The following is a 94,670-nucleotide window of genomic DNA, read 5'->3' on the forward strand; positions in this document are numbered from 1 at the left end:
TAATTACGGACCACCAGCAAGCCTCTTGAAGACACTTAAAACTTGGATCAAACAACAAATCTCCTAGGACAGCCCCTATATTTGACCCGGTACCACCAGAAGGCGGCAGCTCCCATGAGGCCGATCGCAGCAATCAGGATATGCATTCCAAATCCCCCGAAAACGGCGGCAGGATAAGGAAACAATACCCTCCTTTCAACACGTAAAAGTTGCACGTCCGACGATTTGCGCGAAGCTAGTCTCCGCGAAAATTATAGACTGGCCGCACCTCGATCGCGCCCAGCTTCGCCAGCGGTATCTTGCCGGCGATCTCCACCGCCTCTTCGAAGTCCCTGGCCTCGATCATCAGGAAGCCGAGAAGCTGTTCTTTGGTTTCCGCAAAGGGACCGTCCGTCACCAGCGCCTTGCCCTTCCGGTTCCTGACGGTTTTCGTGACCTTCACCGGCTGCAGCGCCTGCGCGACGATCAGATGGCCGCTGGCGGTGAGCGCATCATCATAGGCGCCGGAGTTGTGGTCGAGCACCTTCATTTCGGCGGGTGACATGGCGTGGAGCTTGGCTTCTTCTCCATGGACGAGGCAAACATATTTCATGATCTATCTCCTCTCAAAGGCGACATCTGTCTGCGCCAGAAGGCCCGACTGCTTGCCCGGAGTATAGGACGACGCAACGTCGAGAACATGCACGGCTGAGACGATGACGGTCAGCATGACCAGCAGGCGCGCAACGCCAGACGGCGGGATGCAAAAGCCGCCGGCAGTTACCGCGCCGGGTTTGGGAACGATCTTTCCAATATTCGAGTGAAGCAGCGAATACATTCGAACCTCCTGCATGCCACGGAAACATTCCGCGGCCGCTCCTAGGACGACAGGCGCTCCAGCTTCCCGACATTTTTGACATCGACTTTTTTCGTATGCCCCGAAAGCGGTCACACATGGCAGATGCGGAAAGGCGCGCTATATTCAACCCGTCGCCGCATCATCGGCCTGCAAAATCAAACGGGAGAACCTCATGAACCGTCACGCCACCGCCGTCTGGAAAGGAACGCTCACCGAGGGTACCGGCACGCTCGACACCCAGAGCGGCGCCCTCAAGGCCGCGCCCTATTCCTTCAAGATGCGTTTCGAGGACGAGAGCGGCAAATCCGGCACCAATCCGGAAGAACTGATCGCCGCTGCCCATGCCGGCTGCTTTGCCATGCAGCTCTCGCATTTCCTGGCCGAGAACGGCACACCGGCCGACGAATTGAACGCCAAGGCGGTGGTCACCCTCATTCCCGGCACCGGCATCACCGAAAGCGCCATCACGCTCACCGGCAAGGTGCCCGGCATCGACGCAGCCAAATTCAAGGAACTGACCGAGAAGGCCAAGGCCGAATGCCCGGTTTCCAAGGCGCTAGGCGCGATCAAGGTTACGCTGAACGCCAGCCTCGCCTGATATTCGGGTCCATCAATGAAAACGGGCGCCGTATGGCGCCCGTTTTTCGTTCCGGCAAGTCGCGCTCAGTGCGCAGCAATGCCCTGATGCGCGGCCTTGCCCCATACCGCGTCGATGCGGTCGTCGCGCCCGCAGGAATAGCGGTAGTATTTGTAGCGGACCGGATTCTTCTTGTAGTAATCCTGATGGTAATCCTCGGCCGGCCAGAAGGTCGGTGCGGCCACGATTTCCGTGGCTATCGGCTGCTTCAGCACCGTTGCGATCGCTTCCTTCGATTTCTCCGCCTCGGCCAGTTGCTCCGCGCCGACCGCATAGATCGCGGTCGTATAGCTGTGGCCACGGTCGCAGAACTGACCGCCGCCATCCGTCGGATCGACCGAATGCCAGAAGGCGTCGAGCAGCTTGTCGTAGCTGGTCTTGGTATCGTCGAATTCTATCTTCACCGCCTCGCGGTGGCCAGCGGCGGTGTGATCCTCATAGGTGGGATTGTCGTTCGTGCCGCCGATATAGCCGGAGGTGGTTGAAGTCACGCCGGGCACGTGGTCGAAATCCGATTCCACGCACCAGAAGCAGCCGCCGGCAAAGATCGCCGTCTGCGTCTTGGCGAATGCGGCACCTGCAGGCGCTGACAGCGCGGCAGCAAGTGCAAGACAGGTTACTGCGAAAGCTCTGCGCACCATGAAAACATCCTCCTGCGGTAAAGACGTAGCCGAACCGCAAGAGGTTTCAAAATCAAGCTGAAACACGCTGGCGTGATTATTCAGGTGACGAACTGCTTCCCGGCCGATCCTCGGTCGCCGGCTCAGGCGCCCAACGCATCGAGGCGCGCGCGCAAGGCAGCGACCTCTTCCTCCAGCGCCTGTATCCGCGCCTCAAGATCAGACGCCGGCACAGATGACACGCTGCGCTGCGCTGCAAATGCAGCAACATCGACCGGCCCACTCAGAAGATGGGCATAGCGGTCCTCTCGCTGGCCGGGACCGCGCCCGATTTCCTGCACCAGCGCCGGTCGCTTGCCGATCAGCATGTCGAGTTCTTCGCGCAGCTCGTCTACCGACGGGAACCGCGCCATGCGCTCGCTGCGCGCCAGAAGCTCGTTCACCGTCTGCGGCCCGCGTAAGAGGAGCAGGCCGACGATGGCGATCTGCGGCGACGTCATCGAAAAGCGCTGCGCCGCAAGATGCTCGTAGCGCTCGACGCGCGACCCGAAGACCTGTCGCACCAGCCCCTTCTGCTCCAGCAGCTTCAGCGCCCGGTTCACCTCCCCCTGCTCCAGCGCCATCACCGGCTCGCGCGCCGTCTTCTGGTTGGCGGCGGCGTGCGCCGAATTGAGCGTCAGCGGATAGACATCCGGCGTCAGCTCCTTCTTCTCGATCAGGCAGCCAAGTACGCGGGCTTCGGAGGGATTGAGGACGGGGAGGTCTGTCGCTGTGTTCATCCCTGTCTTTTGGCAAAGCCTTGCCGCGTCGGCAAGGACACTTTTTCAGACGCCTTCCGCTTCCTGCCGGTAGAAGTCTTCCGCCAGGGCACGATCCCGCTTCCGCCGATTCTCGTCCTTGAGCGAGAGCGGCATGTTCATTTCGTGGTGGCCATATCTCGCCTCCAGATACCCCGCGATCGCCGGCGGTATCGGTCCCGTACCCATTTCCCGTGTTTGGGCCTTCGTTGCGATCATGCGGCCTATTTCTTCGGCAACGGACGGCAGCACCTCGGTTTGCGAAAGGCAGGCCGGCAAGCCCATTGGCGGCAGTCTGGTGAAAGCATGCTGCTCCATCCAATCCAGCGCCACAAGCGGCCTGATAAGATAGAAAAGCTTCTTCAGCTTCACTTCGGTGCCGGAATTCCCGATCCTGGAAATGTGGGAACGCGCCAGGCCGAGGTAGTGGCGCGCGACTTTTGCCGGATCGACGATTTCGGCAAGGAGACCAAGGAGCCGCGCCCGAAAGCCTTCAGCCTCCTCATAGGCTATCGGCGAATTCGCCCACTCCACGACAACGGCATTTCCGCCGAGCGCAAGCAGCAGGGCCTTCCGCAAATCCCACCCACCGGCATCGATATCGCCCTCGATCGGGAACTCGACGACGTCGCGCGGTGGCTGCAGGACCAGATGATCGCGAACCGGCCGCACATAGACGAAGCGGCAATCATAGTCGCTGTCGGGAGATGGAAAGCCCCAGGCCCGGCTGCCGCTTTCAATGGCGAACAGAATTTTCAGCCCGCCCGCACGAGCCAGATCAAGCCGGTCGCGGATTGCGGTAACGGCTTCCGGCGCAAAATCCGCCGGCAGCGAAGCCATGCGTTGAATCAGACCCTTCTCTCCACCATCATCTTCTTGATCTCGGCAATCGCCTTGGCCGGATTAAGACCCTTGGGGCAGGTCTGTGCGCAGTTCATGATGGTGTGGCAGCGATAGAGCCGGAACGGGTCTTCGAGATTGTCGAGCCGCTCGCCGGTGGCCTCATCGCGACTGTCGATCAGCCAACGATAGGCCTGCAGCAGCGTTGCCGGGCCGAGATAGCGGTCGCCGTTCCACCAGTAGCTCGGGCACGAGGTCGAGCAGCAGGCGCACAGGATGCATTCATAGAGCCCATCGAGCTTGGCGCGGTCGTCATGGCTCTGCAGCCATTCCTTCGCCGGCTCGGGCGAAACCGTCTTCAGCCACGGCTCGATCGAGCGGTGCTGGGCGTAGAAATTGGTCAGGTCCGGCACCAGATCCTTGACCACCTGCATATGCGGCAGCGGATAGATCTTGATCGCGCCCGAAATATCGTCGCAGCCCTTGGTGCAGGCCAGCGTGTTCGAGCCGTCGATGTTCATGGCGCAGGAGCCGCAAATGCCCTCGCGGCAGGAACGGCGCAAGGTCAGCGTCGGGTCGATGTTGTTCTTGATCCACAACAGCGCATCCAGAACCATCGGCCCGCAATCGTCCATGTCGACGAAATAGGTATCGATGCTCGGGTTCTCGCCATCGTCCGGCGACCAGCGATAGATGCGGTATTCTCGCAGATTGGTGGCACCCTCAGGCTTCGGCCAGGTCTTGCCCTGCTTGATCTGGGAGTTCTTGGGAAGGGTAAGTTCGACCATGGCTCAGACGCTCCAGTTGTTTGCATGAGCTAGGATTGTGGGGCAGATGGCGATCTTGCGCTTGACGCCGACGCCGGTAGTTCCGAGCTTGCGCGCCGTCATGGCTATGTGGCCGGCCAGCCTGCGCAGCTTGAAATGGGGATACCGTGCCAGCATTGTCAGCCGCGACATCTTGCTGGGCTGCTTGATGGTGGATTTGAACGAAACCTTGAGGCTGCCGCCTGCCTCGCCGCCGTCATAAAGCGGGGCAGCCAGACCGGGCTCGGCCTGAAGCCGCGCTATACCGGCAAGATTGAGGAAAGCATCGGAGGGCGCCGCCTGGTGGCGGGCGCGTTTCAGCAGCGCCCGCGCCGCCTCCGGCAAGACGATATAGCCTGCCGATCCGCCACGATCGACATAGAGCCGATAGAGCTGGACGCCGCTTTCAGGCGCCGAGACGACCGCTTTTCTGGATACCCATTTTTCAGCGCCACGCGTCTCGATATTGACGATATCCGCCGTCTTCAGGCTGGAAAATTCCTTGAGGAAGGCGGGCAACCTGTCCGACAGGATCACATCGTCCTCAAGCACGAGAATCGGTCGGTTTTCCTCGACGCAAAACTGCCAGACGCGTGTATGGCTGATCAGGCAGGCAAGTTCCGAGCGCGAAATCGGGCGCATATAGGTGTTGCCGAGCCGGGCGAACTCAGCATCGCTGATCGTGCTGGCGTCCGTCGCGGGCAGGCGCGTGAAATCGAGGCCGAGATCGCCGAGCTGCCTGGCAATGAACGCCAGGCGGTCGGGACTCCGGTCCAGGTTTATCAGCAGGATGCCCGGCGCGGTTGACATTGTCTCAATATACCCGCGCCTTGGGCGCGATCTTTGCCAGGCTGATGCCGCCGTCTTCTTCCCTAACCAGTGGTTCGGTGTGAACCGGGCGGTAGGAGAGCGTCACCTTGCCGTCTTCGGCGACATGGGCCAGTGTGTGCTTGCGCCAGCCGGCATCGTCGCGCGACGAGAAATCCTCGCGCGCATGCGCGCCGCGGCTCTCCTTGCGCGCTTCGGCGCCGTAGACGGTGGGAATGGCGTTGGCCATCAGGTTTTCCAGTTCCAGCGTCTCGACGAGATCGGAATTCCAGATCATCGAGCGGTCGAACACCTTGACGTCCTTGAGCTCGCTCCACAGCGCCGACATGCGCTTGCAGCCCTGCGCCAGCGATTCCTGGGTGCGGAACACGGCGGCGTCTTCCTGCATGATCTTCTGCATCTTCTCGCGAAGAACAGCCGTCGGCGTGCCGCCATTGGCGTTACGCAGGCGGTCGAAGCGGGCCATGATCTTCTCGACCGACTTTTCATTGATCGGCGGAATGGGTGCTGCGCGGTCGATCACCTCGCCGGCGCGGATCGCCGCAGCGCGGCCGAACACCACCAGATCGATCAGCGAATTGGAGCCGAGACGGTTAGCACCGTGCACCGAGGCGCAGCCGGCCTCGCCGACAGCCATCAGGCCGGGCGACACGCGGTCGGGATTGTCCTTGGTCGGGTTCAGCACCTCGCCCCAATAGTTCGTGGGAATGCCGCCCATATTGTAATGCACGGTCGGCAGCACCGGGATCGGCTCGCGGGTCACGTCGACGCCGGCAAAAATCTTGGCCGATTCCGAGATGCCCGGCAGGCGCTCATGCAGCACGGCCGGATCGAGATGGTCGAGATGCAGGAAGATGTGGTCCTTATTCTTGCCGACGCCGCGTCCTTCGCGAATCTCCAGCGTCATGCAGCGTGAAACCACGTCTCGGCTTGCAAGGTCCTTGGCCGACGGCGCATAGCGCTCCATGAAGCGCTCGCCCTCGGAGTTGACGAGATAGCCGCCTTCGCCGCGCGCGCCTTCGGTGATCAGGCAGCCCGAACCGTAGATGCCGGTCGGGTGGAACTGCACGAACTCCATGTCCTGAAGCGGCAGGCCCGCGCGAGCGACCATGCCACCGCCGTCGCCCGTGCAGGTGTGGGCGGACGTTGCCGAGAAATAGGCGCGGCCATAGCCGCCGGTCGCCAGCACCACCATCTTGGCCGAGAAGCGGTGGATAGTGCCGTCGTCGAGGTTCCAGGCAACGACGCCGGTGCAGACGCCATCGTCCGACATGATCAGGTCGAGCGCGAAATACTCGATGAAGAACTGCGCATTGTGCTTCAGCGACTGGCCGTAAAGCGTGTGCAATATGGCGTGGCCGGTGCGGTCGGCAGCAGCGCAGGTACGCTGCACGGGCGGGCCGTCGCCATAGTTCATCATGTGGCCGCCGAACGGCCGCTGGTAGATCTTGCCTTCTTCGGTGCGCGAGAACGGCACGCCGTAATGCTCGAGCTCGTAGACGGCAGCCGGCGCCTGCTTGACCATGTATTCCATGGCGTCCATGTCGCCGAGCCAGTCGGAACCCTTGACGGTGTCATACATATGCCACTGCCATGAATCCGGACCCATGTTGGACAGCGAGGCGGCGATGCCGCCCTGTGCCGCAACCGTGTGCGAGCGCGTCGGGAAAACCTTGGTGATGCAGGCAGTCTTCAGTCCCTGCTCGGCCATGCCGAGCGTGGCGCGCAGGCCCGAACCGCCGGCGCCAACCACCACCACGTCGAACTTGTGGTCGACATAGATGTATTCCTTGCCGGCCGGTGCCGAGCCATTGCCTTTTTGATCCTTGGCCATGGTCAGCCCCCGAATGCGATTTTGAGCAGGGCGAAGAGCGAAGCAACGCCGACCGCGATGGTGAAAAACGTGTTGAGCACGATGAGCGCCAGCTTGCCGCCCTCGCCATGCACATAGTCCTCGATGATGACCTGCATGCCGAGCCGCATGTGGTAGAGGCCGGAGATCAGGAACATCGCCAGGATCAGCGCCACGAAGGGATTGGCAAGCGCGGACCGCACTTCGGCATAGCTGGCGCCGTTGAGCGAGACCAGCAGGCCGATGAAGAACAGAGTAAGCGGGATGTTGGCGATCGCGGTCAGCCGCTGGCGCCAGAAATGCTCGGTGCCTTCGCGGGCCGAACCGAGGCCGCGGACCTTTTTGAGAGGGGTGCGCATATCGGCCATGATCACATCCCCCGCGCCATGTAGCCGGCGACCCAGATGAGCACGGTCAGCACGACCGACGCGATCACCGTTGCCCAGGCGATCTTGGAGGCGGTACGCTTTTCAAGCCCGACGCCCGTATCCCAGATCAGGTGGCGAATGCCGCCCATCAGGTGCTGCATCAGCGCCCAGGTGTAGCCGAACAGGACCAGCCGGCCGATCCAGCTGCCGAAAACCCAGCTGACGAAGTCGAAATATTGCTCCGAGGTCGCCGCCGCGATCAGCCAAAAGGCGACCAGCAGCGTGCCGAAATAAAGCGCCCCTCCGGTGATGCGATGGATGATCGACATCGTCATCGTGATCAGCGGTTTATAGATCGTCAGATGCGGCGACAGAGGCCTTGCTTGGGTGGCTGGTGATTTGCTCATGGCTCCCCTTTCGTCGCCCGATATATTCCGAAGGTGCCGATGCGGAAATACGGCGTAGCCTTCTCGGAATGCGACTTCGGACAGCCGCGTTCTAATGCGCTTTTTGCACCGCGTCAAAGCCGGAAAAGCGTTTCGGAAGAGCTATTTCGTCAAAAGCGCGAGAGGGTCAAGTCACTGTTTCCGCTTCAATCGATTGAAGCTTGCATGACAATTCACGGTGAATTGAACCTTTGCCGACAAGAGCGGGGAACGCCACTTTCGGATCGCACTCTGTTGCAGCGCAACCAGAAACGCGAATCAGCGATTGCAGGTCACCGGCTCCTTGCCGCTTTTCATGTAGAGTGCCTCTTTGCCGTCCAGCACCAGCGCATAGGGCGTCTCGCCATAGCGCGACTGCTGCGTGGCGGGCGAGGCCGGCAGATCGACGCTCTCGCCTTCGGGATCGACCAGTTTCACCGAGGTACGGAAATTGTCGACCGTCAGCGTGCCTCTCGGGCCGCAGCTGTATGTCGCGTGAGTGGGCTGGCTGGTCGTTTCCGTGCCCGTCGCCTTGGCGGCCGCCCCGCCGGCATGCCCTTCCGAAACGCAGGAGGCGACCAGCAGCAGCGGGATCATGGCAAATACGGCAATCAGGAACGCGCCGCCGCTCGATTTTCTGTCTGACATGCCGCGCAAGCTACCCGTTTTGCCACCGAAAGATCAACCACGGGGGAAACGAACTGTCCTGCGGACCGCGTGATCGCCGGGGCTCACTGCCAACGCGCGCAAACACTGAAAATTAACCACGTTTGTTAATTCATTTCGCCGCAAACGTACGAGGCTCTTAACAAAGGTTAATAAAGCGTTAACGTCATGCCATCGAGGATCGACCTCGCTCGATGGAGAAAGCCATGCATTCGAACGCCCGCAAGATGCTTTTCCTGCCGGTGATTCTGGCCGTTGCCGCCATCAGCGCTTCCGCGCCGGCGCTGGCCGGCGACAGCCATGACCGCGTCTATGCCGACAGTTTCGGCAATCTCGTCGTTGAAAGTGCTGCCGGCTACAAGCGGATCGTCGTCGGCCAGGGCCACATGGCCCGCGAACTCTCGAGCTACACTCAGGCCGGTCGGCCAAAGGTGGTGCATGTCGAGGGCCCCGGCGGCATATTTGCCTATGAGCGTGGCTGCTTCCGACCGCCCGTCCTGGTCAAGGGCCGCAGCTATATGTACGGCTTCGACCAGGGCGAGATCCCGCTGCAGGGCGGTCCCTGCCGCTAGATCTTGATCAAAGTCTGCTTGGACTTAGCGCCTGCGGGTCGACGGGCTGCGCTTGCCGTTTTCCGATGCCAGCGAAATCCTGACGCAATCGCGTCCGCCCTTCTTCGCTTCGTAGAGCGCCTTGTCGGCGCGCAGCAGCAATTCCGACACATCCTCTCCCGCTGCAAGTTCGGCAACGCCGAAGCTTGCCGTGAATCGCAGGTTTTCCGGCAATCCCTCCACCGGCAGGCCGGAAAAAGCACTGCGTGCGCCTTCGGCGAAAAGCCGCGCCGACACCAGATTGGCACCGGGCATGATGATGGCGAATTCCTCGCCGCCGATGCGGCCGGCGACATGATGGTTGGAGGATGCGTCACGCAGGAAGCCCGCGAACGCCTTGATCACCCGATCGCCGGAGGCGTGGCCGTAACTGTCGTTGATCGATTTGAAGTGATCGAGGTCGCTGATGACCAGCGCCAACGGCGTATTGCCGCGGTTCGCCTCCCGCAGGGCTGCGCGCGCATGGCGCTCGAAACCGCCGCGATTGAGCAGCCCCGACAGCGAGTCGGTTTCCGACGCTACGGTGACGCCGGCCAGGATGTCGCGCGCCAGGATGACCAGGAAGAGAAGCGCGATGGCCAGCGCGAACACCGTTCCCATCGATTGCGAGATCAGGGCGTATTGGGTTTGCAGATAGTATTGCGCGGTGACACCGGTCCCGCCGAGCGTCTGCGCAAGGAAGGGCTTGGTCAGGAACTGCAACGAACTCGCCGCGAGAAGGCACATCAGGATGAGTTCGAGCTTGCCACGCCGGCGCGCCGAAAACACGATCCACGCACCGATCGCCTGCATCATGAAATAAGGCGTCTGATAATACATCATGCGGGTGAATGACTGCCGCGGCATGTCCTGTATGAGATAGCATGACACGACCGACGCCACGAAAAGCGAGCCCATCAGCCACCAGGGCGCCGGCACCTCGTATTTGCGGGCCATGCCGACATTGAAAAGAACCATCGCGCCCAGGAATGTGGCGAAGGAGACGGTTGCGACCACCGGGTTCACGCCGAAAACTGAAATCGCGAACTCGATCAGGAGATAGACGAACGCCAGACCATAGGTGAAACCCAGCCACCGCGCCGCCACCTGCTTGCGGTCATAGACGGCAACCATGGCGAATGAGCCGCCAAGCAGGCCGGCGACAGCCAGGTTTATTGTCAGGACAACGCCTGCTCCAGTCATTCAGTCACGCCCCCGATTTCACGAGCACATAACCATACTTAGCCGAAAAACCCGTTAACGTGGGGGCAGGGGTGGATCACATTCCCGGCAATTATGCGTCGGTCGATGTTCAGATATGACCGCCGTAATACCCTGCGATAACGCAGTCGGCATCGGCTGGAAGCTGATCGGCCAGTTTCACGCTGTCACGGCCATTGTTCTTGGCACGGTACAGTGCCTGATCGGCACGGCGCATGAGGGATTCGAAATCCTCGTTTGTCGCGCGGCTGGCGACGCCAAAGCTTGCCGTGACCTTCTCGGCATGGGCGGGCAGTCCCTTGATGCGATGCTGTGTGAACGAGGCGCGCAGGCCTTCCGCAAAAAGCCGCGCCGTCATCAGGTCGCTGGCTGGAAGCACGATTGCGAACTCCTCGCCCCCGATGCGCCCGACAATCGCATCCTTGCCCGATGAAACACGCAGATGCGTGGCGAAGGCGGCGATGACGGCATCTCCGACGGCATGCCCATAGGTGTCGTTCACCGACTTGAAATGATCGAGATCGGCCAGCACGATTGCCAGGGGAACGGAGGCTCCCGAGGGGCGTCTTGCATAAGCTGCCGACCGCTCTTCAAAGCCGCGCCGGTTGAGCAGGCCCGACAGCGGATCGGTATGGGATTCGGCCTGCAACTCCTTCATGACGTCGAGCGCGATGGCCGTCGTCAGCGAAAGCGCAAGCATCACCGAAATGAGCACCATAGAGAAATTTGTCAGCAGCCAGTAGAGCGAGGCGTGGTAGGCGCCGTAGCCCTCGCCGCTGATCCAGATCGCCGTCAGCGGCCGAATAAGGAAGTCTATCGCGGCCAGTGTGCACACCGCGATCAGGACGCGGTCGACTATGCTCTTGTTGGGTACCGGCTTCAGGGCAGCGACGACCACCATGCATATGCCGGAACAGGCGAGGTTGATGGCGAAGATGCGGCCGACAAGGCTTGGCTGAACGAAAAGAAACCAGCTCAGCGCAGCAATGCCGGCAAAGCCAAGCAACGACAGAAGTTTGGCTGGCGAGGGCCTGTCGTGGCGGGCCACGGCGGCTGTGGCCAAGCTGACTGCGGCTATCAGCAGGAGCAAATTCGAGAGAAACTTCGTCGGCGCGACGCCGATCGGCAGGTCAAAGCTCTGCAGCAGGAAACCGACCGCATAAGCGACGTAGGAGAGGCAGAGCACCATCACATGGCCATGCCTTCGGTACGTCCAAAGCAGAAAGAACGCCGATGCAAAGACCAGCGACAAGGCTGGCGTAAGCAGCGCTATGAAAAGGTTAGCCCCCAAGTGCCCGTGTCTCTGATCCGCTTCCGTTGCGGCAAACACTAGGGCGAACCCACCAACAACCGGTTAAGTCGGTTGTGACAACTCTCGGCATTTCACCGGACAGTTGTCCCGCCCGGTGAAATGAGGGTTTAGCTGCCGGCTAGTGCCAGTCGCGGATATCGACGAAATGCCCGGCGATCGCGGCCGCCGCCGCCATGGCCGGCGAGACCAGATGCGTGCGGCCCTTGAAACCCTGGCGACCCTCGAAATTGCGGTTCGAGGTCGAGGCGCAGCGCTCATGTGGCTTGAGGCGATCGTCGTTCATGGCAAGGCACATCGAGCAGCCCGGCTCACGCCAGTCGAAACCGGCGGCGATGAAGATCTTGTCGAGGCCTTCGGCCTCGGCCATTTCCTTCACCAGTCCCGAACCCGGCACGATCATGGCGTTGACGGTCGAGGCGACTGTCTTGCCTTCGACGACCTTGGCGACGGCGCGCAGATCCTCGATGCGGCCATTGGTGCACGAGCCGATGAAGACGCGGTCGATGCCGATGTCGGTGATCTTGGTGCCCGCGGTCAGGCCCATATATTCGAGCGCGCGCTTCTTGGAGTTGCGCTTGTTCTCGTCCTCGATCACTTCCGCATCCGGCACGACGCCGGTGACGGCGACGACGTCCTCGGGCGACGAGCCCCAGGTGACGATCGGCGGCAACTTGGCGGCATCGAGCACCACGACCTTGTCGAAATGCGCGCCTTCATCGGTCTTCAGCGTCTTCCAGTATTCGAGCGCCATGTCGAAGGCCTCGCCCTTCGGCGCGCGCGGCTTGTCTTTGACATAAGCGTAGGTCTTCTCGTCCGGCGCGATCAGGCCGGCGCGGGCGCCACCTTCGATCGACATGTTGCAGATCGTCATGCGGCCTTCCATCGACAGCGCGCGGATCGCCTCGCCGGCATATTCGATGACATAGCCGGTGCCACCGGCCGTGCCGATCTCGCCGATGATGGCAAGCACGATGTCCTTGGCGGTGACGCCTTCAGGCAGCTTGCCGTCGACCTGCACCAGCATGTTCTTGGCCTTGCGCTGGATCAGCGTCTGGGTGGCCAGCACATGCTCGACCTCGGACGTGCCGATGCCGTGCGCCAGCGCGCCGAAGGCGCCATGGGTCGAGGTGTGGCTGTCGCCGCAGACGATGGTCATGCCGGGCAGGGTAAAGCCCTGCTCGGGGCCGATGATGTGGACGATGCCCTGGCGGACGTCGTTCTCCGAATAGTATTCGACGCCGAAATCCTTGGCGTTCTGGGCGAGCGCCGCGATCTGGACGCGGCTTTCCTCGTTGCGGTTGATGCCGAGCTTGCGGTCCGGCGAAGTCGGCACGTTATGGTCGACGACGGCCAGCGTCCGCTCGGGATGACGCACCTTGCGGCCGGTCATGCGAAGGCCCTCGAAGGCCTGCGGGCTGGTCACTTCGTGGACGAGATGGCGATCGATATAGAGCAGGCAGGTGCCGTCATCCTGGCGATCGACGACGTGGTCGTCAAAAATCTTGTCGTAGAGGGTACGCGGAGCGCTCATTGTCTATGTCCTTGGATAGAGCGGTAATTCTGGAATGAACCGGCAAAGCGAGCCGGCGGTCGCGTCCGCTCACGATAGGCGGCTGGTGCGCGCGCCTGAAACCCGGGCAAAGAATCGGCTCGGCAGGCGCTTGTGGTCCTGCAGCACGAAACCCTTGTAGGCCGGATCTCCAAACAGTTCTTCCATAGCCGCGCTCTTACCAATGTTTTGGCATTTCGGCAATCACTCGCTTCGGTTGCCGGTTCCGAGCGCATTGCCTTCACGGCCGACAGTCGGCCGATGCCGCCATCAGCGTGTTCACGCCTTCCGCCGAGCCGGCGACTTGCTGCCCTTGGGGTCGGCTGGCGGTTCGTCCTGATCGTCCGTTTTCAGGCTCATGCGGTCGTGCACCCGCTGCAGCAGGCTAAGCACGATCAGCACGAGCAACGTGCCGAAGCCGGCGATCTGCCAGAAGCCCAGTCCGCAGGCCAGGCCGATCGCGCCGGCGAGCCACATGCCTGCTCCGGTGGTCAGCCCACGCACCTCGCCGCGCGAGAACAGGATCGAACCGGCTGCAAGGAACGCCACGCCCGCCGTCACCGCCTCGACCGCGCGGAGCGGATCGACGGCGACCGCATCGACGGCAAACATCGGCGCATGGATGATCTCGATCGTCAAAATGCCGAACATGGCCGCCGCCACGCAGACGAGGATATGCGTTCGCAAGCCGGCCGGGCTGTTGCGCCATTCACGTTCGAAGCCGATGACGGCGCCAAAGGCCGTCGCCAGCAGCAGCCGAGCCGCCACGACGGGGAAGGACGTGTATGTCGGATGACCGAATTCTTCGATGAGCTGTTCCACGCAATCACCTCGCTGACGTTGGCCGCTAGAACAATTCCAGGAAAAGTGCGTCGCGGTTTTCCGTCCGGAATTGTGTAAAAACAAACCGTTAGAGCGGTTCAACGTTGATCAAAAACTGAACCGCTCTAACGTGCCTCCGCGTCTCCGGTTCCAGAACGGCTTGCCAGCTAAAGAATTTTAAAGACGAACGCCTTCACCAGCACATCGGCCTCATCGATGGCGAAGGCGCGGAACGGCGGGCTCTCTTCGATGGAAAGCCAGCGCCCCGCCTGTTCCAGTTCGGCAAACTTTTGCCGAAACCCGCCGCTCTCCAGAACAACGTCGCGCACTGTGAAGACCGCATGGCCACCTGTCCTCGTGATCCGCACCAACTCGTCCAGGCTGGAGGCCGGCGCGTGACCCTCCGTGAAGACCCCTGTCGAGAAAAACGCCGCGAAATGATTGTCGCCCCACGGCAGCGGACCGCCAAGGGCTGCCTGCGTCAACACACTATAGGCGTCACGCATACCTGCAATCGCCAGCATGTCGGCCGAAAAATCCAGCCCTTCGATGCTGTCATAACCGAGCGCTCGAAGATAAGGCCCCGAAAGCCCTGTGCCGCAGCCAGCGTCCAGCAACGGCCCTACCCCGCGCACCACATATCGCGCCACCCAGGCGGCAATCATGAAAGGCAGGCAATAGCCGGAGGCTGCCGTCTCGCGATCGTAGTCGCCCGACCAGGACGCATAGGCTTGCGTCAGTTCCGCACCGGTCCTGGCGGAATAGACCTGCTCCAGTCCCTCGCTGTGCCGCTTTTCGCTCATTGGAGTTGCTGCCCCTTTCGCAATCGTTGTTCCAGCGACCGCAAGGCCAGCGACAGGCTGACCGTCAGCAGCAGATAGACATAGGCGACGATCGAATAGGTCTCGAAGAAGCGAAATGATCCCGACGCATAGACCTTGCCCATCTGCGTGATGTCGGCGACGCCAAGCACTGAAACCAGCGAGGAATCCTTGATCATGGCGATGAAGTCGTTGCCATAGGGTGGCAATATCGTCTTGAACGCTTGCGGCCAGACGATGTGGCGAAAGCGCCGGTAGCGTGAAAGGCCGAGCGCCTTGGCAGCCTCGATCTGGCCCGTATCGACGGCCTGTATGCCCGCCCGGAAAATCTCGGCGATGAAAGACGAATAGGCAACCGTCAGCGCGATTATCGCCCGCCACAGCAGCGAAAAATCGCGCACCTGCATCGGCCCGACGATGCCCGCCGCCTGCAACGGCGCCGTCACCCAGTTCCACAGCCACACCATGGCCGGCGCGCCGACGAAGGCAACCCAGAACAGCAGCACGAGGATCGGCACGCTGCGGATGATCTCGACATAGAAGCGGGCTATCTGGCGCAGCCACACCGAACCGGAAAGCCCCATCAGCGCAATGCCAAGACCCAGCGCGGAGGCCAGCGAGTAGGCGACGATGGTGACGAAGACCGTGATGCCGACGCCTTTGACGACAACGGAAAACACCTGGGCATAGAGGTCGTTGGCCGCGATGGAAACGGCAGCGGCAATGGCGATCGCAGCGGCGGCGACCAGCCAGAATGGGAAGTCTGGTTTTGAGGCGGACGGTGGCATCAGGAGAAGGTTGCGGCGGTGAGGGACAAGGAGAGAGACTTGCCAAACCAGCGCTGCCCCTCACCCTTACCCTCTCCCCGTAAACGGGGAGAGGGGGGCGTCGGCGTTGCGGCAATCCCCTTCTCCCCGTTTACGGGGGTCCGAAGGACGGGTCGAGACCAGTGGCTCGGCCCCGGTCGGTCCCGGCAGGGGGATGAGGGGCAGCGTGAACGTTTCAAGCGAACGCTCACTGCCCCATCTTGTAATCAAGAAACCACTTCTTGTTCAGCGCATCGAGCGTGCCGTCGGCCTTGAGTGCTGCAATCGCCGCATTGATCGGCACAACAAGATCCGAGCCCTTCTTGAAGATGAAGCCAAAATCCTCGCTGCCGAGCGGGCCGCCGATGACCTTCAACTTGCCGTCGGAAGCATCGACATAGCCTTGCGCCGCGACACCATCGGTCAGCACCAGATCGACATCGCCCGTCTTCAGTGCCTGGACAGTCGCGCCAAAGGTCTCGAACAGCTTTATGCGCGGGTTCTGCTCATTGCCGTCGAGCACGTCATAGACGGAAACGAAAAACGGCGTGGTACCCGGCTGGGCGGCGATCAGCCCGTCCTTGAGTGCTGCAAAACTCTTGGCGTCGGTGAAGCGGCTTTCGTCGGAGCGCACCAGCATCCGCATCTCGGAATGCATATAGGGTGCTGAGAAATCGACCTTCTCCTTGCGGTCTTCCTTGATGGTAATGCCGGTCATGCCGATGTTGTATTGCCCGTCCGACACGGCCTGGATCATCGCGTCCCAGGAGGTGTTCTGGTACTCGACCTTGAAGTTCAGGCGCTTGGCCATCTCGTTCATGGCGTCATACTCCCAGCCGATCTGCTGGCCGGTTTTGGGGTCGACGAATTGCAGCGGCGGGTAGGCGTTTTCCGTCACCACCGTCACCGTCTTGCCGCCGAGATCAGGCAGCGACTGCGCTTGGGCAGCGAGCGGGAGAAAAAGCGCAGCCAGGAGGCCGGCGAGCGAAAGCTGGAAGCGGTTCATGGGTCTGGCTCCTGTCACGATGCCATTGCGGTCAGAGGCGTTGCGTTCGCCGCAGACTGTACTCGACCGGTTATACCTTGCAAGCGCTGGACCGCCGCTTCACCCAATGCAACGGCACGGGATTTCCGCAAGATGCCGTCCTTGCAGCGATTTCATTTCGCGGGAGGCGGAAGCGGGCGAAGCCGGCTGCTCAGACTTCCGTTTCGCCGGCACCGCGCAGGCCGCGATTCAACAGGCTGAGCGTCTCATGCAATGCAGTGAGTTCGGAGGCCGGCAGCGGCAGCCTGCACAGCAATTCCTTCTGCACGTCCTTTGCCTGTTCCTTCAATTCCACTCCGCGCTCGGTCGGCTGCACCAGCACACGGCGCTCATCCGCTGCATCGCGCCGGCGCGTGACATAACCCGCCGCTTCCAGCCGTTTGAGGAGCGGCGTCAGCGTTGCCGAATCGAGGCCGAGTGCTGCGCCGATCTCACTCACCGTCAGCGGCGAGCGCTCCCACAGCACCAGCATGACGAGATACTGCGGATAGGTCAGGCCGAGCGGTTCAAGCAGCGGCCTATACAGCCGCGTGAACAGGCTGCTTGCCGAATAGAGCGCAAAGCAAAGCTGGCGCTCCAGCTTCAGCGCGGTATCGGCGCGGGAAACTTCCCGCGCCTTGGTTTCCCTGATGTTGTCTTGCGTCATCCAGCCTTCACCGACAGCGCCACGTCGACATTGCCGGCGATGGCATTGGAATAGGGGCAGACCTTGTGCGCGGCGGCAACCAGTGCCTCCGCGGCTCCCATCTCAAGGCCCTTCGTTTCAGCTTCGAGCGCCACGCCCAGCCGGAACCCTTCGCCATTCGGCAGCAGCGAAACGGTCGCCGTCACGGCCGCGTCCTGCAAAGGCAGCTTCTGCTTGCGCGCAATGAAGCGCAACGCGCTTTCGAAGCAGGCGGCATAGCCGGCCGCGAAAAGCTGTTCGGGATTGGTGGCGCCGCCGGCCCCGCCAAGCGCCTTCGGCATGGCAAGCGCGACATCGAGAAGGCCGTCATCGGTTGTTGCGCGGCCTTCGCGGCCGCCGGTGACGTGAGCCTTGGTGGTGTAGAGTGCAGTCATGATCGTCTCCTTAAAATCTTTCACGATTAAATCGTGCACGATTTAATATGTCAAGACGCGGCACTTCATTCGGTCGACAACGCCACACGATCTCCGAAAAGCAAAAAGGCGGCCGAAGCCGCCTTTTCGAAAACGTTCTGATGCAGAGATTATTCCGCGGCCGGCTCAGCAGCTGCGGCGGCCTCAGCGGCTGCTGCGGCTTCGGCAGCGGCCTTCTTCTCGGCGGCTTCCTGCGCTGCCTTTTCGGCGGCGAGAGCCTCGGCGGCTGCGATCTTCTCGGCTTCGATGCGGGCCTTCTCGGCGTTCAGCGCGTCGCGCTCGGCATCGTTCAGCTTGCGGGCGCGCACGCCGGTATTTTCCGTAATACGGGCCGACTTGCCGCGACGATCGCGCAGGTAATAGAGCTTGGCGCGACGGACCTTACCGCGGCGGACGATCTCGACGCCCTCGACCATCGGCGAGTAGACCGGGAAAACGCGCTCGACGCCTTCGCCATAGGAGATCTTGCGGACGGTGAAATTTTCCTGGAAGCCCGAGCCCGAGCGCCCGATGACGACGCCTTCATAAGCCTGGACGCGGGTGCGCGTACCTTCGGTGACGCGGACCAGCACGCGGACGGTATCGCCCGACTGGAATTCGGGAAGCTTGCGCTTCGCTTCGATTTTGGCGGCCTGTTCAGCCTCGATCTGACGGATGATGTCCATCGCAATGACCTCTTTCTTGGTTCTCAACAGTCAGAGCGCCCTGCACTTGCCACCCAGTTCAAAGACCGCTTGGCTATGCCTTATCTTCTCTGCGAGAAGCCGAGGCAGGGGCGATTTCACCGTCTTTCGTTGACGGGTCCGGGAGATTTTTCCCGGTTGCGAGCGGGCACATACACGCTTCCCGCGCGATTGTCACGCCTTTGTCGCAGCTTTTTTGCCGGTTTTGGGCCGTTCATAGGCCGAAAACAGGTCGGGCCGCCGTTCCTCGGTCAGTTTCTCGGCCTGCTCGCGCCGCCATGCTGCGATCTTGCCATGATTGCCGGAGGTCAGCACCTCAGGAATAGAAATACCCTCGAATTCCTGCGGCCGCGTGTAATGCGGATGCTCGAGCAGGCCGTTCTCGAAACTTTCCTCGTCGCCCGACACTTCGTTGCCCATCACGCCGGGCAACAGCCGCACCACGGCGTCTAGCAGCACAAGCGCCGCCGGTTCGCCGCCGGAAAGAATAAAATCGCCGATAGAAACCTCTTCAAGAGCTCGCGCCTCGATGACGCGCTGGTCGACGCCTTCGAAACGCCCGCACAGGATCATCACGCCCGGCCCCGCCGCCAGTTCGCGTACGCGGGCCTGCGTCAACGGCTTTCCACGCGGGCTCATCAGCAGCTTCGGCCGCGGGTCTTCCGCGGGTGCTGCGGCATCGATGGCCCTAGCCAGAATATCGGCGCGCATCACCATGCCCGCACCACCGCCCGCCGGCGTGTCATCCACCGTGCGATGCTTGTCTGTGGCGAAATCGCGGATCTGCACCGCCTCCAGCGACCAGTCGCCGCGCTCCAGCGCCCGCCCGGCCAGCGAAATGCCGAGCGCGCCCGGAAACATTTCGGGGTAAAGCGTCAGCACGCTGGCGCGAAAACCGCTCACCGGTTGCCCCCGGCATCCTTCGGCCCGCGCGGCCGGCTTTTTGTCTTCGAATTCTCGGCCTTCTCGGCGGCACGCTCTTCCGAGCCATCGTCGCCGTCCTCGACCAACCCCGCAGCCACCGTGTCGATGCGCACGAAGCCGGCATCGATGTCGATCTCCGGCACCGCGGCCTCGGTGAAGGGGATCAGCACGCCCTTCCGGCCCTGATAGGTGACTTCCAGAATGTCGCCGCCGCCGAAATTCTGCACCGCACTCACCTTGCCGACGGCAGCACCGGTTTCATCCTTCACGGCGAGCCCGACCAGATCAGCGTGATAAAACTCGTCATCATCGCCGTCATCCGGGAGCGCCGAGCGATCGACGAAAAGCTCCGTGCCCGTCAGCGCTTCCGCCGCATTGCGATCACCGACGCCCTTGAAGCGGACGACGACCACCGTGTTTGCCGGCCTGATATCGACAATCTCGAAAGCCCTGCCATCACTGGTATAGAGCGGCCCGTAGTCGGCCAGCGCCAGCGGATCGCCGGTGAAGGTTTTCACGCGCAGCTCCCCCTTGATGCCGTGGGCGGCGCCGACAATGGCCATCTGGATGGGATTCTTGGGTTTGGGCATGGGTTTTTCGATCCTTTGCCCGTCTCTATCGCCCATGCCGTAGCTTTTCAATCTCGGCGGCCTTCACGCCTTGCTAACCCGCTTGCTTCAGCATCTGACGACTCATCGAGAGACAGTCCATGCAGCAGGAATTCCTCATCGCCGCCCGGCCCGACCTCCAGTCGGCGCGGGAGCAATGGCTGAAAGCGCTGGCTGGGGAACGCCGCCTGTCGGCCCTGACGGTCGACGCCTATGAGCGCGACACGCGCCAGTTCTTCCAGTTCCTCACCGGCCATTGCGGCGGCGCGCCCGGCATCTCCGACATAAAAGACCTTCGCCCGGCCGATCTGCGCGCCTTCCTGGCCTCGCGCCGCAGCGGCGGTGCCGGCGCGCGCACGCTTGGCCGTGGCCTTGCCGGCATCCGCTCCCTGCTGCGGTTCATGGAACGAAAGGGCCTCGTCAACGCCGCGGGTGCCGCAGCCTTGCGCGCTCCGAAACAGCCGAAGTCCCTGCCCAAGCCACTGACCGCTATTGACGCCAGGCGCGTCGTCTCAGGCGACGAGCAGCTTGCCGAAGAGCCGTGGGTCGCAGCCCGCAATGCCGCCGTGCTGACGCTGCTCTATGGCTCGGGCCTGCGCATTTCCGAAGCGCTCGGCCTTACCGGGCTGGATCTTTCCAGTCCTTCGGACACGGTCCTGCGCATCACCGGCAAGGGCGGCAAGACGCGGCTCGTTCCCGTCCTGCCGGTGGCGCTTCAGGCGGTGGCGGAATACCGCAAGCTCTGCCCCTATCATCTCGGGCCGGAGACGCCGCTGTTTCGCGGCACGCGCGGCGGGCCGCTCAACCCGGCAATCATCCAGCGCGAGATGCAGAAGCTGCGCTCCGCGCTCAACCTGCCTGATACGGCGACCCCGCATGCGCTGCGCCATTCCTTCGCCACCCACCTGCTCGGACGTGGCGGCGACCTGCGCACCATCCAGGAACTGCTCGGCCATGCCAGCCTGTCGACCACGCAGGTCTACACCGGCGTCGATACCGCGCGGCTGCTTGAAATCTACGAGGCAGCACATCCCCGCGCCTGAGCGTTAAGGCGATAATTTTCGCATCGCGATTAACCGTTTCGCCGTTTTTTGCGCCTACATCTTGGGCATGAAACGCTTGCCTGCCATTGCCGACCGCACCGCACTCACCGCACTCGCCCTTGTCGTGGCGCTCAACGTGCTGTTTTTGATTTCCTTCGTCGTCGTGACGTTGCTGGCCATGGGCAAGGCCCATGCCGAGGCCCCGGCCTGCAAGGGCACCGATATGCTGGTGGCCCTCCAGAAAAGCGACCCGGCGCTGCTGGAAAAGATCAAGCTGGAAGCTGCCCAAACCGTCAACGGCCAGGGCCTTTTGTGGAAGCTCGAAAAGCCCGGCGAAAAGCCGTCCTTCCTGTTCGGCACCATGCACATGACCGACCCGCGCGTCACCTCGCTGACGCCGGCGGCGCAGAAAGCCTTCGATGCCGCAGACACCGTCGTCATCGAAACGACGGAGGTTATCGATCAGGCAAAGATGATGGCCGCGATCATGAAGGAACCCGACCTGACAATGTTCACCGACGGCACGACGCTGACCTCGCTGCTGTCGCCAGAAGACGCCGCGACCGTCGACAAGGCGCTGGAAGCGCGCGGCATTCCGCCGGCAAGCGTCGCCAAGATGAAGCCATGGATGCTGTCGGCGGTGGTTGCGCTGCCGGCCTGCGAACTTGCCCGCAAGGCGCAAGGGGCGCCAGTGCTCGACATCAAGCTCGCCAAGGACGCCGAGGCGCAGGGCAAGACGCTCGAGGGGCTGGAAACGATCGCCGACCAGCTTCGCGCCATGGCCTCGCTGCCGCTCGACTTCCACATGAAGGGTCTGGTCGAGACGCTGAAACTCGGCGACCGCATGGACGATGTCACCGAAACCATGATCGTGCTCTACCAGAAGGGCGAGATCGGCATGTTCTGGCCGCTGTTCCGCGCCGTTCTGCCCAGCGGCGAAAGCGACGATGCCGGCTACGCCGATTTCGAGGAAACCATGGTCACCGCCCGCAACCGCGTGATGGTCGAACATGCCGAGCCCATTCTGGCGCGCGGCAATGCCTTCATCGCGGTCGGTGCGCTGCATCTGCCGGGTGACAATGGCCTGGTCGAACTCTTCCGCAAGGACGGTTTTACCGTCACCGTCGCGGACCGCTAGAGCAATTCCAGAAAACCGCTCTAACCTCGCCCAACCCGCGCCAGCATAGCCGGCACGATGATCCGGTGAAAGGGCATGATGATCGCCAAATAGACCCGGCCAAGCCAGTTGTGCGGGGCGACCAGCGTCGATGCGCTGACCTCCTGCCTGCCTTCGCCGAGTTCCTTCACATCGACCAGCAGCCTGAAATCGAGATGCCGGTCATCCAGCCCCAGAACGACCCTGGATGCGGTCTGGCTTATGACGGGAAACATCCCCACTTGCCTTTGGTGCGGCTGAAGGTCGACGCCGCCGGTTTTCAGTCCGAACGGTTTGACCAGAAGATTGCGCAGCGCCAGCAACCGGCTGACCCAGGCCGGGCCGTTGAGAATGGCCCGCTCGGCGGCCGTAATCGCATCGAACGCCTGCCCGTCGATCACGACGGCATAGCGATCGGCGAAGCTCGCGCCGGGCAGCAATTCGCCGGATTTTGGAAAGCTTTGTACCGCAGGCATGTCAGGAACCTCGGTTTCTACAAATCCCGTTGAAACTAGCATGTTTCGACCGCGCCTGCGGCGTGGCGTAACGCCGCCTTCTCATCCGCACATAGCTGAATCTCTGGCGGATGAAACCAAATCGAATACTGCGCGTTTTGATAACAGTGCAACCGACGGAGACCACCACCATGGCCAATCCTCAGCGCATTCCGGATCCGCGTGAAACGGATCCGATGAACCCCGTACCACCGCTTGCTTCCAGCGCGGAAGCCGACCCGCGCCTCAATGCGGCCAACAACAGCCGCCCGATCGAGAACACCGTCGTGCAGTCGAGATCCGGCGGCAGCGGCATCCTGATAGCAGCGATCGTTCTCGTTCTTGCCGTGATCGCCTATTTCATTTTTGTGCCGACCACGCCGAACTCGCCTGTGGAACAGGCAACACCTCCGGCAGCGACAGAAACAGCCCCCGCGACGCCTGCCCCTATGGCGCCTGCGCCTGACGCGACGGCTCCCGCCGCACCGGCAACGCCTGCAACGCCGGCGCCTGAGTCGTCAGCGCCTGCTGCCCCGGCTCCGGCTGAGCCGGCTCCTGCCCCGGCAACCCCTGCTCCGGCTCCTGCCGCCCCCGCGCAGTAAGCTGATAGAGCATCCTGAAAACGCAAGCGGCCCGCTTTCAGCGGGCCGTTTCTTTTGATCCTTGGAATACTACGGCTTTTCATTATCGCGATTGAGCACCGTCAAGACCTTGCTCGCAAATCCGAGCGAGAACAGCCCCCACAACAAACTCGCGGCAATGTCGAACACCGTGACCAGATAGGCGAAGCGTATCGTTTGATCGAATGTCAGGTTCAAGCCCGACGCGGCGTCTGATATCCACTGCATCCCGATTTGCGCGTAAAAACGCGAAATCACATCGACGACCAAAGCGACGACACCAAGTTTCAGGAAGTTGGCGCGCAGCCACGCCCACATGTCGGCAGCCATCAGATATGGATCGGCTTGAAGAAGGTCGCGAGTGCTGCTTCCTTCACGGCTTCCGACATGGTCGGGTGCGCGTGGCAGGTGCGGGCAAGATCTTCCGACGAGCCGCCGAACTCCATCAGCACCGCCGCCTCGTGGATCATTTCGCCGGCGCCGAAGCCGACGATATGCGCGCCCAGTACCCGGTCGGTCGCCTTGTCGGCGAGGATTTTCACGAAGCCGTCAGTCTTGAGCATGGCGCGCGCGCGGCCATTGGCCGTGAAGGGGAACTTGCCGACCTTGTAGTCGATACCCGCCTTCTTCAGCTCTTCCTCGGTCTTGCCGACGGAGGCCACTTCCGGGCTCGTATAGACGACGCCGGGGATGACATCGTAATTAACATGGCCGGCCTGGCCAGCGATGATCTCGGCAACCGCGACGCCCTCGTCCTCGGCCTTGTGCGCCAGCATCGGGCCGGCAATCACGTCGCCGATCGCATAGATGCCCGCCACATTGGTCTTCAGATGTCCGTCGGTCTTCACCCGGCCACGCTCGTCCAGCTCGACACCGGCCTCGGCAAGCCCGAGCCCTTCCGTATAGGGCTTGCGACCCGTGGCGATCAGCACAACATCGGCCTCGATCGTCTCGGCATCACCACCCTTCACCGGCTCGAAGGTGACGGTTGCCCCCTTCTTCGATTTCACCACGCCGGTGACCTTCGAAGAGAGCTTGAACTCGAAACCCTGCTTGGCCAGCATACGCTGGAACTGTTTTGCCACCTCGCCGTCCATGCCACCGAGGATCGTGTCGAGATACTCGACCACCGTCACCTTGGTGCCGAGACGTGACCAGACCGAGCCAAGCTCAAGGCCGATGACGCCGCCGCCGACCACGATCATCGTGGCAGGCACCTTGGCGAAATCGAGCGCGCCGGTGGACGACACGATCACCTTCTCGTCGATATCGACCTTGACGCCGGGAATGCCGGCGACATCCGAGCCGGTGGCAATAACGATGTTCTTCGTCTCGACTTCCTGGACCTTACCGTCATCGCCGGTCACCGACACCTTGCCGGCGGCAACGATCTTGCCGGTGCCGCGCAGCACGTCGATCTTGTTCTTCTTCATCAGGAAGTCGAGGCCCTTGACGTTCTGGTCGACCGTCTGGTCCTTGTGGGCAAGCATCTGCTTGAGGTTCAGCTTCGGCTTGCCGACTTCTACGCCGAGCGCGTCGAAATGCGAGACCTCGGCAAACATCTCGGAAGCATGCAGCAGCGCCTTGGAGGGGATGCAGCCGACATTGACGCAGGTGCCGCCATGGGTGGGCCGCTTCTCGACCACGGCAGTCTTCAGGCCAAGCTGCGCCGCCTTGATGGCGCACACATAGCCGCCGGGGCCGGTTCCAATCACCACCACATCATAAGCCATGATAAAATCCTTCAATCTCGGGCAACTCAGCGCCCACCACTAATGTTCACCAATGCGCCCGTCGCATAGGACGCCTCATTCGATAGAAGCCAGAGCACGGTATTTGCGATTTCTTCGGCCGTTCCGCCGCGTCCCATGGGAACCACGCCCTTCATCCGCTCGACGCGATCCGGCTGACCGCCGGACGCATGGATTTCGGTGTCGACGATGCCCGGCCGCACGGCGTTGACGCGTATGCCTTCCAGGGCCACTTCCTTCGACAGGCCCACCGTAAAACTGTCGATCGCGCCCTTGGAAGCGGCATAGTCTACATACTCCCCCGGCGAACCAAGCACGGCCGCAACCGACGATATATTGACGATCGCGCCGCCCTTGCCGCCATGGCGCGTCGACATACGCTTCACCGCCTCGCGGGCGCACAGCATCGAGCCGATGACGTTGATGCGCATCATGCGCTCCAGCCGCGACAGCGCCATTTCGTCGACACGGGCTTTGACATCGACGATCCCCGCATTGTTGACCAGCGCATCCAGCGAGCCGAAGCGACTGTCCACCGCCGAAAACATTGCCAGCACATCCGTCTCGCTGCCGACATCGCCCTTCACCGCAAAGGCGTCGCCGCCCTTCGCCGTGATCTCGGCGACCAGCTCTTCGGCAGCACCCGCATTGGACGCGTAATTAACTGCGACCCGGTATCCGCGCTCAGTCGCCAGCCGGCAGATCGCAGCACCGATGCCCCGGCTGCCGCCGGTGACGAGGATGGATTTTGCAGCACCGGTCATTCCTGGCACCCTTGTATAGAGAAAACGTCCCAGGGCAGCTTGGAAAAGCCCTTCTCGCCATAGGCGGAGGAATAGCGCAGCGAATGAGCGAGATCGGGGAAAACGAGCTTCTCCGGTGCGATCACGCCCTGAGCCGGCAGCAGATCGATAGTGCCCGTCGCATCGGCGGTATAGATGACGCCCTGCCAGACCGTGCAGGTTTCCAGTTCCTCGCCGGTGACGTCGCCCTCCGGGCATTTATACATCAGCATGCCGTTTGGCCGCGCCACACCCTCGCTCCACATGACGATGCCGTCCAGCACCACGTCATTGTCGAGCAGCATGCGGAACTGGTTGGTGACGGCGGCGGCCTCGCCGCGCGGCGTGAACTCGACCGACGCCACCTTTTCGCGGTCGCCATAAACCGAAAGCTCGATCGGGCAGGCTGCATAGGCGGAACCGCATGACATCAAGGCGACCGCGCCCGACAGTGCGGCGCGCATAAATCCGCGCGGTGAGAGGCGCAGTCCGCCCCCCGTCACGACTGCTTCTCCAGCGGCGCGTTGAAGGCCCAGACATGGCCGAAGGGGTCGGTGATCCTGGCATAGCGCGAGCCCCAGAACGCGTCTTCCGGCGCCATGGTTATTACAGCACCCGCCTCAGCCGCCTGTTCCACGGCGCTATCCACATCCGAAGGCGTCGGCAGGTTGATGTTGATGGTCAGCCCCGCGCCGCCACGGCTCATCGGCGACAGAACCTCGCCGCCAAATTCCGGAAACTCGTCATGCAGCATGACCTCTGAGCCGAACATCGACAGATTGGCATGCAGCACGCGCACGCCGTCCTCGGCCATCTGCTCGAAGGTCTCGACCGCGTCGAAGGCCTTCTCGTAGAAAGCGATCGCCTCCCGGCCGCCCTTGACGCAGAGATGCACCTGGATGGGGGGAATGTTGGGTTCGAAGGCCATTGTCCTGCTCCTTTGGGGCAGCAAGCCTAGCGCATGACCCTTTGAACCGGAAGATTTCCGGGAAAGATCATGCGCCAATTCAAACGGCTGGACCTCAGAGGTCCAGCACCAGACGTTCCGGGTCTTCCAGGCTTTCCTTGACGCGCACCAGGAAGGTCACGGCTTCCTTGCCGTCGACGATGCGGTGGTCATAGGACAGCGCCAGATACATCATCGGGCGGATGACGATCTGCCCGCCGACGACCACCGGACGGTCCTGGATCTTGTGCATGCCCAGAATGCCCGACTGCGGCGCATTGAGGATCGGCGTCGACATCAGCGAACCATAGACGCCGCCATTGGAGATGGTGAAGGTGCCGCCCTGCATGTCGGCGACCGACAGCTTGCCGTCGCGGGCCGCCAGACCCAGCCGGCCGATCTCTTTTTCGATCTCGGCAATCGACATCTGGTCGGCATCGCGCACCACCGGCACGACGAGACCCTTTTCGGTGCCGACCGCAACGCCGATATGGGCGTAGTTCTTGTAGATGATGTCGGTGCCGTCGATCTCGGCATTCACTGCCGGGATTTCCTTCAGCGCGTGCGTCACCGCCTTGGTGAAGAAGCCCATGAAGCCGAGCTTCACGCCGTGCTTCTTCTCGAACACGTCCTTGTACTTCGTGCGCAGGTCCATCACCGCCTTCATGTCGACCTCGTTGAAGGTCGTCAGCATGGCGGCGTTCGACTGCGCTTCCTTCAGGCGGCGCGCAATCGTCTGGCGCAGCTTGGTCATGCGCACGCGTTCCTCGCGAGCCTCCTCGCTTGCCGACGATGGCACGCGCGCTGCCACCGGGGCTGCCGGCGCCGAAGCGGCCGGAGCGGAAAAGCCCTTGGAGATGGCGTCGAGCACATCGCCCTTAAGCACCTGGCCGCGCTTGCCGGTTCCGGTCACCTGATCGACGGATGCGTTGCTCTCGGCAAGCAGCTTGGCCGCGGCCGGAGCCGGTGGCATCTTGCGCTCTTCGATCTCGCCTTCGCCGGCGATTTTTGCGGTCTTCTCGGCGGCTTCCTTGGTGGTCGAAGCGCTGGAAGCACCAGCGGCCTGCGCCACGGCGTCAGGCTTGGCGGCTTCCGCCTTGGCAGCGGGCTTGGGCGCAGCACCGGCACCTGCCGAAATCGTGCCGAGAATGGCGCCAACGCCGACGGTCTCGCCTTCGGCCGCTGCGATTTCGGTCAACGTGCCGGCAGACGGCGACGGCACTTCGATCGTCACCTTGTCGGTTTCAAGCTCGACCAGCGGCTCGTCGGCGGCAATCGCGTCGCCGACCTTCTTGAACCATTTGCCGATGGTCGCCTCGCTGACGGATTCGCCGAGGGTCGGGACGCGGATTTCGGTAGCCATTTTTTGCCTATCCGTTTTTGGAACTGAGGGATTATTCGCCGAGCGCGTCGTCGAGGAACGCCTGGAGCTGCGCCAGATGCTTCGACATCAGGCCCGTTGCCGGCGATGCCGCCGCCGGGCGGCCCGTATAGCGCACGCGCTGATGCTTGGCGTCGATATGGGCGAGCACCCATTCCAGATACGGGTCGATGAACGACCACGCACCCATGTTCTTCGGCTCTTCCTGGCACCACACCATCTCCGCGCCGCGGAAGCGCGACAGCTCGTTGATCAGCGCCTTGGCCGGGAACGGGTAGAGCTGTTCGACGCGCAGCAGGTAGATGTCGTTGATGCCGCGCTTCTCGCGCTCCTCGTAGAGGTCGTAATAGACCTTGCCCGAGCACAGCACGACGCGGCGGATCTTCGAGTCCTTGGTGAGCTTGATCGCCTGGTCCGGCAGCATCTGCGCATCGTCCCACAGCAGGCGATGGAAGGCGCTTTCGCCTGATATTTCGCCGATCGTCGAAACCGCCCGCTTGTGGCGCAGCAGCGACTTCGGCGTCATCAGGATCAGCGGCTTGCGGAAGTCGCGCTTGAGCTGGCGGCGCAGGATGTGGAAATAGTTAGCCGGCGTCGTGCAGTAGGCGACCTGCATGTTGTCTTCGGCGCAAAGCTGCAGGAAACGCTCCAGCCTCGCCGACGAATGCTCAGGTCCCTGCCCCTCATAGCCGTGCGGCAAGAGGCAGACGAGACCCGACATGCGCAGCCACTTGCGCTCGCCCGACGAGATGAACTGGTCGAACACCACCTGCGCACCGTTGGCGAAATCGCCGAACTGCGCTTCCCAAAGCGTCAGCGCCTTGGGCTCGGCCAGCGAATAGCCATACTCGAAACCAAGCACAGCCTCTTCCGAAAGCATCGAGTTGATGACTTCGAAATTCGCCTGGGCGGCCGAGAGGTTGTTGAGCGGGATGTAGCGGTTTTCATCCTTCTGGTCGTAGAGGACGGAATGGCGCTGCGAAAACGTGCCGCGCTCCGAATCCTGACCCGAAAGCCGGATGGGATTGCCGTCGAGCAGGATCGAGCCGAAGGCCAGCGCCTCGGCCGTCGACCAGTCGATGCCTTCGCCCGAATCGATCATCTTGCGCCGCGTCTCGAGGAAGCGCTGGATGGTCTTGTGCGCCTCGAAGCCCTGCGGCACCTCGGTCAGCTTCTTGCCGATTTCCTTCAGCGTCTTGACCGGCATTGCGGTCTTGCCGCGCCGCTGCTCGTCCTCATTGTCGGCCGTGCGCAGGCCCGACCATGCGCCGTCCAGCCAGTCGGCCTTGTTGGGTTTGTAGTGCTGGCCGACTTCCCATTCGGATTCGAGATGAGCGCGCCAGTCGGCCTTCATCTTGTCGAACTCTTCCTGGCTGATATGGCCCTCGGCAATCAGCTTGTCGCCATAGATCTGCACCGTCGTCTTGTGGGTGCGGATGTTGCGATACATGATCGGCTGGGTGAATGCCGGCTCATCGCCCTCATTGTGGCCGAAGCGGCGATAGCAGAACATGTCCACCACCACCGGCTTGTGGAACTTCATGCGGAATTCGATCGCCACCTTGGCGGCATAAACCACCGCTTCCGGATCGTCGCCGTTCACATGGAAGATCGGCGCCTCGATCATCTTGGCGACGTCAGACGGATAGGGCGACGAGCGCGAGAAGCGCGGGTTCGTCGTAAAGCCGATCTGGTTGTTGATGATGAAATGCAGCGTGCCGGCAACGCGGTGGCCGCGCAGGCCCGACAGGCCGAGGATTTCGGCGATCACGCCCTGGCCGGCAAAGGCCGCATCGCCGTGCAGCAGCAGCGGCAGCACCTTGGCGCGTTCCTCCAGCGGCACGATCTCATCGCGCGGCGTGCGGCCGTAGAGCTGGTCCTGCTTGGCGCGGGCCTTGCCCATAACGACAGGGTCGACGATTTCCAGATGCGACGGGTTGGCCGTCAGCGACAAATGCACCTTGTTGCCGTCGAACTCGCGGTCCGACGATGCGCCAAGATGGTACTTCACGTCGCCCGAGCCTTCGACGTCGTCGGGCGCATAGGAGCCGCCCTTGAATTCGTGGAAGATGGCGCGGTGCGGCTTGGCCATCACCTGGGAAAGCACGTTGAGGCGGCCGCGATGGGCCATGCCGAGCACGATGTCCTTCATGCCGAGCGCGCCGCCGCGCTTCATGATCTGCTCCAGCGCCGGAATCAGCGATTCACCGCCGTCGAGGCCGAAGCGCTTGGTGCCCTTGTACTTGACGTCGATGAACTGCTCGAAGCCTTCGGCCTCGATCAGCTTCTGCATGATCGCCTTCTTGCCCTCGGCGGTAAACGCGATGCCCTTGTCCGGCCCCTCGATGCGGGCCTGAATCCAGGCCTTCTCCTCCGGGTTGGAGATGTGCATGAATTCGACGCCGAGCGTCGAGCAATAGGTGCGCGTCAGGATGTCGAGCATCTCGCGGATGCTTGCATATTCGAGCCCGAGCACATGGTCGATAAAGATCTTGCGGTCGTAATCGGCTTCGGTGAAGCCGTAGGAGACCGGCGAAAGCTCGTTATAGTCCTCGATGGGATTGGCGATGCCGAGAGGATCGAGATTGGCATGGAGATGGCCGCGCATGCGATAGGCGCGGATCATCATGATCGCGCGCACGGAATCGCGCGTCGCCTGCAGGACGTCGATGTCGGAAAGGGCCACGCCATTGGCAACGGCCTTGTCCTTCACCTTCTTCTCGATCTGCTTTTCGACCAGGCCCCAATTGCCGTCCAGCGCCGAGACGAGTTCGCCGTTCGACTGCAGCGGCCAGCTCGGCGTCGACCAGGAAGCGCCCTTGGCGTTCTTCTTGATGTCGCCGGCATCGTCCTTCAGCGAAGCGAAGAAATCCTGCCATTCCGGATCGACCGATGACGGATCGTCCTCATAGGCGGCATAAAGCGCGTCGATATAGTCGGCATTGCCGCCATAGAGGAACGAAGTGAGGGAAAACTGGTCGTTGGCCTGATCTTGTCGTGCCATTTTCTCTATCCGGAGTTTTCGCTCCGTCTCCTTTGTCAGGGGAGTAGGAGAATAGGGCAGTAGGGGAGTATGTTGGTGCTTTCCCTACTGCCTTACTGCCCTACTCCCTTATTCCCTTAACCCTTGATCGCCTCAACCAGCGTCGTGCCGAGACGTGCCGGCGACGGCGACACGCGGATGCCTGCCGCTTCCATCGCCGCGATCTTGTCTTCCGCACCGCCCTTGCCGCCGGAGATCACAGCGCCTGCATGGCCCATGGTGCGGCCGGCGGGAGCAGTGCGACCGGCGATGAAGCCGGCCATCGGCTTCTTGCGGCCGCGCTTGGCCTCGTCGATCAGGAACTGCGCTGCATCTTCCTCGGCCGAACCGCCGATCTCGCCGATCATGATGATCGACTTGGTCTCTTCGTCGGCCAGGAACATTTCGAGCATGTCGATGAATTCCGTACCCTTGACTGGATCGCCGCCGATGCCGACGGCGGTCGACTGACCAAGTCCGGCATTCGTCGTCTGGAACACCGCCTCATATGTAAGCGTGCCGGAGCGCGAAACAACGCCGACCGAGCCCTTGCGGAAGATGTTGCCGGGCATGATGCCGATCTTGCACTGGTCGGGCGTGACGATGCCCGGGCAGTTCGGCCCGATCAGGCGCGACGTCGAACGGTCGAGGCGCGCCTTGACCTTGATCATGTCGGCAACCGGGATGCCCTCGGTGATGCAGACGATCAGCGGGATTTCCGCCTCGATCGCCTCGATGATCGCCTCAGCTGCACCTGCCGGCGGGACATAGACGACGGACGCATTGGCGCCGGTCTTTTCCTTGCCTTCGGCAACGCTTGCGAAGATCGGCAGGGTCTCGCCCTTGGCGCCGGTCCAGCTCTCGCCGCCCTTCTTCGGGTGGATGCCGCCGACCATCTTGGTGCCGTGATAGGCCAGCGCCTGCTCGGTGTGGAACGTGCCGGTCTTGCCGGTCAGGCCCTGGACGAGGATTTTGGTGTTCTTGTCGATGAGGATGGACATTGTTTCCCCTAAAGCCGCTTGAGGTTTGCGACGGTCAATTCACTTTTCGCATTGCCGGTGTTGAGCGTCGTTGCCGGCTCGAACATCAGCACAACGGGTTCTTCGGTGATGGAGCGCGGCCGATGCTCGACACCGCGAGGCACGACAATAAAGTCGCCCTCGCTTAGTTCGACCGGGCCGTCGCGAAAATCGATGGCGATTTTTCCGCGCAGGACGAGAAAGGCCTCGTCCTCATTGTCATGCGCGTGCCAGTCGAACATCGCACCGAATTTGGCGACCTTGGCCTGCGCATCGTTCACGTCGCCGGCGATATGCGGATCGAAGACCTTATCGATCCTGGCATCCGCCGCCTCGACGAGATTTATCTTGCGCGGAGGCATCGGCTCAGCCCTTCACCGCCGCGACGATCTTCTTGGCCGCATCGTCGAGATCATCGGCGGAAACGACGTTCAGGCCGCTCTCATTGATGATCTTCTTGCCGAGTTCGGCGTTGGTGCCTTCGAGGCGCACCACCAGCGGAACCTTGAGGCCCACTTCCTTGACCGCCGCGATCACGCCCTCGGCAATGACATCGCACTTCATGATGCCGCCGAAGATGTTGATCAGGATGCCTTCGACCGCCGGGTCTGCGGTGATGATCTTGAACGCCGCGGTGACCTTTTCCTTGGAAGCGCCGCCGCCGACATCGAGGAAGTTCGCCGGCTCTGCGCCATAGAGCTTGATGATGTCCATGGTTGCCATGGCAAGGCCGGCGCCATTGACCATGCAGCCGATATTGCCGTCGAGCGCGACATAAGCGAGGTCGTATTTCGACGCCTCGATCTCCTTTGCGTCCTCTTCGGTCGTGTCGCGCAGTTCGAGCACGTCGGGATGACGGAACAGGGCGTTGTTGTCAAACGACACCTTGGCGTCCAGCACGCGCAGGCGGCCATTGGTCATGACGATCAGCGGGTTGACCTCGAGCAGGCTCATGTCCTTCTCGACAAAGGCCTTGTAGAGGATCGGGAACAGCTTTTCGCCGTCCGCAGCCGCCTCACCCGAAAGCTTCAGCGCGCCGTTCAGCGCCTTGAGGTCTTCGGCGGTCACGCCCTTTTCGGGATCGATCGCAACGGTGATGATCTTTTCCGGCGTGTCATGAGCGACAGCCTCGATGTCCATGCCGCCCTCGGTCGAAACCACGAAGGCGACGCGACCGACTGTGCGGTCGACGAGGATCGACAGATAAAGCTCGCGGTCGATGTCGGCGCCGTCCTCGATATAGAGGCGGTTGACCTGCTTGCCGGCCGGGCCGGTCTGCTTGGTCACCAGCGTGTTGCCGAGCATCTCCTTGGCGTTGGCGACGACGTCTTCGATCGACTTCGCCAGCCGCACGCCGCCCTTGGCGTCCGCCGAAAGCTCCTTGAACTTACCCTTGCCGCGGCCGCCGGCATGGATCTGGCTCTTCACCACATAGAGCGGTCCGGGCAGTTTCCTGGCAGCAGCCTCAGCCTCACCGGCGTTGAAGATCGCCACACCTTCGGCCACCGGCGCGCCAAAACCCTTCAGCAGCGCCTTGCCCTGATATTCATGGATGTTCATGAGCCGATCCTCACTTGCCGCCGAGATTGGGCGAAATGCCGACGCAGGCTTCGCAAAGGCCCTTCACGGCCGCGACCGACGTCTCGAACATCTTTTCTTCCGTCTTGTTGAAGTCGATCTCGATGATGCGCTCGACACCACCGGCACCGATCACCACCGGCACGCCGACATACATGTCCTTCACGCCGTACTGGCCGCTGAGATAGGCAGCGCAAGGCAGCACGCGCTTCTTGTCGCGGAGGTAGCTTTCGGCCATGGCGATCGCCGAGGCAGCCGGCGCATAATAGGCCGAGCCGGTCTTGAGCAGGCCAACGATCTCGCCGCCGCCCTTGCGGGTACGCTCGACGATGGCGTCGAGCTTCTCCTGGCTGGTCCAGCCCATCTTGACGAGGTCCGGCAGCGGAATGCCGGCAACCGTCGAATAGCGCACCATCGGCACCATGTCGTCGCCGTGGCCGCCAAGCGTCATGGCGCTGACATCCTCGACCGAAACCTTGAACTCGTCGGCGAGGAAATAACGGAAGCGGGCCGAGTCGAGCACGCCGGCCATGCCGACGACATGGCTCTTCGGCAGGCCGGAGAACTTCTGCAGCGCCCAGACCATGGCGTCGAGCGGGTTGGTGATGCAGATGACGAAAGCGTTGGGCGCATACTTCTTGATGCCGGCGCCGACCTGCTCCATCACCTTGAGATTGATGCCGATCAGGTCGTCGCGGCTCATGCCGGGCTTGCGCGGCACGCCGGCGGTGACGATGCAGACATCCGCACCCTCGATGCCGGCATAGTCGTTGACGCCGGTATAGCGCGCGTCGAAGCCGTCGACCGGCGAGGATTCAGCAATATCGAGGCCTTTGCCCTGCGGAATGCCCTCCGCGATGTCGAAGAGGGCGACGTCGCCGAGTTCCTTGAGGCCGATCATATGGGCGAGCGTGCCGCCAATCATGCCGGAACCGATGAGGGCTATCTTGTTGCGTGCCATGTGAGGATGTTTTCCCTTTGTCTGTAACCGGGCACGATGGCGCCGGTGGATAGAGCGTTTAGGCCAGATGGATCAGGGTTATGCAGCCAGAATTTCGCCGTTGGAATTAGACCCATAGGGCTTGAAATTCAACCGATTATTTTGACCTCAAGGATTTCAATCGGTTAGAAACAAATGGAGTTACGTAAACGTCAAAGTTTTCGCGAAATGAACGTCACGCCGTCAAAGATTTGCCGGCTTCCTGGGATTGCGCGGGCGCATGGCGCACCGCCCAGTCGTCGAGCCAGTCGCGGCTCTGCATCTCCATAAGCCGCGATGTGGTCCGATCGAACTCGAAGGCCTCCGTGCCGCGCTTGCCGACGTAAAGCTCCTGCGGCGGCGCTTCGGCGCTGACCACCAGCCGGACATGATGGTCGTAGACCGTATCTACGAAGAGAATAAAACGCTTGGCCTCGTTGCGCCTGTTCTCGGCCAGCACCGGCACATGGTCGACGAAGATCGTCGAAAAGCGCCCGGTGATCGCCAGATAGTCGCGCGCGCCATGCGGTTTCTCGCACAGCTCGGCGAAGGTGAAGCGCGCCGCATCGCCGGCAGCGACCGGCACGGCCACCTGTCGGCCCTTGACCGTCAGTGACGCAGCCTCTGCCAGCGCGCCATGGGTCATCGCCTTCCAGGCCTCGTCCATCTGCCGGTCGGTCTCAGCGCCCGGCGGCGTCATATAGACCGGCATGCGGTTCAGCTTCTCAAGCCGGTAATCCTTGTCGGCATCGAGGTCGAGCACGTCGGCATGACGCTTGAGAATACTGATGAAGGGCAGGAAAAGCGCCCGGTTCAGCCCGTCGCGATAGAGATCGTCGGGCGCCACGTTCGACGTCGCCACCAGCACCACGCCTTGCGCAAAAAGTGCAGAAAACAGCCGCGACAGGATCATCGCGTCAGCGATATCGGTCACGGAAAACTCGTCGAAGCACAGCACCCAGGCTTCGTCGGCAAGTGCAGCCGCCACCGGCGGGATCGGATCGTCTTCCTTCGTCTCGCCATTCTTGCGGGCGAGGCGATGCTTCTGGATGCGGTCCTGCACATCGGCCATGAAGTCGTTGAAATGGATGCGCCGCTTGCGCCGCACCGGCACCAGCTCGAAGAACATGTCCATCAGCATGGTCTTGCCGCGGCCGACATCGCCATGGATGTAGAGCCCTTTGACGGGCGCCTGGTTCTCGCGCTTCTTGCCGAACAGCCAGCCGAGCGCGCTGGATTTCTGCGCCAGCCGTTTTGAGCAAAGCTCGTCGATCAGCCGGTCGAGTGCGCCGACGATGACTTCCTGCGCCGGGTCGCGCTCCAGCGCGCCCGTCTCGGCGAGATGGTCGTAACGCTGCCGGACGGTAGCTCGCGTCTGGATACCGTCACGCAGATGCATTGATCATGTCTCTGGAGATCCGTGGTCGGATTTTTCGGGCACGATCCCCGAAAGCTGCGGGCTTTCTTACAGGATCGCGCGCCGAAATAAAGACGCCGCTTGTGTCTTATCTGCTGAGCGAGATCGGCACGCCGCTCTCGGTCTGGCCGTCGAATTTCGAAGCGCCGGAAGAATAGAGGCGCGCCAGCGTTCCGCCGTTTTCATCATAGAGGGTAAGCTGCTTGCCGGCGACATTCCACGACTTCACGCCATCGATCGGAGCCGGGCAGCGCAGCGGGCCGGCGCGGAAACCCTGGCCGAACTTGGTCTGCGGAGTGGCGACGCGGCAGCTCTGGCCGGAAACGGAAGCATTCCAGACGCCGGCGACGCTGCCGGCCGAAAGGTCGGGCGCATTGGCGTCGGGCTGCGGAGCGGCAGCAGGCGGCAGGCCGGCGACCTGCGTTCCGGCACCCGGTGCACTCGGAAACTGCGACGGATCGGTCGTACCGGGAGCAGCCGGAGGCGGCAGCGTGCCGGTTGTGACGCGGCCTGCCGGAGCAGCCGGAAGCGGCGCGGGCTGCGTGTCCATCGAAGACATGCGATCGCTCTGGCACCCGCTTGCCGCCAGCGCCAGAAGCGATACGGCCAACAGGCCCGTTCTCGAAAAAATCATCTAAAACCTCCGTCGGAGCCCGGGTCCGCCACCCGCTTAAATTCACCATCCCTACAAACAGGGCGATAATGGGCAGATTTCAACCGCATATGGTTAAAATACGGTTTGCGGCAGCGGTTGTTGCAAAAATATCGCAGAATCAGCGTCAACTGTTAATCGCAAGGCTTGGCACGAAGACATAGCCGTCCGGTCCGACGATATGGCATTCGCGAATACCATGCGGCTTGTCGACCGAACCGGCCAGCACGATGTGATCGTGCTTGCGCGCCATCGTCTCGATGCGGTCTGGATCTGCGCCGTAGAGCCTGATCTCCAGTCCCGCACCGCGTGTTTCCACGCCCGCAATGACCCCTGTCATCGGGTTGTTGAGGTAGGAATGGTCGGCATGCAGCATGAACACAGAGCCGAGAAGCTGGACCGCAGCGAAATCTTCGTCGGCATAGATGATCTGCGCGCCGAGCACGTCGCGGCAGAAATCCTCCATGGGCGCGATCTCGCGAACGAGAAGATTGACGCCGATGCCGCGCGGCAGCGAGCGGCCGAAATCGTCTGCCGCCATCCAGGGCTGCTTGGTTCGCTTCTTCACGGCACTCTCCCTCAGTTGCCGGTTCTATATTAGAAAACCGGTATGCCTCTGCTTGATCTTGCAGCCATCAAATGCTTGCACCAGCCCCCTGCACCTTTATCTTGAGCATCAGATGGCCAGGAAACCGAAAACACCAAATCCATATTACCAAGGCCCCGAGAGCGATCATTTCGACGGCCGCATCTTCTTCAATCCTGACGGCACCCCGCCCGGCAGCTTTTCGGCGCTGCTGAAATGGCAGCTCGGCGGCGGCCGGTCCAAATGGCCTGCCTCATGGCCGACGCCCTTTACCCAGGCAAAACCGGCGCGAAAGATTGCCGGCGACGATCTGCGCGTCACGATGGTCGGCCACGCCTCGCTGCTCATCCAGGTCGCCGGGCTGAACATATTGACGGACCCTGTCTGGTCCGAGCGCGTGTCGCCATTCACCTTCGCCGGCCCCAAGCGCGTGAACCCGCCCGGCATCGCCTTCGAGGATTTGCCGCCGATCCACATCGTTCTCGTCAGCCACAATCACTACGACCATCTCGACGTTGCGACGCTGAAGCTTCTGCAGGCAGCCCACGACCCGCTGGTCATCACGCCCCACGGCAACGACATCATCATCCGCGCCGGGGCGCCTGAAATGCGCGTCGTCAGCGGCGACTGGGGCGACAGTTTCGAACTCGAAGGCATCACCATTCATATCGAGCCGGCCCATCACTGGTCGGCGCGCGGCGCAAAGGACCGGCGTATGGCACTGTGGGCCGGCTTCGTCATCGGCACGCCGGCCGGAAAAATCTATTTCGCCGGCGACACCGGCTTTCACGACGGCATCAACTATCGACTGGTTGCCGAAAAACATGGCGGCTTCCGCTTCGCCATATTGCCGATCGGTGCCTATGAGCCGCGCTGGTTCATGAAGCCGCAGCATCAGAACCCGGACGAGGCCGTGCAAGGCATGCTGCTTGCCAACGCCGCCTTCGCCGCCGGCTGCCACTGGGGCACCTTCCAGCTCACCAACGAACCGATCGACGAACCCCGCGCCAAGCTGCAAGAAGCGCTGGACACTCACGGCGTCGCCCGCGAGAAATTCCGCGCCATGCTCGCCGGCGAGGTCTGGGATGTGCCGGGGGTACTTACGAAAGCGGATATAGGAGCCTGAGCCGGCATGACAGCAAGCAAACTGGCAGGGCTGATCGACGTGTTCCAGGACGTCATTCATGCCCTGCGGTTCGACAATGAAGAAGATTTTATCGCGGAAATGGAGGACATGCTCGCGCAGCTTCGATCGGGCTCGATGCCGAACAAGTTGAAGATGAAAGTTATTTTTGCGCCGACCGGCCCTCTTCAGGAGGCCAGCATAAGCAGCGGATGGGCTGATGAGTATCTGCGTCTCGCAGGCCGGTTCGATGTGGAACTGGCGCAGGCATTTGCTTGAGATAGCCGGAACGACCTTTGCAGGCTGTTGTGGTATGAATTTCGATATGGCCAAGGAACGGAGTTCAATGGCCTGCATTTCTGGAAGGCACCGCACAAACCCCTACAGGAGCTCATCATGCCGGATACGGACAAGGCCAAGAAGAACCGCAAGGCCCCGCTCACCACGCCCACCGGCCTCGGCGACAATGCGCGACGCGACATCACCGGGGCGCTGAATGCCCTTCTGGCCGACGTTTTCGCAATTTATCTGAAGACCAAGAACTTCCACTGGCATATGAGCGGGCCGCATTTCCGCGACTACCATCTGCTGCTGGACGAGCACGGCGACCAGATCTTCGCCATGACAGACGTGATCGCCGAGCGCGCACGCAAACTGGGAGGCACCTCGCTGCGCTCGATCGGCCATATCGCCCGGCTACAGCGCATTCCCGACAACGATGCCGACTTCGTAACGCCTGAGGACATGCTGGCCGAACTGCGCCAGGACAATGAGGCGCTGATCGCCTCCATGCGCTCTACCCACGACGTCTGCGACGAGGAAAACGACGTCGCCACCGCCAGCCTGCTCGAAAACTTCATCGACGAAGCCGAGCGCCGCGTCTGGTTCCTGTTCGAGATGACCCGCAACAGCTAGCATCGGCCAAGCCGATCGCGACGAGGGGCGATGCCATTGCGGCGCGCCCTTCGCCACTGGTAATTCGCCGTCATTTCCGCCATATAGGCCGAAATGAGCATGACCGCGCCTTTCGCCAAGATGAACGGGCTCGGCAACGAGATCATCGTTGCCGATATGCGCAGCCGTGCCGATCGCATTACGCCGGCTGCGGCCATCGCGCTGAACGTCGACCCGGCGACCAAGTTCGACCAGATCATGGCCATCTATGACCCGCGCACGCCGGGTACGATCAACTATATCGAGATCATCAATTCCGACGGCACCATGGCGCAGGCCTGCGGCAATGGCATGCGCTGCGTCGTACAGGCGCTCGCTGCCGAAACCGGGCAGAAGATCTTCACCTTCGAAACCGTCGCCGGCATCCTCAACGCCGAGGAACATGCCGACGGCCTGATCTCCGTCGACATGGGCATTCCACGCTTCGGCTGGCAGGATATCCCGCTGGCCGAGGAATTCCGCGATACCCGCATGATCGAGCTGCAGATCGGCCCGATCGACGCGCCGGTGCTGCATTCGCCGTCCGTCGCGTCCATGGGCAATCCGCATGCGATCTTCTGGGTGGACAACGATGTCTGGTCCTATGAGCTCGACCGTTTCGGCCCGCTGCTCGAAAACCATCCGATCTTTCCCGAGCGCGCCAATATCTCCATCGCGCAGGTCACCTCGCGCGAAACGCTGAACCTGCGCACCTGGGAACGCGGCGCCGGCCTGACGCTCGCCTGCGGTTCGGCCACCTGCGCGGCAGTCGTTTGCGCCGCCCGCACCAACCGCACCGGCCGCAAGGTCGAGGTCACGGTACCGAGCGGCGGTCGCCTGACAGTCGAATGGCGCGCCGACGACCATGTCGTCATGACCGGCCCGGCTGAATGGGAATTTTCCGGCAACTTCAATCCCGCCACCGGCGCGTGGCAGCGCGAAATCGAGGGCGCGGCCTGATGGCGGTCGATGTCGTCACATTCGGCTGCCGGCTGAACACCTACGAATCCGAGGTGATGCGCCGCGAGGCCGAGGCCGCGGGTCTTGGCGAACTCAAGAACGGCGCCGTCATCTTCAACACCTGCGCCGTCACCGCCGAGGCCGTGCGTCAGGCCAAGCAGTCGATCCGCAAGGCGCGGCGCGAAAATCCCGACGCCCGCATCATCGTCACCGGCTGCGCCGCCCAGACCGACCCTGCCGCCTTCACGGCCATGGGCGAGGTCGACCTCGTGCTCGGCAACGAGGAAAAGCTGAAGTCGCACAATTACCGCGCATTGCCCGACTTCGGCGTCAACGACACCGAAAAGGCCCGCGTCAACGACATCATGAGCGTGCGCGAGACGGCATCCCACATGGTCGATGCCATCGAGGGCCGGGCGCGCGCTTTCGTGCAGGTGCAGAACGGCTGCGACCATCGCTGCACCTTCTGCATCATCCCCTATGGCCGCGGCAATTCACGCTCCGTGCCGATGGGCGCCGTGGTCGAGCAGATCAAGCGCCTGACCGGCAATGGCTATGCCGAGATCGTACTGACCGGCGTCGACATGACCAGTTTCGGCGCCGACCTGCCGGGCACGCCAAAACTCGGCAAGCTCGTCAAGACCATCCTTGCGCAGGTTCCCGACGTGCAGCGGCTGCGCCTGTCGTCCATCGATTCCATCGAGGCCGACGACGACCTTCTCGACGCCATCGCCACCGAAAAGCGGCTGATGCCGCATCTGCATCTGTCGCTGCAATCGGGCGACGACATGATCCTGAAGCGCATGAAGCGCCGCCATCTACGCGACGATTCGATCCGCTTCTGCGCGGATGTGCGTGCACTTCGACCCGATATCGTCTTCGGCGCCGACATCATCGCCGGCTTCCCGACGGAGACGGAAGAAATGTTTGCTAATTCGGAAAAGATCGTCGAGGAATGCGGTCTGACCCATCTCCACGTCTTCCCCTATTCGCCGCGCGAGGGCACGCCCGCAGCGCGCATGCCGCAGGTTTCCGGCCGCGCCATCAAGGAGCGCGCCGCGCGCCTGCGCGCCGCCGGCGAGGCTGCATACAGGCGGCATCTGGACAAGCTCGTCGGCACGAACCAGTCGCTTCTTGTCGAGCGCAACGGGATCGGCCGCACCGAAGGTTTCACGCTGGCGGCCATCGATGGCGGCCAGCCCGGCGAAATCCTTGCCGCCACCATCACCGGCCATGACGGCGCACGGCTGACCGCCGCTGCCGCCGCCCGCCGCGCGGCCTGAGAAGCAAAGCATGGCATTCGACTTCATCAAGAAAGTCTTCTCCTTCGGCCGCAAGAAGGTCGAGGAGGTCGAGCCCGAGCCGGTGGAAGAGCAGGCAGCGCTGCCTGCAACTGAGGCGGAAGTGGCTATGTCCCCCTCCCCCTCGGTCGACGAAGTCGATCGGGGTGGGGTCGTCGGATCGTCGGATGCGACGGAGGAATCTGTCGTCGCAGAACCGTCGAGCCCGGTCGAACCGACCCCCTCTGGTCCTTCGGACCACCTCCCCCTCGAGGGGGGAGAGGACGCCGAGGAAATTCCGACCGAGCGCCCAGCGCTTCCCGATTTCCTGCGACGTGAGGAGGCCGACGAAGCGCCTGCTCCTGCCGAAGCAGAGCCGACGACGCAGCCGGAGCCACCGGCACCTGAAGAGCCTGCACCTGCACCCGAAAAGCCAGCGCCCGCCCCTGTTCCGGTAGAGCCTGAACCCGCCGTCCCGGCACCAGCTCCAACACCTGTCGAGCCAGAACCAGCTCCGGTAGAGCCTGAGCTACAGCCTGTCGAGATTCCGGCACCAGCCGAACCAACGCCCGAGCCGCAGCCAGCGGTTCCGGAAGAGGTTTCCGCACAACCGGACGAGCCTGCGCCAATTCCGGCTCCGGTCGAAGTTCCAACGCCGCCGACAGAACCGACGCCCGAGCCACAACCTGCCCCGCAGGAAGTGCCGCCGCAACCAGCAGAGCCGGTACCCGCGCCTGCGCCCATAGAGATTCCTGCGCCCGCTCCATCACCGGCGGAGCCCGAATCTGCCCTGGTACCCGTGGAAATTCCGGTTCGCTCGGATGAGCCGGAACGCGAACAGGCGAGCACGACAGACGAAGTTGCTGCTATCGACGCCGAGGCACCCCTACCTCCCGGTGATGAGGAAGAACTCGCTGCACCCGCAGCCGAGATTTTCCCGCCGCTGCGCCAGCCGGAGCCGGTCGAGACCGACCCTCTGCGCGATGAAATCGCCCCCGAGCCAACCCCGGTGCCGACGCCACCGCCTGCCCCGGGCAAGGTTACCGTCACCAAGAAGGTCGAGCAGAAGGCCGAGCCGGTCGCACCCGCCGCGCCCGAACCAAAACTGTCGTGGTTCCAGCGTCTGCGGCAGGGCCTGTCACGCTCGTCGAAGGAGCTTTCCGGCAGCATCGCCGGCGTCTTCACCAAGCGCAAGCTGGACGAGGAGACGCTGGAGGAGCTGGAAGACGTGCTGATCCGCGCCGATCTCGGCATGGAAACGGCACTGCGCGTCACCGATGCGCTGGCTTCCACCCGCTACGGGAAGGACGTTTCGGACGCCGAAGTCCGCGCCATCATGGCGGTCGAGATCGAAAAGGTGCTGAAGCCGGTGGCGATGCCGCTGGAACTCGACCTGTCGCACAAGCCGCATGTCATTCTGGTCGTCGGCGTCAATGGCACCGGCAAGACAACCACGATCGGCAAGCTCGCGGCAAAGCTGACCGATGGCGGTCTGTCGGTGATGCTGGCCGCCGGCGACACCTTCCGTGCCGCGGCGATCGAGCAGCTGAAAATCTGGGGCGAGCGCACCAACTCGCCGGTCGTCGCCTCGAAACTCGGCGCGGATGCCGCAGGTCTTGCCTTTGACGCCTTCGTCAAGGCGAAGGAGGCAGGCTCCGACGTGCTGATCATCGATACCGCCGGGCGCCTGCAGAACAAGGCCGAGCTGATGGCCGAACTGGAAAAGATCGTCCGCGTGCTCAACAAGCACGACCCGGAAGCGCCGCACACCGTGCTGCAGACGGTCGATGCCACCACCGGCCAGAACGCCCTCAACCAGGTCGAGATCTTCCGCAACATCGCCGGCGTCAACGGGCTGGTCATGACCAAGCTGGACGGCACGGCGCGCGGCGGCATCCTTGTCGCGATTGCCGCCAAGCACAAGCTGCCGGTCTATTTCATCGGCGTCGGCGAACAGGTCGACGACCTCGAACCATTTTCCGCAAGCGATTTCGCCAAAGCGATCGCTGGAGTAGCGTAGGAAGCAAGATCCCAAAAAGTTGCAGACTTTTTGGACAAGATCATGCGTAAGAAAGAACCCATGAACCCACCAATCTTCGAACGCGACCCTGCCGACCCCCGGAAGAAAGAGGTCAACCCGCTACTCAAGCTGGCGCTGGAACTCGGGCCGCTGATGGTCTTCTTCTTCGCCAATGCGCGCGGCGAGTGGCTGGTCGAAAGGTTTCCGGTGCTGGGCGATTTCGGCGGGCCGATCTTCGTCGCCACCGGCCTGTTCATGATCGCCACGGCGATTGCGCTGATCGCCTCATGGATGCTGATGCGCACGCTGCCGATCATGCCGCTGGTGTCGGGCGTCGTGGTTTTCATCTTCGGCGGTCTGACGCTCTGGCTGCAGGACGACGTCTTCATCAAGATGAAGCCGACCATCATCAACACGCTGTTCGGCGTCACGCTTCTGGGCGGACTTCTGTTCGGCAAGTCGCTGCTTGGCTACGTCTTCGATTCGGCCTTCAGGCTCGACGCCGAAGGCTGGCGGAAACTGACCTTGCGCTGGGGCCTGTTCTTCCTGTTCCTGGCCGTGGTCAACGAGGTGGTCTGGCGGAATTTCTCCACTGACACATGGGTTGCCTTCAAGGTCTGGGGCATCATGCCGATCACGCTTATCTTCACTTTCAGCCAAATGCCGCTGATCATGCGCCATTCGCTGGACGAGCGAATCAGGAAATAGATCTTTTCAAAGGGGGCAAGGGCGTCATGGAGTTCATCGAAACCAGCGAGGATTTGAGAAAACTCTACAAGGCGCCCGGCGACGGCGCGGTGCGCAAGGAGTTGCGCGTGCTCGACGGCCATTCCAAGGGCTTTTTGGGCAAGAGCCCCTTCGTGCTGATCGGCTCGTCGGACGGCGAAGGCAATGCCGACGTGACGCCGAAGGGCGACAAGCCCGGTTTCGTCGAAATCCTCGACGACACCACCATCGCCATCCCCGACCGGCCCGGCAACAACCGGCTCGACACGCTGGAAAACGTCGTCCGCAACCCCGCCGTCGGCCTGCTGTTTCTCATTCCCAACATGAACGAGACGCTGCGCATCAATGGCACGGCCAGGATCACCGCCGACAACGCGCTGCGCGAACGGCTGGCCGTCGACGGCAGGGCGCCGATCAGCGTCATGGTCGTCTCGATCAAGGCGGTCTACATGCACTGCGCCAAGGCCTTCATGCGCTCCGAACTGTGGAAGCCCGAAAGCTGGCACGACCGCGCCACTCTTCCGACGCTCGGCCAGATCCTGCGCGACCAGCTCGCGCTCGCCGACAGCGCCGATGCCACCGACAAATGGCTCGACGAGAGCTACAAGAAGTCGATGTGGTGAGCGGCCGGCCGGCCTGATGCACATTCTCGGCATCTCCGGTAGCCTGCGCGCAGACTCCGGCAACACCGCCCTGCTGCGAGCACTGCGCGACAACGCACCGCCGGATTGCCGGCTGTCGGTTTATGACGGCATCGGCGCACTGCCGATCTTCAACCCGGACGAGGAAGGCGAGAGCCTGCCGCCCGAGGCAAGGCGCCTGATCGAAGCGGTCACCGGCGCCGACGGCATCATCATTGCCTGCCCGGAATATGCCCATGGCGTTCCCGGCGGCCTGAAGAACGCGCTCGACTGGCTGGTGTCCGGTGAAGCCGCGGTCGGCAAGCCGGCCATGCTCGCCCATGCCTCGCCACGCTCGCTGTTTGCCCGGGCAGCCTTGCGCGAAATCCTGAAGACCATGTCCTTCGATCTGTTCGACGGCGCCGAGCTGGAAATCGCCCTGCTTGGCAGGAAGCCGGAAGAGTTCGACGCCATCCTGCAACGGCCGGAAACGCGCGATACAATGCGCGCCACGTTCACAGAATTCCAGGCTTTCATTCGCCGTAATGGCGAAAGGTAAAAGCAGGCTTCGCAAGGCTCTCAACCGGCAAGCACCTGTTAGCCAGGCATGCAACCATTGCATTGGTGCGATGCAACACTGAATGTTGCAATGCAACATAATCGTGCCAATCTATAGTCCATCAGGGAGGAACAACTTAACGCCGCTGAACGCGGCAGTCCGAAAGGGGACCACTCCATGATCAACTCATTCATCACCAATGCGAAGTCCAGAATCGCCAAGCGCCGCCGCTACAACAGCCTCGTCGCCGAAATCCAGAGCCTGACGCCGCGCGACCTTGCCGACATCAGCGCCAACCGCAGCGAAATGCTCCATCACGCCTATCAGGAAGTCTACGGCTGAACCGTCTCACGCCGACCGTCCAGGCAATCTGAAAAACCCGTCGTGCCTACTGGCCGGCGGGTTTTTTCATAGCCACTCGATCCAGCGGCCATGATAATCGCAAGCCGCAAGATGCCTCGTCTCGCCGCCCGGCCATAGGGTCAAGCTCAGCGTCGCGTATTTGTCGGTGGTAGCCACAGGCTCCATGCGCAGCCACGCGATCGGAGCGTTGGGCGTAGCGGCCCGGCCTGCTGCGGCAAGCTCCGCGACTATCGCCGCCTTCGTCGCGTCGGGCATGTATTGCCACATGATCGAGTGAAACAGCACGAAGGTTTCTCCCGACGGCCTTGATACCAGTCTGTCTTTCACGAAATCGGCCGCATCGGCCTTTTCCAGCGAAAACGGCGTTGTTTCGGCAACCGAAATCGCCGCGTCGATCCGCTCCAGCCGTGACGTCTGGTCGGCCCAGATATAGGAGCGCAGGCGCAGCCGGTCGGCAACGATGCCGATATCGACCGGCGCGATATCGCTGCCATTACGTGACACGATTTTCAGCGTGCTTTCGAGCGGCACCGGCTTTCCGCGCATGTCGGGCGCGAGCCGCACCGGCGAGGCTGGATCGCCCCATTCGGCATCGCCATAGCGGTAGTGGAACCGGTCGAACAGGAGATTGAGCGCAGCACTCGATCCGATCTCGTGAAGCGCCAGCGGCAGGCCGGTTTCGCTGGCGATCGTCAGGAACCCCGACAGAAGCATGCCGGAGCGCGCGATCTCGTTGGTCTGCGGCGCGCTGGCCAGTGCTGCCAGCAGCCAATCGTCATTGCGGGCAATCGCTTCCGGCAGCGCAGCCGCAATTGCCGCCTCGTCGGCCTCGTTCGGCGGAGAGTCGGCCATCCGTCCCGGAAAGTACCAGCGCATGCAGCCCGCCGCACAATCTCAGCGACAGCGCGTCTTCTCGCGTATGACCTTCCCAGTCGAGCACGCGCGCGCCGGTCCTGGTGCTGCGATCGAGCACGACGGACAGAGCCCGGCACAGCCTTGCGGTAAAAGGCGAGCCGAGCGCGTCGCAGGCGGCGGCCTGGTGGACAAAATGCTCCCGGATCGCCGCTTCCTTCATGTCCGCCTTTCAGCCGGCGATCGTCACCGGCACTGCATGCTTGCGCGTCAGCCACGCGCCGAAGATGGCAGCGGTGATGAAGGCGATCAAGCCGTAGATAGCTGCCGGAATGGCCATGGTCGCATTGTTGAGCAGCACTGGGCTAAGCGCGATGGCAATCGCCAGCGTGCCGTTGTGAATGCCGATCTCCATGCCGATCGCGGTCGCCTGCCGCCTGTCGATGCCCGCCAGGCGCGGCCCGAAATAGCCGACGGCAAGGCTGATCAGGTTGAAGGCGAGCGTCGCCAACCCGACCACCGGAGCCCATGTCACCAGCGTGTCCCATTCCTGGATCAGCGCGACCAGTACCACCGCGAACAGGAAAACCGCCGAGAGGATTTTCACCGGCTTCTCCAGCCGGGCGGCGAGGCCTGGAAATTTGCTGCGCAGCCACATGCCGATCAGCACCGGCCCGAGCACGATGACGAACACCTGCATGACCTTGGAGAATTGCAGCGGAATGACCTTGCCCTCGCCAAAAAACTGGATCAGCGAAAAATTGACGATGAGCGGCAGGGTGAACAACGCCAGCGCCGAATTGATCGCCGTCAGCGTGATGTTGAGCGCTACATCGCCGCCGGCGAGGTGGCTGTAGAGATTGGCCGAAGTGCCGCCCGGGCTTGCCGCCAGCAGCATCATGCCGACAGCCAGCGCCGGCGAAAGACCGAAGGCGTAGATCAAGCCGAGACAGGCGATCGGCAGGATCACGATCTGGCACAGCAGCGCCACCACCACCGCCTTGGGATGCTTCAGCACATTGCGGAAATCGGCGACCGTCAGCGAAAGCCCGAGGCCAAGCATGATGACGCCGAGCGCCAGCGGCAGAAAGATTGCGAGCGCGGAACTGTCCTGCATTTTGACTCCCCCCTTGTTGCGAGCCGTTGCCCGGCCCTGTTGCGAGGGAGGTTAAGACATCAAGGGAGTATGTCAAACGCTATGGTTGTGGTGAGTGCGCCAACTTCGCCCTTTTAAAATCCCCTCTCCGTCTCGGCTTCGCCGAGCCACCTTGCCGGGGTGAGCCGCGGGTCTCGCCCGTCCTTCGGACCCCCGCAAGCGGGGCGAGGAACCGGAGCCCGCCGAGGTCGCGACTTTGCAGAACTTGGGTTCCTCGCCCCCATGAAATGGGGGAGAGGTGGCACGCGAAGCGTGACGGAGAGGGGGAATCTTCGGTTCTACCGCGCCGGCGCTGCCAGCGCCTTCTCGATTTCCGGCAAAAGCACCGTCTGCGCCGATTGCACCGTGATCGGGCCGGTGTGCTTGAAGGCGATCTTGCCGTCCTTGCCGATGACGAAGGTTTCGGGAACGCCATAGACGCCCCAGTCGATTGCCGAGCGGCCGGCATCGTCGGTGCCGATGGCGCTGTAGGGATTGCCGAGATCGCCGAGAAAGCGCCGGGCGTTCTCCGACTTGTCCTTGTAGTTCAGCCCGGCGATGGAAAAGCGCTTGTCCTGCGACAGCGCCATCAGCACCGGGTGTTCCTCGCGGCAGGGCGCGCACCAGGAGGCAAAGACATTCACCAGCGTGACCTTGCCGGCGAAGTTGCTTGATTCGAGCCCCGGCAGCGAAACGCCTTCCAGCGGCGGCAGTTTCGTTTCGGGAGCAAGCTCGCCGATCAGGGCCGAAGGCACCACCGCAGCGTCGCGCCCCGACAGAAGCTGCATGAGGAAGATGCCGGCCAGCAGCAGGAAAATCACCAGCGGCAGAAGCGCCAGCAGTTTGCGGCGCGGCTTTTGCGGTTCGGCTTGCAGCGTCATTTCGCTTTACCGGCGCGGTCGGAGCGCCGCCTTGCGCCGCTCGCCTCGAGCTCGGCCATCTCGCGCTGACGCGCGCGCTGGTCGGCGATGATCCAGAACACCAGCCCGGCGATCACCAGCGCGGAAATGCCATAGGCTGCCGAAACATACATGTCATGCACGCTCATGACCGCCTCCGATGCCGGAAAGCCGGGCGCATGGGCAGTATCGCGAAAACATATGGGCGCTGCTGGCTCATGGCCGTTACATAGCCGCGCTGCCGCTTTGCCGCAATCGACCTAAAGTGCGACGAATGCGCGATGACCGGATCGTGATGGGGTTCAATCCGCGCCCCAGCGCAGCGCCAGCGCAGCCGCCACCGGCCCGACGACCGCCAGAAACAGCGTCAGCGCGCAGAGGATCAAAAATGGCGGCAGGAACGGGTCCGGCTCGGCGACTGCGCCATAGCTTGCCGAAACGCCGAAGATCAGCACCGGAATGACCAACGGCAGCACCAGCACCGACACCAGAAGGCCACCGCGCGGCAGCGCCACGGCAACGGCGGCTCCGGCAGCCCCGATGAAAGTGATGGCCGGCGTGCCAACGAGCAGCGTCAGTGCCGCAGCCCCAATCCCCAGCGGCTCCATGTTCATGAACAGCCCGAGCAGCGGGGCGGCGATCACCAGCGGGAGCACGCTTGCGGTCCAGTGCGCCAGGCATTTTACGAAGACGGTGAAGGCAAGCAGGTGGCGGTCGTTGGCGAGGATCAGAAGATCGAGCGAGCCATCCTCGCGGTCGGCCTGGAACAGCCGGTCGAGGCCAAGCAACGAGGCAAGCAGCGCCCCGATCCACAGGATCGCCGGGCCGATGCGGGCCAGCAGATTGAGATCCGGTCCGACGCCGAAGGGAATTGTCGCGATGACGGCCAGGAAGAACAGCACCCCCGTCAGCGCCCCGCCACCGGCGCGGATGCCCAGCCTTACATCGCGGAGGTAGAGGGCTAGCATTGGGTGGCTTCCCGCCGGGGTGCGATGGCGTGATGTCGTTCAGGTTGTAGCCCTACGTTGCCCCCCTCTGTCCTGCCGGACATCTCCCCCACAGGTGGGGAGATTAGGCTGTCATCGACGGTTTCCTCCATCTCCAGTTCTGCAGAAGAGGGGCCGACATCGCCACCGCTGATCTCCCCACCTGTGGGGGAGATGTCCGGCAGGACAGAGGGGGGCAACGTAGGGCGCAAACGTCCATAATGGAGGTTAAGCATCCTGCTCTCCCCCCATCCTCAACGCCTGTACCCCCTCAAGCCCCAGCGGCAGATGCGTCGCCGCCACGATCATCCCGCCATCTTCCAGATGAACCTTCATCAGCTCGGAAAACTGCACTTCCGAGGCCTTGTCCAATCCCGCCGTCGGCTCATCCAGCAGCCACACCGGGCGGTGGCTGACCAGCAGCTTGGCGATCGCCACGCGCCGGCGCTGGCCGGTCGACAGATAGCCGAAGGGCAGATGGCCGATGGTTTCGAGGCCGACCATCTCCAGCGCCTCCACCGGCGACAGATGCGCCCGCCCGCAAAAATCCTGCCAGAAGACGAGATTTTCCGTCACCGTCAGTGCCGTCTTCATCGCATTCTCGTGGCCGAGATAATGGCAGGCCGCTGAAACCGACGGAAATTCTTCGCCGCCACCCTCGAGCCTGACCGCGCCTTCCGCAATTGGCAGCAGGCCTGCGACAACGCGCAGCAGCGTCGACTTGCCTGCGCCGTTCGGGCCGGTCACGACCAGGCCTTCGCCCTCACTGAGCGCAAAAGCCACGCCCGAAAAGACCGTTTCGCCGCCGCGTTCCCCGCTCAGATTTTCGGCAATCAGCCGCATTGCTCCCCCGTGGTCGGAATATTCCTAGCGGCCAATGTGCGTCGCAGCAAATTTGCCCAAAACCGGTCTAGAACTATTCCAGAAAATTCTCTATATGCCACCCAACCACACCAGCGGTCGGTGCGGTAAAATGAATTTGCGCCGAACCAGCGCACGCGCCGCCTTGAACGGCTCGGGTTGCTTGGGACCGGACAGCGGAAATGGCCGTACCCGCACCTTTGCGCGTGATTGCATGCCCATCGGAGTCCGTTCCCTTTCAGGCTGAACAGACAAGGATGGATCGCACGTGTCCAAATCACTAGACAGTTTCAATTGCCGCCGCACCCTGACCGCAGGTGGTGCCGAATATGTATATTACAGCCTGCCAGAGGCCGAGAAGAACGGCCTGACCGGCATTTCCCAGCTGCCCTATTCCATGAAAGTGCTGCTGGAAAACCTGCTGCGCAATGAAGACGGCCGCTCCGTCACCAAGGAATCGATCCAGGCCGTCGCCGGCTGGCTCACCGACAAGGGCACCGCCGGCGTCGAGATCGCCTACCGCCCGGCCCGCGTGCTGATGCAGGATTTCACCGGCGTTCCCGCCGTTGTCGACCTTGCCGCCATGCGCGACGCCATGGCCAATCTCGGCGGCGACCCGCAGAAGATCAACCCGCTAGTGCCGGTCGATCTGGTCATCGACCACTCCGTCATCGTCGACGAATTCGGCACCCCGCTCGCCTTTGCCCGCAATGTCGAGCTCGAATATGAGCGCAACCAGGAGCGCTACAAGTTCCTGAAATGGGGCCAGCAGGCGTTCCGCAACTTCCGCGTCGTTCCGCCCGGCACCGGCATCTGCCACCAGGTCAATCTCGAATATCTCGGCCAGGTCGTCTGGACCAACGCCGAGGACGGCGAGACGACCGCCTATCCCGATACCTGCGTCGGCACTGATTCGCACACCACCATGATCAACGGCCTCGGCGTTCTCGGCTGGGGCGTCGGCGGCATCGAGGCAGAGGCTGCCATGCTCGGCCAGCCGGTTTCCATGCTTCTGCCGGAAGTCATCGGCTTCCGCCTCACCGGCAAGCTGAAGGAAGGCGTCACCGCCACCGACCTGGTGCTCACCGTCACCCAGATGCTGCGCAAGAAGGGCGTCGTCGGCAAGTTCGTCGAGTTCTTCGGCCCCGGCCTGTCCAACATGACGCTGGCCGACCGCGCCACCATCGGCAACATGGCGCCGGAATATGGCGCCACCTGCGGCTTCTTCCCGGTCGACGGCGAGACCATCCGCTACCTCAACACGTCCGGCCGCACCGAGGCCCGCATCGCGCTGGTCGAGGAATATTCCAAGGCGCAGGGCATGTGGCGCGACAGCGGCTCGGCCGATCCGGTCTTCACCGATCTGCTCGAACTCGATCTGGGTGAAGTCGTGCCGTCCATGGCCGGCCCGAAGCGTCCCGAAGGCCGCATCCCGCTCGAAGGCATCGCTGCCGGCTTCGCCAAGTCGCTGGAGACCGAATACAAGAAGACCGTCGACCAGAACAAGCGCTACGCCGTCGAAGGCACCGACTACGATCTCGGCCATGGCGATGTCGTCATCGCCGCGATCACGTCCTGCACCAACACCTCCAATCCGAGCGTGCTGATCGGCGCCGGCCTTCTGGCCCGCAACGCCAATCGCCTCGGCCTCAAGCAGAAGCCGTGGGTCAAGACCTCGCTCGCGCCCGGTTCGCAGGTTGTCGCCGAATATCTCGAAAAGTCGGGCCTGCAGAAGGAACTCGACCAGATCGGCTTCAACCTCGTCGGCTTCGGCTGCACCACCTGCATCGGCAATTCCGGCCCGCTGCCGGCGCCGATCTCCAAGACCATCAACGACAAGGGCCTGATCGGCGCAGCCGTTCTGTCCGGCAACCGCAACTTCGAAGGCCGCGTCTCGCCGGACGTGCAGGCGAACTACCTCGCCTCGCCGCCGCTGGTCGTGGCCCATGCGCTGGCCGGCACCGTCACCAAGGACCTCACCACCGAGCCTCTCGGCGAGGACCGCGACGGCAATCCGGTCTACCTCAGGGATATCTGGCCGAGCTCGGCCGAGATCCAGGAGTTCATCGAGAAGAACGTCACCCGCGAGCTGTTCGCCCGCAAATATGCCGACGTCTTCAAGGGCGACGAGAACTGGCAGAAGGTGCAGGCACCGAGCGGCCAGACCTACACCTGGGACGACGGCTCGACCTATGTGCAGAACCCGCCATACTTCGTCGGCATGGGTGCTCGCCCGAAAGCGATCGGCAAGATCGAGGGCGCCCGCGTGCTCGGCCTGTTCGGCGACAAGATCACCACCGACCACATCTCGCCGGCCGGTTCGATCAAGGCAGCCTCGCCCGCCGGCAAGTACCTCACCGACCATGGCGTCGGCGTTGCCGACTTCAACCAGTACGGCACGCGCCGCGGCAACCATGAAGTGATGATGCGCGGCACCTTCGCCAACATCCGCATCCGCAACCACATGCTCGGCGAAAACGGGCGCGAGGGCGGCTACACCATCCACTACCCGTCCAAGGAAGAAATGCCGATCTACGACGCGGCGATGGAATACCGTCAGGAAGGCGTGCCGCTGGTGATCTTCGCCGGCATCGAATACGGCAACGGCTCGTCGCGCGACTGGGCGGCCAAGGGCACCAACCTGCTCGGCGTGCGCGCGGTGATTGCCCAGTCCTTCGAACGCATCCACCGCTCGAACCTGGTCGGCATGGGCGTCATCCCCTTCGTCTTCGAGGAAGGCACCTCCTGGGCCTCGCTCGGCCTCAAGGGTGACGAGACGGTGACCATCGACGGCCTGGAAAACATCAAGCCCCGCCAGAAGATGGTGGCCAAGGTCACTTACGGTGACGGCACGGTCAAGAATGTGCCGATCATCTGCCGCATCGATACGCTGGACGAGCTTGATTACTTCAAAAACGGCGGCATTTTGCAGTACGTTCTGCGCGATCTGGCCGCCTGACGGCATAGCCCGACGCAACCGTCGAAATGAAAAGGCCCGCGATGATGTCGCGGGCCTTTTTGCTTGCGGGCTGCGACCTTCTCTTCGTTCACGGCAGGATGATCACATATGACACGGCCGCCCCCCTCTCCGTCTCGGCTTCGCCGAGCCACCTCTCCCCATTTCATGGGGCGAGGAACCCAAGCCCTGACGGGTGGCGACCTTGCAGAACCCAGGTTCCTCGCCCCGCTTGCGGGGAGAGGTGGCTCGGGCAAAGCCCGAGACGGAGAGGGGTCGAATTCTTATGCGGTAGGGGAAGTCTACGCCGCCACCAAGACCTGAAACGATCTAACCGTACCTCGGATACCGCACATAGGCGAAGAACCGCGAATCGGGCGACCAGGAATTGACGTTGATCGTGCCTTGCCCGCCGTGGAAGGCATCGAGGTCGCGGACGTTGTTTCCGTCCGGGTCCATCATGCGCAGGATCACATCGCGGTCGGCGGGATGTCCCGTCGTGCCTTCCGGATAGCTCAGATATGCCACCAGCGAGCCATCCGGCGAAGGATGCGGAAACCAGTTCACCCGCGCATCATGCGTCAGCTGCTCCAAGCCGCTGCCATCCCGACGCATGCGGAAGATCTGCGCATGGCCGGGCCTCTCCGCCGCCGCTTCGGAGTTGAAATAGATCCATTCTCCGTCCGCCGAAAATTCCGGTCCGTCCACAGGACAGGCTCCGTCGGTGAGAAAGACATCGCCGCCGCCTGCAGCCAGCATCGTGCAGATCCAGGTCGTCGCCACGCCCTCGGGCGTGCGGTCCATGCCGACATAGGCCAGTGTGCCGCCATCGGGCGAGATGCCATGCAGATAGTGGCGCAGGCCGCGCTCTGTCTCCTGGGAGACCCTTGTGGGCGTGCCGCCCGCGATCGGCAGAACGTAGAGATGACCGTCATAAGCGGTGACGAAGATGCTTTGCCCGTCGGGCGCGATCACGTGATCGTTGTTGAGGTTTTCAACCGGCGCGCTGTTGATGCGGTGCGGCCCGTCGCTGCCGTCGAGCGAGATGCGGAACAGGCGTCCGTCGCTGTTGTAGACCAGCCATTTTCCGTCCGGCGTCCAGTTCGGCGCCTCGATCAGTTCGCCGCTGTCATAGACGACGCGAGGCTGCCCGCCGTCGCGGCCGATCACGACAAGCTCGCTGAAATGGCCAGCCTTGAGCCGTCGCGCCCTCGCGTCGGGGCGCATGTTTTTGGCTGGTGCTTTCACTGCTAGTCCTGTCATCGTCGAGATGGAGCTATCGTGTTGATGTCCGATGCAAACCACCATACTTCGCGACGGCCATCAACAGCACCCCCAGCATCAGCCCGTTCAGGATGTGCCACAGGAAGTGCGTGCCCAGCGGAAACGCGTCGCACACCACAGGATCGATGGCGCGGAACGTGACCGAAGCAACGAAGATCGCAGCCGCGGCCAGATTGTACCAGCCGGCACGATTGCCATGCGCCGTCACCAGAATGCCGAAGAAGATCAGGGCCAGGAACGGCGGCATATAGCCCGTAGAGCCGTTCGAGGCCAGCCGCAGCCAGTCCGGCACCATGAAGGTGGCAAATCCGACCACCGCATAGAAGCCCACAAAGATCGCGATCGACTTCGGCCAGCCGAAGCCGAGAAAGCGGCGCAGATTCAGAAGCGTATAGGCAAGGGTGAAGCCGGCAATCGGCAGAACGTCGGCCCAGATCGTCAGCCGGTTGGCGAAGGTGTGGAACAGCGCCGAGCCGATGCCGATTGCCACCGCCCACCACGCCAGCACTTCGGCAAACGTGCCGGTGCCGCGCCTGCGCACCTCCCGCACGCCCCACAGGCCGGCGGCAACGAAGGCCAGGTTAGTCAGCGCATTGGCCGGCTCCGCCCAGAGTTCCGGGCCCAATCTTTCGCAGTAGAGATCGACATGATCGAACAGGGTGTTGGGCATTCGCGGAAGGTCTTTGGCTGGAGCTTCAATATCGGAGACGTTAGCCTTGGCACCTTTACCACTCGTTACAACACTATAAGGCACGACCAGGTCACCGTGTCACCGCAACGTGACTTCCCGTTGATTGTCGCACTGCCTATTGTTTCGGCAATGAAAAAGCCCGGCTAAAGGCCGGTGGGGATTGTGGAACGACCATGGAATTGCGTTTTTTCTCTCGGCTGGCGGTCGTAGCGCTGGCGATGCCGGCCCTCACGGCGGCAGCGGCAGCCGATGGCACGCGACCTCTAGGTGTGATCGAGCTGTTCACCAGCCAGGGCTGCAGTTCCTGCCCCCCGGCGGATGCCCTGTTCGAGAAGTTTGCCACCAAGGGTGACTACGTGGCGCTGGCCTATCATGTCGACTATTGGGATTATCTCGGCTGGCGCGACACGCTCAGCAGCCCCGACAGCACCGACCGCCAATACGCCTATATGCGCTCCTTCGGGACACGCTCCGTCTACACCCCCCAGGCAGTGATCAACGGCCGCATCCACGTCAACGGCGCCAAGCGCGACGACATACTGGATGCGTTCGAAGAACTGAACAAAGCCGAGCAAGGCCTCAGCGTCGACGTGAGCGTCAAGCTTACCGGCGAAAGCCTGGTCATTGAAACGGGATCGGCGGCGAGCCAGAGCCCGGCCAAGGCCCATGTCGTTCTGGTATATTTCAACGCGCCGCAGGCAATTGCCGTGCCCCGGGGCGAGAACAAGGGCCGCACGGTCACCTACGTCAACGCCGTGTCAGATATCCAGAGCGCCGGGATGTGGCACGGGAAGGCCGCAAGGTACGAACTGCCGGCAACCAAGATCGCCACCAAGGGCGGTTTTGCCGTGCTGCTCCAGGCAGTCGGCAAGGATGGCATGCCCGGCCCCGTCCTGGGTGCCGCCATCTACCGCAAGCCGGAGGGCAACCGCATCTGACGGATCTGTCGTGCCGGGCGCTATCTGAAGCGACCAGCGCGATATTTCCATACAGGCTGTAGCCGTGGCTCCGCCAGCGTTCAGCTAACAAAAAACCGGGGCCAAACTGAGCTGACACCGGTTCGAATTTATTTGGGATCGTCGCACTCAGCCTCCTTGGGAGGCTGAGGTTGGTTCGATCCGACTCTGACCCGTGGGCGGGGGGCTTGGGGTTTACAGGCCGGTGCCGGACCGAACCGTCTCAGGCAACACCCGCAAAGTCGACTGACATTGAGGCGGCAGCTTGTGCAAAAGGTGTCAGAATTGTGGCAGCGTATCACCTATAAAAACAGAGTGTACGGATTTGTTACAGGAACCCGGCTTGATTCTACCCTAGGGCGTATTCGAGCAGCAGGGCTTGCTTTTCACGGGCGAAAGCGCGACTCTCTTGTCGCCAAACTGTCACGGAAGGTTAAGCTGCATGACCGATCGCGGAGGTGGAGCGGAGGATGGTCAGGAATCAGCAATATTGATTCCCCTTCACGAGGCCAGGCGCGAGCGGCAGGAGCTACCGGTTTCCTTCGAGAGGCGTGAGCTCGAACAGATTCTTCGTCTTTACGGCCGGATGGTCGCCGCAAACGAATGGCGCGACTACGCCATAGACCGCCTTCCCGACCGCGCCGTATTCTCGGTATTCCGGCGCGCCAGCGAGACACCGCTGTTCCAGATCGTCAAGAACCCGAAGCTCGCCCGCAAGCAGGGCGCCTTCAGCGTCGTCGCAGCCGGCGGCCTGATCCTCAAGCGCGGGCATGAACTTGCCCGCGTCCTCGGCGTCTTCGACAAGACGCTGAAACTCGTAGAAGCTTGATTTCGCTACGCTTTTCCGCGGAATTTCCGCTCCGGCAGCGAGTCCGGATCGGGTTGCAGCTCGGCACCACCATTCATCGGAAACTGCATGAACACCGTGTCGAGCCAGCGGCCGTGCTTGTAGCCCGACCCTTCCAGCCTGCCTGAATGGATGAAGCCCAGTTTTTCGTGCAGCCTGACGGACGGGCTCTGCGGCGAGCCATCGCCGATCACGGCGATCATCTGCCGGAAGCCGAGCGCGGTCGCTTCAGTGATCAGCCGTTCAAGCAGCGCCCGGCCGACGCCCTTGCCCTTGGCTTCGGGCGCGACATAGATGGAATTCTCGACGATGAAGCGGTAGGCCGGACGGGCGCGGAAGGCCCCTGCATAGGCATAGCCGATGATTCGGCCACCTTCCTCCGCAACGACATAGGGGTAGCCGTCGGCCCGCAGGCTGGCGAATCGCTCTCCCATTTCGGCGCGTGACGGCGGCTCGAGCTCGTAGCTCGCCGTGCCATGATCGACCGCGTCCGCGTAGATCACCGTTATCGAATCGAGGTCGGATGGCTCTGCCGCCCGGATATTGATGTTGCTCATAATTTACGCACTCGAACTGACATGCACGAATAAAAGCAGGCGTCGAGACAAAAGAAAAGGGCGGCCTTTTGGGCCGCCCCGGTCTTGTTGCTGGTCCAGCGGTGGTCGCGATTACTCGCGGTTGCCGAGGAACTGCAGCAGGAAGGTGAACAGGTTGATGAAGTCGAGATACAGCGTCAGCGCGCCCATGATCGCCTTGCGGCCGGAAACGAGCACGTCGTCGCCATCGAAATACATCTCCTTGATCTTCTGCGTGTCATAGGCGGTGAGGCCGGAGAATATCAGCACGCCGATCGCCGAGATGGCGAACTGCAGGGCAGGCGACGCCAGGAAGATGTTGACGACCATGGCGATGATCAGGCCGAACACGCCCATCACCAGGAAGGTGCCCATGCCGGTCAGGTCACGCTTGGTGGTGTAGCCGAACAGCGACAGCGCGCCGAAGGCGGCGGCGGTCACGAAGAAGGTCTGCGTGATGCTCTGTGCCGTGAAGACCAGGAAGATCGACGACAGCGACAGGCCCATCAGGCCGGCGAAAACCCAGAACGCGGTCTGCGCGCCGGAAACACTCATCGACTGGATACGGGCGCTCAGGAAGAACACCATGCCGAGCGGAGCGAGCATGACGACCCACTTCAGCGGTGAGCCATAAAGGGCCACGCCGAGGCTGGTCAGCATCTTGCCGTTGGCAAGTGTGGCGACAGCGGTCGCCGGATCGTTGGTGGTCGCCATCATCATGGTGGCGAGAGCGGCCACACCGGTGATTGCGAGCCCAAGCGCCATAAGGTTGTAAACCTTGAGCATGTAGGCGCGCAGGCCCTCGTCGATGACGCCGTCGGCGCGGGTGCCCGCGTTCGCGACATGCGTCTGATAGTTGCGAAGGTCAGCCATTGATTTCCTCTATTGCTTCTGCCCCGTCGGGTGTCAGGTTCAAATGAACCCAGGCGCCGCTGGCGGGACTCCAGCATGCCTGCGGCAAATATGATGATTCTTTTTGACGAGAACAAGACCCGTTACACGCCGCAATGCCTCGTGATCGCACGAAAAAGGCAAAAAATGTCGTTTTTCGCCATCAGGACTAGCGGCGCCTAGCTCCTTCGATCGATTGACAGGCCGGCCCGCTACAGATTCCGCAGCACCGGCGCCGCCTTGTGTCCCAACACTCTCCAGGTGCCGATAAGACCGATGCCGACCGTCACAGTGAGCGCTATCAGGATCGTTGCCACCGCCACCTCGGGTAGAAAACTCGACGGCAGCGTCATGATTCGTGCGACAACAAACCACGCCGCAACGCCGCCGGCAGCGAGCGCGAAAACCGCCGTCGCCAGGCCGATCAGCATGTATTCGAGCGAGAAGGCGGCAATCAGCGTCCGCCGCGTCGCGCCCAGCGTCTTGAGTACCACCGCATCATGGACCCGCGCGCGGTTGCCGGCGGCGAGCGCGCCGGCCAGCACCAGCACCGAGGCGATCAGCGCCACGCTTGCCGCCGCCCGGATCGCCGTGCCGAGCTGGCCGACGATGCGGTTCACCACTTCCAGCGCATCCTTGACGCGCACCGTGGTCACGGCGGGGAAGGCGCGGGTGACGGCATTGAGCAGCCGCGTCTCCTCGGCGCTGTCGGCATTCGGCGTCAAAAGCGTCGCCAGCCAGGAATGCGGCGCGCCGGCAAATGTGTTGGGCGAAAACACCATGACAAAATTGATGCCCATCGATTCCCACTGAACTTCGCGGAAATTGGCGATCTTTGCCGTGACGTTGCGGCCAAGCACATTGACCGTCACCGTATCGCCGAGCTTCAGGCCAAGCTCGCCGGCTTCTTCCGCCGCGAAGGACACCAGCGGCTCGCCCGAATAATCCTCCGGCCACCATGTGCCGGCGCTCAGCGTCGAGTTTTCAGGCTGGTTCTTCGCATAGGTCAGGCCACGGTCGCCGCGCAGCACCCAGGCGCCCGCCGGCGGCACCGTCAGTTTCTGCACGTCGACGCCGTTCAGCGCCATGACGCGGCCACGCAGCATCGGCACGCGCACCAGCTTGCCGTCAGGAGCTTCCTTCTCGACCAGCGCGGAGAAGGCATCGACATCCGTGCTCTGGATATCGACGAAGAAGAAGTTCGGCGCCTGTTTCGGCAGGCTGCCGGCGATCTGCTGCCGAAGATTGCCGTCGATCAGCGCCAGCGTCACCAGCAGCGTCAGGCCAAGGCCGAGCGAAAGCACGACCGACGGCGTCAGCGCGCCGGGGCGATGGATGTTGCCGACGGCAAGCCTGAGCGCCGTCGAGCGCAGGCGCGGGCTTTTCCTCGCCAGCCACTGCACACCGACACCGACGCTGCGCAGCACGATGAAGGCAAAGATCGTCGCGCCAACGAAGATCGCCGCGATGCGCCGGTCACCCGAAAACCAGATGGCGAGCAGCGCCAGAAGGGCTGCAATGCCGAGAGCACCGACGACATAAATGCGGCGCGGCAAGCCACCGCCGCCGAACCCCATTTCACGAAACAGCGCGGTTGCCGGCACGTCTCGCGCCCGGCCGAGCGGCAGCAGCGCAAAGGCCAGCGTCACCAGCAAGCCAAACAGCGCAGCCATCGCCAATGCACCTGGATAAATGCCGCCTTCGGCAGGCACTGGAATGACGGACGAAAGTGCGGCACTCGCCGCAAACGGCATCAGCGCGCCGACGACCAGCCCGATGACGATGCCGATGACGGCGATGATCAGTATCTGCACGAGATAGACAGTGAAGACGAAGCCGCCCGAAGCACCGAGGCTCTTAAAAGTGGCGATGACGCCTCGCTTGCCGTCGAGATAGGCGCGCACGGCATTAGCGACGCCAACCCCGCCGACGACCAGCGCCGTCAGCCCGACCAGCGTCAGGAACTGCGAAAACCGCTCGATGTTGGAAGAGAGCGCAGGTGCCGCATTGGTGCGCGTGCGGATGCTCCAGCCCGCTTGTGGAAACTTTTCCGTCGCTTCCTCGCGCACCGAAGTCACGGCTGCCTCGCTGCTGCCGTCGGCCAGCCGCACCTTGTAGGCATATTCGACCAGGCTGCCGGGCTGGACCAGGCCGGAGGCGCGCAGGCCATCCAGCGATACCATGAGGCGCGGCGCAAACCCGAACCCTTCCGAAACCGCGTCCGGCTCGGTGGTGACTTTTGCGCGCAGTTCGAAAGTGGCGGTGCCAAGCTTTATGCGGCTGCCAAGCCTCAGGCCAAGCCGCTCGAACAGAAGATCGGACGCGGCAGCGCCGAACACGCCGTCCTTCTCGCCGAACATCGCATCGCGCGACAGCGCCGGTTCGGTCACCAGCGCGCCGAACAGCGGGTAGACACCGTCGATGGCCTTCACCTCGGCCAGCGACTGGTCGGAGCCGTCCTCCAGCCGCGCCATCGAGCGCATGTTGGCGCTTTCCGACAGGGTTCCGAGCCCGTTCAGGAAGGCGCTTTCGTCGGCAGTCGCCTCGCGCTGGTTGAGCTGGAAGCGCAGGTCGCCGCCGAGCAGCGACTGGCCCTCATTGGCAACGCCCGCCGTGATCGACCGCGCCACCGAATTGACGCCGCCGATGGCTGCCACGCCGAGCGCGATGCAGGTGAGGAAGATCAAAAAGCCGGAAAACCCGCCGCGCATTTCGCGCAGCGAGAAACGGATTGCGAGTTTGAGGGTTTGCGAAAACGGCATCAGCGGCCCGCCTCAGGCCGAAACAACAGCAAGCGGCGGCTCGGCCTCGATGCGTCCCGACCGCATCGCCACCTGACGCGAGCAGCGCGCGGCAAGCGAAGGATCATGCGTGACCAGCACCAGCGTCATGGCGCGTTCCTTGGCCTTGGCGAACAGAAGATCGGCGATCTGCCGCCCGGTCGCCTGGTCGAGATTGCCGGTCGGCTCGTCGGCAATGAGAATGCGTGGCTCCGGCGCCAGCGCCCGGGCAATCGCCACGCGCTGCTGCTCGCCGCCCGAAAGCTCGCCCGGATAATGCGTCACCCGGTCAGCCAGGCCGACCGACGCAAGTTCGCGCTCGGCGATGGCGAAGGCATCGCGCTTTCCCGCAAGCTCCAGCGGCACAGCGACATTTTCCAGCGCCGTCATGTTGGGAATGAGATGGAAGGACTGAAAGACGATGCCGACATTGCGGCCGCGAAACGCCGCGATCTGGTCCTCGCTCTTGCCATTCAGAAGCTCGCCGGCAATTCGTACCGTTCCCGAATCGACCCCTTCCAGCCCGGCCAGAACCATCAGCAGCGTCGACTTGCCGGAACCGGACGGCCCGACGATCCCGGTGGCCTCGCCCGCCGTCACCGTCAGGCTCACGCCCTTCAGCACATGGACGGAGGATGCCCCCGTGCCCAGTGTCAGCGAAACATCTTTCAGGTCGATGACGGCTTCTGTCACGGCAAATCTGTCCTATATGGAAATGAAACGGGCAGGAATTTATTCGTCATATGGGCTTTGATACATGGCATTGAAACATCTGACTTTCGCGCTCTTTGCCGCATCTCTTGCCTTTTTCACGGCGCTAGGCCCTGTTTGGGCCGAACCGTTCAAGATAGTCGGCTTCGGCGACAGTCTTATGGCCGGATATGGCCTCAACCCCGGCGAGAGCTTTCCCGAAAAGCTTGAAAAGGCGCTACGCAACAATGGTCACGATGTCGTGATCACCAATGCCGGCGTCTCCGGCGACACCACCAGCGGCGGCCTTTCCCGCCTCGACTGGTCCATTCCCGACGGCACGCAGCTTGTCATACTGGAGCTTGGCGCCAACGACATGCTGCGCGGCATCGACCCTGAGATCGTCGAACAGAACCTCGACAAGATGCTGGCGCGGCTCAAGGAGCGCGATATGCCGGTGCTTCTGGCCGGCATGGTCGCAGCGCCCAATCTCGGCCACGTCTATGGCGAGCAGTTCGGCACGATCTATCCCAAGCTTGCCGAAAAATACGGTGCCACGCTCTACCCGTTCTTCCTCGACGGTGTTGCTGCCGACAAGACGCTGCTGCTGGAAGACGGCATGCACCCCAACGCCGCCGGCGTCGACCGCATGGTCGAACGCATCCTGCCGGTGGTCGAGAAGACGATTTCGGCCAATGCGAACAAATCCTGATCAACCATGTTGATGACAATGTCATCCAACCGACACGACAAACAAACAGCTTGCTCACATTGCGGATCGGTGATTCGCTAGACATCAAGAGTTCGATTCGGGGAGGCAGCGATGCCAAGACTTTTCACCGCCCTCGAAATCCCGCGTGACGCAGCGCTTTCACTTTCACTGCTGCGTGGAGGTCTGCCGGGAGCCCGCTGGATCGACGTTGAAAACTACCACCTCACTCTGCGCTTCTTCGGCGACATCGAAGGCCACGTCGCCGACGAGATCGCCAATGCCCTCGACCGGGTCCGACGACCATCCTTCCAGATGAAGCTTTCCGGCGTCGGCGCCTTCGGCTCGAAAAAGCCGCATGCAGTCTGGGCCGGCGTACAGACCTCGCCTGATCTCTACGCGCTTCAGTCCGAGATCGAGCGCATCTGCCAGCGCCTCGGCGTACCGGCCGACCCGCGCAAATTCTCGCCCCATGTCACGCTGGCGCGGCTACGCAACACCAGCCCGCTGGATGTCGCGCAATATCTTTCGGCGCGCGGCAATTTCTCCACCATACCCTTCAAGGTCGGCCGCTTCGTGCTGATGTCGTCGCGCGATTCGGTCGGCGGCGGACCCTATATCGTCGAAGAGGCCTGGCCGCTGATGGGCGTCGATTCACGCTCCAGCCTGTCGGCCAGTGATTCCGAAGCATCGCGGATCATGCGGTAGACATCGCCAAAACCATCCGCGCCGCCATAGTAGGGATCAGGAACATCATTCCCCTTGCCGCCGGCAAAGTCGAGGAACAGATGCACCCTGTCCCGCGCCTCGGGCGGGGCGGCTTGCCTGAGATCGTCGACATTCGAACGGTCCATGCCGAGAATAAGATCGAAGCGCTGGAAATCGGCCGACACTACCTTGCGCGCCTTCTGCGCGGAAATGTCCAACCCATGTTCGGCCGCGATCGCCACCGAACGCGGATCTGGCGCCGAGCCCTGATGCCACCCGCCGGTGCCGGCAGAGTCGAGCAGGAAGTCGTCAGCAACGCCGCGCTCGGAAATCACAGCGCGAAACACGCCCTCGGCCAGCGGCGAACGGCAGATATTGCCGAGGCATACGAAAAGAATGGATGTCTGGGACTTTGCGATCATCGTGCCGACACTATGATAAGAACCGACAAGCGATAGCACGGAAGCGCGAAATGGCCAGACAGAAACTTGAGAGCGAGGCCACGCAGACGGCGCTGGGCGGGGCTTAAAGGCTGGAGCCCCACCGGTTTTTGACCCCTATCTCTTGCGCAGCCCTTCACGCTTTCCCACATTCCGGGCGACAGGAGTAACGGAATGGCCAAGGCCGGAGATTTCGACACCAACGGTTTGCGCGGCGACGAGAAGCGCGTCCGCGACAGATTCTGGCACACCGCCAAGCGCGCGGCGCGTCATGTCCCCTTCATGGAGGACGTGATAGCCGCCTATTACTGCGCGCTCGACAGCAAGACGCCGCTGCGCGCCAAGGGCATATTGCTCGGCGCTCTCGCCTATTTCGTGCTGCCGACCGACGCCATTCCCGACATCATCTTCGGCCTCGGCTTCACCGACGACATCGCGGTGCTGTCGGCCGCGATTGCCGCCGTACGCGCCCACATCACCCCGGCGCATCGCCTTGCCGCCAAGGAAGCCCTTGAAGAACTGGACTGACCGGCCGGACGTTGCGGGCAGCGGCGTTGACATCCAGATTGCAGCCTGAAAAGAAAAGTCAAATTCTTGCCGTTTTCGTGGTCTTCAACCACAACCAAGGGACGGTGCTAGCAGGTCTCGACGGCGAGGCTTGCATGCGCGAGGCGGTTATACCTTTGGTGGTAATGATCCTTTTTTCAGGGAACATTCACCCTTTGGTAACCCAGATTAAATCAAAATGAACCCAAACGGGCAGGGCGGACCGGCCTGCTTGCGCACCACAATGCGAAATACAGGGAAACCAAAAACAATGCGCCGACTGACTGTCCTATTATCGAGCCTCATTCTGGTCGCGGGCGCGGCGCCGTCCTTTGCCCAGTCGGCAACCAAGATCGGCCAGCACAATGCCTGGGGCACCTACAGCTACCAGGCCAACAACGGCAAGGTTTGCTACGTGCTGACCGTGCCGACCGACAAGCAGCCGGCCACGCTCGATCACGGCGATATCTTCTTCTTCGTCAGCCAGCGCCCCGGCCAGTCGATCTCCTATGAGCCGCAATTCATCGCCTCCTATGATTTCCAGGCGAACTCCAAGGTCACCGTCACGGTCGGCGACAAATCCTTCTCGATGTTCACGCGCGGAAAATCGGCCTGGGTGGAAAACGCCGCCGAGGAGCCGCTGCTGATCGCCGCCATGAAGGGCGGTGCCGACATGAAGATCGCCGCCAAATCCGGCCGTGGCAATCCGACCAGCTACGTCTTCTCGCTCAAGGGCATTTCGGCGGCACTTTCGTCGATCGCGACCTGCAAGTAAGCGCTCTATCTTTTCAGCACTTCCAACTGGCCGGACCGAAAGCGCCCGGCCTTTTCTTTTAGGAAGCCTCGTCCCCACCTGGCCGGCATCGCCGATCAGGCAGGCTTATTTGACGCCCTCTCTGGCCGCACGCCTTGGAAACGCCGCATAGCCTCCCCATCTGCGGGGCCGTGACGCCGCCGCGATCTCGTGATATGTGCGGCGCAAAGGATCGCCTCGTCGCGACCGCATCAACCCCGATTACCGGTATCATGGCTCTTTCGTTCGATCTCACCGCAGACACAACCCGCGACGCATTGCGCGCCCGCGCCGCCACGCCAGCAAAGGCCTCGCTGGTCGGGCTGATGCGCGCCGAAATGGCCGAGGCACTGGTTGCCGCCGGCATCGTGCCCGAGCGGCAGGCCAAGATGCGCGCCCAGCAGCTCTGGCACTGGCTCTATGTGCGCGGCGTCTCCGACTTTGCCCATATGTTCAACATCTCGAAGGACCTGCGCGCAGCCCTCGCTGAGCATTTCACCATTGCCCGCCCCGAGATTGTCGAAGAACAGATTTCCTCGGACGGCACGCGCAAATGGCTTTTTCGGTTCCCGCCGCGCGGCGCCGGACGTCCGGTCGAGATCGAAACCGTCTACATCCCCGAGGAGGGGCGCGGCACGCTGTGCATTTCCAGCCAGGTCGGCTGCACGCTGACCTGCTCCTTCTGCCACACCGGCACGCAGAAGCTGGTGCGCAACCTGACGGCGGAAGAAATCCTGACCCAGCTGATGTCGGCGCGCGACCGGCTCGGCGACTTCCCCGACCGCGACACACCCGACGGCGCTATCGTTCCGGCGGAAGGGCGAAAAATCTCCAACATCGTCATGATGGGAATGGGCGAGCCGCTCTACAATTTCGAAGAGGTCAAGAAGGCCCTCCTGATCGCCTCCGACGGCGACGGGCTGTCGCTGTCCAAGCGCCGCATCACGCTTTCGACCTCCGGTGTCGTGCCGGAAATCTTCCGCACCGGCGAGGAGATCGGCGTCATGCTGGCGATCTCGCTGCACGCCACCAATGACGATCTGCGCGACATGTTGGTGCCGATCAACAAGAAGTACCCGCTGAAGGAGCTGATCGCCGCCTGCCGCAACTATCCCGGCCTGTCCAATGCGCGCCGCATCACCTTCGAATATGTGATGCTGAAGGACGTCAACGATTCCATCGACGACGCCAAGGCGCTGATCAAGCTGCTCAAGGGCGTTCCGGCCAAGATCAACCTGATCCCGTTCAACCCGTGGCCCGGCACCAACTACCAGTGCTCGGACTGGGAGACGATCGAGAAGTTCGCCGACTACATCAACAATGCCGGCTATGCCTCGCCGATCCGCACCCCGCGCGGCCGCGACATTCTTGCCGCATGCGGCCAGCTGAAGTCGGAGTCGGAGCGCATGAAGAAGACCGAGCGCCTCGCGCTCGAAGCCATGATGATCGCCGGGCACGGCGAGTGAGGCTTGCATCGACTTTGAGGCGAGCCTCGCTTGTCTCGCTGGGCTATGTCTGCGCCGTATTTGCCGCTGTTTTTGTTGCTGTCTTCCTCCTTCAGGGCAGCGCTATCGGTTCCGCGTCGGACCTCACGGGCGCAATGGCGACGGGGCTGATTTTCACGTTTCCCACGGCGCTGCCGGGTTTTATCCTCGCTCTGTATGTGGCGAGAGTTTCCAAGCGGCGTCACTGGCTTTTCTTTTCCATCGCCGGAGCATTGAACGTTCTGCCGGCCTTTTTGTTTTTGGAACTCTTTTTCCAATTCAACGGGGAGACGGGAGAGTCATTTTTGCAAAGCAGCCTGCCCTTGTTCTGCCTGCCGGGTGGCTTCCTGGGAGGGCTTAGCTTCTGGCTGGTTGCCCACGGGTCTTCCGATGCTTCGCCGGAGGGCGCAACATCATGACCGGCATCCTACTCATCCTCGGCCGGCTGTTCGTCATCCTCATCGGCTATGTCGGTGCAGCGCTGGCGGCGAGCGCCTTCCTAAATGTTCTGGCGTTGGGCGCGCTGGGTGCCCCTCCCGGCGATCCGGTCGCCAGCGCATCGCTTGTCTTCACCATTCCGTTCATGGCGCTGTTCGTCGCCTATTACGCATTCTTCCCCGCGATGATCGCAATCACCTTCACCGAGCTTCTCGGCAAGCGCGACTGGCTGACCCATGCGCTTTGCGGTGGCGGCGTGGCGCTGACACTTGTCGGCATCCTGCTCTCCGGCACATGGCAGGTCGATGTGAATGAGGGGCTAGAGCCCTACTGGCTGCGTCTCGACGATCCACGCCTGGCAATGCTGCTCATCGGCAGCGGGCTCGTCGGCGGCATCGCCTACTGGCTGGTCGCAGGCAATTCCGCCGGGAGCTGGCGCAGCGAGAGAAAAGCCCCGCCTACTTCGCCTGCGCCGTAAGGATCTTCAGCGCAAAGGCCGAAAACACGCCGGCAAACAGATAGTCGACGATGCGCGTCACCGTCGGGTTCTTCTTCAACAGCCCGGCGAATTTGTCGGCGGCGATGACCATCGGCACGGTCAGCGGCAGTGACAGCGGAATGAACAGCACGCCGAGGAAGAACAGCTTTCCCGGCGCGTGCGGGTCATGCGCGGAGACGAACTGCGGCAGGAAGGTCATGAAGAACAGGATGATCTTCGGGTTGAGCAGATTGATGCCGAGCCCGGTCGCCCAGTTCTGGAACAGCGAGCGCGGTGCGCGCTTCGTCATGTCGGGCGAAAACGCCGAGCCGTGCCTTATCGCCTGATAGGCGAGCCACACCAGATAGCCCGCCCCGCCGATCTTCAGCGCAAGGAATGCCTGCGGCGAGGCGACGATCAGCGCCGACAGGCCCAACGCCACCAGCGCCGTATGGATGATGATGCCGCTCATCGCCCCGAACATGCAGGCAAAGCCGGCTGCCCTGCCCTCTGACAGAGCCCGCCCGACAAACAGCGTCATGTCGGGACCCGGCGTGATGGCGATGATGAAGGTCGCGATGGCGAACTGGATGATGATGGCGGTATCGGGAATGAAGGACATTCTTTTCGGGCCCGGCTGAGAACGGCGCAAGCTAGCCGAAACCAGATTGCGGCGCCAGCGCGATTCACGCCCCGCAAAGCTTGCCCGCTTTGCCTTTCCTGCTAATAGTGCCCGCCGAAAGCGGAGCGCCGCCGTGGCCTTTCCGCGACTGGAAGGACCGGATCAGAAAATGTCGAAGTGGAAAGACGTGAAAAAGGTCGTGCTCGCCTATTCCGGCGGTCTCGATACCTCCATCATCCTGAAATGGCTGCAGACCGAGCTGGGCGCGGAGGTCGTGACCTTCACCGCCGATCTCGGCCAGGGCGAGGAACTCGAGCCCGCCCGCAAGAAGGCCGAGATGCTCGGCATCAAGGAGATTTTCGTCGAGGACGTGCGCGAGGAATTCGTGCGCGATTTCGTCTTCCCGATGTTCCGCGCCAATGCCGTCTATGAAGGCGTCTACCTGCTCGGCACCTCGATTGCCCGCCCGCTGATTTCCAAGCATCTCGTCGAAATCGCCAAAAAGACCGGCGCCGACGCCATCGCCCACGGCGCCACCGGCAAGGGCAACGACCAGGTCCGCTTCGAACTTTCCGCCTATGCGCTGAACCCCGACATCAAGATCATCGCGCCATGGCGCGACTGGTCGTTCAAGAGCCGCACCGACCTGCTCGAATTCGCCGAACAGCACCAGATCCCGGTCGCCAAGGACAAGAAGGGCGAGGCGCCTTTCTCCGTCGACGCCAACCTCCTGCACTCCTCCTCCGAGGGCAAGGTGCTGGAAGACCCGGCAGTCGAAGCGCCGGAATATGTCCATATGCGCACCATTTCGCCGGAGGCAGCACCCGACAAGGCGACGGTCATCAAGGTCGGCTTCGAGAAGGGCGACGCGGTTTCCATCAATGGCGAGCGCCTGTCGCCGGCAACGCTGCTGGCCAAGCTCAATGATTATGGCCGCGACAACGGCATCGGCCGTCTCGATCTGGTCGAGAACCGCTTCGTCGGCATGAAGTCGCGCGGCGTCTACGAGACCCCGGGCGGCACGATCCTGCTGGCGGCACACCGCGCCATCGAATCGATCACGCTCGACCGCGGTGCCGCGCACCTCAAGGACGATCTGATGCCGCGCTATGCCGAGCTGATCTATTACGGCTTCTGGTTCTCGCCCGAGCGCGAGATGCTGCAGGCGGCGATCGATCTCAGCCAGAAGAATGTCGAAGGCGAAGTGACGCTGAAGCTCTACAAGGGCAATGTCATGGTCACCGGCCGCGAGAGCCCGAAATCGCTCTATTCCGACAAGCTGGTCACCTTCGAGGACGACCAGGGCGCCTACGACCAGAAAGACGCCGCCGGCTTCATCAAGCTCAACGCGCTGCGCCTGCGCACGCTCGCCGCGCGCGACCGGCGCGGGTGAGACCCATGCGCCCTGGCCGATGTCTGACGTTTTGCCTGCTTATGGCAGGACCAGCATCGGCCCAGGATGCCGGCTTCGACCCTTCGACGCTCGATCTGCCCGCGCTCATCGAGTGCCGGGCCGACGTTCAAACTTACAATGTTTTTGCTTTCTGGCTGGCGGCGGAAACGGACACATCCAGCACGCTTGACTGGCAGGAAACGGAATCCGGCAATCCCTTCCTGAAGCAGTACCGCCTGCCCGCCCCGGTCAGCGTCTTCGGCCAGGAAACCGATACGATCGCCTTTACTGCCTCCGGACCCATGGCGGTTCTCGACGGCATTTCGCCGGCGGAGATGGCGCAGAAACTGGAAATCACGCCCGAGATCTCGACGCCCGAAAAGTTCCTCGGCGAGAAAGTCCTCGTCGACAAGACCGAGGAAGATAACGGCATGCGGTTCCAGACCCGCATTTCGGTGAATGTCTCGACCGTCGATTCTCATCCCGGCAAGACGCTTGCCGGCTGTTCCTACAGCATCGGCATACAGGAAGCCGAATAGACAGCTTTATCAGAGCGCCATTCCAACAAAAAACCCGGCGTCTCCGCCGGGTTTTTTGTTTCGCTTCAGGGATTTTTACTGCCCGTCGATTTCCGCGCCGATAATGGCGATGGCCTGCTGGTAGACGCTGGCTGCGTTCCAGCCCTGGATGGCGCCGAAATTGGCCTGTCCCGGCTGGTAGCCGCCACCGCGCGACCAGCCATGGCCGCGCAGGAAGTTGGCGGTCGAGGCCAGTGCGTCGGCCTTGCCCTTGAGGTCGACGCGGCCATTGCCGTCGCCATCGACGCCGTATTTCAGCACGTTCACCGGCAGGAACTGGGTCTGGCCGATCTCGCCATGCGCTGCACCTGTCGTAGAGGCCGTCAGAGTGCCGTTCTGCACCAGCTTCAGCGCGGCATAGAGCTGGTCGGTGAAATAGTCGCTGCGGCGGCAGTCATAGGCCAGCGTCGCGACAGCCGACAGCGTGTTCTGGTTGCCGGTGAAGCTGCCGAAACCCGTTTCCATGCCCCAGATCGCGATCAGTGGGCCGGCGGGCACGCCGTAGCGCTGCTCGATGCGATCGAACAGCGCGGCATTCTGCGCCTTCATCGCCTTGCCGCGCGAGGCGATGGTCTTGCCGCCGCGCTTGGCCATGAACTGGCTCAGCGACAGCTTGAAGCTATGCTGGTTGCGGTCGGCGGAGATGGTCTTGGTGGCATATTTGGTGCCGGCCAGCGCGCTCAGCGCACGGCCGCTGATGCCGTTGGCCGCAGCTTCCTGGCCGAACTGCTTCTTCCATGCCTCGAAACCGGCGGCAGTGTTGCCGCATTGCGCCGCATTTGCGCTGCCGGTCGCAAGACCGAGCATGGCGAAGGCGGCGGCGGCAAAAATCTTTCCCTTGGCAGAAAATGCCATGCTGTTCTCCTGATTGCCTGAATCACGTCCCTGAAACGCTATCTGCCAGCAATTGCTTGATTTGTCACCGTTAAGATCAGGTTTACGAGCAAAGCAAGCGATACTGGCGAACAAGATGAAATTTCCGTAAGGTCAAGTACTGGGAACGGTATCTGATCGCCCGGTCCTGATCAAAGTCCTGAGGGGGACTTCATGGAAGATGTCGATGTCGTGATCGTCGGCGCGGGTTCGGCAGGTCTTGCCGCGGCAAAAGTCCTGCGGGCCGCCGGTCTTTCCTTCAGGGTTCTCGAGGCCATGGACCGTATCGGCGGCAGGGCCTGGACCTCCAGCCAGCATTTCGGCGTTCCCTTCGATATCGGCTGCGCCTGGCTGCATGCCGCCGACCGCAACCCGTATTTTCCGGACGCCCAGTCAGCAGGCTGGACGCTCCACCACCACGACATGAATGTCGATCACCTCTATTATGGCAAGCGCAAGGCCAGCGAGGCCGAAGAGGCGGAGATGAAGCGCGCCGACGCCCAGCTTGCGGCTCTTCTGGAAAAATGGGACGGCGCCGACGACCGCGTCTCCGCGCTGCTCGCCTCGGGCCGGCTGGCCAAAGGTTCTGCTCCGCGCGCTGCCGCAACCTTTTCCGGTCCGATGGACTTCGGCCAGGATTACGACGAGGTCTCGGTCCAGGATTTCCGCGCCGCAGCCGACCTCGACCCTAATTATTTCACCAAGGAGGGTTTGGGCGCGCTGGTCGCCCGCTTCGGTGCCGACGTGCCGGTGGAACTGTCGACACCCGTCCGCAAGATCCTCTGGGACGTGCCGGGGGTTGCCGTCGTCACCGATCGCGGCACCATCCGCGCCAAGGCCGTCATCGTCACCGCCTCGCCGGCGGTGCTGGCCTTCGAGGAGATCGAGTTCTCGCCCTTTCTGCCGGACGCCTATGTCGAGGCGTTCTTCGATCTGCCGATGGGCATGCTGACGAAGCTGCCGATCGAGATCAAAGGCACGCGCCTCGGCCTTAACCCGTTCGACGACCTGCTGATCGAGCGGCCGGCCCGCCACGATGTCTATTTCCTCTGCTTCCCCTTCGATCTCGACCTGATGGTCGGTTTCGTCGGCGGCGACTTCGCCTGGGAGATGTCGGCCGCCGGCGAGGCGGCGGGCATCGATTTTGTCACCGACCGGCTTTGCGGCATTTTCGGCAGCGACGTGAGGAAGCATGTCGGCCGCGCCATGATGACCAATTGGGGGGCGGAGCGCTTCGTGCGCGGTGCTTACGCTGCCGCGCGGCCCGGCAAGGCGTCCGCCCGCGCGACCCTCATGCAGCCGGTCGCCGAGCGCATATATTTTGCTGGCGAGGCGCTCAGCGGGCCGTTGATCCAGACCTGCGGCGGCGCAAGATTGTCGGGCGAAGCCGTTGCCGGCGAGATCGCCAACCGCCTGTCCCTTGCCCCGAAATCGTCACTGAATGACCTTATTTTAGCGGGAACTCATGGAGCCTCCCCGGATTGATCCTCTCTAGAGGGGTCAAAAACGGAGAGAGATGATGAAATCCATGATTCTTGGCTCAGTGGCAGCCGCCGCCTTGCTTGCCATTTCGGGAGCGGCCTTTGCCGCTGAAGTAACTGCCGTGACGGACCTCAATGTCCGCTCGGGGCCTGGCCCGCAATACCCTGTCGTCAGCTTCATCGGCGCCAATGAGGGCACCACCCTCAATGGCTGTATCGAAAACAGCAAATGGTGCTCGGTCGTCACCGCCGATGGCGAGGGTTGGGTCTATGCCGACTATCTGACCGGCGATTTCGGTGGATCGGGCGTCGTGCTCAGCGAGCGCCCCGCAGATTCCCAGGTGACAATCGTCGAAGCGCCCAAGGGTGAAGGCGGCGCAACAGGCGCATTGGTCGGTGGTGCCACCGGCGCAATCGGTGGCGCACTCATCGGTGGACCTATCGGTGCAGCTGTCGGCGGCGTAGCCGGCGTGGCGGTCGGAGGCTCGGCAGGGGCTGCGGCGGAACCGCCGCCGGAAGTGCGCACCTATGTCACCAGCCATCAGGTCGACCCGGTTTACCTCGACGGTGAAGTCGTCGTCGGCGCAGGCCTGCCCGACACGGTCGAACTTCAGGAAATTCCCGACTACGACTATCGCTATGTCTATGTGAACGGCCAGCCGGCCCTGGTCGATCCAGGCACGCGCAGGATCGTCTATGTCGTGCGGTGACCCGACCGCATAACCCATGAAAAACGCCGGACGGCTCTCGCCGTTCGGCCCCGTAATTGGAATGTTCCATCGCAGAAGTCGTCGTCTTCGATTTGACGCCTTGCGAATGCACCTTGTCTAATAGTCAAATAATTTGTATATTCCGCATTATTCGAAGGAATTACATGATGCGGAAATTTTCGACAGTAGACCTGCTGCGTGACATCAAGACCGTGACCATGGCGGCAGATCGCCAGCCAGTCACCATCACCCAACACCGTAAACCCCGCTATGTCCTGATGACCTACGATGATTTCGAGGCCATGAAATTGCAGCTCGATCCGCGTAAGGTTTACGGCCCGCATGAAGCACCGCCGGAATTGGCAGAGTTGATCGGTCCTGAACTGGACCGGCTGATAGAGGAAGGAAGCCAAACCGGTGGCTGACATTCCAGCCAACGGTTCAATCATCCGCTTCCCATATCTCTGGGCATGGCAGCGCGACAAAGGCGAAACTGAAGGGCGGAAGTCTCGCCCGGTCTGCATGGTACTTGCTATACCCAGCGGCAATCAGACGAATTTGATCCTTTTGGCCATCTCCGGCACCCCACCCCGGTCCGATCAGACCGCTTTGGAGATTCCGCAACTCGAATGCCGCAGGGCCGGAATCCGCGACTGGAAAGATGCGTGGATCACAGTTTCCGAGTTCAATCACGACATAGCCGAACACTCGTTCTATTATGATCCGAACACAGAGGTATTGGGATCATTCAGCAAGGGATTCCTTGCCAAGGTCGCGGCAGCGTTTAAGCCTTTTCTCGCCCGGCCGAGTGCGCGGATCAGCCGAGCCGATTGAGGGTCGGCCATCCCCTCGAAGGGGCAGCATTGTGGAACGGCTGGATGTCAATCAGCGGGATCCGGCAGCCTTCCCCCTGGCCTTGCCCTTGGTCTCGACGAACCGGCGCGTGAATTCCTCGGACGGCAGCGCCCTGGCGTAGAGATAACCCTGGCCGATCCTGCAGCCCATGGCGAGCAGTGCGGCCTGCTGTTTCTCGGTTTCGATACCCTCGGCTATGACATCGAGACCCATGCTGCGCCCCATGCCCAGCAGCGCCTGGACGATTGCGCCAGCCGAGCGGTCGGTGAGCAGGTCGCGAACGAAGCTCCGGTCGATCTTCAGCGTGGTCAGCGGAAAACGCTTGAGCGTGCTCAGCGAGGCGTGGCCGGTACCGAAATCGTCGAAGGCCACCCCGACCTGACGGTCGCGAAGTTCGCGGAAGGGCGCCAGCACCCGGTCGTCGTTTTCGAGAACGACCGTCTCCGTTACCTCGACCTCCAGCGCCTCCGGCGGCAGCCCGTGACGATCGAGCGTCTCGGTCACCACCTGCGCCAGGTTTCCAGCGTTTATCTGCGCGGAAAACAAGTTTGCCGCGATCCGCATGTCGGGCAGACCTGTGCTGCGCCATTCGGCGGCCTGCCGGCAGGCTTCGTCGAGGATCCAGCCGCCGACCTGCAGTGCCAGCGAATGGGATTCGAGCACCGACAGGAACGTAGCCGGGAAAAGCAGGCCGCGCGTCGGGTGGTTCCAGCGCAGAAGCGCCTCGGCCCCGAAGACCGCACCGCTTTCGAGGTCGATCTGCGGCTGGTAGTGCAGAACCAGTTCCCCGGCGCCGACGGCTTGAAGCAGTTCGTCCTTCATCAGCCGCCGCGCCGCCATCGCGCTGCGCATTGCCGGCTCATAAAGCCTGAAACCCGGGCTGCCGTCGCGCCTGGCGTGGGACAGCGCGAGATCGGCGCTTGCAATCAGCTCTTCTGGATCGGCGCCATGGGCAGGCCCGAGGGCAACGCCGACGCAGGCACCGAGCTTGAGGACATGATCGCCGATGGTGAAGGACTGCCGGAAGGCATCGAGGATGGACCGCGCGGCAGCGGACGCTTTCATGGGATCGCCGACATCGGGCAGAATAACGGCAAACTCGTCGCCGCCAATTCTCGCCGGGATCGCGTCGGCATCGAGCACGGCAGGCAGCCGCACCGCAAGCGCCTGCAACAACGTATCTCCGGTCGCATGGCCGAGATTGTCATTGACCTTCTTGAAGCCGTCGAGATCGAACAGGAGTATGGCCGCCTGCCCGCCTGCCGCAAGGATGGCGCCGAGCCGCTCGTTGACCTGCGCGCGGTTGGGAAGGCCGGTCAGCGGATCGTGATGGGCAAGCCGGTGAAGCCGCGTATCGCGCTGGCGGCGCTCGGATATGTCGCGGATGATGCCGCCCATCACCACGCCGTCCGGCCCTTGCCAGACCGAAAGCGACAGCTCGATGGGGAATTCTGTGCCGTCGCGCCGCAAGGCCGCGACCTCTACCGTCTTGCCGCTGAGCTTCGACGGCTGGCCGCTTCCGACACGCGCCACGCCGGCGCTGTGTGCGCCACGCAAGCGCTCAGGAATGATCAGGTCGAGCGTGTGGCCGATCATTTCGTGGCGTTCATAGCCGAGCAGGCGCTGGCCCGCTCGGTTGACATAGGTGATGATGCCGCGCGCATCGATCATCATCAGGGCAAGTTCCGTCGTGTCGGCAAAGCCGACCAGGGCCGAGGCCGCGCCGTCGGGGTAGGAGTGATGGTCGTCAACCCGATCGGAACGCGAACGGTCGGATGCATCATTCATGGATGACACTCTAAACGGAGCCGCATGCTTACCCCACTATATCTTAGCTGGAATTCCTTAACATTAGCTAAGTTGAAAATGCCTTTTGTCCGCCGCAACCTGTTCCCCGAATCCTGAGATTGGGTATATTCGCGCGAAGGGGCTTGCATGACACTGGATCCGACCGCTTTTGAGCAATACAGGCGCAGCGCCAACAAGACGACGCTGCCGCGTCTGCTTGTCGGCACGCTGATCATCACTGCCTTCTGGTTCGCCGTGACAGTCGGCGTCACACTCGTGGCCGAGCACTATCTTGCCGCCCCGACCGAAGGAAGTTTCCTCGAGACAAGCGTAGGAATGCTGGCCGCACTCCTCACCTTCGCAGGCATCTGGCTCGGTGTCTGGATCGAGATGCGCCACACCCACCGCGAGCCGCTCAGCGCATTGTTCGGCTACAGCCGCAGGATATCGTGGCCGGGCTTCTGGAAGGGGCTGGCGGCCGTGCTGGCGACCTCGCTGCTGTCCGAGGTGCTTTTGTATGCACTTCAGCCCGAAATGACGCGGAGTTCGCTCGATCTGTCGTCATGGCTGCTGCTTCTGGTCCCTGCGGGACTTCTGATCTTCGTGCAGACCTCTTCGGAAGAAATCCTGTTCCGCGGCTATTTGCTGAGAGGCCTAGCGCATCGCTTCCGAAGCCCGCTGGTCTGGGCGCTTCTGCCGGGGCTGGCATTCGTTTCGCTGCATTGGAGCCCCGGCACCAGCATGATGGTGAATGCCGTTGGACTGGCCTCGATCGGCCTGTTTACCGTCGTGCTGACATTGCTCGTCTACAAGACCGGCAATCTGGGCGCGGCGATGGGCGCGCATCTCGGCAACAATCTGGTGGCGTTTCTGCTGGTTTCACATCAGAGCTCGTTCAGTGCCCTTGCCCTTTTCAACGGCAAGCCGTTGGAAGGGGACGGGTGGACACCGACCGACATGGTCATCGTTGGCGGGATCGGGCTTGTCGCCAGCCTGCTGACGGCCCTCCTTCTCCTGCATCCGCGCTCGCCTTTGAAAGTCTCAGCCGACAGCGCCCCGCTTTCGCCCATGCCCGAGGCGGCTGAGGCATCTCCCGTGCAGCCATGAGCGATCTTCTGTTCCGTCCAGCCAGTGAATCCGACCTTGCCGCCATCGTCGCCCTTCTGGCTGACGACAACCTCGGTAGCACACGCGAAAATGCTTCTCTGCCGCTGGACCAGCGCTATAGTGCTGCCTTCGAAGCAATAGCGCGCGATCCCAACCAGCTTCTTGCCGTCGCCGAACTGGACGGAGCCGTCGTTGGCTGCCTGCAGATCACCTTCATTCCCGGCCTGTCGCGCACGGGCATGTGGCGCGGCCAGATCGAAAGCGTGCGCATCGCCGTCTCGCTGCGGGGACGCGGCGCGGGCAAGGCCTTTTTCGCATGGGCAATCGAGCAATGCCGGTCGCGCGGCTGCGGCCTCGTCCAACTCACCACCGACAAGGCGCGGCCCGAGGCGCTTGCCTTTTACGAGTCACTCGGCTTCAAGGCGAGCCATGAAGGTATGAAGCTGGCGCTTTGAATCCCATCGGGGCCCCGTTTTCGTGCCATTCCCTTGACTCCTGCCGCCTTTTCCTGTCTACAGCCTCGAAATTCCGCGACGAGTAACAGACTCCGAGCAGCCGACCGGGACCCCTAGTGGTATAAATCGATCCCGGAGGCCAACACCCGGCAGCGCAATGCGCCCCCGGGTGCTTTTTGGTTTTGGGCTTTGCTTGGGTTTTAACTTCGGCGCGAAAGCACTACCTCTCGGGCATCATCCGGGTGCCAGAGATAAAGGGAAACTGAATGTTTGAATCGCTACAGGAACGCCTTGGCTCGATCCTGAACGGCCTTACCGGCCGTGGCGCGCTGTCGGAGGCCGATGTCACGGCTGCCCTGCGCGAGGTTCGCCGCGCGCTGATCGAGGCCGACGTCGCGCTCGAGGTCGTGCGTTCCTTCGTCGACAAGGTGCGCTCGAAGGCTGTCGGCGCCGAAGTCCTGAAGTCGATCAAGCCGGGCCAGATGGTCGTCAAGATCGTCCATGACGAGCTGGTCGAGATGCTGGGCGCCGAAGGCGAACCGATCGACCTCAACGCGCCGGCTCCGGTCGTCGTCATGATGGTCGGCCTGCAGGGCTCCGGCAAGACCACCACCACCGGCAAGATCGCCAAGCGGCTGACCGAGCGCCAGGGCAAGAAGGTCCTGATGGCCTCGCTCGACACGCGCCGCCCGGCTGCCCAGGAGCAGCTTCGCCAGATCGGCGAGCAGGTGAAGGTCGCCACACTGCCGATCGTCGCCGGCCAGACGCCGGTCGACATCGCCAAGCGCGCCGTGCAGGCGGCCAAGCTCGGTGGCCACGACGTGGTTATTCTCGACACAGCCGGCCGCACCCATATCGACGAGCCGCTGATGGCCGAGATGGCCGACATCAAGCGCGTCTCCTCGCCGCACGAAATCCTGCTGGTCGCCGACTCGCTGACCGGCCAGGACGCCGTCAACCTCGCCAAGAATTTCGACGAGCGCGTCGGCATCACCGGCCTCGTGCTCACCCGCATGGACGGCGATGGCCGCGGCGGTGCCGCCCTTTCCATGCGCGCCGTCACCGGCAAGCCGATCAAGCTGGTCGGCGTCGGCGAAAAGATGGACGCGCTGGAGGAATTCCATCCCAAGCGCATCGCCGACCGCATCCTCGGCATGGGCGACATCGTCTCGCTGGTCGAGAAAGCCGCCGAAAACATCGACGCGGAACAGGCCGCGGCGATGGCCAAGAAGATGCAGTCGGGCAAGTTCGACCTCAACGATCTTGCCGGCCAGCTTGGCCAGATGCAGAAGATGGGCGGAATGGGCGGCATCATGGGCATGATGCCCGGCATGGGCAAGATGAAGGACCAGATTGCGGCTGCCGGCCTCGACGACAAGATGTTCGGCCGCCAGCTCGCCATCATCTCCTCGATGACCAAGGCCGAGCGCGCCAATCCCGACCTGCTCAAGCACTCGCGCAAGAAGCGCATCGCTGCCGGCTCCGGCACCGATGCCGCCGAAATCAACAAGCTGCTTAAGATGCATCGCGGCATGGCCGACATGATGAAGGCCATGGGCGGCAAGGGCAAAGGCGGTGGCCTGATGCGCGGCCTCATGGGCGGCATGGCGCAGAAGATGGGCCTCGGCGGCCTTGCCGGCGGCATGGGTGGCATGCCCGACCTGTCCAAGATGGACCCGAAACAGCTCGAAGCCTTGCAGAAGCAGGCTCAGGCATCCGGCCTCGGCAAAGGCCTGCCAGGCGGCCTTCCCGGTCTCGGCGGCGGCGGTCTCCCCGGCCTTCCCGGCGGCATGAAGCTACCCGGCCTCGGCGGACCCGGCGGTCTGCCCGGCCTCGGCAAGAAGAAGTGAGCGGCGTCATGGACGATGTGAACCCGAAGGCAATGCTGGCCGAATACCGCGCTTCGATCGACAACATCGATGCAGCCCTCATCCATATGCTGGCCGAGCGTTTTCGCTGCACCAAGGCAGTGGGCGTTCTCAAGGCTACCCACGGCCTGCCGCCTGCCGATCCGGCGCGCGAACAGACCCAGATAGAGCGCCTTCGCCGGCTTGCCGACGACGCCCAGCTCGACCCCGATTTCGCGGAGAAGTTCCTGAACTTCATCATCCGCGAAGTGATCCGCCATCACGAGGCTATTGCTGCTTCGAATGGCACCGAGAATTCGACCGCATCACGCGGCGGACAACAGACCACCTGAATTGAACGAACCCCCTAGGAGAAGAACATGTCACTGAAGATTCGTCTGGCCCGTGCGGGCTCCAAGAAGCGCCCTTACTACCACATCGTCATCGCCGACGTGCGCTCGCCGCGCGATGGCCGTTTCATCGAGACGGTCGGCGCCTGGAACCCGATGCTGCCCAAGGAAGGCGAGCGCATCAAGATCGATGAGGACCGCATCAAGCATTGGCTCGGCCACGGCGCCCTGCCGACCGATCGCGTTGCCCGCTTCCTCGACGCCGCCGGCCTGACCAAGCGCGACGCCCGCAACAACCCGACCAAGGCACTTCCGGGCAAGAAGGCGCAGGAACGCGCCGACGCCATCAAGAAGGCCCAGGAAACCGCTGCAGCAGCCCTCGCTGCAGCAGCCGCTGCTCCGGCCGAGGAAGCCCCGGCGGCGTAAGCCATCGTTGGTCTGTTATTTGCGAAACGGCGGGTTTTTGGCCCGCCGTTTTGTTTTCCAGCTTTCCGGAAATTTATCCGGTTCGGCCGCTCGCCGCCGCAAACGGTACATGCCATAAGGCCGCAGCAATCCCCTCCCAGGCATCGAAACCATGATCCGCATCGAAAACGTCAGCAAGCAGAACAGCCACCGGCTGCTTTTCATCGAGGCCTCCGCGACCCTGCAGAAGCAGGAGAAGATCGGCCTGGTCGGCCCCAATGGCGCGGGCAAGACGACGCTGTTCCGCATGATCAACAGCGAGGAGCTGCCCGACGAGGGCCAGGTTTCGACCGAGCGCGGCATCACCATCGGCTATTTCAACCAGGACGTCGGCGAGATGTCGGGCCATAGTGCCGTGGCCGAGGTCATGGAAGGTGCCGGACCCGTGAGCGAGATCGCGGCGGAGCTTCGCGCGCTTGAAGCGGCGATGGTCGATCCCGAACGCGCCGACGAGATGGATGCCGTCATCGAGCGCTATGGCGAAGTGCAGGCCCGCTACGAGGAATTGGACGGCTATTCGCTTGACGGCCGCGCCCGCGAGGTGCTGGACGGGCTGGGTTTCAGCCAGGAGATGATGGACGGCGACGTCGGCGCGCTCTCGGGCGGCTGGAAGATGCGCGTGGCGCTCGCCCGCATCCTCCTGATGCGCCCGGACGTGATGCTTCTCGACGAGCCGTCGAACCATCTCGACCTCGAAAGCCTGATCTGGCTGGAGGCGTTCCTGAAAGGCTATGACGGCGCGCTGTTGATGACCTCGCACGACCGCGCCTTCATGAACCGCATCGTCAACAAGATCATCGAGATCGACAGCGGATCGCTCACCACCTATTCCGGCGACTACGAATTCTACGAGCAGCAGCGCCAGCTGGCCGACAAGCAGCAGCAGGCGCAGTTCGAACGACAGCAGGCCATGCTCGCCAAGGAGATCAAGTTCATCGAGCGCTTCAAGGCGCGCGCCTCGCATGCCGCGCAGGTACAGAGCCGCGTCAAGAAGCTGGACAAGATCGACCGCGTCGAGCCGCCCAAGCGCCGCCAGACGGTGGCCTTCGAATTCCAGCCGGCGCCGCGCTCCGGTGAAGACGTCGTTACGATCAGGAACGTGCACAAGCGCTACGGCAGCAAGGTCATCTATGAAGGCCTCGACTTCCAGGTTCGCCGCCGCGAGCGGTGGTGCATCATGGGCATCAACGGTGCCGGCAAGTCGACATTACTCAAGCTCGTCGCCGGCGCTTCGGAGCCGGACCAGGGCACGGTGGCGCGTGGGCCGAGCGTCAAGATGGGTTATTTCGCCCAGCATGCCATGGACCTGCTCGACGGCGACCTGACGGTCTTCGAACAGCTCGAGCATTCGTTCCCGCAGGCGGGCCAGGCACCGCTGCGCGCGCTCGCCGGCTGCTTCGGCTTCTCTGGCGACGAGATCGAGAAGAAGTGCCGGGTGCTTTCAGGCGGGGAGAAGGCGCGGCTGGTCATGGCGATCATGCTGTTCGATCCACCCAACCTGCTGGTGCTGGACGAGCCGACCAACCATCTGGACATCGCCACCAAGGAAATGCTGATCTCAGCGCTTGCGCAGTATGAGGGCACGATGCTTTTCGTTTCGCACGACCGGCATTTCCTCGCGGCGCTGTCCAACCGCGTGCTGGAACTGACGCCCGAGGGCATCCATACCTATGGCGGCGGCTACGTCGAATATGTCGAACGCACCGGCCAGGAAGCCCCCGGCCTGAGGCATTGAACAGGCAGTCGTCCGGTACGCCCGAGCCCTTCCCCGCTTTGGCGTCACATCAACGGCAAGGCCAGTCGAGGCGAGTGGCTTGCGGCTTTGTACGGCGGCAATGAAGGAATGGTTAAGGATATACAACCGGCATAGGTGACGGCGGCAAACCTTCCCGTCATGATTGAGGAGACGCGGGCGCCAGTGGCGGACTGAAGCGATACCGGTCAATCCAGGAGGAGTGGAGACCAAAATGGCGACTGTTTTTGGCACCGACGGCAATGATTTTATCCATCTCGCAGGCGATGGGCACACAGCACCGCCCGGCTACACTGACGTCACCTTCAATCCCGGTGATCTCATCGCCGCGCTCAGTGGCGACGACATTCTTATCGGCACCGCCGCAGGCAATCGCTTCGGCGGCTATGACGGCTACGACATCCTCGACTATTCGGATTTCGCGCAAGGCGTCGTCATCAGCGAGATCGACGGTGGCATCCGTTTTCTCGATGGCACCCTGATCGGTACGATCGCCGCCAGCGCGGGGATCGAAGAATTCCAGGGCACAGCCTTCAACGACGTCCTCGCGACGGCCGGGGGAAGCGCGGTAACCCTCCACGGCAATGGCGGCAACGACACGCTGATCGCCAATTCGAATGTCGAACTCCTGGACGGCGGCGCCGACAATGACACCGTCAGCTACACCAACTCCACCGCCGGCGTAACGGTGGACCTGAACCTCGGCGTGCAGGTTTCCAGCGGCCATGCCGGCGGCGACACACTGGTCGGCATCGAGAACGTCACCGGTTCGGCATTCGCTGACAGCCTGACTGGCGATGCCGGAAACAATGTGCTCGCCGGACTTGATGGCGCGGACGCATTGATCGGTGGCCTCGGCACCGACACGGCCGACTACACCGCCTCGACGGCGGGGGTCATCATCAGCCTGGAAGCCGGAACTGTCGCCGGCGGCCATGCCGTAGGCGATACGCTGACCGGCATCGAGAACCTCACCGGCTCGGCTTTCGACGATACGCTGACCGGCACCGATGCCGGCGCGAATGTCCTGAACGGCGGGGATGGCAACGATGCTCTGATTGGGCTTGGCGGTGCCGACACATTGATTGGTGACGCCGGCACGGACACCGCCAACTACATCGCCTCGACGGCAGGCGTCATCGTCAACCTTAACACCGGCACCGGGAGCGGCGGCCATGCCGAAGGCGATACGCTGACCGGCATCGAAAACCTCATCGGATCGAGCTTTGACGATACGCTGACCGGGACCGACGCGGACGCGAACATCCTTACCGGTGGTGCCGGCAACGACGTGCTTGCCGGCCTTGGCGGTGCCGACACGCTGGACGGCGGCGTCGGCGGTTCCGACACTGCCGATTATACCGCCTCGACAGTGGGCGTCATCATCAGCCTGGAAACCGGAACAGCCGCTGGCGGCCATGCCGAAGGCGACGTGCTGACCAGCATCGAGAACCTCACCGGCTCGGCCTTTACCGATACGCTGGCCGGCAACGATGCGGACGCGAACATCCTCGACGGCGGGGCCGGCGACGATGTCCTGATTGGTCTTGGCGGTGCGGATACGTTGATTGGCGGACTGGGTTCGGACACCGCCGACTACACCGCATCGACGGCGGGCATAATCATCAACCTGGAGGCAGGAACAGCCGCCGGCGGCCACGCCGAAGGCGATACGCTGACCGGCATCGAGAACCTCACCGGCTCGGCCTTTGACGATACGCTAACCGGCACCGATGCCGGCGCGAACACCCTAAACGGTGGGGTCGGCAACGACGTGCTTGCCGGCCTTGACGGTGCTGACACGTTGGACGGTGGCAGCGGCTCCGACACTGCCGACTATACCGCCTCGACAGCGGGCGTCATCATCAGCCTGGAGGCAGGAACAGCCGCTGGCGGCCATGCCGAAGGCGACGTGCTGACCGGCATCGAGAACCTCACCGGCTCGGCCTATGCCGATACGTTGACCGGCACCGATGCCGGTGCAAACCGGCTGGCGGGCGGAGCCGGCAACGACCTGCTCGACGGGCTCGGCGGCAACGACACATTAATTGGCGGAACCGGCGACGACATCTTCATCGTCTCCTCGACCGGAGACCGCGTCATCGAGGTGGCCGGAGAGGGACGCGACACGATACGCTCCTCGGTCGACTGGACGGTCGGCGTCACTGTCGAGCGCCTCGAACTGCAGGGCTCGGGCAATCTCACCGGCAACGGCAATGGGTTCGACAACACCGTCGGCGGCAACAGCGGCGACAACATCCTGCGCGGCGGCAGCGGCGTAGACACGATTGCCGGCTATCTCGGCAATGACCGTCTGGTCGGCGGGGAAGGCCGGGACACTTTCGTCTTCAACTCGGTTCTCGGTCCGGACAACATCGACACCATCACCGACTATACGATCGCCGACGACATGATCCTGCTGGAGAACGGAATCTTTGCCGGCCTGGTGGAGGGGATGTTGGCGGCAACGGCCTTCCACATCGGCACTGCCGCGCATGATGCCAGCGACCGGATCATCTTCAATTCGACGACGGGCGGCCTTTTCTTCGACAAGGACGGTCTGGGCGGCATCGATGCGATCCAGTTCGCCACCGTGACGCCCGGACTGGCGATAAATGCGGGTGAGTTTTTCGTGGTGTGATCCCGAACCGCGGAAACCCGCATTGGCCAGCGCAAAAACTCCAGGCGCCGGCAATTCAACTGCACCAAAATATATTCTCTGCTGACATTTCGCCTGACCTTGCGCAGCGCATGTTTTTGCTGCACTTGATCGCAAGTCTGAAAGTATTTTTGCTCCAGACTGGGCGGGGGACGGCAAATGACACTTACAACAGTAAGATTTACTTCTGGTGAGATCACCGACGGGGTTGCCAGCGGCGCCAGCGGCGACAATCAATTGACGGCGGGCGGGCTGCTTTTCACCATCATTGCCGACGGAAACTGGACCGCAAATTTCGACAATGAGCGTTTCAATTTCTCCGAAGACCCGACGGTCGGCGACCACCCGTTCACAATCAACATCTCGCGCGCCCAGGCAGCGACATTCAACTATACGGACTTTCAGGTCAGCTATCACGCGACGCCGGGGCTGGTGACGGACCCGTCCGATGGAAGTCAGTGGACGCCGTATCTTACAATCGGGCCGATCAGCAACCTGGCTGACGATCTATACAGCGGCGGCCCGGTCACCCTTCAGCATATGTTCCCGGGAATGACGATCGGCCCGGTCGGTTCGCTTCAGCTGGGCGACCATGCCATTTCGTCCATCCCCGGATCGCCCAATCCGACGTCCAGCCTCTGGATCGACAACATTACCGCCGACGTCAACGTCAATCCGATCATCACCAACTTCAACGCCTCCGACAACAAGACCTTCACCGAGGGCGGCGCGCCTCTGGTCATCGACGGATTTCCCTCGACAACTGTTACCGACCCTGACGCAACCGGCTGGTCTGGCGGAAATCTGACATTCCGCATTTCGTCCGGACGGGTGAATGCCGAGGACGTGCTTTCCGTTCAAAACAGCGGGTCAGGTGGCGCTATCGGCGTATCCGGGTCGAACATCACCTATCTCGGCACCGTGATAGGCACATTTGCCGGGGGAACCGGCAGCAGCAGCCTTGTCGTCACCTTCAATGCAAATGCGACCGATCAATCGATCCAGTCGCTGATAGGCGCCCTCACCTACCATAATCTGAACGACATCGATCCTTCCACGAGCACGCGCACGCTGACGCTGACTTTGACGGATGCAGAAGGCGCCACTTCCGCGCCCGCGACGACAACTGTCTCGGTGGCTGCCGTCAATGACACGCCCGTGGCCGTCAACGACACACTTTCGGCCGTCGAAGATACGAGCGTGACCTATAGCGCGGCCGATCTGCTGGGCAACGACACTGATACCGACAGCGCCCACGGCCTGCTCTCGATTGCCTCGGTCACGAGCGGCCTGCATGGCGTGGCGGTCTTGAATGGCGACGGCACCGTGACCTTCACGCCCGCCGCCAACTACAATGGCGCGGCCGACTTCACCTACACGGTGACGGATGGGACCACCATAAGTGCGCCCGCAACCGCGACGGTCAATGTCTCCGCCGTCAACGATGCACCCGTGGCCGTCAACGATACGCTTTCAGCCGTCGAAGACACGAGCGTGACCTATAGCGTGGCCGATCTGCTGGGCAACGACACGGATATCGACAGCGCCCATGGCCTGCTTTCGATTGCCTCGGTCACCAACGGCTCGCATGGCGTGGTGGTCCTGAATGGCGACGGCACCGTGACCTTCACACCCGCCGCCAACTACAATGGCGCAGCCGACTTTACCTACACGGTGACCGATGGAACCGCCACCAGCGCGCCGGCGACCGTGACGGTCAACGTCTCCGCCGTCGACGATGCGCCTGCAGCCGTCGACGACACACTTTCGGCCGTCGAAGATACGAGCGTGACCTATAGCGCGGCCGACCTGCTGGGCAACGACACGGATATCGACAGCGCCGGCCTGCTTTCGATTGCCTCGGTCACCAACGGCTCGCATGGTGTGGTGGTCTTGAATGGCGACGGCACAGTGACCTTCACGCCCGCCGCCAACTACAATGGCCCAGCCGACTTCACCTACACGGTGACGGATGGCACCACCGTAAGCGCGCCTGCAACCGTGACGGTCAATGTCTCCGCCGTCGACGATCTGTCGGTCGCCGTGGACGACGCTTTCATAACGGACGAAGCCACGGCGATCGGCGCGGGCTTGAGCCTGTTTTCTGCCAACCCCACAAGCCCCGACACCGACGTCGACAGTCCTCTGTCCATCACCGCGGTGAACGGCATCTCCGGCAATGTCGGGGTCCAGATCACGCTGGCATCCGGCGCCCTGCTGACGGTGAATGCCGATGGAACCTTCGGCTATGATCCGAATGGCGTCTTCAACCATCTTCCGGACTATGTGACCTCCGGCAGCATAGACGCAACCGCCACTGACAGCTTCACCTATACCCTTGCCGATGGTTCCACGGCCACGGCGACGGTGACAGTCAGGGGCCTGGATTCCAATGGCGACAAGGTCAACGGAACCTCAGGAAGCGACATCCTCGACGGCGGGCTCGGCAACAACACGCTGGCCGGTGGCGACGGCGACGACATCTACATCGTCTCCTCGACAGGCAACCGGATCGTCGAAGCGGGCGGAGAAGGCCGCGACACGATCCGCTCCTCTGTCGACTGGACGATCGGCGCCAATATCGAGCGCCTCGAACTCCAGGGCACCGCCAACCTGACCGGAAACGGCAACACGCTTGCCAACACCCTTGGCGGCAACAGCGGCAACAACATCCTGCGCGGCGGCGCCGGCAACGATACGCTTGCCGGCTATCTCGGCAATGACCGCCTGGTCGGCGGGGAAGGCAAGGACAATTTCGTCTTCAACACGGTGCTCGGGCCGAACAATGTCGACACCATCACCGACTACAATGTCGCTGACGACATGATCCAGCTGGACAAGGGCATCTTCTTCGGCCTGGCGGCGGGCTGGCTGACGGCAGCGGCATTCCACATCGGAACTGCTGCGCATGATGCCAGCGACCGGATCATCTTCAATTCGACGACTGGCGGGCTTTTCTTCGACAAGGACGGCATCGGCGGCGCTGCCGCAACCCAGTTCGCCACCCTGACGCCCGGACTGGCGATGAATGCCAACGAGTTTTTCGTGGCGTGATCCCAATGCAAAACCGCCGCTCCTGAAGGGGCGGCGGAATTGCACACCTTGGCGATGTCGATCTACGGCACTTGCCGTATACCCGCTCCGGCACGGATCAGCCATTGTCGCGCGGGTTCGCATCTCGGTCGTGATCTGCTGAGAAAAAACCGTCAATTGCTCGTGCCTTCGCTGACCGGCCGGCAGGCCGGATAGTGAGGCAGTAGACGTCCACTTTCCATATGCTACAACCCTCGGTAGGCACTGCGCCGGGGAGGAGGTAACGGCCCGGGCAATGGCACGTCGAGAGCTTTCAACTTTTTGACAGGAGGACATCATGGCCACTTTCACAGGCACTAACGGCGCCGAGGTATTACCCGATCTCATCATCGGCCCGGTCCAGGGCATCGGCAACGACTTCGTCGACGCGCTCGGCGGTGACGACATTGCGATCGGCTGGTCCGGCGACGATGTGATCCGCGGCGGAGCCGGTGCCGACGTAATCATCGGCGGTCTCCTCAACGCGGCTGGTGTTATCACCAACTCGGGCATCGATGCGGCCGACTACACCACTTCCGTCGACGGCGTGACCATCGACCTGTCGGTAACCGTCAACCTCACCCTGCCGATGCAGGGTATCAACCTCCAACTCACCAACGCAACGCAGGGCTTCGGTGGCGACGCCCAGGGCGATTATCTCGTGGGCATTACCAACCTGATTGGCTCCAACACCGGCGGCGACAACCTCACCGGCAACGCGGGCGCCAACACCTTCAATGGCCAGGGCGGCAACGACATTTTGAACGGCCAGGGCGGCAATGACATCCTCCTCGGCGGGGCGGGAGACGATGTTTTGATCGGCGGCGCGGGCGCCGATTCCCTGCAGGGCGGCGCCGGCACGGCGGACACGGCGGATTATTCCGGCTCCGCTTCAGCCGTCACCGTCAACCTCACCACCGGTACCGGAAGCGGCGGCGACGCCCAGGGCGATACCCTGACCGGCATCGAGCGCCTGATCGGTTCTGCCCACGCCGACAGCCTGACGGGCTCAGCCGGCAACGATGTCCTGATCGGCCTTGATGGCGCGGACGCATTGATCGGCAACGGGGGCACCGACACTGCCGACTACACCGCCTCGACGGCGGGTGTCATCGTCAGCCTCGAGACCGGTTCGGGAACCGGCGGCCATGCCGAAGGCGATACGCTGACCGGCATCGAGAACCTCACCGGCTCGGCATTTGCCGACACCTTGACCGGCACCGATGCCGACGTGAATGTTCTCAACGGCGGGGATGGCGACGATATCCTGGCCGGGCTCGGCGGTGCGGATACGTTGATAGGCGGGCTCGGTTCGGACACCGCCGACTACACCGCATCGACGGCAGGGGTCATCATCAGCCTGGAAGCCGGAACTGTCGCCGGCGGCCATGCCGTAGGCGATACGCTGACCAGCATCGAGAACCTCACCGGCTCGGCTTTCGACGATACGCTGACCGGCACCGATGCCGGCGCGAATGTCCTGAACGGCGGGGATGGCAACGATGCTCTGATTGGGCTTGGCGGTGCCGACACATTGATTGGTGGCGCCGGCACGGACACCGCCAACTACATCGCCTCGACGGCAGGCGTCATCGTCAACCTTAACACCGGCACCGGGAGCGGCGGCCATGCCGAAGGCGATACGCTGACCGGCATCGAAAACCTCATCGGATCGAGCTTTGACGATACGCTGACCGGGACCGACGCGGACGCGAACATCCTTACCGGTGGTGCCGGCAACGACGTGCTTGCCGGCCTTGGCGGTGCGGACACGCTGGACGGCGGCGGCGGCTCCGACACTGCCGACTATACCGCCTCGACAGTGGGCGTCATCATCAGCCTGGAAACCGGAACAGCCGCTGGCGGCCATGCCGAAGGCGACGTGCTGACCAGCATCGAGAACCTCACCGGCTCGGCCTTTGCCGATACGCTGACCGGCAATGATGCGGACGCGAACATCCTCGACGGCGGGAACGGCGACGATGTCCTGATCGGTCTTGGCGGTGCGGATACGTTGATAGGCGGACTGGGTTCGGACACGGCCGACTACACCGCATCGACGGCGGGCATAATCATCAACCTCGAAGCCGGAACAGCCGCCGGCGGCCATGCCGAAGGCGATACGCTGACCGGCATCGAGAACCTCACCGGCTCGGCCTTTGACGATACGCTGACCGGCACCGATGCCGGCGCGAACACCCTAAACGGCGGGGTCGGCAACGATCTGCTCGACGGGCTCGGCGGCAACGACACTTTGATCGGCGGACTGGGCGACGACATCTTCTTCGTGGACGCAGCCGGCGACCAGGCGATCGAACTGGTGGGCGAAGGCACCGACACGGTGCGCTCCTCCGTCTCCTGGACGCTGAGTGACAACATCGAGCGTCTGGAGCTTCAGGGCGTCGGCAACATAAACGCTGTCGGCAACATTCTGGACAACACCATCGTCGGCAATGCCGGCAACAACACGATCGACGGCGGGTTGGGCAACGACACGCTGATTGGCGGAACCGGCGATGACATCTACGTTGTCTCCTCGAGCGGGGATCGGATCATCGAGGTAGCCGGCGAAGGCCGCGACACGATCCGCTCCTCGATCGACTGGACGATCGGCGCCAACATCGAACGCCTCGAGCTGCAGGGCTCCGGCAACCTGACCGGAAACGGCAACACGCTTGCCAACACCGTCGGCGGCAACAGCGGCAACAACATCCTGCGTGGCGGTGCCGGCAACGATACCCTCGCCGGCTATCTCGGCAATGACCGCCTGGTCGGCGGGGAAGGCAAAGACACATTCGTCTTCAACACGGTGCTCGGACCCAACAATGTCGACACCATCACCGACTACAATGTTGCCGACGACATGATCCAACTGGACAAGGGCATCTTCTTCGGCCTGGCGGCGGGCTGGTTGTCAGCGGCGGCATTCCACATCGGCACTGCCGCGCATGATGCCAGCGACCGGATCATCTTCAATTCGACGACGGGCGGGCTTTTCTTCGACAAGGACGGCATCGGCGGCGCAGCCGCCACCCAGTTCGCCACCCTGACGCCCGGACTGGCGATGAATGCGGGTGAGTTTTTCGTCGCATGACCGCTGCACGGCGCCACCCTGGCAGCATGCCAGGGTGGCGATTCACGGCTGATCTATTCCATGTTACGCAATTCAGACCAGCAGAGTGGAAAGGGCTGCAGATGAAAAACATCATCATACGGATTTCGGCTGCCGGATTGATCCTTATGGGACCGCTCGCAGCGCAGGCCGAACCGCTCAAAACCATGGATGAAGTCGGAGCGGCAATCCAGGCATGCTGGAAGGCTCCATCCGATATCAAAAACTCATCGGTCACCCTGAGCTTCAGCCTGAAGCGGGACGGCTCCTTGATCGGCGCTCCCAAACCGACCGCTATCAACGTCGAGGGCGACGAGAAGGCGCGAACGGCGTTTGTCGATACCGCGGTCAAGTCCCTGCAGGCCTGCCTTCCGTTGAGCCTTTCACCGGTGATTGCGAATGGCATTGCCGGAACCATTTACACGATGCGGTTCGCAACTCCCGGCAACTGAAAGTTCTGATCGGCGGCTCTGCAGCGCAAGCGCAGCAGCACGCTCATGAATAAAAATACTTCTCCGGCTTGATCATTTCCGGCGGCGTTTCGCCGAGCGCCTCGAACACCGAGATTTCGCAGACGCGGCAGAGCGCATCGAGCGCGAGGTCGTTGGCCTGCGTTCCGAACGGGTCTTCCAGTTCCTCCGACAAGGCATCCAGCCCGAAGAAGGAATAGGCGATCAGCGCGGTGAACAGCGGCGTGCCCCAGCCGGCCGAGAACGCCAGCCCGAACGGCAGCAGCAGACAGAAGATATAGGCCGAGCGCTGCAGCAGCAGCGTATAGGCAAAAGGCAGCGGCGTGCCGGCAATGCGCTCGCAGCCGGCCTGAAGTGCTGCAATGCCCGAAAGCCGCTCGTCGAGGATGCGGAAATCCATCGCCTCGATGCGGCCCTGCGCCTTCAGCGCGGCAAACCGCCGTCCCATGCGCCGCACCATCTCGTCCGGGCGGTTGGTGGCAGTGAGCACGCCGTCCAGCTCATCGCCGATGAAACCGCGCGCTTCGCCGCCGGCATCGACATTGCGTAGCTGCCCGCGCAACAGGTGGCAGAAGGCGAGCACTTCCATCAGGATCGGCCGCGCCTCCTTCGTCTCGCCCGGCACCAGCGCCAGCACGGCGCGCGAAAAATTCCTGACGTCGAAGACGAGCTGGCCCCACAGTTTGCGCGCCTCCCACCAGCGGTCATAGGCGGCATTGTTGCGGAAGCCGAGATAGATCGACAGCGTCACGCCAAGCAGGCCGAAGGGGGCGATGTTGTAGCCGTCGAAGGAGATGCCCGACGCCTTCACGCCCGCCACCACAAGGGCTGCATAAATGCCGAAGCCGATGATCTGCGGCGCGATGCGTGGCACGATCGATCCGCGCATGACGAAGAACAGTTTCAGCAATCCAGGACGGGGACGGACGATCATTTTTTCTTCCGCTTTCTGGCAGTACGGCCTTATCGCCAACAGGGCTGGCGCGGGCCTTGCTGCACCGCAAAATAGACGATCGATCCTGTTCTCCGATAGGCCCCGAACGTCACGATATGACGGAACCATGATACTGCGCTTAAGCGCGTCGATATCGAGAGGTTGCCGCACCACATCACCACCGCCTGACTAATGGCTCCAGACGCAAAAAGAGCGACGGATAAAATCCGCCGCCCTTTTCGTGCTGCAACCTTGGGGAGGGTTGCGGGGAGATAAAAAATTACTTGGCTTTGGCCTTCGGCTGGGCCGTAGCGCCCGACGGCTGGGCCGAACTCTTGATGGACTTCTGCTTGATCGACCCCGTCGAGGAATAATCGAGGCCCTTGGCGGGCTTGCTCGCAACAGTCGCGTCGAGGCGCGGAGCGGCAATCGGATACTGCAGGGTTGCGGCGAAATCAGTGGCGAAGGCGCTGCCCGAAAGGGCGAGAACCGCGGCCAAAGCGAGAGCTGTCTTCTTCATCGTCTTTCTCCGTAGAGGCGTTTATCTCTTCGTACATGTACGTTACGACAGACATGTACGCCCGCCGCCATCGATCTTCAAGAGAAAATCGTACGCGTACGAACGCGCCGCAATCACGTTTGATTGATCGCAATCGATGCCGATGGTTTCGATGTCGATTGGAGAGACTAAGCGGGAACTAGCAGCGCTCTTCCGGCGGCGTCAGGGCGCCGATCTCGCGCGAGGTCAGCCCGGCCAGCGCCACATCCATGGAGGTCCGCAGAAAAACTTCCCGGTCGCCGAAGGGATAGTGCGGGAAGGTGATGAGCAGCGACACGGTGCCGTGCCCGTAGCTCCACAGCAGCGTCGCGATGGCATGCACGTCGCCCCTGAAGATGCCGGCGTCGATGCAGGCCTGCACCCGCTTGAGCAGGATCTGCATGGCGGGATTCTGTTCCTTGGCCAGCTGAATCTCCTCCTCGCTCGCCCCGAGAGGATGATTGTGGTCGCCGGTCATGAACACGGTCCGGTACTCGTTGGGATTGTCGAGCGCGAAGAGCGTGTATTCCTCCATCATTTTGTGGAGGGCAGCCATCGGATCCGCCGGCGTGTCCTGCTCCATGCGCCGCGCCAGGTTCCTGTAGGCATCTTCGGCAAGCGCCAGCAGGATTTCGTGCTTGTCGGCGAAATAGGAATAGACCGACATCGTCGCGTAGCCGACCCGCTTGGCAAGCTTGCGGATGGTCAGGCCATCATAGCCCTCCTCCTTCACCAGCGCATGGGCGGCCGCCAGAAGCTCCGCACGCAGTTCCGCCTTCTGGCGCTCGCGCCGGCTCTGGGCATTGATCAGCGTGTGTTCGGTCATCTGGTCCACATTTCAATGGCAAAGCATATACGCTGTACAATAAGCCATCAAGCGGGCGGGAGTTCCGGGATTTGGTAGGGTACGTCATGCCGGTGGATGCGGCAGCGATGAGGATTTCGCGACCGTCCATGACGATCGGTGAAAGCCACGCATGCAGTTCGTCAACCTTGGCGATTAGCGGTGACAACCATGAAGTCGTCTTCCCGGAAACCGTAGCGAAGCGGAGGTTATCCGGAATCTATTGGCCGGAAGATCGTCCGGCACGGCCCGGTCCTGGCGCTGATGCATTCTACACCGTTGCGTTCTTCTTTGAGGCTCCGGCATGGATCCCCGGGTCTCCGCCCTTCGCTTCGCTCGTGCTACGCCCGAGGATGACGAAAGGAGGGGCGTCGCCGCCAATCGCGGATGTTGTCGCCGGCCCGCATCGCAGGTGCGGGCGCCGCACGCTAGCGGTGACGATTAGCGAAAGCCAAACAGGTAGTTCGTCATCCTCGGGTCGCAGCATGAGCGCAGCGAAGTGCGAGGGTCGCTCTTGCGACGGGGGATCCATGCCGGAACATCAATGAAGGCTGCAGCGATGCAGAACTGCCGAGTTGAAGCCCGCGCAAACTGGGGGA

At 62.5% G+C, this 94,670-nt stretch carries 99 protein-coding genes; 41 read left to right on the top strand and 58 right to left on the bottom strand.

The annotated features are described in order from the left end of the window. Positions 1-235: 235 nt before the first annotated feature. Together WBQ96_RS24510 and WBQ96_RS24515 are read right to left on the bottom strand one after the other, a co-directional pair. Entirely contained in the window at positions 236-592 is a 357-nt protein-coding gene (locus WBQ96_RS24510) for a YciI family protein (protein WP_336554816.1), read from the bottom strand. A 3-nt stretch (positions 593-595) separates the two neighbouring features. Continuing rightward, complete coding sequence (locus tag WBQ96_RS24515) at positions 596-817, bottom strand: hypothetical protein (RefSeq protein ID WP_336554818.1); 222 nt, start codon at positions 815-817, stop codon at positions 596-598. Positions 818-1,010: 193 nt separating this feature from the next. On the opposite strand from WBQ96_RS24515, the gene WBQ96_RS24520 reads away from it, so the two are divergent. Next, positions 1,011-1,436, top strand: a complete 426-nt coding sequence (locus WBQ96_RS24520; RefSeq protein WP_336554820.1) for an OsmC family protein — start codon at positions 1,011-1,013, stop codon at positions 1,434-1,436. Between the two features lie 65 nt (positions 1,437-1,501). On the opposite strand, the gene msrA is transcribed toward WBQ96_RS24520, so the two are convergent. The 9 genes from msrA to WBQ96_RS24565 form a co-directional block, all read right to left on the bottom strand. Then, positions 1,502-2,116: a peptide-methionine (S)-S-oxide reductase MsrA gene (msrA, locus tag WBQ96_RS24525; RefSeq protein WP_336554821.1), complete on the bottom strand. Its 615-nt coding sequence runs from the start codon at positions 2,114-2,116 to the stop codon at positions 1,502-1,504. A gap of 122 nt (positions 2,117-2,238) precedes the next feature. After that, positions 2,239-2,874 carry a YceH family protein gene (locus tag WBQ96_RS24530; protein ID WP_336554823.1) on the bottom strand — a complete coding sequence of 212 codons (636 nt, stop codon included), beginning with the start codon at positions 2,872-2,874 and terminating at the stop codon, positions 2,239-2,241. Positions 2,875-2,919: 45 nt separating this feature from the next. Beyond that, positions 2,920-3,732 carry a nucleotidyltransferase domain-containing protein gene (locus tag WBQ96_RS24535; RefSeq protein ID WP_336554825.1) on the bottom strand — a complete coding sequence of 271 codons (813 nt, stop codon included), beginning with the start codon at positions 3,730-3,732 and terminating at the stop codon, positions 2,920-2,922. An 8-nt stretch (positions 3,733-3,740) separates the two neighbouring features. Continuing rightward, positions 3,741-4,520 (bottom strand): succinate dehydrogenase iron-sulfur subunit, encoded by a 780-nt coding sequence (locus WBQ96_RS24540; protein ID WP_336554828.1) that lies wholly within the window; start codon positions 4,518-4,520, stop codon positions 3,741-3,743. A 3-nt stretch (positions 4,521-4,523) separates the two neighbouring features. After that, complete coding sequence (locus tag WBQ96_RS24545) at positions 4,524-5,348, bottom strand: glycosyltransferase family 25 protein (protein ID WP_336554830.1); 825 nt, start codon at positions 5,346-5,348, stop codon at positions 4,524-4,526. A 4-nt stretch (positions 5,349-5,352) separates the two neighbouring features. Next, positions 5,353-7,200 carry a succinate dehydrogenase flavoprotein subunit gene (sdhA, locus tag WBQ96_RS24550; RefSeq protein ID WP_336554831.1) on the bottom strand — a complete coding sequence of 616 codons (1,848 nt, stop codon included), beginning with the start codon at positions 7,198-7,200 and terminating at the stop codon, positions 5,353-5,355. A gap of 2 nt (positions 7,201-7,202) precedes the next feature. Continuing rightward, positions 7,203-7,586, bottom strand: coding sequence for a succinate dehydrogenase, hydrophobic membrane anchor protein (gene sdhD, locus WBQ96_RS24555; RefSeq protein ID WP_165118022.1), 384 nt, complete (start codon positions 7,584-7,586; stop codon positions 7,203-7,205). Between the two features lie 2 nt (positions 7,587-7,588). Next, positions 7,589-7,993: a succinate dehydrogenase, cytochrome b556 subunit gene (sdhC, locus tag WBQ96_RS24560; protein WP_336554835.1), complete on the bottom strand. Its 405-nt coding sequence runs from the start codon at positions 7,991-7,993 to the stop codon at positions 7,589-7,591. A 297-nt stretch (positions 7,994-8,290) separates the two neighbouring features. Continuing rightward, the gene (locus tag WBQ96_RS24565) at positions 8,291-8,659 is read right to left on the bottom strand and encodes a hypothetical protein (protein WP_336554837.1); all 369 of its coding nucleotides are present in this window, start codon (positions 8,657-8,659) and stop codon (positions 8,291-8,293) included. Positions 8,660-8,883: 224 nt separating this feature from the next. Here WBQ96_RS24565 and WBQ96_RS24570 point away from each other — a divergent pair, with 224 nt between their 5' ends. Continuing rightward, positions 8,884-9,249, top strand: a complete 366-nt coding sequence (locus WBQ96_RS24570; RefSeq protein WP_336554839.1) for a hypothetical protein — start codon at positions 8,884-8,886, stop codon at positions 9,247-9,249. Positions 9,250-9,273: 24 nt separating this feature from the next. Here WBQ96_RS24570 and WBQ96_RS24575 read toward each other — a convergent pair whose 3' ends face one another. From WBQ96_RS24575 to rimM, 12 genes are all read right to left on the bottom strand, one after another. Next, the gene (locus WBQ96_RS24575) at positions 9,274-10,470 is read right to left on the bottom strand and encodes a GGDEF domain-containing protein (RefSeq protein ID WP_336554841.1); all 1,197 of its coding nucleotides are present in this window, start codon (positions 10,468-10,470) and stop codon (positions 9,274-9,276) included. 109 nt (positions 10,471-10,579) lie between these two features. After that, positions 10,580-11,779, bottom strand: coding sequence for a GGDEF domain-containing protein (locus WBQ96_RS24580; protein ID WP_336554843.1), 1,200 nt, complete (start codon positions 11,777-11,779; stop codon positions 10,580-10,582). Positions 11,780-11,918: 139 nt separating this feature from the next. Further along, the gene (gene leuC, locus WBQ96_RS24585) at positions 11,919-13,331 is read right to left on the bottom strand and encodes a 3-isopropylmalate dehydratase large subunit (protein ID WP_336554845.1); all 1,413 of its coding nucleotides are present in this window, start codon (positions 13,329-13,331) and stop codon (positions 11,919-11,921) included. Positions 13,332-13,628: 297 nt separating this feature from the next. Beyond that, complete coding sequence (locus tag WBQ96_RS24590; RefSeq protein ID WP_336554847.1) at positions 13,629-14,171, bottom strand: MgtC/SapB family protein; 543 nt, start codon at positions 14,169-14,171, stop codon at positions 13,629-13,631. 167 nt (positions 14,172-14,338) lie between these two features. Then, positions 14,339-14,974: a class I SAM-dependent DNA methyltransferase gene (locus WBQ96_RS24595; RefSeq protein WP_336554848.1), complete on the bottom strand. Its 636-nt coding sequence runs from the start codon at positions 14,972-14,974 to the stop codon at positions 14,339-14,341. After that, positions 14,971-15,780 carry an amino acid ABC transporter permease gene (locus tag WBQ96_RS24600; RefSeq protein WP_336554850.1) on the bottom strand — a complete coding sequence of 270 codons (810 nt, stop codon included), beginning with the start codon at positions 15,778-15,780 and terminating at the stop codon, positions 14,971-14,973. The genes WBQ96_RS24595 and WBQ96_RS24600 overlap by 4 nt, the downstream gene beginning before the upstream one ends. A gap of 226 nt (positions 15,781-16,006) precedes the next feature. Continuing rightward, positions 16,007-16,804 carry a transporter substrate-binding domain-containing protein gene (locus WBQ96_RS24605; protein ID WP_165118002.1) on the bottom strand — a complete coding sequence of 266 codons (798 nt, stop codon included), beginning with the start codon at positions 16,802-16,804 and terminating at the stop codon, positions 16,007-16,009. 190 nt (positions 16,805-16,994) lie between these two features. Continuing rightward, positions 16,995-17,489, bottom strand: a complete 495-nt coding sequence (locus tag WBQ96_RS24610) for a MarR family winged helix-turn-helix transcriptional regulator (protein ID WP_336554852.1) — start codon at positions 17,487-17,489, stop codon at positions 16,995-16,997. Beyond that, complete coding sequence (locus tag WBQ96_RS24615; RefSeq protein WP_336554854.1) at positions 17,486-17,902, bottom strand: organic hydroperoxide resistance protein; 417 nt, start codon at positions 17,900-17,902, stop codon at positions 17,486-17,488. Before WBQ96_RS24615 ends, WBQ96_RS24610 begins: the two co-directional genes overlap by 4 nt. A gap of 149 nt (positions 17,903-18,051) precedes the next feature. Beyond that, a complete protein-coding gene (gene rplS / locus WBQ96_RS24620) occupies positions 18,052-18,606 on the bottom strand; it encodes a 50S ribosomal protein L19 (protein ID WP_091908728.1) in 555 nt (184 codons plus the stop codon). Positions 18,607-18,798: 192 nt separating this feature from the next. Beyond that, positions 18,799-19,527, bottom strand: a complete 729-nt coding sequence (gene trmD, locus WBQ96_RS24625; protein ID WP_336554855.1) for a tRNA (guanosine(37)-N1)-methyltransferase TrmD — start codon at positions 19,525-19,527, stop codon at positions 18,799-18,801. Further along, positions 19,524-20,138, bottom strand: a complete 615-nt coding sequence (gene rimM, locus WBQ96_RS24630; RefSeq protein ID WP_336554856.1) for a ribosome maturation factor RimM — start codon at positions 20,136-20,138, stop codon at positions 19,524-19,526. The genes trmD and rimM overlap by 4 nt, the downstream gene beginning before the upstream one ends. 119 nt (positions 20,139-20,257) lie before the next feature. On the opposite strand from rimM, the gene WBQ96_RS24635 reads away from it, so the two are divergent. Together WBQ96_RS24635 and WBQ96_RS24640 are read left to right on the top strand one after the other, a co-directional pair. After that, positions 20,258-21,199, top strand: a complete 942-nt coding sequence (locus tag WBQ96_RS24635; RefSeq protein ID WP_165117992.1) for a tyrosine recombinase XerC — start codon at positions 20,258-20,260, stop codon at positions 21,197-21,199. 67 nt (positions 21,200-21,266) lie between these two features. Then, positions 21,267-22,337: a TraB/GumN family protein gene (locus tag WBQ96_RS24640; RefSeq protein WP_336554859.1), complete on the top strand. Its 1,071-nt coding sequence runs from the start codon at positions 21,267-21,269 to the stop codon at positions 22,335-22,337. A gap of 20 nt (positions 22,338-22,357) precedes the next feature. Here the strand turns inward: WBQ96_RS24640 and WBQ96_RS24645 are convergent, their stop codons facing one another. Continuing rightward, positions 22,358-22,831 (bottom strand): DUF2867 domain-containing protein, encoded by a 474-nt coding sequence (locus tag WBQ96_RS24645; protein ID WP_165117988.1) that lies wholly within the window; start codon positions 22,829-22,831, stop codon positions 22,358-22,360. 170 nt (positions 22,832-23,001) lie between these two features. Here WBQ96_RS24645 and WBQ96_RS24650 point away from each other — a divergent pair, with 170 nt between their 5' ends. After that, positions 23,002-23,451: a hypothetical protein gene (locus WBQ96_RS24650; RefSeq protein WP_205826676.1), complete on the top strand. Its 450-nt coding sequence runs from the start codon at positions 23,002-23,004 to the stop codon at positions 23,449-23,451. A 69-nt stretch (positions 23,452-23,520) separates the two neighbouring features. Here the strand turns inward: WBQ96_RS24650 and WBQ96_RS24655 are convergent, their stop codons facing one another. The 14 genes from WBQ96_RS24655 to WBQ96_RS24720 form a co-directional block, all read right to left on the bottom strand. After that, a complete protein-coding gene (locus WBQ96_RS24655; protein WP_165117986.1) occupies positions 23,521-23,799 on the bottom strand; it encodes a hypothetical protein in 279 nt (92 codons plus the stop codon). Next, positions 23,799-25,202, bottom strand: a complete 1,404-nt coding sequence (lpdA, locus tag WBQ96_RS24660) for a dihydrolipoyl dehydrogenase (protein ID WP_336554865.1) — start codon at positions 25,200-25,202, stop codon at positions 23,799-23,801. Before lpdA ends, WBQ96_RS24655 begins: the two co-directional genes overlap by 1 nt. A gap of 26 nt (positions 25,203-25,228) precedes the next feature. Beyond that, on the bottom strand, positions 25,229-25,984 hold the full coding sequence (locus WBQ96_RS24665) for an SDR family oxidoreductase (RefSeq protein ID WP_336554867.1): 756 nt from the start codon (positions 25,982-25,984) through the stop codon (positions 25,229-25,231). Beyond that, positions 25,981-26,466, bottom strand: coding sequence for a hypothetical protein (locus WBQ96_RS24670; RefSeq protein WP_336554966.1), 486 nt, complete (start codon positions 26,464-26,466; stop codon positions 25,981-25,983). The genes WBQ96_RS24665 and WBQ96_RS24670 overlap by 4 nt, the downstream gene beginning before the upstream one ends. Before the next feature lie 35 nt (positions 26,467-26,501). Continuing rightward, complete coding sequence (locus WBQ96_RS24675; protein WP_336554868.1) at positions 26,502-26,930, bottom strand: VOC family protein; 429 nt, start codon at positions 26,928-26,930, stop codon at positions 26,502-26,504. A 94-nt stretch (positions 26,931-27,024) separates the two neighbouring features. After that, positions 27,025-28,311: a 2-oxoglutarate dehydrogenase complex dihydrolipoyllysine-residue succinyltransferase gene (gene odhB, locus WBQ96_RS24680; RefSeq protein WP_336554870.1), complete on the bottom strand. Its 1,287-nt coding sequence runs from the start codon at positions 28,309-28,311 to the stop codon at positions 27,025-27,027. Positions 28,312-28,342: 31 nt separating this feature from the next. After that, positions 28,343-31,333 carry a 2-oxoglutarate dehydrogenase E1 component gene (locus WBQ96_RS24685; protein ID WP_336554872.1) on the bottom strand — a complete coding sequence of 997 codons (2,991 nt, stop codon included), beginning with the start codon at positions 31,331-31,333 and terminating at the stop codon, positions 28,343-28,345. 116 nt (positions 31,334-31,449) lie between these two features. After that, on the bottom strand, positions 31,450-32,352 hold the full coding sequence (gene sucD / locus WBQ96_RS24690) for a succinate--CoA ligase subunit alpha (protein WP_336554873.1): 903 nt from the start codon (positions 32,350-32,352) through the stop codon (positions 31,450-31,452). An 8-nt stretch (positions 32,353-32,360) separates the two neighbouring features. Then, positions 32,361-32,732, bottom strand: coding sequence for a cupin domain-containing protein (locus WBQ96_RS24695; protein ID WP_165117972.1), 372 nt, complete (start codon positions 32,730-32,732; stop codon positions 32,361-32,363). Between the two features lie 4 nt (positions 32,733-32,736). Continuing rightward, on the bottom strand, positions 32,737-33,930 hold the full coding sequence (gene sucC, locus WBQ96_RS24700) for an ADP-forming succinate--CoA ligase subunit beta (RefSeq protein ID WP_336554876.1): 1,194 nt from the start codon (positions 33,928-33,930) through the stop codon (positions 32,737-32,739). A 10-nt stretch (positions 33,931-33,940) separates the two neighbouring features. Continuing rightward, entirely contained in the window at positions 33,941-34,909 is a 969-nt protein-coding gene (mdh, locus tag WBQ96_RS24705) for a malate dehydrogenase (protein ID WP_336554878.1), read from the bottom strand. A gap of 214 nt (positions 34,910-35,123) precedes the next feature. Then, positions 35,124-36,326, bottom strand: coding sequence for a cell division protein ZapE (zapE, locus tag WBQ96_RS24710; protein ID WP_336554879.1), 1,203 nt, complete (start codon positions 36,324-36,326; stop codon positions 35,124-35,126). Between the two features lie 106 nt (positions 36,327-36,432). Further along, complete coding sequence (locus WBQ96_RS24715; protein ID WP_165117963.1) at positions 36,433-36,978, bottom strand: protease inhibitor Inh/omp19 family protein; 546 nt, start codon at positions 36,976-36,978, stop codon at positions 36,433-36,435. Positions 36,979-37,123: 145 nt separating this feature from the next. After that, entirely contained in the window at positions 37,124-37,564 is a 441-nt protein-coding gene (locus tag WBQ96_RS24720) for a hypothetical protein (protein WP_336554881.1), read from the bottom strand. A gap of 112 nt (positions 37,565-37,676) precedes the next feature. On the opposite strand from WBQ96_RS24720, the gene WBQ96_RS24725 reads away from it, so the two are divergent. The 10 genes from WBQ96_RS24725 (at position 37,677) to WBQ96_RS24770 (ending at position 46,145) form a co-directional block, all read left to right on the top strand. Then, positions 37,677-38,708 carry an MBL fold metallo-hydrolase gene (locus tag WBQ96_RS24725; RefSeq protein ID WP_336554882.1) on the top strand — a complete coding sequence of 344 codons (1,032 nt, stop codon included), beginning with the start codon at positions 37,677-37,679 and terminating at the stop codon, positions 38,706-38,708. A 6-nt stretch (positions 38,709-38,714) separates the two neighbouring features. Then, positions 38,715-38,984 carry a hypothetical protein gene (locus WBQ96_RS24730; protein ID WP_336554885.1) on the top strand — a complete coding sequence of 90 codons (270 nt, stop codon included), beginning with the start codon at positions 38,715-38,717 and terminating at the stop codon, positions 38,982-38,984. Between the two features lie 117 nt (positions 38,985-39,101). Then, on the top strand, positions 39,102-39,620 hold the full coding sequence (locus WBQ96_RS24735; RefSeq protein WP_336554886.1) for a Dps family protein: 519 nt from the start codon (positions 39,102-39,104) through the stop codon (positions 39,618-39,620). A 93-nt stretch (positions 39,621-39,713) separates the two neighbouring features. Continuing rightward, complete coding sequence (dapF, locus tag WBQ96_RS24740; RefSeq protein ID WP_336554888.1) at positions 39,714-40,598, top strand: diaminopimelate epimerase; 885 nt, start codon at positions 39,714-39,716, stop codon at positions 40,596-40,598. Continuing rightward, a complete protein-coding gene (mtaB, locus tag WBQ96_RS24745; protein ID WP_336554890.1) occupies positions 40,598-41,881 on the top strand; it encodes a tRNA (N(6)-L-threonylcarbamoyladenosine(37)-C(2))-methylthiotransferase MtaB in 1,284 nt (427 codons plus the stop codon). Before dapF ends, mtaB begins: the two co-directional genes overlap by 1 nt. 292 nt (positions 41,882-42,173) lie before the next feature. After that, a complete protein-coding gene (gene ftsY / locus WBQ96_RS24750) occupies positions 42,174-43,898 on the top strand; it encodes a signal recognition particle-docking protein FtsY (RefSeq protein WP_336554968.1) in 1,725 nt (574 codons plus the stop codon). A 60-nt stretch (positions 43,899-43,958) separates the two neighbouring features. Next, complete coding sequence (locus WBQ96_RS24755) at positions 43,959-44,606, top strand: septation protein A (protein ID WP_336554891.1); 648 nt, start codon at positions 43,959-43,961, stop codon at positions 44,604-44,606. Between the two features lie 26 nt (positions 44,607-44,632). Further along, complete coding sequence (locus WBQ96_RS24760) at positions 44,633-45,247, top strand: pyridoxamine 5'-phosphate oxidase family protein (protein WP_336554893.1); 615 nt, start codon at positions 44,633-44,635, stop codon at positions 45,245-45,247. Positions 45,248-45,263: 16 nt separating this feature from the next. Beyond that, entirely contained in the window at positions 45,264-45,803 is a 540-nt protein-coding gene (locus tag WBQ96_RS24765; protein ID WP_336554895.1) for an NADPH-dependent FMN reductase, read from the top strand. Positions 45,804-45,980: 177 nt separating this feature from the next. After that, positions 45,981-46,145 (top strand): DUF1127 domain-containing protein, encoded by a 165-nt coding sequence (locus WBQ96_RS24770; protein WP_165117946.1) that lies wholly within the window; start codon positions 45,981-45,983, stop codon positions 46,143-46,145. Positions 46,146-46,211: 66 nt separating this feature from the next. Here the strand turns inward: WBQ96_RS24770 and WBQ96_RS24775 are convergent, their stop codons facing one another. The 7 genes from WBQ96_RS24775 to ccmA form a co-directional block, all read right to left on the bottom strand. Next, complete coding sequence (locus WBQ96_RS24775) at positions 46,212-47,018, bottom strand: DUF2332 domain-containing protein (protein WP_336554898.1); 807 nt, start codon at positions 47,016-47,018, stop codon at positions 46,212-46,214. Next, the gene (locus WBQ96_RS24780; protein WP_336554899.1) at positions 46,942-47,241 is read right to left on the bottom strand and encodes a DUF2332 family protein; all 300 of its coding nucleotides are present in this window, start codon (positions 47,239-47,241) and stop codon (positions 46,942-46,944) included. Before WBQ96_RS24780 ends, WBQ96_RS24775 begins: the two co-directional genes overlap by 77 nt. A 9-nt stretch (positions 47,242-47,250) precedes the next feature. After that, entirely contained in the window at positions 47,251-48,135 is an 885-nt protein-coding gene (locus tag WBQ96_RS24785) for a bile acid:sodium symporter family protein (protein ID WP_336554900.1), read from the bottom strand. A gap of 317 nt (positions 48,136-48,452) precedes the next feature. After that, a complete protein-coding gene (locus tag WBQ96_RS24790; RefSeq protein WP_336554901.1) occupies positions 48,453-49,034 on the bottom strand; it encodes a DsbE family thiol:disulfide interchange protein in 582 nt (193 codons plus the stop codon). Then, positions 49,031-49,201: a heme exporter protein CcmD gene (ccmD, locus tag WBQ96_RS24795; RefSeq protein WP_091908652.1), complete on the bottom strand. Its 171-nt coding sequence runs from the start codon at positions 49,199-49,201 to the stop codon at positions 49,031-49,033. The genes WBQ96_RS24790 and ccmD overlap by 4 nt, the downstream gene beginning before the upstream one ends. A 153-nt stretch (positions 49,202-49,354) precedes the next feature. After that, a complete protein-coding gene (ccmB, locus tag WBQ96_RS24800) occupies positions 49,355-50,020 on the bottom strand; it encodes a heme exporter protein CcmB (RefSeq protein WP_165117938.1) in 666 nt (221 codons plus the stop codon). 246 nt (positions 50,021-50,266) lie between these two features. Further along, complete coding sequence (gene ccmA, locus WBQ96_RS24805; RefSeq protein WP_336554902.1) at positions 50,267-50,881, bottom strand: heme ABC exporter ATP-binding protein CcmA; 615 nt, start codon at positions 50,879-50,881, stop codon at positions 50,267-50,269. A 286-nt stretch (positions 50,882-51,167) separates the two neighbouring features. On the opposite strand from ccmA, the gene acnA reads away from it, so the two are divergent. Next, positions 51,168-53,858, top strand: a complete 2,691-nt coding sequence (acnA, locus tag WBQ96_RS24810) for an aconitate hydratase AcnA (RefSeq protein ID WP_336554903.1) — start codon at positions 51,168-51,170, stop codon at positions 53,856-53,858. Between the two features lie 327 nt (positions 53,859-54,185). Here acnA and WBQ96_RS24815 read toward each other — a convergent pair whose 3' ends face one another. Beyond that, positions 54,186-55,103: a TolB family protein gene (locus WBQ96_RS24815; protein ID WP_336554904.1), complete on the bottom strand. Its 918-nt coding sequence runs from the start codon at positions 55,101-55,103 to the stop codon at positions 54,186-54,188. A 28-nt stretch (positions 55,104-55,131) separates the two neighbouring features. Beyond that, positions 55,132-55,809 (bottom strand): ceramidase domain-containing protein, encoded by a 678-nt coding sequence (locus tag WBQ96_RS24820; protein ID WP_336554905.1) that lies wholly within the window; start codon positions 55,807-55,809, stop codon positions 55,132-55,134. 194 nt (positions 55,810-56,003) lie between these two features. On the opposite strand from WBQ96_RS24820, the gene WBQ96_RS24825 reads away from it, so the two are divergent. Both WBQ96_RS24825 and WBQ96_RS24830 read left to right on the top strand, forming a co-directional pair. Continuing rightward, positions 56,004-56,768, top strand: coding sequence for a DUF1223 domain-containing protein (locus WBQ96_RS24825; RefSeq protein WP_336554908.1), 765 nt, complete (start codon positions 56,004-56,006; stop codon positions 56,766-56,768). Between the two features lie 460 nt (positions 56,769-57,228). Further along, a complete protein-coding gene (locus WBQ96_RS24830; protein ID WP_119814261.1) occupies positions 57,229-57,615 on the top strand; it encodes a DUF2794 domain-containing protein in 387 nt (128 codons plus the stop codon). Between the two features lie 5 nt (positions 57,616-57,620). Here WBQ96_RS24830 and WBQ96_RS24835 read toward each other — a convergent pair whose 3' ends face one another. From WBQ96_RS24835 to WBQ96_RS24850, 4 genes are all read right to left on the bottom strand, one after another. Further along, positions 57,621-58,190 carry a GNAT family N-acetyltransferase gene (locus tag WBQ96_RS24835; RefSeq protein ID WP_336554911.1) on the bottom strand — a complete coding sequence of 190 codons (570 nt, stop codon included), beginning with the start codon at positions 58,188-58,190 and terminating at the stop codon, positions 57,621-57,623. Between the two features lie 111 nt (positions 58,191-58,301). Beyond that, on the bottom strand, positions 58,302-59,081 hold the full coding sequence (locus WBQ96_RS24840; protein WP_165117924.1) for a Bax inhibitor-1/YccA family protein: 780 nt from the start codon (positions 59,079-59,081) through the stop codon (positions 58,302-58,304). A 230-nt stretch (positions 59,082-59,311) separates the two neighbouring features. Further along, the gene (locus WBQ96_RS24845; RefSeq protein ID WP_336554915.1) at positions 59,312-61,861 is read right to left on the bottom strand and encodes an ABC transporter permease; all 2,550 of its coding nucleotides are present in this window, start codon (positions 61,859-61,861) and stop codon (positions 59,312-59,314) included. Positions 61,862-61,873: 12 nt separating this feature from the next. Then, positions 61,874-62,572: an ABC transporter ATP-binding protein gene (locus tag WBQ96_RS24850; RefSeq protein WP_336554916.1), complete on the bottom strand. Its 699-nt coding sequence runs from the start codon at positions 62,570-62,572 to the stop codon at positions 61,874-61,876. A 64-nt stretch (positions 62,573-62,636) separates the two neighbouring features. On the opposite strand from WBQ96_RS24850, the gene WBQ96_RS24855 reads away from it, so the two are divergent. Both WBQ96_RS24855 and thpR read left to right on the top strand, forming a co-directional pair. Further along, a complete protein-coding gene (locus WBQ96_RS24855; protein ID WP_336554918.1) occupies positions 62,637-63,281 on the top strand; it encodes an arylesterase in 645 nt (214 codons plus the stop codon). Positions 63,282-63,392: 111 nt separating this feature from the next. Then, positions 63,393-63,986: an RNA 2',3'-cyclic phosphodiesterase gene (thpR, locus tag WBQ96_RS24860; RefSeq protein ID WP_336554919.1), complete on the top strand. Its 594-nt coding sequence runs from the start codon at positions 63,393-63,395 to the stop codon at positions 63,984-63,986. On the opposite strand, the gene WBQ96_RS24865 is transcribed toward thpR, so the two are convergent. Further along, the gene (locus WBQ96_RS24865; protein ID WP_336554921.1) at positions 63,893-64,408 is read right to left on the bottom strand and encodes a low molecular weight protein-tyrosine-phosphatase; all 516 of its coding nucleotides are present in this window, start codon (positions 64,406-64,408) and stop codon (positions 63,893-63,895) included. The two genes, thpR and WBQ96_RS24865, sit on opposite strands and share 94 nt — an antisense overlap. A gap of 192 nt (positions 64,409-64,600) precedes the next feature. Between WBQ96_RS24865 and WBQ96_RS24870 the strand changes: the two genes are divergently transcribed. The 5 genes from WBQ96_RS24870 (at position 64,601) to WBQ96_RS24890 (ending at position 68,165) form a co-directional block, all read left to right on the top strand. Then, positions 64,601-64,954: a YkvA family protein gene (locus WBQ96_RS24870; RefSeq protein WP_336554922.1), complete on the top strand. Its 354-nt coding sequence runs from the start codon at positions 64,601-64,603 to the stop codon at positions 64,952-64,954. Between the two features lie 262 nt (positions 64,955-65,216). After that, on the top strand, positions 65,217-65,747 hold the full coding sequence (locus tag WBQ96_RS24875) for an invasion associated locus B family protein (RefSeq protein WP_442920890.1): 531 nt from the start codon (positions 65,217-65,219) through the stop codon (positions 65,745-65,747). Positions 65,748-65,998: 251 nt separating this feature from the next. Next, complete coding sequence (gene rlmN / locus WBQ96_RS24880) at positions 65,999-67,231, top strand: 23S rRNA (adenine(2503)-C(2))-methyltransferase RlmN (protein ID WP_336554925.1); 1,233 nt, start codon at positions 65,999-66,001, stop codon at positions 67,229-67,231. After that, a complete protein-coding gene (locus WBQ96_RS24885) occupies positions 67,228-67,668 on the top strand; it encodes a hypothetical protein (protein ID WP_336554927.1) in 441 nt (146 codons plus the stop codon). The genes rlmN and WBQ96_RS24885 overlap by 4 nt, the downstream gene beginning before the upstream one ends. After that, on the top strand, positions 67,665-68,165 hold the full coding sequence (locus WBQ96_RS24890) for a hypothetical protein (RefSeq protein WP_336554929.1): 501 nt from the start codon (positions 67,665-67,667) through the stop codon (positions 68,163-68,165). The genes WBQ96_RS24885 and WBQ96_RS24890 overlap by 4 nt, the downstream gene beginning before the upstream one ends. Here WBQ96_RS24890 and WBQ96_RS24895 read toward each other — a convergent pair. Beyond that, positions 68,146-68,787 (bottom strand): LysE family translocator, encoded by a 642-nt coding sequence (locus WBQ96_RS24895; RefSeq protein ID WP_119814236.1) that lies wholly within the window; start codon positions 68,785-68,787, stop codon positions 68,146-68,148. The genes WBQ96_RS24890 and WBQ96_RS24895 overlap by 20 nt on opposite strands. 169 nt (positions 68,788-68,956) lie before the next feature. On the opposite strand from WBQ96_RS24895, the gene WBQ96_RS24900 reads away from it, so the two are divergent. Both WBQ96_RS24900 and WBQ96_RS24905 read left to right on the top strand, forming a co-directional pair. Then, positions 68,957-70,180, top strand: coding sequence for an argininosuccinate synthase (locus WBQ96_RS24900; protein WP_336554932.1), 1,224 nt, complete (start codon positions 68,957-68,959; stop codon positions 70,178-70,180). A 41-nt stretch (positions 70,181-70,221) separates the two neighbouring features. Then, on the top strand, positions 70,222-70,719 hold the full coding sequence (locus WBQ96_RS24905) for a hypothetical protein (protein WP_336554934.1): 498 nt from the start codon (positions 70,222-70,224) through the stop codon (positions 70,717-70,719). A 75-nt stretch (positions 70,720-70,794) separates the two neighbouring features. Here the strand turns inward: WBQ96_RS24905 and WBQ96_RS24910 are convergent, their stop codons facing one another. Then, positions 70,795-71,613, bottom strand: a complete 819-nt coding sequence (locus WBQ96_RS24910; protein ID WP_336554937.1) for a lytic murein transglycosylase — start codon at positions 71,611-71,613, stop codon at positions 70,795-70,797. A gap of 192 nt (positions 71,614-71,805) precedes the next feature. Between WBQ96_RS24910 and WBQ96_RS24915 the strand changes: the two genes are divergently transcribed. The 4 genes from WBQ96_RS24915 to WBQ96_RS24930 all read left to right on the top strand — a co-directional run bounded on the left by WBQ96_RS24915 (position 71,806) and on the right by WBQ96_RS24930 (position 74,656). Then, entirely contained in the window at positions 71,806-73,116 is a 1,311-nt protein-coding gene (locus tag WBQ96_RS24915) for a flavin monoamine oxidase family protein (protein WP_336554939.1), read from the top strand. Positions 73,117-73,150: 34 nt separating this feature from the next. Then, a complete protein-coding gene (locus tag WBQ96_RS24920; RefSeq protein WP_165117896.1) occupies positions 73,151-73,822 on the top strand; it encodes a DUF1236 domain-containing protein in 672 nt (223 codons plus the stop codon). A 164-nt stretch (positions 73,823-73,986) separates the two neighbouring features. Then, positions 73,987-74,247, top strand: a complete 261-nt coding sequence (locus tag WBQ96_RS24925) for a type II toxin-antitoxin system prevent-host-death family antitoxin (protein ID WP_337035937.1) — start codon at positions 73,987-73,989, stop codon at positions 74,245-74,247. Further along, a complete protein-coding gene (locus tag WBQ96_RS24930; protein WP_336554942.1) occupies positions 74,240-74,656 on the top strand; it encodes a hypothetical protein in 417 nt (138 codons plus the stop codon). The genes WBQ96_RS24925 and WBQ96_RS24930 overlap by 8 nt, the downstream gene beginning before the upstream one ends. Before the next feature lie 51 nt (positions 74,657-74,707). Here the strand turns inward: WBQ96_RS24930 and WBQ96_RS24935 are convergent, their stop codons facing one another. Beyond that, positions 74,708-76,465, bottom strand: a complete 1,758-nt coding sequence (locus tag WBQ96_RS24935) for a putative bifunctional diguanylate cyclase/phosphodiesterase (RefSeq protein WP_336554943.1) — start codon at positions 76,463-76,465, stop codon at positions 74,708-74,710. Positions 76,466-76,612: 147 nt separating this feature from the next. Here WBQ96_RS24935 and WBQ96_RS24940 point away from each other — a divergent pair, with 147 nt between their 5' ends. From WBQ96_RS24940 to WBQ96_RS24985, 10 genes are all read left to right on the top strand, one after another. Next, entirely contained in the window at positions 76,613-77,572 is a 960-nt protein-coding gene (locus WBQ96_RS24940; protein WP_336554945.1) for a CPBP family intramembrane glutamic endopeptidase, read from the top strand. Then, positions 77,569-78,027, top strand: coding sequence for a GNAT family N-acetyltransferase (locus WBQ96_RS24945; protein WP_336554947.1), 459 nt, complete (start codon positions 77,569-77,571; stop codon positions 78,025-78,027). The genes WBQ96_RS24940 and WBQ96_RS24945 overlap by 4 nt, the downstream gene beginning before the upstream one ends. Positions 78,028-78,293: 266 nt before the next feature. Beyond that, positions 78,294-79,877: a signal recognition particle protein gene (ffh, locus tag WBQ96_RS24950; RefSeq protein WP_336554948.1), complete on the top strand. Its 1,584-nt coding sequence runs from the start codon at positions 78,294-78,296 to the stop codon at positions 79,875-79,877. Positions 79,878-79,885: 8 nt separating this feature from the next. Next, on the top strand, positions 79,886-80,227 hold the full coding sequence (locus tag WBQ96_RS24955) for a chorismate mutase (protein ID WP_165117887.1): 342 nt from the start codon (positions 79,886-79,888) through the stop codon (positions 80,225-80,227). A 27-nt stretch (positions 80,228-80,254) separates the two neighbouring features. Further along, positions 80,255-80,650 (top strand): 30S ribosomal protein S16, encoded by a 396-nt coding sequence (rpsP, locus tag WBQ96_RS24960; protein WP_336554951.1) that lies wholly within the window; start codon positions 80,255-80,257, stop codon positions 80,648-80,650. A gap of 151 nt (positions 80,651-80,801) precedes the next feature. Then, the gene (locus WBQ96_RS24965) at positions 80,802-82,424 is read left to right on the top strand and encodes an ABC-F family ATP-binding cassette domain-containing protein (RefSeq protein ID WP_336554953.1); all 1,623 of its coding nucleotides are present in this window, start codon (positions 80,802-80,804) and stop codon (positions 82,422-82,424) included. Positions 82,425-82,656: 232 nt separating this feature from the next. After that, positions 82,657-85,083 carry a beta strand repeat-containing protein gene (locus WBQ96_RS24970; protein ID WP_336554954.1) on the top strand — a complete coding sequence of 809 codons (2,427 nt, stop codon included), beginning with the start codon at positions 82,657-82,659 and terminating at the stop codon, positions 85,081-85,083. Between the two features lie 177 nt (positions 85,084-85,260). Next, on the top strand, positions 85,261-88,155 hold the full coding sequence (locus WBQ96_RS24975; protein WP_336554956.1) for a tandem-95 repeat protein: 2,895 nt from the start codon (positions 85,261-85,263) through the stop codon (positions 88,153-88,155). 316 nt (positions 88,156-88,471) lie between these two features. Further along, the gene (locus WBQ96_RS24980; protein WP_336554957.1) at positions 88,472-91,267 is read left to right on the top strand and encodes a beta strand repeat-containing protein; all 2,796 of its coding nucleotides are present in this window, start codon (positions 88,472-88,474) and stop codon (positions 91,265-91,267) included. Between the two features lie 101 nt (positions 91,268-91,368). After that, positions 91,369-91,737 (top strand): hypothetical protein, encoded by a 369-nt coding sequence (locus tag WBQ96_RS24985; protein ID WP_337035938.1) that lies wholly within the window; start codon positions 91,369-91,371, stop codon positions 91,735-91,737. A gap of 43 nt (positions 91,738-91,780) precedes the next feature. On the opposite strand, the gene WBQ96_RS24990 is transcribed toward WBQ96_RS24985, so the two are convergent. From WBQ96_RS24990 to WBQ96_RS25000, 3 genes are all read right to left on the bottom strand, one after another. Further along, positions 91,781-92,689 (bottom strand): bestrophin family protein, encoded by a 909-nt coding sequence (locus WBQ96_RS24990; RefSeq protein ID WP_336554960.1) that lies wholly within the window; start codon positions 92,687-92,689, stop codon positions 91,781-91,783. Between the two features lie 280 nt (positions 92,690-92,969). Further along, entirely contained in the window at positions 92,970-93,209 is a 240-nt protein-coding gene (locus WBQ96_RS24995) for a DUF680 domain-containing protein (protein WP_336554962.1), read from the bottom strand. 178 nt (positions 93,210-93,387) lie between these two features. Further along, entirely contained in the window at positions 93,388-94,053 is a 666-nt protein-coding gene (locus WBQ96_RS25000; RefSeq protein ID WP_336554964.1) for a TetR/AcrR family transcriptional regulator, read from the bottom strand. Between the last annotated feature and the right edge of the window lie 617 nt (positions 94,054-94,670).

The organism is Mesorhizobium sp. CCNWLY176 (assembly GCF_037153935.1).
GTDB lineage: Bacteria > Pseudomonadota > Alphaproteobacteria > Rhizobiales > Rhizobiaceae > Mesorhizobium_M > Mesorhizobium_M zhangyense.

What these genes read in the sequence shown, in the direction of transcription:
- lpdA (WP_336554865.1), bottom strand. Translation starts at nt 25,202, where the DNA reads ATGGCTTATGATGTGGTGGTGATTGGAACCGGCCCCGGCGGCTATGTG.
- rplS (WP_091908728.1), bottom strand. Translation starts at nt 18,606, where the DNA reads ATGGACATCATCCGTCAGATCGAGGCTGAACAGGCCGCCAAAATCGAA.
- WBQ96_RS24600 (WP_336554850.1), bottom strand. Translation starts at nt 15,780, where the DNA reads ATGCCACCGTCCGCCTCAAAACCAGACTTCCCATTCTGGCTGGTCGCC.
- WBQ96_RS24615 (WP_336554854.1), bottom strand. Translation starts at nt 17,902, where the DNA reads ATGACTGCACTCTACACCACCAAGGCTCACGTCACCGGCGGCCGCGAA.
- WBQ96_RS24725 (WP_336554882.1), top strand. Translation starts at nt 37,677, where the DNA reads ATGGCCAGGAAACCGAAAACACCAAATCCATATTACCAAGGCCCCGAG.
- WBQ96_RS24715 (WP_165117963.1), bottom strand. Translation starts at nt 36,978, where the DNA reads ATGATTTTTTCGAGAACGGGCCTGTTGGCCGTATCGCTTCTGGCGCTG.
- WBQ96_RS24975 (WP_336554956.1), top strand. Translation starts at nt 85,261, where the DNA reads ATGACACTTACAACAGTAAGATTTACTTCTGGTGAGATCACCGACGGG.
- WBQ96_RS24780 (WP_336554899.1), bottom strand. Translation starts at nt 47,241, where the DNA reads ATGAAGGAAGCGGCGATCCGGGAGCATTTTGTCCACCAGGCCGCCGCC.
- WBQ96_RS24540 (WP_336554828.1), bottom strand. Translation starts at nt 4,520, where the DNA reads ATGGTCGAACTTACCCTTCCCAAGAACTCCCAGATCAAGCAGGGCAAG.
- WBQ96_RS24695 (WP_165117972.1), bottom strand. Translation starts at nt 32,732, where the DNA reads ATGCCTCCGCGCAAGATAAATCTCGTCGAGGCGGCGGATGCCAGGATC.
- WBQ96_RS24970 (WP_336554954.1), top strand. Translation starts at nt 82,657, where the DNA reads ATGGCGACTGTTTTTGGCACCGACGGCAATGATTTTATCCATCTCGCA.
- ccmD (WP_091908652.1), bottom strand. Translation starts at nt 49,201, where the DNA reads ATGAGCGTGCATGACATGTATGTTTCGGCAGCCTATGGCATTTCCGCG.
- WBQ96_RS24905 (WP_336554934.1), top strand. Translation starts at nt 70,222, where the DNA reads ATGGCAGGACCAGCATCGGCCCAGGATGCCGGCTTCGACCCTTCGACG.
- WBQ96_RS24940 (WP_336554945.1), top strand. Translation starts at nt 76,613, where the DNA reads ATGACACTGGATCCGACCGCTTTTGAGCAATACAGGCGCAGCGCCAAC.
- WBQ96_RS24655 (WP_165117986.1), bottom strand. Translation starts at nt 23,799, where the DNA reads ATGGCTGCCGACATGTGGGCGTGGCTGCGCGCCAACTTCCTGAAACTT.
- WBQ96_RS24735 (WP_336554886.1), top strand. Translation starts at nt 39,102, where the DNA reads ATGCCGGATACGGACAAGGCCAAGAAGAACCGCAAGGCCCCGCTCACC.
- WBQ96_RS24790 (WP_336554901.1), bottom strand. Translation starts at nt 49,034, where the DNA reads ATGACGCTGCAAGCCGAACCGCAAAAGCCGCGCCGCAAACTGCTGGCG.
- WBQ96_RS24775 (WP_336554898.1), bottom strand. Translation starts at nt 47,018, where the DNA reads ATGGCCGACTCTCCGCCGAACGAGGCCGACGAGGCGGCAATTGCGGCT.
- WBQ96_RS24645 (WP_165117988.1), bottom strand. Translation starts at nt 22,831, where the DNA reads ATGCCTGCGGTACAAAGCTTTCCAAAATCCGGCGAATTGCTGCCCGGC.
- WBQ96_RS24995 (WP_336554962.1), bottom strand. Translation starts at nt 93,209, where the DNA reads ATGAAGAAGACAGCTCTCGCTTTGGCCGCGGTTCTCGCCCTTTCGGGC.
- WBQ96_RS24730 (WP_336554885.1), top strand. Translation starts at nt 38,715, where the DNA reads ATGACAGCAAGCAAACTGGCAGGGCTGATCGACGTGTTCCAGGACGTC.
- WBQ96_RS24670 (WP_336554966.1), bottom strand. Translation starts at nt 26,466, where the DNA reads ATGCGCGCCGCACTGTCGGGCGCGGTCGCCTTGATGTCATGCGGTTCC.
- WBQ96_RS24855 (WP_336554918.1), top strand. Translation starts at nt 62,637, where the DNA reads ATGGCATTGAAACATCTGACTTTCGCGCTCTTTGCCGCATCTCTTGCC.
- odhB (WP_336554870.1), bottom strand. Translation starts at nt 28,311, where the DNA reads ATGGCTACCGAAATCCGCGTCCCGACCCTCGGCGAATCCGTCAGCGAG.
- WBQ96_RS24935 (WP_336554943.1), bottom strand. Translation starts at nt 76,465, where the DNA reads ATGAATGATGCATCCGACCGTTCGCGTTCCGATCGGGTTGACGACCAT.
- WBQ96_RS24980 (WP_336554957.1), top strand. Translation starts at nt 88,472, where the DNA reads ATGGCCACTTTCACAGGCACTAACGGCGCCGAGGTATTACCCGATCTC.
- WBQ96_RS24755 (WP_336554891.1), top strand. Translation starts at nt 43,959, where the DNA reads ATGAACCCACCAATCTTCGAACGCGACCCTGCCGACCCCCGGAAGAAA.
- WBQ96_RS24760 (WP_336554893.1), top strand. Translation starts at nt 44,633, where the DNA reads ATGGAGTTCATCGAAACCAGCGAGGATTTGAGAAAACTCTACAAGGCG.
- WBQ96_RS24610 (WP_336554852.1), bottom strand. Translation starts at nt 17,489, where the DNA reads ATGACGCAAGACAACATCAGGGAAACCAAGGCGCGGGAAGTTTCCCGC.
- WBQ96_RS24770 (WP_165117946.1), top strand. Translation starts at nt 45,981, where the DNA reads ATGATCAACTCATTCATCACCAATGCGAAGTCCAGAATCGCCAAGCGC.
- rimM (WP_336554856.1), bottom strand. Translation starts at nt 20,138, where the DNA reads ATGCCCAAACCCAAGAATCCCATCCAGATGGCCATTGTCGGCGCCGCC.
- WBQ96_RS24920 (WP_165117896.1), top strand. Translation starts at nt 73,151, where the DNA reads ATGAAATCCATGATTCTTGGCTCAGTGGCAGCCGCCGCCTTGCTTGCC.
- WBQ96_RS24915 (WP_336554939.1), top strand. Translation starts at nt 71,806, where the DNA reads ATGGAAGATGTCGATGTCGTGATCGTCGGCGCGGGTTCGGCAGGTCTT.
- WBQ96_RS24890 (WP_336554929.1), top strand. Translation starts at nt 67,665, where the DNA reads ATGACCGGCATCCTACTCATCCTCGGCCGGCTGTTCGTCATCCTCATC.
- WBQ96_RS24640 (WP_336554859.1), top strand. Translation starts at nt 21,267, where the DNA reads ATGAAACGCTTGCCTGCCATTGCCGACCGCACCGCACTCACCGCACTC.
- sdhD (WP_165118022.1), bottom strand. Translation starts at nt 7,586, where the DNA reads ATGGCCGATATGCGCACCCCTCTCAAAAAGGTCCGCGGCCTCGGTTCG.
- WBQ96_RS24945 (WP_336554947.1), top strand. Translation starts at nt 77,569, where the DNA reads ATGAGCGATCTTCTGTTCCGTCCAGCCAGTGAATCCGACCTTGCCGCC.
- WBQ96_RS24570 (WP_336554839.1), top strand. Translation starts at nt 8,884, where the DNA reads ATGCATTCGAACGCCCGCAAGATGCTTTTCCTGCCGGTGATTCTGGCC.
- WBQ96_RS24845 (WP_336554915.1), bottom strand. Translation starts at nt 61,861, where the DNA reads ATGCCGTTTTCGCAAACCCTCAAACTCGCAATCCGTTTCTCGCTGCGC.
- WBQ96_RS24545 (WP_336554830.1), bottom strand. Translation starts at nt 5,348, where the DNA reads ATGTCAACCGCGCCGGGCATCCTGCTGATAAACCTGGACCGGAGTCCC.
- thpR (WP_336554919.1), top strand. Translation starts at nt 63,393, where the DNA reads ATGCCAAGACTTTTCACCGCCCTCGAAATCCCGCGTGACGCAGCGCTT.
- WBQ96_RS24515 (WP_336554818.1), bottom strand. Translation starts at nt 817, where the DNA reads ATGTATTCGCTGCTTCACTCGAATATTGGAAAGATCGTTCCCAAACCC.
- WBQ96_RS24965 (WP_336554953.1), top strand. Translation starts at nt 80,802, where the DNA reads ATGATCCGCATCGAAAACGTCAGCAAGCAGAACAGCCACCGGCTGCTT.
- WBQ96_RS24925 (WP_337035937.1), top strand. Translation starts at nt 73,987, where the DNA reads ATGATGCGGAAATTTTCGACAGTAGACCTGCTGCGTGACATCAAGACC.
- WBQ96_RS24985 (WP_337035938.1), top strand. Translation starts at nt 91,369, where the DNA reads ATGAAAAACATCATCATACGGATTTCGGCTGCCGGATTGATCCTTATG.
- WBQ96_RS24825 (WP_336554908.1), top strand. Translation starts at nt 56,004, where the DNA reads ATGGAATTGCGTTTTTTCTCTCGGCTGGCGGTCGTAGCGCTGGCGATG.
- WBQ96_RS24955 (WP_165117887.1), top strand. Translation starts at nt 79,886, where the DNA reads ATGGACGATGTGAACCCGAAGGCAATGCTGGCCGAATACCGCGCTTCG.
- WBQ96_RS24895 (WP_119814236.1), bottom strand. Translation starts at nt 68,787, where the DNA reads ATGTCCTTCATTCCCGATACCGCCATCATCATCCAGTTCGCCATCGCG.
- WBQ96_RS24595 (WP_336554848.1), bottom strand. Translation starts at nt 14,974, where the DNA reads ATGAGCGAAAAGCGGCACAGCGAGGGACTGGAGCAGGTCTATTCCGCC.
- WBQ96_RS24785 (WP_336554900.1), bottom strand. Translation starts at nt 48,135, where the DNA reads ATGCAGGACAGTTCCGCGCTCGCAATCTTTCTGCCGCTGGCGCTCGGC.
- leuC (WP_336554845.1), bottom strand. Translation starts at nt 13,331, where the DNA reads ATGAGCGCTCCGCGTACCCTCTACGACAAGATTTTTGACGACCACGTC.
- sucD (WP_336554873.1), bottom strand. Translation starts at nt 32,352, where the DNA reads ATGTCCATCCTCATCGACAAGAACACCAAAATCCTCGTCCAGGGCCTG.
- ccmA (WP_336554902.1), bottom strand. Translation starts at nt 50,881, where the DNA reads ATGCGGCTGATTGCCGAAAATCTGAGCGGGGAACGCGGCGGCGAAACG.
- dapF (WP_336554888.1), top strand. Translation starts at nt 39,714, where the DNA reads ATGAGCATGACCGCGCCTTTCGCCAAGATGAACGGGCTCGGCAACGAG.
- WBQ96_RS24675 (WP_336554868.1), bottom strand. Translation starts at nt 26,930, where the DNA reads ATGGCCTTCGAACCCAACATTCCCCCCATCCAGGTGCATCTCTGCGTC.
- WBQ96_RS24830 (WP_119814261.1), top strand. Translation starts at nt 57,229, where the DNA reads ATGACCGATCGCGGAGGTGGAGCGGAGGATGGTCAGGAATCAGCAATA.
- WBQ96_RS24990 (WP_336554960.1), bottom strand. Translation starts at nt 92,689, where the DNA reads ATGATCGTCCGTCCCCGTCCTGGATTGCTGAAACTGTTCTTCGTCATG.
- WBQ96_RS24870 (WP_336554922.1), top strand. Translation starts at nt 64,601, where the DNA reads ATGGCCAAGGCCGGAGATTTCGACACCAACGGTTTGCGCGGCGACGAG.
- WBQ96_RS25000 (WP_336554964.1), bottom strand. Translation starts at nt 94,053, where the DNA reads ATGACCGAACACACGCTGATCAATGCCCAGAGCCGGCGCGAGCGCCAG.
- WBQ96_RS24530 (WP_336554823.1), bottom strand. Translation starts at nt 2,874, where the DNA reads ATGAACACAGCGACAGACCTCCCCGTCCTCAATCCCTCCGAAGCCCGC.
- ffh (WP_336554948.1), top strand. Translation starts at nt 78,294, where the DNA reads ATGTTTGAATCGCTACAGGAACGCCTTGGCTCGATCCTGAACGGCCTT.
- zapE (WP_336554879.1), bottom strand. Translation starts at nt 36,326, where the DNA reads ATGCATCTGCGTGACGGTATCCAGACGCGAGCTACCGTCCGGCAGCGT.
- rlmN (WP_336554925.1), top strand. Translation starts at nt 65,999, where the DNA reads ATGGCTCTTTCGTTCGATCTCACCGCAGACACAACCCGCGACGCATTG.
- WBQ96_RS24575 (WP_336554841.1), bottom strand. Translation starts at nt 10,470, where the DNA reads ATGACTGGAGCAGGCGTTGTCCTGACAATAAACCTGGCTGTCGCCGGC.
- WBQ96_RS24820 (WP_336554905.1), bottom strand. Translation starts at nt 55,809, where the DNA reads ATGCCCAACACCCTGTTCGATCATGTCGATCTCTACTGCGAAAGATTG.
- WBQ96_RS24635 (WP_165117992.1), top strand. Translation starts at nt 20,258, where the DNA reads ATGCAGCAGGAATTCCTCATCGCCGCCCGGCCCGACCTCCAGTCGGCG.
- ccmB (WP_165117938.1), bottom strand. Translation starts at nt 50,020, where the DNA reads ATGCTAGCCCTCTACCTCCGCGATGTAAGGCTGGGCATCCGCGCCGGT.
- WBQ96_RS24875 (WP_442920890.1), top strand. Translation starts at nt 65,217, where the DNA reads ATGCGAAATACAGGGAAACCAAAAACAATGCGCCGACTGACTGTCCTA.
- sdhC (WP_336554835.1), bottom strand. Translation starts at nt 7,993, where the DNA reads ATGAGCAAATCACCAGCCACCCAAGCAAGGCCTCTGTCGCCGCATCTG.
- rpsP (WP_336554951.1), top strand. Translation starts at nt 80,255, where the DNA reads ATGTCACTGAAGATTCGTCTGGCCCGTGCGGGCTCCAAGAAGCGCCCT.
- WBQ96_RS24840 (WP_165117924.1), bottom strand. Translation starts at nt 59,081, where the DNA reads ATGGCTGACCTTCGCAACTATCAGACGCATGTCGCGAACGCGGGCACC.
- WBQ96_RS24865 (WP_336554921.1), bottom strand. Translation starts at nt 64,408, where the DNA reads ATGATCGCAAAGTCCCAGACATCCATTCTTTTCGTATGCCTCGGCAAT.
- WBQ96_RS24520 (WP_336554820.1), top strand. Translation starts at nt 1,011, where the DNA reads ATGAACCGTCACGCCACCGCCGTCTGGAAAGGAACGCTCACCGAGGGT.
- WBQ96_RS24765 (WP_336554895.1), top strand. Translation starts at nt 45,264, where the DNA reads ATGCACATTCTCGGCATCTCCGGTAGCCTGCGCGCAGACTCCGGCAAC.
- WBQ96_RS24900 (WP_336554932.1), top strand. Translation starts at nt 68,957, where the DNA reads ATGTCGAAGTGGAAAGACGTGAAAAAGGTCGTGCTCGCCTATTCCGGC.
- mtaB (WP_336554890.1), top strand. Translation starts at nt 40,598, where the DNA reads ATGGCGGTCGATGTCGTCACATTCGGCTGCCGGCTGAACACCTACGAA.
- WBQ96_RS24535 (WP_336554825.1), bottom strand. Translation starts at nt 3,732, where the DNA reads ATGGCTTCGCTGCCGGCGGATTTTGCGCCGGAAGCCGTTACCGCAATC.
- WBQ96_RS24605 (WP_165118002.1), bottom strand. Translation starts at nt 16,804, where the DNA reads ATGAACCGCTTCCAGCTTTCGCTCGCCGGCCTCCTGGCTGCGCTTTTT.
- WBQ96_RS24510 (WP_336554816.1), bottom strand. Translation starts at nt 592, where the DNA reads ATGAAATATGTTTGCCTCGTCCATGGAGAAGAAGCCAAGCTCCACGCC.
- WBQ96_RS24835 (WP_336554911.1), bottom strand. Translation starts at nt 58,190, where the DNA reads ATGAGCAACATCAATATCCGGGCGGCAGAGCCATCCGACCTCGATTCG.
- sdhA (WP_336554831.1), bottom strand. Translation starts at nt 7,200, where the DNA reads ATGGCCAAGGATCAAAAAGGCAATGGCTCGGCACCGGCCGGCAAGGAA.
- WBQ96_RS24565 (WP_336554837.1), bottom strand. Translation starts at nt 8,659, where the DNA reads ATGTCAGACAGAAAATCGAGCGGCGGCGCGTTCCTGATTGCCGTATTT.
- mdh (WP_336554878.1), bottom strand. Translation starts at nt 34,909, where the DNA reads ATGGCACGCAACAAGATAGCCCTCATCGGTTCCGGCATGATTGGCGGC.
- msrA (WP_336554821.1), bottom strand. Translation starts at nt 2,116, where the DNA reads ATGGTGCGCAGAGCTTTCGCAGTAACCTGTCTTGCACTTGCTGCCGCG.
- WBQ96_RS24650 (WP_205826676.1), top strand. Translation starts at nt 23,002, where the DNA reads ATGGCCAATCCTCAGCGCATTCCGGATCCGCGTGAAACGGATCCGATG.
- WBQ96_RS24910 (WP_336554937.1), bottom strand. Translation starts at nt 71,613, where the DNA reads ATGGCATTTTCTGCCAAGGGAAAGATTTTTGCCGCCGCCGCCTTCGCC.
- WBQ96_RS24685 (WP_336554872.1), bottom strand. Translation starts at nt 31,333, where the DNA reads ATGGCACGACAAGATCAGGCCAACGACCAGTTTTCCCTCACTTCGTTC.
- sucC (WP_336554876.1), bottom strand. Translation starts at nt 33,930, where the DNA reads ATGAACATCCATGAATATCAGGGCAAGGCGCTGCTGAAGGGTTTTGGC.
- WBQ96_RS24665 (WP_336554867.1), bottom strand. Translation starts at nt 25,984, where the DNA reads ATGACCGGTGCTGCAAAATCCATCCTCGTCACCGGCGGCAGCCGGGGC.